A 109688-nucleotide genomic window follows, 5' to 3' on the forward strand; every position below is an offset into this window, starting at 1 on the left:
CGAAGCCACGGGCGAACTGCCCGATGGCGCCACGCTGCGCGCGGTTGCCGGCGTGCTCGACGGCGTGGCCCCGCTGGATCTGCCCTGGCGCCGCCTGGTGGCGTTTGCGGCGCGCTACTACCAGCGCGCCCTGGGCGAAGTCGCCATGGCCGCCCTGCCCCCGCAGCTGCGCGACCTGCGGCCCGAGCAACTGGCGCGCCGCCTGCGCCGCCCCGGCAAGGCAATTGGGGAGACCGAAGATGCTATTCAAAACATAGCGCTCACCGCAGAACAGGAAAGCGCCAGGGCCCGAATTTCTGCAGAAAAAGGTCCCTTTCTGCTGTTTGGCAGCACCGGCAGCGGCAAGACCGAGGTCTACCTGCGCTGCGTGCAGGAAATGCTGGAGGCCGATCCCACAGCCCAGGCGCTGGTGATGGTGCCCGAGATCAACCTCACGCCGCAGCTCGAGGAACGCTTCGTGGGCCGCTTCGCCCCGCGTTTTGGCGCGGGCGCCGTGGTGTCGCTGCACAGCGGCATGACCAACCCGCAGCGCCTCAAAAGCTGGCTGGCCGCCCACAGCGGCAACGCGCGCATCGTGCTGGGCACGCGCATGGCGGTTTTTGCCAGCCTGCCGGGGCTCAAGCTGATCGTGGTCGATGAGGAGCACGACCCCAGCTACAAGCAGCAGGAGGGTGCCCGCTACTCAGCGCGCGACCTGGCCATCTGGCGCGGGCGCGAGCAAGGCGCCAAGGTGCTGCTGGGCTCGGCCACACCGTCGCTCGAGAGCTGGCACGCCAGCCGGCCGCCTACACCCGAAGACCCCGAGGGCGGGCGCTACGTGCGCCTGCACATGCCCAGCCGGATTGGCGCGGGCGCCCTGGCCCGGGTGCGGCGGGTGGACATGAACCAGCAGCCCCGGCGCGCAGTGTTCAGCGCGCCGCTGCTGCAGGCCATCACCGAACGCGTGGCGCGCGGCGAGCAGAGCATGATCCTGCTCAACCGCCGGGGCTACGCCCCCGTGCTGCACTGCGTGGACTGCGGCTGGAAAAGCGACTGCCCCCATTGCAGCGCGCACCAGGTCTTCCACAAGACCGACCGCACGCTGCGCTGCCACCACTGCGGCTACACGCTGCGGGTACCGCGCCATTGCCCCACCTGCGGCAGCCCCGACATCCACCCCATGGGCCGGGGCACCGAGCAGCTGGAGGAACAACTCTCGGCCCTGCTGTCCGAAGTGCTGCGGCCCGACCGCACGCCCGCGCGCATCGCCCGCATCGACGCCGACACCACCAAGGCCAAGGGCGCGCTGGAGGCCCAGCTGGCGCAGGTGCACGCGGGCGAGGTGGATGTGCTGGTCGGCACGCAGATGATCGCCAAGGGCCACGACTTTCGCCGCATCACGCTGGTGGCGGCCGTGCAGCCCGACGGCGCCCTGTTCAGCAGCGACTTTCGCGCGTCGGAGCGGCTGTTTGCGCTGCTCATGCAGGCCGCCGGCCGCGCCGGGCGCGACGCCGCCTACATGGCCGCGCAGGGCACGCAGTGCGAGATGTGGGTGCAGAGTTTTCACCCCAAACACGCCGTGTTCGAGGCGCTGCGCACGCACGACTACGAGGCCTTTGCCGCCCAGCAGCTCAAGGAGCGCGAAGAGGCCGCCATGCCACCCTTCTCCTACCAGGCCCTGGTGCGCGCCGACGCCCGCACGCAGGACGTGGCACAAGGGTTTCTGACCGCCGCCACGGCCGCCGCACAAGCCGCCGGGCTGCCGGGGCTGGACGTGGTGACGCTGTTCCCGCCCGTGCCCCTGACCATCCAGCGCGTGGCCAATGTCGAACGCGCCCAGATGCTCATGGAAAGCAGCAGCCGCACCGCACTGCAGCGCTTTCTGGCCGCATGGCAGCCCGTGCTGCAAACCACGCGCAGCCAGCCCGAGCACAAGGGCTTGATCCGGTGGCTCGTGGATGTGGACCCCCTGGCGATCTAGGTTGAAACTTCAAGGGTTTTACGGCCCTGGCGCTTGGTGGATATGCGCAAACAGCTATTTAATTAATAGCAAAATCATTCGCACCCCAGCGCATCCTGACCTCCGGCAGATTCCGGGCCAGGGTGCGCGACAGCCAGGTGGTCATCCCTGGCGGCACTGCCGGTCCACGTACTGCAGGGCGTCGGGCAACGCGTCGCGGAACACCAGCCACTCGTGGTCGCCGTCGATGACGCGCAGCTCCACCTGCTTGGGCTGGATCTGGTACAGCCGCCAGTACAGGGTGGCCGACATGGGAGCGATGCCCAGGTAGTCGTGGTCGCCCGACACAATCCACATCGGCACACGCGGCGTGCCCGCCTTGTAGGCGTCGAGCGCCGCCGCGTAGTTCAGCGACTTCCAGGTGTCGGGGTCAAACTGCCCGTCGCGCACGAACTGCGGGGTGCGCCGCGCCGCCGAGGTGTCCGGCGGCAGCGGGTCATAGATGGCGGGGCTGATCACCGCCGCGGCGCAGAACTGCGTGGGGTTGCGCAGCGACAGGTTCAACGCGCCGTAGCCCCCCATCGACAGGCCGCCAATGGCCCGGCCGCTGCGCTCCTTGTGCACGCGGTAGCGCGACTCGACGTAGGGCAGCAGGTCTTTCATGATGGCCGTGCCCGCCTTCTCTGCCGCACCATCGGCCCACCACGACGCCGGGCCCGCCGTGGGCATGACCACCACCGATGGGCGGATCAGCCCTCGCTTGATGAGCCCGTCCAGGGTCTCGACCGCACCTCCCTTGGTGCGCCACTCGTTCTCATCGCCACCCGCGCCATGCAGCAGGTAGACCACGGGATAGTTCACCGTGCCGCCGGGCTGGTAGCCGTCGGGCACATACACCGTGAACTTCACGTCGCGGCCCAAAGCCGTCGAGGGCGCCTGGTCGGCAAACACCTGGCCGCCGTGCGCGGTGGCGGCGGCGAACAGAACAACGGCCGCTGCCAGCCAGCTCCGAAAACAAGGCTTCGCAAAACGCATGGATGTCTCCTCATGAATGGATGGATACGCCCATGCTGCAGTGGCACAGGCGATAGCATTGTGTGCGCGGCCAGGCCGCCGCGAGCGTTTCGCCGGCGACAGGCCTGGGGGAAGGTCCTCCCTGGCACTGCGCCGCCCCCCACACAGGAGCACACCCATGACCTCCGAGGAATTTGCCCAGACCCTGGCCCGTGAAGGCTTCGAGCACCCCGTCACCGTCACACGCGATGCGGGCGGCATGCTGGACGACCACACCCATCCGTTCGAGGCCAAGGCGCTGATCCTGTCCGGCGAGATCCGCATCGTGACGGCACGGGCGGAACGCGTGTATGGCATGGGCGAGGTCTTTCACCTGCAGGCCCAGGAACCGCATTCAGAGTTCTATGGGCCCGCCGGGGTGAGCTATCTGATGGGCCGAAAGTCCCCGCCCTGAGGGCCGCAGGCGCGCAAGGTCGCATGCTCCATATCGCACCTGGCCCGCGCTTCACGCGTTCGGCATCTCCGCGTACCGCGCCACGCTACCGCAGGTAGTGGCGGGCAGCCTTGTCCACAAAAAGAGCCCACGCTCCCGGACAACTCCGTAAAGCTACCTCCCGTTGTCCCCTTGCAGCACACACGGCCCCTTGATGTCCGGGACGTGACCGTCCCCTCCCACGCCAGATTTCCATGTACAAAGAACTGAACGACCTGCACAAACTGCAGCCCCTGTGGGCCACCATCACCATCACCGTGGCAACACTGGCGACCAACTGGATCTGGGGATCGTGGTTCTCCCAGGCCAAAGGCATGGCGGCCTTCCTGCTGATGTTCGGCTGCCTCATCGGCTGGCCTTTGATGTTGGTACTGTTCAACGTGGTCCTGGGTTTTGGCATCAAGCTGGGCGAAGGCCAGGCCCTGTTGCGCATGGCCATCCTGTTGGGCGTGGTCGGGGTGGGCTTCGCCGTGTATGGCATCCCCAGCCCGTGGAACCTGCTCGGCTGTGCCATCGTCGCCCTCGTCGTGGGGTTCCAGGCCGGGCGCGCAGCGCAGGACGACGCCGACCTGGAGGACTTGTAAATGGCCGTCAAGGAAGCCCCACCCCCCGGATTGCTCGACAGTTTTTCCGCTCCGCTGTGGGAAAGATTGAACCTGTCGGGACTGCGGCCGGAGTGGATCGTGAAGGGCCAGCACCGGGGCTACGACTGGATGGTCATCGAGCTTGAACACCGGGCCACAGGCCTGACCGCCGAAAGCGGGACCGATACCACCACCGTCTTCGTGATGCGGCTGCCGCGCAAATCCAAGGACTGGTATTTGCCGCCCCACCGCATCACGTCCGTGCAACAGGCGTGTGTGGACGATCAATGCGTTTATGTCGCTGCGCTGGGCCGACAACCCCGCGTGCGCGAGTGGCGCCACTGGCTGGACACGGCCGCCGACGTGGCCGACGAGGTGGTGCGGTCGGAAGGCTCGCACACGAAGCAGGCGCATAAACATCCCGGTGACCGCAGCACGGCAGGTTCCGAGGCAGGACCGAGCTGGAACCCCCACGACGGCAAATGGGTGGTTTTCTGGCTCTTTGTGATGGTGCCCATTGCCGGCGTCGTTTTTTTGTCCCTCCTGTTCGTCTACAGCGACTGGCCACGCACCGGCGCCGTCATCAAATGCAACATGGCGACCCACATAGGCTCCGCGTTGTACGGCTGGAAGATGTGGGCGCACCTGGGCATGCTGGCAACCCCTCTGGCATGGATGTGCAAGATGATCCACACCATGGTCACGCGCATCCACAGACCGGGCTTCGGGCTGCAGATCCATCTGGAGGGCGCCATTTTGTTGGGCGGCGCGTTTGTGCTGGCGCATGCCCTGGACGCACTGGAAGCATCCGCCCGCGCAGTGTGCTGACCCGCACTGCGCGCCCGCCCGGTCCTGGGCGCCCCGCCGCCAAGGACCGGGGCGGCCTCAGGCCCGAACAAACTGGCCGTGCAGGCCCAGCGGCAGGCCATAGGGCAGCGTGACGCTGGCCATTGGCCCTGCATTCACCGCCTGCGCGTCGAACACCGACAGCGTGGTGCGCTCGCTGGGCCAGTGGTAGGCGGTGCCCAGCACCCAGCCCCGGCCCTCGGCGGCGGTAGGGCTGGCGGGTATGTAGACATGCTCCTCTGCGATCCAGCCCGCGCCGTACCGATGGCGCTGCGGTGTCTTGTCCCCCTGCAGCGTGAGCACCGTGTCAAAGCCCTGCACTTGGGCATCCATGCCCGGGCTGCGCGCCATCAGGGTGGTGAAGCGTGTGGGCAGGCCGTTGCGTGCCGGGTGGATGCGCGGGAACTCCACGTGGGCAAGCCCCGGGGTTTCCAGCCGTGCCTGGCCCGTGGACGGGGTGAGCGTGATGTGTGCCCACCGGGTGGCGGCCGCAGCCGGGGTGCTGCGCGCGCCATCCACATTCAGGTGGTGCAGCGCGTTCAGGATGTCGGGCTGCGCCACAAACCGCACCTGCACCGTGCCGCCCTCTTCCCAGGCGTTGGCCAGGTGGAACAGGCCTGTGGCGGGCAACTCGAAGCGCTGGACCTTGAAGTCCGCCTTGTCCACCAGCAGCACCATCAGCGGCGCCTTGTCGTTCCATTTGTAGTGGGACAGCGGGCTCCCCGCGCCGGCGTGACCGTTGAATTGCAGCGGCATCAGCAGGAACACGAGGTGCCGTTCTGTGATGGCGAAGTCATGCACCATGTCGGCCTGCTCCGTGGTCAGGACATGCTGGCGGCGCAGCTGGCCTGTCGGTGCAATGTCGTACACCAGCAGCTTCCCGGAGCCCGGCATGTAGCCGAAATTCCATACCGAGCCATCCGGCGCCACGCGCGGGTGCGCCGAAAATGGAGCGCCCTGGGTCTGCGGCGACCAGGCCTTGAACCCCTGGGCCTGCAGCGTGACCGGGTCCACCGCCAGCGCGGAGCCGGCTTCCCACAGCGCAAAAAGCTCCTTGCGCGCGGGCAGGGCCAGCAGGTTGATGTTGGCGGGGTTGACGGCGTCGGGCCCGCTGAGCGGCGGCGAACCGGGCAGCGTGGTGGCAAAGCCCGAGTACAGCAGCCGGCCAGCGGCCTCTTCCGCCGTGAGCTTGGGGGTGGCCAGCAGGGCGCCCCGGTGGGATATGCGGGGCGGTGTTTGCGTTGAAGCCTGACCTCCCTCAAAACGAAACGCCTGCAGCATGCCGTCGCCATCGAACCAGTGGTTCATGGCCACGCCGCCGAGTTCGCGCCGTGCGGGGCCGATGCGGTACAGCGTGCCCTGCAATGCAGCAGGCCAGCGCCCCCGCACGGGCAGCGGGCCGCTGGCCAGCGGCGCCTTCAAGGGCCCGTTGTAGGGGGTGTAGCTGCTGCGCCAGGCGTGTGGCGCATCGGCGCCGTGGCCCAGGGCGGGCAGCAGGCTGGCGCCCAGGGCCGCCAGAACGGCGCGGCGCGGTGGATGGGGGTGGGTCATCGCGGGCTCCTTGTCGGCTTACTTGAGTTCGATGGCCTGGGGGTCCGCATCCGCGCCCACGCGGAAGGCTGCGTCGGCAAACGTGGGCGGGCCCACCGGGCTGCGTGCATTGCGGCTGAAGCCATACAACTCGGTCGGCAGACCGAACAGGTTGGTGTCCAGCTTCATGTTGCCGTTCTCGTCCAGAAACGCCGAGACGGCGTAGTCGCCTGCGGGCACCCCTGCAAACTGCACCACGGCCTTGCCATCACCCAGCGGGGCGGCGGCGGTCTGCAGCGGCTTGCCGCGCGGAAAGCCCTCGCTCTGGTCAAAAAGGGCTGCCAGCACGGTGCCTTGTTGTTGCGCAGGCACGGTGACTTCAATGCGCAGGTCGGCGGCGTGGGCAGCCAGGGCGGTCAACGCGGCCAGGAAAAGAATCCGTTTTTTCATGAAAGGGCTTTCTGTGGGGGTACAAGCCGGGACCACGCCCGGATCGACCCGCACTGTGCCCAGCCCGCCCAGGCCCTGCGAGGCGTTTGCGACGAAGTGCAGAAAACACGGTGTGATCTGCAACCCGCAGGCGCGAGGCACGCGGGCCTGGCAAGGGCGGCCCCGCGCAATCCCCCGCCTTGCGGCGCCCCCGTGCCCGATAAAACTTGCATGCCGTGGGCTCGCCCCAGATACTGCGGCCTCACACGGCATCGCCTCGGGGCATGCGTGTGCTGCGCGGGTCCGGTGGACCGGCACCCGGTGTACGCCCCGCCTGTGCTTCTTCCATTTTCAGAAAGCCTTACCAATGACAGCCATTGTTCGTGCCCTGATCTTGCTGGTCTTCCTGGCGGGCGGAACCGCCGTGCGTGCCCAGAACCTGCTCACCAACGGCAACTTCGAATCCGGCCTCACCGGCTGGAGCACCTGGACGGCGCCGCCGGGCTTCTGGAACGGCACCTGGATACACAGCAACGACTGCGACATCTGGGTGCCCACCCAGTGCCCGTTCGGTGGCGCCGGAACGTCCCACGCGCAGAAAAAAGGCAGTGGTGCGGGCAATGCGCACGGGGGCCTGTTCCAGACCGTGGCGGTCACCCCCGGGCGGGTGTACCGGCTGCGCGGCGCCTGGTCGGGGGGTGTGACGGGCAATGCGGGCGGCAACGCCACCTGGTGGGAAGTCGTGGCCTACGACGGCGCCGTGGGGGCCGCCACCATCGATGCCGCGCCCGGCCCGCTGGACACGCTGATCGCCCGGCGCGATGTGTCGAACCTGGCGCTCAACGGGGTCTTCCAGTTCGAATGGGAGCCTTTTGGCGCCACCTTCACCGCAGCCTCCAGCCAGGTGACCATTGCGCTCAAAACCGGCAGCTTCTTCACCTTCGACGCAGCGGGCTACCACGACGACCTGGTTCTGGAGGAGGTGGCATCCAGCAACATCCCCGTCAACTCGCCCTGGGCGCTGGTTGTGCTTTGCCTGGGGCTGCTGGCGACCGGTGTCTGGCTGCGGCGCGGCCAGGGAATGCGCCCCAGGTAGAGGGCGGCACAAAATTTCAAGTGTTTTTGGCCGCCAGCGCTTTATGTGAAAGCGCTACAAGCTATCAAAAATATAGCAATCAGGTCAGCAACGCCACCGCCGCCGAAAAGCTCAGAAACGCCAGCGCGGTGGACACCAGAATGATCCGCGCCACACGCCCGTTGTTGGCACCGAACTTCTCGGCCAGCAGCGAGACGTTGCTGGCGCTGGGCAAGGCCGCCAGCAGCACCAGCACCGTCAGCGCAAACGGCGTGAGCGGCACGCCCAGCGCCATGGCGGCCATGCCCACGCCCCATACCAGCAGCGGGTGCACCAGCAGCTTGGCCAGGGCCACCGGCACGTAATCGCGCGCGGGCACCTGTTCGTGCTGGTTCATCTGCGAGCGCGCCAGCACCGCGCCGATGGTGAACAGCGCCACGGGCGAGGCCGCGTCGGCCAGCATGGCAATGGTCTTGTCCACCGGACCAGGCAGCTGGAAGTGCAGGGCCGATGCCAGTGCGCCCAGCGCGATCGACCAGGGCATGGGGTTGGTCGCCATGCCCCGGAAGGCGCTGCGCAGCGCCACGCCCACACCGTGGGTGCCCGCGCCATCCAGGCGCGACAGCGCAATGCACAGTGAGCTGGTGACGACCATGTCCACCACGATGGTCACGATGGCCGGGCCCGCGCTCTGCGCGCCCAGCAGCGCTACCAGGAGCGGCACGCCCATGAAGCCGGTGTTGGGAAAGGCCGCGACCAGAGCACCAAACGCCGCATCGTTCCAGCCGATGCGCGCACTGCGCGTGAGCGCCACCGTGGCACCCACCATCACCAGCGCGCACAGCACGTACACGCCCGCCACGGCCGGGTCCAGCAGCTGCGCGATGGGCGTGCTGGCGCCAAAGCGGTACAGCATGCAGGGCAGCGCGAAGTACAGCACGAAGGCATTGAGCCCCGGAATGGCGGGCTGGGGCAGCACTCCACGCCGCGCGGCCAGGTAGCCGCAGAGCACGAGCGCAAAGAAGGGGAAGGTGATGAGGAGGACGGACAGCACGGCGCTATTGTCCGTGCTGCGCACTGCGCCAGGACCCCCAGCCCCGGGCGGTGGTCAGCGCAACGTCAGGGGGGAGGGTTCGCGAACGGTGATCCCCCAACCACCACGGCCACGGCCGTGGGTGCCTTACTGCTTGCGCTGGATGATGAGGTTGCGCTTGGCGTCTTCGGGGTAGGCAAAGGTGATGGCGCCGTTCTTGACCATGCCGATCACCAGCATGTTGCGCGTGATGGCGTCCTTGTCCTGCACGCTGAACGGCTTGTCGTAAGTGGACACCACGCCGTAGTAGGTCTTCATCTTGCCTTCCAGCGACTCCTTGACGGCCTTGCCGTTGAGGTTGCCGTCCCGCACGCCCAGGAAGGAATACATCAGCAGGTAAGTGGCGTCATAGGCATTGGCGGCCGCCATGGGCACGGCCACCTTGCCGTGGTACTTGCGGGTGTAGCTCGACAGGAACGATGCGCGGCGTTCGTTGCTGGGTTCGGCAATGAAGGTCTGCACCATGAGTGCGCCCTCGGCAGCGTCCTTGGCACCCTCCAGGAAGAACGGGAACGACAGCGTCCATGGCCCCACCTGGGACACCTTCCAGCCCAGCGCCTTCTTGCCATTGGCGATCACCGCGTTTTCCGGGCCCACGGTGTAGCTGAGGATCACATTGGCCCCGGCGGCTCGGGCGGCCGTGAGTTCGGCCGTGAGGTCCTTCACACCCAGGTCGAAGCGCGCGACGTGCACGGGCTTGAGGTTCTTGGCCGCCAGGGCAGCCACCACATCGTTGAAGCCACCTTCGCCGTAGCCGGTCTTGTCGGCAAAGATGGCCACCTTGTCCCAGCCGCGCTTGACGATGTCTTCCACCATGAAAGGGGCCTGGATCGCGTCGCGTCCCTGCACGCGGAAGATGTAGCTGTCTGCAGCGGGATATTTGGCGGTGACCGCCGTGCCCGTGGAGCACGGCACGATGAGCGGGCTCTTGGCCTCCTGGAACAGGTCGATGGCCTTGAGCGCAACGCCGGTGTTGCAAAAACCGATGGTGGCGACCACCTTCTCGCTGATCAGTTCCTGCGACACCTTGCGGCCCTGGTCCGGATTGGCCGTATCGTCCTTGATCACCAGCTCCAGCGGTCGCCCCAGGTAGCCGCCCACGGCGTTGATCTCATCCACGGCCAGCTTGATGCCATTGAGCATGGGCACGCCAAAGTCGGCCGAGGGCCCGGTGAACGGCCCCACCACCCCAATGCGCACGGGCGCCGTGCTGCCGATCTGGGCCTGCACGGGCAGCAGGGCTGTGCAGGCCAGCACGCTGGCGGCCACCACGGCGCTCCAGGCGTTGTGGTGCCACCGGGGGCGGCGCGGGCCTGGGATGCCCAGTGCGGCGGTCTGAACGGTGGAAGTCAAGGCAGAGGAGTTCATGGTGGGGCTCGGTTCACAACACACCCATCCCGTTGAGGGATGTACTGGCCAGCCAGTATCAAATTGTGAAAACAAAGCCCCTAGCGGGGTTTCCCGGAGCGCCTGGCCCGGCAGGTGCCGGAGGCGGCTTCCTGTCAGGGGCGCGTCAGCCGCCCACCTTGCGTGGGTTGCCATACCCGGGCGCACGCAGGCTGCCGGACTGCGCCGGTATCATTGCGCCCTTGCGCGGCACGATCTGGCCCCGCCGCCGCCCGCCCAGGGGCCCACGCCGCCCACCCCGCCTTTCTTTTCCTGCCTTCCACGGCTCAGCCCCCTTCCTTCCCATGTCTGCCGGTCTCAATCTCGCCCAGCTTCAGGCTGTCCACTACACCGACGGTGCCTGCCTGGTGCTGGCCGGCGCGGGCTCCGGCAAGACGCGGGTGATCACCCAGAAGATCGCCCACATGATCGAAAAGGGCATGGAGCCCAAGCGCATCGCGGCCATCACCTTCACGAACAAGGCGGCGTCCGAAATGCGCGAGCGCGCGCAGCACCTGATCGGCCGGCGCGCCAAGGACGTGCTGATCTGCACCTTCCACGCCCTGGGCGTGCGCATGGTGCGCGAGGACGGCTCGGTGCTGGGCCTCAAGCCCCAGTTCAGCATCCTGGATGCCGACGATGTGACCGGCATCCTGAAGGAAGCCTCGGGGGGCACCACCGACATGGCCACGGCGCGCCAGTGGCAGTGGGTCATCAGCAAGTGGAAGAACATGGGCCTGACCTCCGAGCAGGCGCTGGCCCAGGCGGCGGACGACAACGAGCGCATCATCGCCACGCTGATGGCGCGCTACGAAGAGCGCCTTGCGGCCTACCAGAGCGTGGACTTTGACGACCTGATCGGCATGCCGCTGCGCCTGCTGCGCGACTTCCCCGAAGTGCGCGCCAAGTGGCAGGCTCTGCTCAGCCATGTGCTGGTCGATGAGTACCAGGACACCAACGCCACGCAGTACGAACTGCTGAAACTGCTGGTGGGCGAAAGAGGCCACTTCACCGCCGTGGGCGACGACGACCAGTCCATCTACGGCTGGCGCGGTGCCACGCTGGACAACCTCAAGAAGCTGCCGATCGACTTCCCGCAGCTCAAGGTCATCAAGCTGGAGCAGAACTACCGCTCCACCAGCGCCATCCTGCGTGCGGCCAACAACGTGATCGGGCCCAACCCCAAGCTGTTTCCCAAGACCCTGTTCAGCGAGCTGGGCGAAGGCGAGCCGGTGCGTGTGGTGGACGCCGACAGCGAAGAGCACGAGGCCGAACGTGCCGTGGCCCGCATCCAGAGCCTGCGGGCCGCCAGCAACCCGCCACCGGACTGGAAAGGCTTTGCCATCCTGTACCGGGCCAACCACCAGGCCAAGCCGTTCGAGAAGGCGCTGCGCAAGGCGAACATCCCCTACAAGGTGTCGGGCGGCACCAGCTTTTTTGACCGTGCCGAAATCAAGGACCTGTGCGCCTGGTTCCGGCTGTGGATCAACAACGACGATGACCCGGCGTTTTTGCGCGCCATCACCACGCCCAAACGCGGCATCGGCCACACCACGCTGGCATCGCTGGGCGCGTTTGCCACGCAGCACAAGCAGAGCATGTTTGGCGCGTTGTTCAACGGCATGCTGCCAGCAGCGGTGCCCAAGCGCGCCATGGACGGCCTGCACGAGTTCGGCCGCTACATCAACTACCTGGAATACAGCGCGCGCCGCACGCACGGTGCGGAAGAAGCCCGCACGTTCCTGAACGAATGGCTCAAGGAAATCGGCTACGAGCAGCACCTGTACGACAACGAAGACAGCGAAAAGGTGGCCGCTGCCCGCTGGAGCAACGTGATGGAGTTCTGCGACTGGATGGCCCAGCGCGCGGGCGGCCAGATCGACGACACCGCAGGCGCCGTGGTGGCCAAGGAAACCAAGAGCCTGCTGGAGGTCTCGCAGACCATCGCACTGCTGTCCACCATTTCCGAGCGCGAAAAAGAGCAGGACATGGTCACGCTGTCGACCCTGCATGCCAGCAAGGGGCTGGAGTGGCCCCACGTGGTGCTGGTGGGCGTGACCGAAGGCATGTTGCCCTTCAAGCTCGACGACGACGAAGGCCGGCAACAGAAGGTGAGCGACGACACGCTGCAGCGCCTGCAGGAAGAGCGCCGCCTGATGTACGTGGGCATCACCCGCGCGCAGCGCACCCTGGCGGTGAGCTGGACCAAGCGGCGCAAGAAGGGCCGCGAGATGGTGGCCGCGCAGCCCAGCCGTTTCATCGCCGAGATGGGCCTGGACAAGACCACCGCCCGCGAAGACCCGCGCGAAAAGCTCAAGGCCCTGCGCGCCGAATTTGCCGCCAAGGCCCAGGCCACCACGGCCGCCAACGCGGCGGCGGCAGCCACCCCGGAATGAGCGGCCCTGCAGCCACGGCACCCACCACAACCACCCCACCCATGGAGCCCCGCACCCACCGGCCCACGCCCCTGATGGGGGTTGCTTTAATTTTGATAGCTATCAGCGCTTATCCTACAAGCGCTAGCAGCCAAAATGAACCACAATCCACGGCAGCATGCCCGTCCACGGCAGAGCTGGACCACCAGCACCTGCAAGGGCGCTGGCTGGCCCAGCTGCAGGGCGTAGCCCCGGATGCCACTGGCGCCACCGCCACATTGCAACTGGGTCCGCACCCCGAGCTGGCACAGAGCGTGCGTGGCACCGTGCAAAGAAATGGCGCCACGGCGCAGGTCAGCGGAGACGCCGATGGCGGCGACCTGACCCTGGAAGAATCGATCAACGGCACGAACATCAGTGCCACCTGGACAGGCCAGGTGGTCGATGGAAGTTGCGGCAAGGAAATACGCGGAACATGGAACAACGCCAACCCCACCCCCTCGGCACCCTCGGCTCCCTTCGTGCTGCGCAAGCAGGCGGGCTGGCAATGACCACCGCGCCAGCACCACAGCGCAGCGGCAGGCCCCGGCACCACACGCTGGCCCTGCTGGTGGCCGCCGCGCTGGCACCTGCGGGCGCCGCGTTGGCGCAGTCCACGCCCGCCAGTGGCGCGGCAGCGTCAGCCCCCGCTACGGGCGCCGACGGCGCCTGGCGCCGCTGCGCCGCGCTGTCCAACGACAACCAGGCGCGTCTGGCCTGCTTTGACCAGTGGGCCACCGACCAGCAAGGCTGGAACGCCCCCGGCGCCACGGCCTCGACGGCCGTGCCACCGCCGGTGGACACCACCCTGCCCGCCACCCGCGTCATCGATGTGGCCCGCACCGAGGGCTGCCGCGACCCGCAGTACAGCGACCTCTCGCGCTTCTGGGAACTGGAGTCGGGCAGCGACTGCGGCACCTTCAGCTTCCGGGGCTACCGGCCCATCACCGTGTCGGTGGTGGCGTCGAGCAACGTGAACCGCCAGCCCACATCGGATGCGGCCGACCATTCGGCCACCGAGTCCACACCCTACCGCCGCACCGAGAACCGCATCCAGCTGTCGGTGCGCACCAAGGTCGCGCAAGGCCTGCTCACGCAGGGCCACCCCACACTCAAGGATTCGGTGTGGTTCGGTTACTCGCAGCAGTCGTACTGGCAGCTGTTCACACCCCAGATCTCGCGCCCCTTCCGCGCCACCGACCATGAGCCCGAGGTCATGTATGTCTACCCCACCACGGCCCAGCTGCCGTTTGGCTGGAAGTGGCGCTACAGCGGCATCGGACTGGTGCACCAGTCCAATGGCCAGAGCAAACCCCTGTCCCGCAGCTGGAACCGGGCGTACCTCATGACGGGCATGGAACTGGGCAACAGCGTGAGCGTGAACGCGCGCATCTGGAAGCGCGTGCCCGAGAGCTCGGGCAGCGACGACAACCCCGGCATCAGCGACTACATCGGCCGGGGCGAGCTGTCGGCATTCTGGAACATCAACAAGGACAACACCGTGGGCGCCACGCTGCGCCACTCGCTGTCGAGCAGCGACCGAGGCTCGGTCCGGCTGGAATGGCTGCAGACCGTGGGCACGGGCCTTTTTGGCAACAAGAGCAACCTGCGCCTGCACACGCAGCTGTTCAGCGGCTATGGCGACAGCATGATCGACTACAACCGCAAGCGCACCGTGTTCAGCGTGGGGCTGAGCCTGGTGGATTTCTAGCAGGGACACCCCCCTGAGGCGCTGCGCGCCTTCCCCCCGCTCTCGCTCCGCTGCGCTGCACGGGCAGGGGGACGCAGCCCTCGCTGCGGGGCGGCCCTTGCTTGGCTGCTCTGGCGTGGGCCGCGCCAGTCGCATACGCCTTTTGGACAACGCAACGGCCGGGCACAACCAAATGCCAGGCGCGCCAAACACTCCACTCACAACTCGTTACGACATCGTCCTCAAGTTTCGCGCAGTGGCGCCGACGCGCCGCCACAATGGCACGCGCACAGAAACCAGCATGGCCCTTGGCGAAGGGCTCCCAAAAAGAGCCGCTTTCCCACCGTTTTACCTGCCATTGCCTGCACCGTGCGCCCTCGACAATGCCGATAAAGAGGAACACACCCATGGACATGCAATACCAGCTCAAGGCAGGCAGCTACTACCTCTACGACATGCGCGAGGCGCCCAGTGCCGTGACGGGTGAGCGCAGGTTCAAGCTGAAAACCGATACCGTGGCCATTGCGTTCGACGCACACACGGGCGAGGTGCACCAGCACGGCAGCCCCACGCGCATCCAGTCCTGGGCCAACAACACGCGCCGCCGCCTGCGCGCCGCCGGAGCGCAGGACGTGGCCAACGACATCGTGGTGGTGTCGGGCCCACTGCCCGTGGACGAACTCAACAAATGCCTGTGGGTGCGTGGCTACGTGCGCCGCATGTTCTCGCGCCTGGCCACCCTGCCCCATGGCAAGCTACAGCGACCTGCGGAGCCGTTTCGCAAGGCAGCCTGAAACCAGGCGAGCGTCCTCAAAGATCCCGATCAGGGCCGCACACAGCGGCCCTTTTCTTTTTTCTGGGAGCGCCCCGGAAAGGGCTCAGAGGCTGAGAGTTTTTTAGCCGAGCCCGAAAGGCGCGCGAAAACGCCTCGGATCTAGGCGCAAAGCACAGCCATAGCTCGGGCTATGGCGAGCATTTGCAACGACGAGCCGGGGCGTTCTCGCGTGCAAGGCGGGCACGGATAAAAGACTCTCAGCCTCTCAGGCCTCCGTGTCCTCGGCCACGTCGCTGTCCGCGCTCTCCAGCACTTCGGCATGCTTGACGATGGTCACCGGCACCGGGCTGGAATGCGCCACCTCCTGCGACACCGAACCCAGCAGTGCGCTGGTGATAGCGCCCTGGCCCTTCGCGCCGATGATGACCATGTCGCAGCCCGAGCGCTCGATCATGTCCACCAGCGTGTGGGCCACATCGCCCACGCCCACATCGGTTTCGTACGCGACCCCGGCGGCATCCAGCAGCGCCCGCGCCGACGCCATGAGATGGTCACCCGCCTCCAGGCTGGCCGCGGCGATCAGGTCGGGGTCGCGCGTGGTCACCAGTTCGTACAGTGTGGCGGGTTCCTGCACATTGGCCAGGACCACGCTGGCCTTCAGGCCCTGGCCCACCAGCGCCAGCGCGTGGTGCACGCCATCCAGCGCGAGTTCGGAGCCGTCCACGGCGATGAGTATCTTGAGCATGGTGTTCTCCTTGAGTCAGTGAAGACCAGTGTAGCGACGCCATCCGCCAGCGCCAGCCCATACCCTTGTGCCAGGTCAGGCTGGCCCGTCTGGGACAATGCGCCCCATCATGCTGCAGTTTGACCTTCTCAAAACCGACCCCACCAGCCACGCACGCCGTGGCACGCTCACGCTCAACCATGGCGTGGTGCAAACCCCCATCTTCATGCCCGTGGGCACCTACGGCACCGTCAAGGGCGTGATGCCGCGCAGCCTGCACGACATGGGCGCGCAGATCATCCTGGGCAATACCTTCCACCTGTGGATGCGCCCGGGCCTGGATGTGATGCAGAGCTTTGGCGGCCTGCACGGCTTTGAGAAGTGGGACAAGCCCATCCTCACCGACTCGGGCGGTTTCCAGGTCTGGAGCCTGGGCGCGATGCGCAAGATCACCGAAGAGGGCGTGACGTTTGCCAGCCCGGTCAACGGCGACAAGCTCTTCATGTCGCCCGAGGTGAGCATGCAGATCCAGACCACGCTCAACTCCGACATCGTGATGCAGCTCGACGAGTGCACGCCGTACGAGACCAAAGGCCACCTGACGACCGAGGCCGAAGCGCGCAAGAGCATGGAGATGAGCCTGCGCTGGGCCAAACGCTCGCGTGACGAGTTCCAGCGCCTGCAGAACCCCAACGCGCTCTTTGGCATCGTGCAGGGCGGCATGTTCAAGAACCTGCGCCAGGAGTCGCTCGAGCGCCTGGTCGAGATGGATTTCCCCGGCTACGCCGTGGGCGGCGTGAGCGTGGGCGAGCCCAAGGACGAGATGCTGGACATCATGGCCCACACCCCGCACCGCCTGCCTGCCCACAAGCCGCGCTACCTGATGGGCGTGGGCACGCCCGAGGACCTGGTGCAGGGCGTGGCCGATGGCGTGGACATGTTCGACTGCGTGATGCCCACCCGCAACGCGCGCAACGGCACTCTGTTCACGCGTTTTGGCGACCTCAAGATCCGCAACGCACGCCACAAGGCCGACCACCAGCCGCTCGATACCAGCTGCACCTGCTACGCCTGCGCGGGCAGCTCGGGCGTGTCGTGGGACGACGGCGGGCGCGAGGGTTTCAGCCGCGCCTACCTGCACCACCTGGACCGCTGCGGCGAAATGCTGGGCCCCATGCTCACCACCGTACACAACCTGCACTACTACCTGAACCTCATGCGCGAGGTGCGCGAGTCGCTCGACGCAGACGCGTTCGCGCAGTTCCGCGCGCGCTTCAAGGCCGAGCGGGCGCGTGGCGTGTAGGCATGACAAATGCTATAAAAATGCTAGCCATCAGCGCTTTATAAATAAGCGCCAGAGGCCAAAATCATTCAAAAATTCCTGCACCGCCTTCTGCGCTGGCCTGCGCGCATGCTGACCGGCCTGGGCAGCGGGCTGCTGGCCCTGCTGATCCTGTTCGAGGAATGGGGCTGGGTACCGCTGCAGCAGTTGCTGGCGCGCATAGGCCGCTGGCCCGGCCTGCGCTGGATCGAAGGCTGCGTGCGCGCCCTGCCGCCGTGGGCGGCGGTGGCCGTGTTTGCGCTGCCCACGGCCCTGTTGCTGCCCATCAAGCTGCTGGCCCTGTGGGCGGTGGGCCGGGGGCATGTGGTGCTGGGCATGCTGGTGATCGTGCTGGCCAAGGTGGTGGGCACCGCCGTGGTGGCGCGGCTGTTCACGCTGACGCAGCCAGCACTCATGCAATTGCACTGGTTTGCCTGGACGTATGCACGCTGGATGCGCCTCAAGCACACCGTGCTGGAGCGTGCACGCGCCTCGTGGGCCTGGCGCGTGGCGCGGGTCATCCGGCGGCAGTGGGCACAACGCTGGCGCCGCCGCTGAGCACTGTGGGAGTTCACGGTAGCGCCTGTCGCCCCATTCCGGCCAAGATATACAGACACGGTCCACCGCCGCCTGGGACCACAACCAAACCGCCATTGCTCCGCGACATGGGCCTCCAGCTTGATCTCCCCACCGTCCTCCTGCTCTACAAGACCGCCCTGGTGGCCGGTGCGCTGAGCATCTTTCACGTCAGCCGGCATTCGTGCCGACCCCAGGGGCTCAAGCCGCTGGCGGTAGCCTACCTGCTGCTTGCCATAGGGGCCGAACTGGCGGGCCGGGGCGAATACCTAGTGCTGCCCGACTGGCTCTGGACCCACACCAGCCTGCTGCTGGGGACGGTCGGCTACCCCCTCTTCTGGGCGGGCATGCGGGCATTGAGCGGGCGCAGGCGCATCCCGATGGCGGTGCTCGTCCTGGTCCCCGGTGGCTGGCTGGTGCTGGGCCTGGTCACGCAGTTTCCGCTGGACAATCTGCTGCGCGCCGGCGCCTTTCACATCACTGCCGCCATGGCCCTGATCGGATCGGCCCACGAGGTATGGCGTGATCACCGCACGGAACCGTTGCCGTCCCGCCCTCTGCTGGCAGCGCTTCTTCTGCTCAGCGCCAGCATCTTTGCGCTGCGCCTGTTCTACATCGCCACCGACAACGCAAGTTCCGCAGGATTTGCCCGGGCCTTCTATGTGCAGATGTTTTGCCACTTCGGCATCGCACTCATGGTTTCGTCGCTCTCCAGCGAGCGGGCCGCAGTGCGCCTGGAACGGATGGCGCAAACCGACACGCTCACGGGCGCGGGCAACCGCCGCTGGGCCACGTCCATGCTGCCCGCGCGACTGCCGGCGGGCAGCGCCATCGCGCAGCTCGACCTGGACCATTTCAAGCGCATCAATGACCGCTTCGGCCACGCGGCGGGCGACCGCGTGCTCGTCGCCTCGGCCCAAGCCCTTCGCAGCCAGCTGCGCGACTCGGACCTGCTGGCCCGTATGGGTGGCGAAGAATTCCTGGTCTATCTGCCAGACGCCACGGCCAGCGATGCGGCCGCCGTCGCGCAGCGGCTGTGCACCGCCGTGGAACAGATCCGGCTGTCCGAGCAGGGCGAGGACATCCCCGTCACCATCAGCATTGGACTGGCCTGCGTGAACTCCGGTGGCGGAACCTGGGCCGACTGGCTGGGCGCGGCCGACCGGGCGCTGTACGACGCCAAGCGCGCTGGCCGCAACCGTGTCGTGGTGACGCACGAGCGCACGGCCTGAACCGGCCCTGGTTCCCCAGGGCTGCCCCCATTGGCCTGCGGCAGAATCGCACCCCATGCCCGCACCACCCTTTGCCACCCCGACCGAAGCGCTGGAGCTGGCTTTCAACCTGGCCCCGGTGGGCATGTGCGTGACGCGCGAACGCAGCATCGAGATCTGCAACGACGCCTTTGCCCACATGTTCGGCCACGAACTGGCCGACCTGCTGGGCCAGCCGCTGGCGCCGCTGTACCCCTCGTTCGACGAGTTCACCCATACCGGCCACCTGGGCCTGCAGGCCATGAAGGATTCGGGGGGCTATGCCGACGAGCGCATCATGCGGCGGCGCGACGGATCGCTGTTCTGGTGCCACGTGGTGGGCCGTACGCTGGACCGGGCGGATCCGTTTGCCCGTGCGGTATGGATGTTCGAGGACATCTCGCACCGCCGCCCCGTCAGCACACCGCTGACCCTGCGCGAGCGCGAAATCGCCCAGCACATCGTCACCGGCGCCACCAGCAAGCAGATCGGGCGCTACCTGAACATCAGCCACCGCACGGTGGACGCCCACCGCGCACGGCTCATGCGCAAGCTGGGGGCCAGCAGCACGGGTGAACTCGTGGCGCTGCTGCTGGGCAGCGCCTAGTGGGGCGTTGCATGCTTGACGGCACATTCAAAACCGATGGATTTTTGGCCAGAGCTGTGTCGCAAATCCGCGCGATACCTGCGGGTATCGCTGTGGTTTGCGCCTTGCCCTGGCCGAAAAGACGCGGTTTTAAGTGCCGGATAGCGTGCAACACCACACTACCCATAGAGTGAAAACCTTCCCCGGCCCACCCGGAGATCGTCAACAATTGTTTCTGAAGGTTGCGCAGCAGCGTTCCCAACACACCCGGCCCGGGGACAATCGGCATGGACCTGGGCGCCGCCCCGCCGCCCCCTGCAGCCCACCTATGTACCGCCCTTTTGTGATCCACCGACCCCTTTCGCCGCCCATGGCCTGGCTGGGGTTGGCACTGCTGATCTTTGCCGCCTGCCTGGTGGGCATCTTTGCGCGGCCCATCGGCTTTCTGTCGGCCTTCTGGCCCGCCAATGCGCTGCTGCTCGGGCTGCTGGTGCGCTACCCCACGCTGGCGCGCCCACCGGCCTGGGTGGCGGCCGCCGTGGGCTATGTGGCGGCAGATCTGGTGACGGGCAGCCACTGGGGCATGGCTCTGTGGCTCAATGCGGCCAACCTGCTGGGCGCCACGGCGGGCTGGCTGGTGCTGCGCCGGCTGGACGAAGGCATCCGGCGCCTGCAGCGCACCGTGTCGGCGCTCTACCTGCTGCTCGCTGCGCTGGCCGCCAGTGCTGTGGGGGCGCTGGCGGGCTGTGGCGCCGCACCGGTCTACTTCAACACCCCCTGGACCGACCTGCTGTCGCTGTGGTTCAGCACCGAACTCATGAACTACATGCTCATCGTGCCGGTGGTGCTGGCTGCGCCGCGCGCAGATGCCCCGCCCCCCGCGCCGCAGGGCCTGCAGGGTGTGCCACTGTTCTGGCGCCTGGCCCCCGTCAGCTCGCTGCTGCTGGCCGAGGGCGTGCGCACGGTGATCGGCGGTCCCGGCATGCTGGCCTTTGTGGTGCCGGGGTTGCTGTGGTGCGCGCTCAGCTACAGCCCCTTCATTTCCAGCCTGTTGTCGCTGGTGGTGTGCCTGTGGACCATGGCCGGGGTGGCCACTGGCGTGCTCAATTTCACACCCGCGCATGCCAGCGACGTGTTCTCGCTGCGCGTGGGCGTCACGCTGCTGGCGCTGGGGCCGCTGGCTGTGGCCTGCGCCAGTGCCGCACGCGCCGAGGCCCTGCGCCGCCTGGACCACGCAGTGCGCCACGACGACCTGACCGGTGTGCTCGCGCGGCGCGCGTTCCTGCAGCAGGGTGAGCGGCTGGTGACGCGCTACCAGCGCGAATCCGCCGGGTTGGCGGTGCTGATGGTGGACGTGGACCATTTCAAGCAGGTCAACGACCAGCTGGGGCACGGTGCGGGCGACCAGCTCCTGATTGGCATCGCCCAGGCCATGGCCAGTGCGCTGCGCCCCCAGGACGTGCTGGGCCGCCTGGGCGGCGAGGAGTTTGCGGTGGTGCTGCCCGATGCCTCGCCCGCCGAGGCGCATGCGATTGCAGAACGGCTGCGCAAGGTGGTGGAACAGTTGCCCTTTGGCGCCGAAGACGGTGCCCCGCAACACCACGCCACGGTCAGCGTCGGCCTGGTGCACAGCGCCAGCCTGGGCGGCGATTCCGACATGGAAATGCTGCTGCTCGCCGCCGATGCCGCGCTCTACCGGGCCAAGGCCCAAGGGCGCAACCAGGTGATGATGGGGTAAGCCCCCAAAGCGGTAAGCCCCAAAAAGCCGCTTTGCACCAGCTGGCCTGAGGCCGTGCCCGTTTCAGGTGTCGCGGGCGGCACGGTGCACCCTGAAAAGCTGAAACGGCGTGGGCCGCAAAAGCAGCCCACCCGCAGCGCCGGTGCACGCTACAGATACTGCTTCCACAGCATGTTGGTCATCCGCCCCTCGGGGTCCCAGACAGCCTTGGTGGCACGAAACCGGTCTGCCTGCGGGTAGGCCGCCGCGAACTGCGCCTGTGTGGCATGGCGCTGGTAGGGCAGGTAGTAGGTGCCGCCATGCTGCAGGGCCAGGTCGATCAGCGCACGTGTCCACAGAGCCACTTCGGCACAGGCCTCGGGGCGGGTGCCCTGCTTGTAGTACAGCACCCACGAAAACACCTCCTGGCGCGCCCAGGCCATGACGGCATCGGGGTCGGGCGGCGCGTGGCGCACTGAAATATTGAGCACCTGCGCCCCGTGCTGCTGCAAGATGCGGGCCAAACCCCGCGTGAAAGCGGCGAACCGGGCCACGGGAACAAAGTATTCCTGCAGCACATAGGTGGAATGTGCGCGGCTGGCCGGCTCCAAAGAGGCGGCATCCAGGCTGGCCTCGTGGTTGCGCCACACCACGGGATGTCCACGCAGCAGCGCGGGGCGGACCACCTTGTGCTGCAGCTGTTGGCCGCCCGGCAGCTCCGTCATGGCCCAGATCACGCTCTTGTCCAGGTCATACCGCTGGCCGCGCGGCACCAGGCGCTCGGGCACCGTCACGGGCTTGTCGGTGCGGGTCCAGGTCACCGCAGTGGCGCGGTCAAAGCTGGGGGGCAACAGGTCGGCGTTGTGCATCACGGCCTGCGGGTTGGCGGCCACCTTGGCGGCAAAGAAACCGGGGTAGTCGTCCAGCGCCACGTGGGCCACGGCGCGCTCCAGGGCGGTGTTGGCATCCAGGTCCAGCTCCACCTCGGTGATCACGCCCAGCCCGCCATAGCCGCCCAGGGCGGCACGGAACAGGTCGGGGTGCTGCTGGCGGCTGGCCTCGCGCACGCCTCCGCTGGCCAGCACGATCTGCAGGGCCCGCACGGACGCGCCGATGGGCCCGTGCCCCACATAGCGGCCATGCACGTTCACCGACACGGACCCGCCCACCGTGAAGTTCGAATAACTCTGCATGGTGCGCACCGCCAGGTCGTGGGGGTCGAGGTGGTCTTGCAGGTCGCGCCAGCGCATGCCAGCCTGTACGCGCACCTTGCGGCCGGTGGTGTCCAGCCACACCAGCCCCTTCATGCAGCGCATGTCGATGTGCAGGCCGCCCTCCACGCCCACCTGCCCGCCCATGCTGTAGCGCCCGCCACCCACGGCCACCGCGCCGGGCCAGTTCTGCACGGCCTGCACCACGTCCTGCACGCTGCCAGGCACCACCACCCGGGATACCCGCACGGGGTACAGGCGGGTCACGTTCTCGATCAGCGCCCCGGGAGCGCTGTGGGCCCGCAGCGGCGCCGCGGCCCCCACCAGGCCTGCGGCGGCCAGTGCACCCAGGAGTTCACGGCGGCGCAGCCCCTTCACGGTGTTCAAGCGTTGCGCCGATCAGTCATCCCGGGCAAGCCGCACGCCGGCACCGGTGCCACAGGCATGGCAGAACCGCGCAAAAGCGCTCTTGCGGGTCGTGCACTGGCCGCAGTGGTCGAACAGGCCGATGCCGCAGTGCGGGCAGAAGTCGATCTTCTCGTTCTTGAGGTCCACCGGGCGCTCGCAGCCGGGACACACGCTTTTGGCCAGGCGCGCCAGGGCCACGTCGTAGCTCAACTCCTTGCGGCGCTCCTGGTCGGGCAGCGCCTCGGCCAACTTCTGGCGCTCCAGGTAGCGGTTGAGCGCCAGGATGGCATAGCGCCCCACCAGCGCCGTGATGCCGATGCCCACCACGTAGCGCACATAACCGCCGTAGCTGGGCAGGTAAGGCACCAGCTCCACGAAGAAGGCGAACAGCGCGAAGAAGATGAAGCCCCATACAAACGGCCAGTAGGTGCCCTTGCGCTTCTTGGCGAACAGCCAGCCGGCGACCGCCAAGAGCGGCAGGGTGAGGGCCAGGCGGTACAGGAACACGCGCAGCTCCACCTTGCGGCGCTCGGCCTCCAGCTTGACGTAGCCATCGGCTTCCATGCCGTTCAGGCGCTCCTGCGTGGCTGCCGCCGCCTGGCGTGCGTCCAGCGCAGCCTGCTGCTGCGCCTCGACCGCCTGCTGGGTCTTGCGCTCGGCGAGCTTGAGCACATCCAGCGCCTGGGTGCGCGCCAGCACTTCGGGGTCCTGGTCGGCGCGCTGGGTGGCGTTGCGCGTGGCCAGCCAGTTGTTGAAGGTCTCGCGCGCGGCCTGCGTTTCGCTGCGGGCCTTGCTGCGCTGCAGCTGGGCCTGGTCCAGCGCGGTCTGCGCATCCTGCTCGGCCTGGCGCGCGTCCTTGACCTGGGCGCGCAGCCTCTCGGCCGCTGGCTTGTCCAGAAAATCGTCCACGCGCAGCGGGGTTTCGACCTTGGGCAAATCGCCCACGACGGTGCCGCCCAGGCCGATGAGGAAACTGGCGAACACCAGCGCCACCAGCCACAGGCCACGGCGAAACCATTTTTCGGACAGCCGAAGCGATTTGCTCATGATCGTTTCCCTCAGGAAATGCTATGTATTTGATAGCTATCAGCGCTTATCCATAAAGCGCTGATAGCCATTTTTATTCAACTCTTCACCACCAGCACCACCTGTGCAGCCACCAGTTGCGCCCGTTGCAGCCAGGCCAGCATCGAATCGACGGTCACGGTCTCGATGCGGTCCGAAAACCGTTTCTCGTTCGGGTGGTCGTCAAATGCGATGTTGGCCGAACCCACGCGCCCGCCCATGCGGGTCAGCGGGCCCAGTTTCAGGGCGGTGGGCTCGTAGCCCTTGAACTGCAGCCAGGCCTGCGCCTGGTCGCGCGTGTGCACGGTGGCGGGCTCCATGGCCACGGCCAGGGTCTCCAGCGCCCACTGGTTGGACTGCTGGTACTTGCGGCCCCACGCGTAGCTGACCATGCTGTAGGGCGGGTGCTGCAGCGTCTTGGTGCGGGCGGTGTCCTGCAGCACGGCCAGCAGGCGCTGCTGCACCTCGGGCGTGGGCACGGCGTACACCGCCTCGTAGCGCCACAGGTCGTCCAGGAAGAATTCGCCCAGGCCCTGGCGGTACAGGTGTCCAACGGCCGTGCCACATTCATTGAGCTTGTGGGCCACCCACCACGGCCCCTCGGGCGTCTTGTACGCCCAGCCCAGGTGCGAATAGCGCAGGCCGTACTTGGAGAGGTCCTGCCCCGCGCGGGCGAGCACCACCACCTGGGCGCCGGACTTCGCATGCTCCGCATCCAGTGCGGCCGAGGTCTGCTGGGCCAGCTGCATGCCGCGCTCGATCACCTTGGCCGGCACGGGCTTGGCGGCCTCGCAGGAGCGGCCTGCGTGGGCCGCAGGCGCAGCCAGCAAGGCCGCGCCCGCCACCAGGGCCAGGCCGAGCACGGCGGGGTTGAAAGAAGAGCGCATGCGGGCATGCGCAGGGGTCGTCACGGTCATCAGCTGCATATTCATGGCGGAGCCCTTACAGACGCTCGTTGTGCAGCAGCGCACGGCCGATGGCGTTGGGCACGAAGGCGATCGCCTCGCCCGCCACCGACAGCACCACCCCCGTGCCGATCACGCTGCAGGTCACCACGGTGCCCACGGCGTGCGCCGATGCGCCCACGCCCCGGCCCGCCACCTCGACGCTGACCCGGGCGCCGTCCGATGCGCGCTCCAGCAGGTACACCGTGCCGGTGGCAGCTGCCTCCACCGTCTTCACCGTCAGCACCGCACCGGCGACCGACAGGGCGGCAGGCACCGTCACGACCGCGCCAGCGGCGGCAGACGCCACCGAGGCCGTGCCCACCACCGACGCGATGGGCAACAGCGACAGCGCGGCCGAGGCCTCGCTCTGGGCCCGTGCGGGCAGGGCAGCCAGGGTGCACAGCAGGCCGGCGGCCAGGGCAAGGGTCAGAATCTTCGACAATTTCTTCATGGTTTCACTCCTCACAGGAGGTGCTGTGCAGTAGCGCTGCAGCACCGGTTTTTTTCAGGGCAACCTCCGAGCATCCGCCATAGCTCCATGGCGAACGCCGGAAACTCAGCTGGCGTTGTTACCAGACGTAGCAGCATGTGCTGCGGCAGCTTCGCGGCGGCCTTGCAGGCGTGCTTCCAGCAGGTCAGCCTCGTGGCGGTCGCGCAGCATCTTGGCCAGCGTGAAGGCGGTGGTGATCAGGTACAGCCAGCTCACACCCAGAAAGGCCTTGTAGGTCACGTTGATCTCCATGCCGAACAGGCCCCAGCCGGTGAGGCCCATGGCCACCACGAAGCCGCCCCAGACCACCAGCTTCCACATGGGCGTGTCGCCCGCACCGCGGCGCGCGGCGCTCTCGTTGTCTCGCACGAACTTGGCCAGCACGAACGCGGCCGAGAGGCAGAACACATAGCCCATCACCATGAACGCCTGCTCCAGCTGCTCGCCCGGCAGCCAGGCCAGCCCCACGGCGCACAGGAACACGGCGATGCCGAACGAGACCCACACCTGGAGCTGCCATGCACGGGTGTCACGCTGGATGAGGGTGGAAGAAGACGACATACAAGTGGGGTGGCCTGAAAGGGCCGTGGTTGAACACGCAGCGGATAGTGCCGCGCCGGCCCGCCACCGCCGCCAACGGGTTGCGCCAGTGGCGGCTGCCCGGCTCGTCGGTATCGAATGGCGATACTTTCATCGCATGGACCGGGGCACCTGGGCGACAGGATTGCACCGGCTTGTCTTTGACAATCGCAGCCTTTGACTGCTGCAACGCCCGCACGGAGACCGCCCCATGACCACCGCCAAACCCTTTGACATCGTCGTCCACGGCGCCACCGGCTTCACCGGCCGCCTGGTCGTCGAATACCTGCTGCAGCGCTACCCCGCCGGCAGCGGCCTGCGCTGGGCCATGGGCGGGCGCAGCGCCGACAAACTCGCCGCCGTGCGCGACGAAGTCGGCGCCCCCGCAGATACCCCGCTCATCGTGACCGACAGCGCCGATCCGGCCAGCCTGCAGGCCCTGATGGCACAGACCCGCCTGGTGCTGACCACGGTGGGCCCGTACCAGCTGTACGGCAACGAACTCGTGGCCGCCTGCGCGGCAGCCGGCGTGGACTACGTGGACCTGTGCGGCGAACCCGCCTGGATGCGCCAGATGATCGACGCGCACGAAGCCACGGCCAAGGCCAGCGGCGCGCGCATCGTGTTCTCGTGCGGGTTCGACTCCATCCCGTTCGACCTGGGCGTTTTCCTGCTGCAAAAGGAATTTGGCCAGCGCTTTGGCCACCCCGCGCCCCGCGTACGCGGCCGGGTGCGCAAGATGAAGGGCACGTTCTCGGGCGGCACCGCTGCCAGCCTGAAGGCCACCATGGCTGCAGCGGCCACCAACCCCGCCGTGCTGGATTTGCTGAAGAACCCGTTCTCGCTCACGCCCGGATTCGACGGGCCGCGCCAGCCCTCGGGCCACAAACCCATGGTGGACGAAGCCCTGGGTGAAGGAGTCTGGGTGGCACCGTTCGTGATGGCGGCCATCAACACCCGCAACGTGCACCGCTCCAACTTCTTGCTGCAGCACGCCTACGGCGCCGACTTCGTCTACGACGAGATGCTCATCACCGGCACCGGCGAGAAGGGCGAAGCCATGGCCAATGCCGTGGCTGGCGACAAATCGCTGGGCTCCGACAAGGGCCCCAAACCCGGCGAAGGCCCTTCGCGCGAGGAACGCGAGAACGGTTTCTACGACGTGCTGTTCCTCGGCACCGACGCGGCAGGCAACACCCTGCGCGTGGGCGTGAAGGGCGACCGCGACCCGGGCTATGGCTCCACCTCCAAGATGATCACCGAAGCCGCCGTCTGCCTGCTGCAGGATGCCACCGAGACTCCGGGCGGCATCTGGACCACGGCCCCCGCGCTGGGTGACAAGCTGATAACGCGGCTGCAGGCCAACGCTGGGCTGAGCTTCGCGGTCGAATCGGCGTAACGTCCCGGGGGTCCCGGAGCTTCCCTGCGGGTTTGTCCGTTTTCGCACCACGCTGGTCCTGAAACGCTCGGCCACCCACCGAGCGAATCCTCCAAAATGCAGGGAATGAACACTGCCCTGCGCCCCCGCGACCTTGCCCTCGCCCTGCTTGTCATCGTCGTCTGGGGCTTGAACTTTGCCGTGATCAAGGTCGGCGTGGCGGATGTGCCGCCCATGCTCCTGGGCGCGCTGCGCTACCTGCTGGCGGCGTTTCCAGCGCTGCTGTTCGTCAAGCCCCCCAAGGTTCCGTTGCGGCTGTACCTGTTGTATGGCATGACCATGGCCGTGGGCCAGTTTGCCCTGCTGTTCACCGCCATCCACATCGGCATGCCGTCGGGCCTGGCCTCGCTGGTGCTGCAGGCGCAGTCGTTCTTCACGCTACTGCTGGCGGCCTGGTGGCTGCGTGAGAAATGGCAGGGCAACCAGGTGGCGGGCCTGGCGCTGGCAGGCGTGGGGCTGGTGCTGATTGGCAGTGCCCACGGCGCATCGATGCCGTTGGCGGGTTTTGCGCTGACCGTGGCGGCCGCTGCGATGTGGGGCTGCGGGAATATCGTCACCCGCGCCGTGGGGCGGTATGGGCCGATGAACCAGTTTGCCTTCATCGTCTGGTCCAGCGTGGTCGCGCCGCTGCCGTTCGTGGCCCTGGCGCTGGCGCTGGACGGCCCCACCGCTGTACTGGCAGCCGTGCAGCACCTGTCCTTCAAATCCATGGCCGCCGTGGCCTATATCGCGTGGATCTCCACGTTGCTGGGCTTCGGGCTGTGGACGTATCTCATGTCGCGCTACCCCGTGAACCGCGTGGCGCCCTTCACCCTGCTGGTGCCCGTGGTGGGCCTGACCACGGGCTGGTGGGTGTTTGGCGAGCAACTGTTGCCCGTGCACTTTGCGGGTGCGGGGCTGCTGATGGCGGGCCTCGTGGTCAACGTGTTCGGGGGCCCGGCCTGGGCGGCCGTGATGGGGCGGCTGCGCGGGGCGCAGTGAGCCTCTCCACGGCCGCTACAGCGCCAGCGGCAACTCCGTGGTCGATAGCACATTGCGCAGCACCATGAACGAGCGCACCTGCCGCACTCCGGGCAGGTAGATCAGCTGCTCGGCGTGCAGGCGGTTAAAGCTGTCGTTGTCACGCGTGCGCACCAGCATGAAGTAATCGAACTCGCCAGTGACCACATGGCACTCCATGCAGCCCGAGATTTTGGCGGCGGCCTTTTCAAACTCGGCAAACGATTCGGGCGTGGAGCGGTCCAGCACCACGCCAATCATCACCAGCATGCCAGCACCCATGGCCTTGGGGTTGAGCAGTGCCACGACGCCGTCGATGAGCCCCAGGCGCTTGAGCCGCTCCACGCGCCGCAGGCAGGCGGGTGCGCTCAGGTGCACCCTCTCGGCCAGCGCAACGTTGGACAGCGAGGCATCACGCTGCAACTGGCGCAGGATGGCTTTGTCAGTGCGGTCCAGCTCAGCCGACACATCGGCCTGCGGCACATTCTTGGCACGAACTTTTGTTGCGCACATTTTTATTTTCAAGAAATATTCATCGTCGATATTCTGATTCAGAAATGAAAAACCCTGAAATACCGATGAAATTCGCAACCACTTGATGCGCGTGTCTTTCTACGATGAAGGCACTGCAAGCCACCCCTTGCACCCCATCCCTTCCATCGACCGGAACACCGCCATGAACCTGCAGAAATTCGCCCGCCACCCGCTCACCTTCGGGCCCTCGCCCATCACCGCGCTGCCGCGCCTGTCGGCCCACCTGGGCGGCAAGGTGCACCTGTATGCCAAGCGCGAGGACTGCAACAGCGGCCTGGCCTTTGGCGGCAACAAGACGCGCAAGCTCGAATACCTCATCCCCGAGGCGATTGCAGGCGGCTACGACACGCTGGTCTCCATCGGCGGCATCCAGTCCAACCAGACGCGCCAGGTGGCCGCCGTGGCCGCCCATCTGGGCATGAAGTGCGTGCTGGTGCAGGAGAACTGGGTCAACTACTCCGACGCGGTGTACGACCGCGTGGGCAACATCGAGATGAGCCGCATCATGGGTGCCGACGTGCGCCTGGACGCTGCGGGCTTCGACATCGGCATCCGCCCCAGCTGGGAGCAGGCCATGGAGGACGTGAAGAAGGCCGGCGGCAAGCCCTTCCCCATCCCCGCGGGCTGCTCCGAGCACCCGTACGGCGGCCTGGGCTTCGTGGGCTTTGCCGAGGAAGTGCGCCAGCAGGAAAAAGAGCTGGGCTTCCAGTTCGACTACATCGTGGTCTGTTCGGTGACCGGCAGCACGCAGGCGGGCATGGTGGTGGGCTTTGCCGCCGATGGCAGGGCGCGCAAGGTGATCGGCATCGACGCGTCGGCCAAGCCCGAAAAGACCCATGCCCAGGTGCTGCGCATCGCACAGAACACGGCCAAGCTGGTGGAACTGGGCCAGGAGATCACGGCCGAGGACGTGGTGCTGGACACGCGCTACGGCGGCCCCGAATACGGCCTGCCCAACGAGGGCACGCTCGAAGCCATCCGCCTGTGCGCACGCCAGGAAGGCATGCTCACCGACCCGGTGTACGAAGGCAAGTCCATGCACGGCATGATCGACATGGTCCGCAAGGGCGAATTCCCCGAAGGCTCTCGCGTTCTGTACGCGCACCTGGGGGGGGTGCCGGCGCTCAACGCCTACAGCTTTCTTTTTCGCAACGGCTAATGCCCCGCGCGAGGAGACGGAGCAGCAGCGCCTGTGCCGACTGGCCGGGCTGTCGTTGATCTGACCCGTCTCTCCTTTTCACTCCTTTGCGTCCCCTGGGACCCGCGCACGCCGCCGGGTACCTCCGCCATGGCACCGGGCCTTCCTGGGTCCATGGCGGCTGATCGAACTTCCATGGTAGCGACAGGCCCTGGCGGGCCGCCAGAGCGAAACGAAGACTGGCGCATCCTGGACCCTGTCCGCAGGTAGCAATGGCTGAACACAACCAGCCCTCATCCGAAGGATCGCCGAATGAACCGCTTGCCTCTGACGCGACGCACCGGCGTCGCCCTGTCCCTTGCCACCATCGCTGCCGCAGCCGCCGGGGCGCTGGGTTTTACTCCCCTGGCCCGCGCCGACGGCTACCCCGCCAAACCCGTCCAGCTCATCGTGCCCTTCCCACCCGGCGGCGCGGTGGACATCGTCGGCCGGCTCATCAGCAAGAAGCTGGGCGAGCGCCTGGGCCAGGCGGTGGTGATCGAGAACAAGGCGGGCGCGGGCACCATCGTGGGCGCGTCCTTCGTGGCCAACGCACCGGCGGACGGCTACACGCTGCTGATCAGCTCCGGCTCCACCTTCACCGTAAACCCCGCGCTGAACGCCAAGCTGCCCTACGACCCCGTCAAGAGCTACGAACCCATCGGCCTGGTGGCGCGCGTGCCCCTGATTCTGCTGGCCCACCGCGATGTGCCGGTCAACAACCTCCGGCAGCTGATCGCTGCCGTTCAGCGCACGCCCGACAAGTTCTCCTATGGCTCGTTCGGCAACGGCACCACGGGGCATTTCGCAGCCGAGCTGACCTGGTCGGCCGCAGGCATCAAGCTGATGCACGTGCCTTACCGGGGCAGCGCCCCCGCCATGGCCGACCTGATGGGCGGGCAGATCCCCTTCACCATCGACACCGTGGCGGCAGCGCTGCCACAGCTCAAGGCGGGCAAGATCAAGGCCATTGCCGTCACGGGCGCCACGCGGGCCACGCAACTGCCCGACGTGCCCACGGTGGCAGAAAGTGGCTTTCCGGGGTTCTCGGCCGATTCCTGGCTGGCCGTGGTCGCGCCGCGCGGCCTGCCCGCCGAGGCCAAGGCCAAATTGCACAAGGCACTGGCCGAGACCCTGGCGGACGCCGATATCCGCAGCAAGCTCATCGCCGCAGGGCTGGAGCCGTCTTATGCCACGGGCGATGCCGTGCTGGCGCAGATCGAGGACGAGCTGCCACGCATGCGGGCGATTGCGCAACGGGCGCAGATTCGTGCGGAGTGAGCGCTGCGCTTTTCCGGCGCCTCAGTCCCGCAACCAGGTCAGCATGTGGGGATAGGCATGCGGACCGCCAGGCACCTGCTGCGCCGGCAGCAGGGTGAGCCCCGCAGCTGCCAGCCCCGACGCCCCCAGGTACACCCCCAGTTCGAAAGCGGTGCGCAGCCCGGCGGACCGCCCGTGGTATCCGCCGTCGTGGAACAGCACAGCGGAATCCATCCCCAGGTGGCACAGCGCGGCCCAGGCCCAGGCGTTTGCCTCGATCTCACCGCCATGGGGCACTGCGGGCAGGTCCTGCAGTGCGTCGTCCAGGGTGGGGCGCTGGGCGGCAGGCACCACCGCCAAGTGGCCGGCCTCGTGCAGCAGGTCACCGGGCCAGCGCAACCGCGCCCGGTCCACGCGCAGCCCACCCCGCTCGATGCGGACGCCAGGCAGAAAGCTGTCGTCGGGCACCTCGGCCTCACAGACCGCAAGGCCGATGCCGCGCAAGAAATCCAGGATGCGATCCGTCAATGCACCGGGGTCCGCTGCCGGCACGGCCGCGATGGCAACGTCTGCCGTGCTCATGTTTGCAACAGGTCTGCCACCTGGCTGCGCAGCAGCGCGGGCTGCACGGCCTGAGACGCTACAGGACGGCCCACATTGAGCCCCACCCGGCTGTAGAACCCCCTGCGGAACGGCCGCACCATCGCACCGCCCTGCTCGATGCGGCTGAAGTACGAGCCCCACAGGTTGGTCAGCGCCATGGGGATCACCGGCGCCTCGACGCCCTCTTCGCGCGCACGCTCGATGATCTTCATGATGCCGCCCTTGAACTCCTGCAGCTGTCCGTCCTTGGTGATGCCGCCCTCCGGGAAGATGGCCAGCAGATCACCCTCGCGCAGCACCTGGGCCGCGCGCTCGAAGGCGGCGTCGTAGGTGGCGGGGTCTTCCTTGTACGGCGCGATCGGGATGGCCTTGGCCAGGCGGAACAGCCAGCCGAGCACCGGCACGCGGAAGATGCGGTGGTCCATCACAAAATAGATCGGCCGCGGGCTCGCGGCCATGAGCAGCACCGCGTCGATAAAGCTCACGTGGTTGCACGCCAGGATGGCCGCGCCGGTGGTGGGCAGGTTTTCGTCGCCCTGCACCTTGAAGCGGTACACGAAGCGCGATGACATCCAGGCCACAAAGCGCAGCAGATATTCGGGCACCAGCATGAAGATGTAGAACGCCACCACCGCATTCGCCAGGCCTACGAACAAAAAGATCTGCGGCACCGTGAAGCCGGCGCCCAGCAGCGCGCCGGCGATGAGCGAACTCGCAATCATGAACAGCGCGTTCAGGATGTTGTTGGCCGCGATGATCCGCGCGCGGTGCGTGGGCTGGCTGCGCATCTGGATCAAGGCGTACATCGGCACGCTGTAGAGGCCCGCAAACAGGCTGAGCAGCGCCAGGTCGAGCATCACACGCCAGTGCTGGCTTTGTGCAAGGAAGGCGCCAAGGCCCATGATTTCCGACGGTGGCAGGCTGCGCGCCGCGAAGTACAGGTCGATGGAAAACACGCTCATGCCAATGGCACCCAGCGGCACCAGGCCGATCTCGACATGGCGGCGCGAGAGCACCTCGCACAGCAGCGAGCCAATGCCGATGCCGATGGAGAACACCACCAGCAGCAGCGAAGCCACCTGCTCGTTGCCGTGCAGCACTTCCTTGGCCAGGCTCGGAAACTGCGACAGGAACACCGCGCCGAAGAACCACATCCAGCTGATGCCCAGGAGCGAGCGGAACACCACGATGTTCTCGTGCGCAAGCTTGAGGTTGCGCCAGGTCTCGGTGAAGGGGTTCCAGTTGATGGTGAGCCCCGGGTCGGTGGCCGGCACCGACGGGATGAATTGCGCCACAGCGCGCCCAATCAGCGCGGCCACCACACACGCCACGGCCACGGTGGTGTGGCCAATGCCGGGCAACGCCACCAGCAGGCCGCCCGCCACGTTGCCCAACAAGATGGCGACGAAGGTGCCCATCTCGACCATGCCGTTGCCGCCGGTAAGCTCGCGCTCACTGAGCACCTGGGGCATGTAGGCGAACTTGACGGGCCCGAACAGCGTGGAATGCACGCCCATCAAGAAGGTGCACAGCAGCAGGATGGGCACATTGCCCGCGATGAACCCACCCGCCGCCACCAGCATGATGGCGATCTCCAGGTTCTTCACGAAGCGGATCATCTTCGTCTTGTCGTACTTGTCGGTGAGCTGGCCCGAGGTGGCCGAGAACAGCAGGAACGGCAGGATGAACAGCGCCCCAATCACCAGCCCCGCCATCGCCGGCGGCAGCCACGACACGCTGAGCTGGTAGGTCACCATCACGGTGAACGCGAACTTGAACAGGTTGTCGTTGGCGGCGCCTGAAAACTGGGTCCAGAAAAACGGCGCAAACCGCCGTTGGCGCAGCAGGGCAAACTGGTTCGGGTCCTCATGCGTTGGCGCAACGCTGGTTGAGAGGGTCTCGGGGTGCATGCTTTTCTCCTCGTTTCCGATGGGTTTGCTGTGTCTTTGTGTTTGTGTATCCAGTGCCCCGCCACTCAGGCGCGGAATCTGCGTGCGACACCCACGGTGTGGGCGCCATTCTGCCCGGACAGCGTGACGTGCGGCGCACCCCGTGCACCGCTGTTGCGCAATGCCGCCAGTGCCAGCAACACCGGCCAGGCAGCGCTGGCAGCGAATACATGCTTGATGCTGTGTCCCGACACCCACTGCGCTGTGGCGTCAAACACCGCGTGATCGGCGGCCTCGAACAACTTGGCCACGGCATACAGGCCAATGACCGCGCCCAGGTGCACCGCCAGGGCGCCATCGCGCCGGGGCCAGCAAGCCAGTGCCAGCACCACCAGCATGCCGCCCAGTTGCACCACCGCCCAGGGCATCAGGTTGCCAGCGTGCGACCACCACAGCACGGCCAGCGGCCCGGCCAGCAGCATCGCGCCCGCCGTGGCCCACCCCGCCCGCTGGCTCACGCGGCTGGTCGCCGCCAGCCCCAACAGGCCCGCAAAAGGCAGCACCATGCCCAACCGATCCCACAGCAGGCCTGCGTCCTGCGGTTGCCAGTGGTACATACCCGAGCCCATGGCCGTGCACACCAACCCCACGAAAAACAGCGTGACCATCGCGTGGGATGTGTGGTCCAGAGCACCGGCGGCCAGACGGCGCAATGCCAGCAAGCCCCACACCCCTGCGATGGCGAGCGGCAGATTGCTCAGCACATCCATCGCACAAGGAATACCCCACAGCGCCCGCTGATCGGCAAAACCGTGCTGGTGCACACTGGCAGGCAACACCGGTCCGAACACGGCCGGCGCCAGCAACGCGATCACGCCCAGCAGCAGGCCCGCTTCAGCGCGCGTCACGGGCTTGTGGCGCCGGGTGGGGAGAGAAATCAGAAAGGTCATGGTCTTCGCATCCGCAGGGTTGGGCAGTGAATGCGGCGCAGTGTGTGCAGTCCACGCCACGTCACCGCCAAAAAGTCGCACCAATTGCCGCTAAAGACACCCTCAGTATTGATAATCGATACCCATGAGCACTACAGCCGACCTCGTTCTCGCCCTGAAAAAAGAACTCAAGACCGCCCAGATGACCTACGCCGACCTGGCGCAGGCCCTGGGCATGGCCGAGTCCAGCGTCAAGCGCATGCTGGCCAAGGGCGACATGCCGCTGTCGCGCATCGACGCGATCTGCCGCGCACTGGCGCTGGACTTTGCCGACCTGGCACGCCGCGTGGCCGAAAACCAACCCCTGCTCAAGGAGTTGACGCAGGAGCAGGAGCGCGCCGTGGTGGCCGACAAGAAGCTGCTGCTCATGGCCATCTGCGTGCTCAGCCAGTGGACGCTGGAGCAGGTGACCACTACCTACCGGCTCTCCGAGGCCGAGGGCATCAAGTACCTGGCGCAGCTTGACCGTATCGGCATCATCGAGCTGCGGCCGCTGAACCGCTACCGTTTGAAGCTCGCCAAGACCTTCCGCTGGCGGCCCCACGGCCCGGTGATGAACTACTTTCGCGAGCACGCGCTGCTCGACTACTTTTCCGGCGGCTTCGATGGTGCCGGCGAAGGCGTGTTGCTCGTGCACGGCACCATCAGCCGGGGCCTGGCCCCCGCCTTCATGGAGCGCATGCAGCGCGTCGCGCAGGACTTTGCGCAACAACACCTGGCAGACCAGAAGCTGCCGCCGCGGGAGCTGGAGGGCTACACCTTGCTGCTGGCGATGCGCAGTTGGGAATTTGAAGCGTTCACGGGGATGCGGAGGCTGCCCCTCTAAGCCGCTGTGTGGCTCTCTCCCTGGGAGGGAACGACGCGGCGTTGGGGCGCTTGGCTTGCGTCGCTCGTTTGAGATCGGGCGATGCCATCGGGTTCTGAGTCACCGCTGCTTTATTGATAGCAATAAATGCTTATCCAATAAGCGCTGGAGGCCAAGAACACTGAATTTCCGGTCTCCGTAGCCGATTCCACATTGTCAAAAGTAAAAGAAACTTGACATCGGCATCGCGGTGGCACGACAATTTGTAAAGCAAACTTTACTTCCTGAGGCCCGCATGAACGAACTTCCCCCTCCCCTGGAACAAATCAGCTACCTGGCCAAGGTGCTCTCCGGCTTGCTCGTGGTGATCTTGCTGGGCCTCGCCAGCCTGGAGCTCGCGCACCTGCCGCTGGCTTCGGGCCGGTGGGCGGCGGGGCTGCTGGCGGCAGCGTGTGGCCTGTTGGCATGGCTGGGCTATCGCCGCTACCGCCAGCTGGACGAACTGCAGCGCCAGATGCACGGCCGCGCCTGCCAGTGGGCGGTGGGGCTGGCGCTGGCCATGCTGCTGGTGGTGTCCGCGGTGCAGGCCTTGGGCATGGCCCCTGCCGTGCACCCGCTGGCCGTGGCCGCCGGGCTGATCGCCGCCTGGGGCCTGGGCCTATGCATCACCCACCACAGGGTGAGCTGAGCATGGCCCGCGTGTTGGTGACCGGCGCGGCCGGATACCTGGCGTCGTGGATCGTGAAGCTGCTGCTGGAGCAGGGCCACACGGTGCACGGCACGGTGCGCAGCCTGAAGGACTGGCGCAAGGTCGCTCACCTGCAGCGCCTGGCACAGGCGCATCCTGGCCAGCTCATGTTGTTTGAGGCCGATCTGCTAGGCGCGCAGGGCTTTGACACCGCCATGCAGGGTTGCAGTGCGGTGCTGCACACCGCTTCGCCCTACAAGCTGGGCCCTTCGGCCGACCCCGAGCGCGAGCTCATCGCCCCCGCCGTGACGGGCACGCGCCACGTGCTGGATGCGGCCAATCGCGCGGCGAGCGTGGAGCGTGTGGTCATCACCAGCAGCATCGTGGCGATGTTCGGCGACAGCGACGAGTTGCAATCCCGCCCGGGGCATGTGCTCAACGAAAAGGACACCAACCGCACTTCGACCGCGCAAAGCAATCCCTACGCGCTCTCCAAGACGCGCGCCGAGGCCCTGGCCTGGGATCTGCAGGCACAGCAAAAACGCTGGTCGCTGGTGAGCGTGCATCCGGGCGCGATCTTCGGCCCTTCGCTGTCGCAGCGCGACGATGCCACCAGCGTGCAGCTGCTGCGCCAGTTTCTGGACGGGTCCTTCCGCCAGGGCGTGCCGCCGCTGTGGCTGGGCACGGTGGATGTGCGCGATGTGGCGCAGGCGCACGTCAGCGCCGCGCTGCTGCCGGCAGCCTCGGGCCGCTACCTGGTGGTGGGCGAAAGCCTGCGCCTGCTGGAGATCGCGCAGCGCCTGCGCCAGAGCCACCCGGACCGCAGCGCCAAGCTGCCCACCAAAGAGGTGCCCCGATGGCTGATGTGGCTCATCGCGCCCATGGCCGGCATGACGCGCAGCTACGTGCGCCACAACGTGGGGCATCCGCTGCAGTTCGACACCACACGCAGCCAGGCCGAGTTGGGCGTCCGCTACCGGCCGGCCAGCGCCACGCTGGGCGAGCACGTGGCGCAGCTGGTGGCCGATGGCCTGGCGCCGGACTGAGGCAACCCGCATGCACAACCACGTCAAAGCCCTGCGGCAAGACCGCGGGATGACCCAACAAGCCCTGGCCGACGCGCTGGGTGTGAGCCGCCAGACGGTGCACTCGATCGAAGCGGGCAAATACGACCCCAGCCTGCCCCTGGCCTTCAAGATCGCCACCGTGCTCGGGCGGACCATCGAGCAGGTGTTTGTGCCCGACGACTGAGCCGCAGCCCAGCGCACAGGCGAAGGTGTCTGCACCTTCGTCGGGCCCATCCTTCGATACGCATTGACTCTTTAATGAAAATTCACTATTCTTTAAATCATCGATTCAACGATTTTAAAGATACAAAAGTGAAAACCACCCGCCAACAGCAAGACGCCACCCGCCGCCAGATCGTGGCCAGCGCGGTGGACCTGATGACCCGCCAGGGCTTTGACGGCACGACGATGAAGGACATCGCGCGCGCCGCCGGCATTGGCGACGCCACGATCTACAAATACTTCCCCACCAAAGACCGCATCGTGCTGGGCTATCTGGACGATGTGGTCCACCAGGCGCTGGCCGAAACCCTCCAGACGCCGGGCTTTGCGGGCTATCTGCTGCAGGAAAAGCTGCAGCGCCTGACGGACGCCGTGCTGGAGCGCCTGCTGGCCGACCGCGAATTTGTGGCCCAGGTGCGCACTCTGGCGCGGCGCTCGCCGCTGTCGATGCTGGCGGAACCCCTGGCGGCACGGCAAAGCCTGCGCGAGGCCGTCGCCAGCTTTCTGGAAGCAGCCGAGGCCAGCGGCGAGATCGAGCCCTGCGACTTCAAGGGCCTGGCGGGCGGGCTGTACACCGACTACCTGGCCGGTGTGGTGACGTACTGGCTCGCCGACACCTCTGACGAATTTGCCGACACCACGCAGCTGGTGGACCTGTCGCTGGGGGTGCTGGTGCAGGCGCTGCGTGGTGGGCTCGTCAACCGCGTGCTGCAGCTCGGTGGCTTTGTGCTGCGCAGCCAGATGGCCCGCATGGTGCAGCACAGCAGCGGCCTGATGGGCATGCTGCAGCTGGCCAAACAGGCGATGGCCAGCGCGCCGCCCGGCCCTGCCCCCCCCTACAAGGCAGCAGCCGAAACATCCCATTCGCCGGAGCCTTCAACACCGCCGCGCGCGCCGCGCAAACCCCGCGCTGCCAGCCCGGCAACCGCTGCAAAGCCAGCGGCCACGCCACGCAAGAGGAAGTCCGCATGACCACCGCCAACACCGTGCGCGAGGTCCAGGTGCCCGCTGGCACGGTCATCCATGCCACCTTGCACAACGCGGATTTTTTTGACGCCTTCACAACGACCGACCCTCGCCCCGCCACCAGCGCACTGCAGACCTGGCTGGACGTGGTGGCCCGGACACCGCGGTGGACGGAGCAACTCTTGGCAGTCCGCAACAAGCTGGTGCGGCTGGTGGGCCTCAAGGGTGTGGGACAGTTGCAGGATGTGCATCCGCCTGCTAGCCGAGCCTCCCCGGCCGATGCGCGCAGCTACCGCGTCGGAGACCAGGTGGGCATCTTCCTGATCCGCCATCTGAGCGACACCGAAGTGGTAATGGGACAGGACGACAAACACCTGGATGTGCAGGTCTCTCTGACCAAGCACGGCCAGCCTGGCAGTGCCCCCACGGTCGTCATCAGCACCGTGGTGCACATCCACAACACGCTGGGCCATGCCTACATGGCCGTCATCACGCCGTTTCATCGCCGCATTGTGCAAGTCATGCTGCGTCAGCTGACCACTTCACACCATGGCGCGCGCTGACGCGCCGCGCACCGGCCGGCTGGCGCGCGGCACCATTACCGGATTGGCGGCTGCGCGCATCGGGATGGCGCAACTGGGGCACCGTGTGCGCACGCCGTCTGCCCAGGCACAGGCCGACCACGAGGCCGCCCTGGGCCGCATCCTTTTTGGCGCCTTGGGCCAGCTGCGGGGCTCGGCGCTCAAGGTGTCGCAACTGCTCAGCATGCACCCGGGCCTGCTGCCCGAGGGCGTGCGGCAGGAGCTGGCGCGCGCCCACCACCAGGCACCGCCGCTCAACCGCGCGCTGGTGGGGCGCGTGTTCCGCCAGGCCTTCGGCCAGGAGCCCGAGGCGCTGTTTGATCAGTTCGATCCCACCGCCTTCGCCGCCGCCAGCCTGGGCCAGGTGCACCGCGCGCAGCTGGCAGGCCATGGCACAGTGGCCGTCAAGGTGCAGTACCCCGGCATTGCCGCCACCATCGCCAGTGACATGCAATTGATGCGCACTGCACTGCGCGCCCTGGCCCACACCGACATGCCCCTTCCCGCCAACACCGTGGTGGACAGCGTGATGGCCGAGATCGAAGCCACATTGCTGCGCGAGGTGGACTACCTGCAGGAGGCCGAGCAGTTGCAATGGTTTGCGCAGCACGCGGCATTGCCCGGCGTGGTCCTGGCACAGCCCATCCTGTCGCATACACGGGCCCAGGTGCTCACGCAGCAGTTCCTGCCCGGCCAGCACCTGCAGGCCTGGCTGGCCACGCAGCCCACACAGCAGCAACGCGACCAGGCCGGGCAGCACCTGTGGGACTGGTTCATGCATTGCATCTTTGTGCTGGGCCGGGTGCATGCCGATCCGCATCCTGGCAACTTTTTGTTTGCGCCTGATGGCACGGTGGGTGTGCTCGACTTTGGCTGCACGCGCAGCCTCTCTGCCGAGTTTCGGGCGCAGGTGACACAGGCCTGGTCCGCACTGCTGCGCCCTCCCACCGACCCACAGCGAGACGCACTGGTGCTGCAGGCCTACCAGGCACTCGGACTCGTCAATGCCAGCCTCACCGTGTCGGCCTACACCGCCGAACTCGCGCCCGCACTGGCTGACATGCAGGCTTGGCAGATGGAGCCTTTCACGCAACCGGTCTTCGATTTTGGCGTCAAGACGCCGCCACCCATCACCGCCGGACGGCACCAGCGCGTGCTGGGCGAGCACCTGGTGCAGGTGCCCGGCGAGATGCCTGCGTTCGAGCGCATGTGGATGGGCCTGATGCACCTGCTTACGGGGCTGGGCGCACGGGTCCACACGCATTGCCCCGCCCTTCTTTCTTCATAGGACCCCCCCAACATGACCACCCTGACCTCCCCCGCTCTTCGCTCCACGGCCATACCGCTTCGCAACCGCTGGAAGGGCCGGTGGATGCTGGCCGTGGCGCTGCTGCACACGCTGTATGCCGCCGTCGTGTTTCCGACCCAGCTGCAAGAGATCGTGCGGCGCGGCGTTTTCAACAGCGTGCAAAAAGACCCGGCCGTGGGCGCCGTGGTCTGGTTTGTACTGTTCGGCGTGTTGTTCGCGTTGCTGGGCTGGGCCATGTTGCTGATCGAACGCAATGCAGCCCTGGCGCCCGTTCCTTTGCGCGGGCTGGGTGCCGGGTTGCTGGCTCTCACGGCGCTGGGCATTGTGCTCATGCCCACATCGGGTTTCTGGCTGGCGCTGCCGCCCGCGCTGGCCCTGTGCTGGCCCCCAAAGCGTTGAAGGCAACGAAGACAGGTCGATGCGCCGCGTCTGCACCTTCTACAGCCATCCTGATTGACTTGAAAACTGTTCATGAATACTCCGCTGGTACTGGCAGCCGGGGGCCTCGCCCTGGTGGGTGTTGCGCACTCGGTGCTGGGTGAATTCCTCGTGTTTCGCGCTCTGCGCACGCAGGGCATCGTGCCCACCGGAGGGCGGCCCGTACTGCACGAGCGGCAGGTGCGCATCCTCTGGGGCACCTGGCACCTGGCCACCGTGTTGGGGTGGGCCCTGAGCGCCCTGCTGTGGCGCCTGGGGACCGTGCCAGGAGACACCAACCTGGGGGCCTGGGTGGCTGATGTGGCGGGGCTGGCCACCCTGGTCAGCGGATTGCTGGTGTTCTATGCCACCGACGGCAGGCACCCGGCCTGGTTTGCCTTGCTGGTGGTGGCCGCACTGGTGTGGTGGCGCTGAGGGCACCCTCCGCAAGGCACGGGGTGGGCCGTCTGGAGTGTGAGAAAAATCACGGAAACCCCTGTCGACACCGCTGCAGGAAACACAACTTCACAAGACTTCGCAATTCGCCTACACCGTCTTGACGCAGCGTCTGCACCATGAAGTCTCCGGTTCCGCAAGGAATCATTTTGAGGAGACCATCATGGCCCGCAATGCACTCGCCGCTGTTTCTATCGCCCTGCTGTCGCTGGGTGCCGCTACGGTGGCGCAGGCACAGACCAGCGCCACCGTTGTTATCCAGTCGGGACAACCCCACCACTACCAAGCGCCCGCGCCCATGGTGGTGCAATACGGCCCGCCACCACCACCCCGCTATGAAGTGGTGCCCCGCCCCCGCCGGGACATGGTGTGGGTGCCCGGGTACTGGGATTGGCGTGGCCACCGCCACGTCTGGGTCCAGGGCCACTGGATGAAGGCCCGCCCTGGCTACTACTACCGCGAACCCCGTTGGGTGGAACATGGCGGCCGCTGGGAAATGCGCCCAGGTGGCTGGGATCGGGATGGAGACGGCATCCCCAACCGCTATGACCGCGACCGGGATGGCGACGGAATTCCCAACCGCTATGACCGCGATCACCACGACCGGGACCGTGATGGCGTGTCCAACCGCCACGACCGGGACCGCGACGGCGACGGTGTGCCGAACCGCCACGATCGCCGTCCAGACAACCCGTACCGCAACTGACGGAGGGGCGAAGGCCGGGGGCGGCCCGGGAAGACCCGGGTGAAGCCGCCCTCTTCGCCTACGGCTGACCCCGCTCAGCGCCTACGTGGCGCAGCGCGCCGAACCGCCACCATGAACAGACCGATTCCGCAAGGAACATTAGGAGATCACCATGACCCGCCAGACATTCACTGCAGCCGCCCTCGCCCTGATGGCACTGCTGCCCCTTGCATCCGCGCACGCTGCACCGCAAGGCACCGTCATCATTCAATCGGGTCAGCCAGAACGTGGATACCAATCCACGCAGAACTACCAGGTGATTCCCGCCCCCCCACCTCCACGGCATGAAGCCGTGCCACGCCCACGCCGCGGACAGGTGTGGGAAGAAGGGCATTGGGAATGGCGTGGCAACCGCCACCGCTGGGTCCGGGGCCACTGGGTGCAAGCACGCAATGGCCACCAGTACCGCCAGCCCCAGTGGGTGGAGCGTGAAGGCCGCTGGGAAATGCAACGCGGTGGCTGGGACCGGGACGGTGATGGCGTTGCCAACCGCAACGACCGCGACCGCGATGGCGACGGCGTATCCAATCGCCGCGACAGCCAGCCCGACAACCCGCGTCGCAACTGATGGCGCTTGGGGGAGCCCAGCGCTCCCCGCCTGTCACACCAGATGAACCTCGGTGCGTCCGAGGCCTGGAAACTCAGCCACCACCACCGCACCCGGCGCCACCAACACGGTGCCTGTGCAGGAACCGGTGGTCACCCACTGCCCCGCGCGCAGCCCACCCAGGCTGCGCGCGCCTTCGTTGGCCAACCACACCAGCAGCCGGAGCGGATCGCCCGCCGCGTTGCCCCAGGTGGCGTGCTGCACGGCCACCATCCCGTTCACTGACAAACTCACCGCTTGCGCCAGGGGCTGCACCGCCGCCACATCGGCCACCCCCGTACCCACGACCAGTGCGCCATGGCAGGCCTGGTCGGCCAGGCGGCTCCATTCGCCCTGCAGCCCCCAGGCCGCAAACCGCGTATCGCACACCTCGATGGCGGCGCGCACCGAGGTCACGGCAGCCAGCACCTCGGCCGCACTGTAGGGCGTGGAGCGGGCGGGCAAATCGGCACCCAGCTCGTACACCAGCTCGGCCTCGACCCCCATCACGGCGAACCCTGCAGAAGACAAATGCACCGCCTGCACGGTTTGCGCCACAACCACCGAATCACGGGTGAGCGCTGCCCGCGTGGGCAGTGCCTGGGGCGACGCGGCGCCCACCTTCCAGCCTGCAATCTCCCCCCGCTCGCGCACCACGATGTCTTGCACGGCATAGGCCTGGGTCGCATCGCGCGGGCGCAGCGCTGCGGGCAAATCGAGCGGCCGGGGGGTGCGCCCCTGGCGGGCCATGGTGATGACGGCCGCGCTGGCAAAGGGATCGAAAGCGGTGTCGGGCATAGGGAAAGCGTCCTGGGCTGGGTCAAGTCGCTGGATTATGGCGACCTGCCACCTCCTACCATCAGCAACGATTGCCACCCATTAGCCGGCAAAAACACTTTGCCGCCGCCCGTGCCCTCCTAGAATGGGCCCCGCAGGAGAGCACGGCAGGCCACACGCCCGCCGCTGCACCGAAGGCGCAAACTCCCATACACGCTCAGGTCCCGTACTGCACCATTCATCAAAGCCGTCTGGAGAGCCGCCACGGGCACACCGTGGCGCACCGAAGGAGCAAACCGCGCGCCATGTGGGCTGTGTGGTGAATCTCTCAGGTACCAAGGACAGGGGGAGCGGCAGCTTGGCGGACGCGCGCCAACTGCTTGCTATATAAAAAATAGCTACCAACGCACGTCCATCAAGCGCTGAACCCTTAAAAGGCTTCAAAAATGCGCGTGATTGTTTTGGGTGCCGGTTTGCTCGGCGTGACTTCGGCTTATTTCCTGCAACAGCTCGGCCACGAAGTGACCGTCATTGACCGCCAGGGAGCCCCCGGCGCCGAAACCAGCTTTGCCAACGGTGGGCAGATCTCGGTCAGCCACGCCGAACCCTGGGCCAACCCCAGCGCGCCGCTCAAGGTGCTGCAGTGGCTGGGCAAAGAAGACGCCCCCTTGCTGTTTCGCCTCCGCGCCGACATGCGGCAGTGGCTCTGGGGCCTGGCCTTTCTGCGCAATTGCACGCCGGCGCGCACGCGCCACAACATCGAGCAGATCGTGAGCCTGGGCACCTACAGCCGCAGCGTGCTGCAGCAGTTGCGTGCAGCCACCGGCATCCAGTACGACCAGCGCACGCAAGGCATCCTGCACTTCTACACCAACGCGAAAGAGTTCGATGGCGCCCTGGCCCCGGCCGAGCAGATGCGCGCCCTGGGCTGCGAGCGCCAGGTCATCAGCGCCGACGAGGCCGCGCGCATCGAGCCAGCGCTGGCCCACATCCGCCCGCAGCTGGCAGGCGCCACCTTCACGGCCGAGGACGAATCGGGCGATGCCAACCAGTTCACGCGCGAGCTGGCCAAACTGTGCGAGGCGGCGGGTGTGCAGTTCCGTCTGGGCCACCACATCACGGCGCTGCGCGAGGCAGGCGGCAACATCGACCATGTGGAAGTGACCAACGCCGAGGGCCGCTTCGAGCGCGTGCAGGGCGACGCCTTCGTGCTGGCCATGGGCTCGTTCAGCCCGCTGCTGGCGCAGCCGCTGGGCATCCACCTGCCGATCTACCCAGCCAAGGGCTATTCGGTGACCATGCCGGTCAAGGACGCGTCCAAGGCGCACCAGGTGAGCCTCACGGACGACGAGTTCAAGCTCGTGTTCTCGCGCTACACCAGCCAGCAGGGTGATCGTTTGCGCATTGCCGGCACCGCTGAATTGAACGGCTACGACCGCCACCTGAACCAGGTGCGCTGCGACGCCATCGTGCGCCGCGTGGAGCAGCTTTTTCCTGGTGCGGGCGACGCCAGCCAGGCCCAGTTCTGGACCGGCCTGCGCCCCGCCACGCCCAGCAATGTGCCGCTGATCGGCAAGACGAAGCTCGCCAACCTGTTCCTCAACACCGGCCACGGCACGCTGGGCTGGACGCACGCCTGCGGCTCGGGCCAGGCGCTGGCCGACATCGTGAGCGGGCGCGCGCCGCAGGTGGATTTCGACTTCCAGGGGCTGGAGCGCGACCGGCGGGCGGCCGCGCTGCTGCCCTCGCGCACGACGGCCTGAACCGGCGGCCCGGCGTTATGGGGCCGCGCCCGTGGCCTGGGCCACGAAGGCGGCCACGGCCAACATGTCCTTTTCGCTCATGCGCTCGGCATACGAGGGCATCGCGCCGATGCCCGCCTTCAACGCCCGCATCACGCGGCCCGCATCGGGCTTGAGTTCATCCAGCACCGGGCCGACCTGTCCCTCGGCGCCCGCAGCCTGCAGCGTGTGGCACACGGCGCAGGCGGGCTGGATCTTGGTGAACAGCTCCTTGCCGCGCGCCAGTTCGGCAGGGTCGGCGGCCCAGCTGGCACCCGCCCACAGTAACGCTACCCCCACCAGCAAGCCACACCCCGGCACCCGATGCCGTCCGATACCGGCGCGCCCCAACACCCGTGCCACCGCGGATCTGGCTCCGCCAGTCCGGGGGTGGCGTCCCCCCCCAGGGGGGAAGGCGCGCAGCGCCTCAGGGGGGAGCCGCGTCATGCCACGGTCAACGTGACGGCATGGTCGCGCCAGCTGGCGTTGTTGTAGCCGCCCAGGTTTTCCTCGCGCTGCTCGGCCTGCACGTTGCCCGCCGTGTCGGTGGCGCGGCTGGCCAGTACCTGCGTGCCGGCCTCCAGGCGCACCGGCAGTGCAAACTGCCGCCATGCGAAGGGGCCCAGGTCCGGGCCGATGAGTTTGGCCGCCTGCCAGGTCTTGCCGCCATCGGCCGAGACCTCCACCCCCTTGATGCCCCGCGTACCCCCAAAGGCCACACCGTGCACCTGCACCTGGCCCGCCTTGAGCGAGCCCTTGTCGGGCAGAGGGCCGTTGATCCAGGACTTGACGCCCATCTCCCACACCGAAGGCTGATCGGGGCTGGCCTTGGAGCCGGGGGGCGACATGCGATAGCCGTGCGACATGATGCGCGCCTGCGACTGCGCACTGGCGAAGGCCACGCGCTTGACGTACTTGATGTTGTTCACGCCCTGGTAGCCCGGAACCACCAACCGCAGCGGCCCACCGTGCGCCAGGGACAAAGGCTCGCCATTCATCTCCCAGGCCAGCAACGCGTCGTCCAGCGCTTTCACGGGGACCGAGCGCTCTACCAGCACAGACAGTGGGTCCACACCCTCTGGCAGTTTTTCGCCACCGGTGCCCGTGAGGTAGGCCGCGCCGTCGGCCAGCCCGCCCAGCGCAGCCACCACGTTGCGCAGCGGCACGCCGCTCCAGACCACACAACCCGCTGCGCCCACAGACCAGGGCGTGCCACTGGGCTTGCTGGGGAAAAAGCCCCGTCCATTGCCCGAGCATTGCAGCACCGTGGCCACGGTCTCGACGCCCAGGGTTCTGAGTTCGGCCAGCGTCAGGCTGCGTGGGTTCTTCACCCCTTCGATGGCGACGCTCCAGGCATCGCGGTTGTCCAGGATGGCCGCATCAGGCGCGGGCAGGTTGTTGCGCACGTACAGCTGGTTCGACGGGGTGATGACGCTGGTGCCGAACGCGGAGCGCCGGGTTTCCAGGGTGCTGCTGCTGTGCACGATCAGCGCGTCCGGAGACTTCCATCCCGCATAGGCGGGCAGCGGCTTGGGATGGCTTGTAGCCTGCTGCGCCCTGGCTGTGCCAGCCCATCCGGCCAGGCCCAGCGCGCTCAGGGCTGCGGCACTTCCGGCCAGCATGTGGCGGCGTGGCAGGGTCATGGAATCTTTCATGGGAACGTCTCCAGATAATGTGGGTGAACAAACGGTTTTCTCCCCGCGCTCGCATGACAGGGGCATGCCGGGGCGGGCCCAGCCCGCATTCTGTGCGGCAGCCTTTACCGTGGTGCGCAATGCGTCGTTAACAAAAGTAACAAACACAAAACATCGGAAACATTCGTACACAGGTACGAAGGCCGTGGGCATATTCGCGCTTTGTTTTGGGGGAGGAAAGCGCAATGAACACAAATAGGAAACCCACCGGCGGCAAATGGGGAGTGCTGCTTTTCCTTTGGCTGAGCTCCAGCGCCGTGCAGGCCCAGCTGACGGCCATCGTGGCCGTGGAGCCCACCGCCCGCAAGGCGGCGCATTCCATCCTGCGCACCTCCGCCGAGTCCGGTCTGTCCAAGGCCGCTGGCCAGACGGTGGCGCTGACCACCAGCGACGAGTTGGCGGACGTGATGCGTGCGACGCGCAGTGCGGGCTACGACATCTTCATTGGCCCGGCCCAGGTGGCCGCATCCGCACTGCAACGCGGCTATGAGCTGGTGGGCGCCACGCACAAATCAGACCGATACCTGCTGGTCGGGCTGCAGCAGATCGCTGCAGTGCCCGCCATGAAGGGCCGAAGGCTCTACTTGCCCCAGCAGGATTCGCTGTACACGTACATGGCGCGCGGCATGCTCAACGAGGCCGGGCTGTCGTTCCAGGATCTGCGCGCCGTGCAATACGAGAAGTTCCCCCAGGCGGGCCTCACGGCCCTGACGCTGGGCACGGCCGACGCCACCGTGGTGCGTGAGGACGACTGGGCAGAATGGTCTGCGGCACACCCGGGCATCGCGCGCGTGCTGGCCACATCGCAGCCCGTGCCGGGCGGGTTTTCCATTGTGGTGAAGAAAGATCTGTCTGCTGATGCGCGCAACAAGCTGGCCCAGTGGTTCAGTGCATCGTCCTCCGCCAGCGGCCTGCCGCCGGTGTCTGTGCGCCCGGAGGCTGTGGAATACCGCCGCGTTGCCGAGCTGGGCCTCTTCACGCCCACCAGCCTGCCGGGCGTGAACCGTATCACCGCGCGCGAGGCACAGAACCTGCAGGCGCAGGGCGCCACACTGGTGGACACGCGCACCGAGAAGGAATTCAAGGCCAAGCGCATCCGGGGCGCCGTGTTTGCCGCTTATGTGGAAAAGAGCCTCAAGGACGTGGCCTTCAATGCGGCCCAGGACGATTTCCAGGCACTGGACAAGCTCCAGAGCCTGGACAAGGCCAAGCCCGTGATTTTTGCCTGCAACGGCGCCGAATGCTGGAAGTCCTACAAGGCTGCCAAGGTGGCCGCCGCCAAGGGGTTCAAGTCGGTGTACTGGCTGCGCGGAGGACTGCCCGAGTGGGACGAAACCGGCCTGCCCACCGAAGGTGGCTAGGAGCCTGCGCAAGGCCTCTGGCCCCTGTCCTTACAATTGGTCGCTTCTCAACACCCAAGGGCGCGCAAGGCGCCCTTTGTATGGAAATAGCAATACTGTTCGCCCTCATCTTCCTCAACGGCCTGTTTGCCATGTCAGAGATCGCTCTGGTCACGGCCCGCAAAGCCCGGTTGCAAAAGCTGATTGATGAGGGCGATAGCGGCGCCGCCGCCGCCGTGAAGCTGGGCGAAGACCCCACGCGTTTTCTGTCCACCATCCAGATCGGCATCACGTCCATCGGCGTCTTGAACGGTATCGTGGGCGAGGCCGCGCTGGCCGCACCGCTGGCTGCGTGGCTTGAATCGCTGGGCGTGCCCCTGCCCTATGGGGGCTATGCAGCCACCGGGCTGGTGGTGGTGCTGATCACGTATTTCTCCATCGTGGTGGGTGAACTGGTGCCCAAGCGCATCGGCCAGTCCTACCCCGAAACCTTTGCCCGCCTGGTCGCGCGGCCCATCAACTTTCTCGCGCTGGCCACCAAGCCTTTTGTGCTGCTGCTGTCCACCTCCACCCGCACGCTGCTGCGCCTGATGGGTGTAAAGGAAACCAGCGGCAGTCCCGTGACGGAAGAAGAAATCCACGCCATGCTGGTCGAGGGCACGACGGCCGGGGTGATCGAATCGCACGAGCACACCATGGTGCGCAATGTGTTCCGGCTGGACGACCGCCAGATCGGCTCGCTGATGCTGCCGCGCGGCGACGTGGTGTGCCTGGACGTCGATGCTCCGTTTGAAGAGAATCTGGCGCGTATCGAGGAGTCGGACCACGCGCGGTTTCCGGTGGTGCGCGGGGGCATGGACAACATCCTGGGCGTGATCAACTCCCGCCAGTGGCTGGCCCGCGCGCTGCGCGACCGCAGCCAGACCCTGGCCGACCAGACGCTGCAGGCCGTGCTGTACGTGCCCGAAACCATCACCGGCATGGAGCTGCTGGACAACTTCCGGCTGCAGGACGTACACATGGCGTTTGTCATCGACGAGTACGGCGAGGTGCAGGGCATCGTCACGCTGCAGGACCTGATCGAGGCCATTACCGGCGAGTTCCAGCCGCGCGACCCCGAGACCTCGTGGGCGCTGCAGCGCGAGGACGGCAGCTGGCTGCTGGACGGCCACATCCCCGTGCCCGAGCTGAAAGACCGGCTGAACCTGGACTCCGTGCCCGAGGAAGAACGTGGCCGCTACCACACCCTCAGCGGCATGATCATGTTGCTGACCGGGCGCCTGCCCAAGGTGACCGACGCAGTGCAATGGGAAGACTGGAAACTCGAAGTGGTGGACATGGACGGCAAGACCATCGACAAGATCCTGGCCACACGCCTGACGCCCGAGGAAAAGGCCGAGGCCGAGGACAGCCCGGCGGCCTGATCGCGACGGCGCTATTCGCCGTTCACAAAAACGGTCAGCACCCCGGTGTAGCCGTACAGATGGTGGTGCGCAATTTCACCTCCGGCAAAAAAACCGGCCAGCGGCACGTCGCCCAGCGCGTGGCGCACGATCTGCAGCTCGGCACTGGGCCCGCCAAAATGGGGGCCGCCCCGGCCCGAGCAGCTCACATAGATCGCACCGCAGATGCGCCGCCCGGTCTGGGGCAGAGCGCTGGTGCCCCGCGCCGCCCCCCCCGGTGCCGCGGCCAGATCGCCCAGGGTGTCTGACGACACCATCGGCGCAGGCTCCAGTTCCTCCGGTTCCAGCTCCTCGCGAATCTCGGCGCAGATCCGCATCAGGTCGGCGCGCGCCGCTGCCACATTGCGCTGGCAGAACGCCAGATGCATGCCTGCCTCCACGTGGTCGGCCAGGGCCACGCCCCGGCGGCTGCCGTCGAGCCCCACGATGTGGCGCACGCGCGTATCGGTGCCGAAGTGGCCCGTGCGGCGCTGGCCCTGAGGCTGCTCGCCTGCGCTGACCAACCCGGCCAGCGTGGCGCGCACCTTGCGCAGCGCGGGCTGGGGGTCTCCACTGTCCAGCGAGACCTGCAGCGTATCGAGCAGCACATCCAGCGCTGGCTCGCCATCCAGTGCCAGAACGACGTTGTCCTGCGCGGCGGTGATGGTGCGCAGCGCGCCCACGGGCTGGCAGCCCTGCGTGACGCGCGACACAAGCGCCACCCCGGCGCCAAACGCCACGCCCGACAAGCCGCCGTCAAACACCCCGCTGGCGCCGCCCTGCCCCGCGATGTTGCCGTCGCCACCCACTGCAAACTGTACGTTGCTCGTGCGGCTGGCGGACAGGCCACCAAACAGGTAGCCGGTGTCGGTGCGTGCGGCCATCTCGGCCAGCAATTCGGTCAGTTCGGGGGTGCGGCCATCGGCATGCACCAGCGCCGTGTGGGCCACAAAGCCTGCGCCCGGGTGCGGCGCGTGCGTGGGCAGAGGAGCCACGCCGGAGAACACACGGTACTGGTCAGCCGGCACATCCAGCAGCATGACCGACAGCGCCGGCTCGTCAAAGTATTCGGCATTGTTGGCCGACACGCCCACACCCACGGTACCGGTCCAGTCCGTCACCTCGGGCAGCTCGCCACTCAGGTAGTCGAGCAGCGCCTGGGCTTCGTTGCCGTAGTGGTCGGTGACGTAAAGCAGGCCCAGGGTGGGTGCCGAAGCGTATTCGGGCAGCGCCATCTGGGCGCGCAATTGCGCCAGCACCAGCGCGGCGGCCATGCGCCACTGGGGATGGGTGGCGTGGCCGGAAGGGAAAAGTTTCATGGGGTGGATCTCCATGCCAGGGCGGTGGTGGGCCGGTGTTGCGCCCACCTGCGGGTTGTTGCCACACCCGCCCGCGTTGGCGTCAGCCCGCTCGCTTGCGGGCCGCTGGGCTGCGGGTGCTGCTGCTGGCTTTTTTGGCGGCGGGTTTCGCCGTAGTTTTGCGGGCCGCAGGCTTCTTGGTGGCGGTGGTCTTTTTGGTGGTGCCCGGTGCAGCGGCACGCTTGGCGCCGCCCTGCATGGTCTGCATGCCCTTGGCGGCGAATTGGGTGGCCATGCCGGTGGCCGTCTTGAGGGCTTCCTTGGCGAGGCCCGTGGCCATGTTCTTGGTGGTGTCGATGGCGGTCTGCTTGGCCGCGTCCTTCATGGCGTTGGCGGCGATCTGCTGGAACTGGCCGGTGAGCGCGCCCCACCACTGCATCGGGTCCACCACGGTGGGCGTAGCGGCGGCGGCCGATGCCTTGCTGCCCTTCGCCTTGGCCTTGGCAGGCTGGGCGGCGGGCTCGGCTTCCTCGCGCTCGTCTTCTTCTGCTTCTTCGGCAGCGCTCGCGCGGCCCGTGACACGGGCGGCAGCCCCAGCGACGGCGCCCGCCGCTCCGCTCACGGTGTCGGCGGCTTTCTGCACACCACTCATCACGGTGTCGGCGGTCTTGAGCTTGAAGGCATTGGCCACGTCGCCCATGCTGAAATTCATGCCCTTGAGCGTGGCCAGGGTCATCTTCTGCACCTCCAGCGCCTGGATGGTGGCGGCCAGCGCGCGCGAGTTCTGCTCCAGCCAGAACTGCACGGCCTTGAGTTCGTCGATGCGCTTCTCGAGTTCTTCGACGCTGATGGTGGGCGCCACCCAGTTGCTGAGGTTGGGCAACTGCGGAATGCTGTTGGACGCCCCTTTGGCCAGGCTCTGCAAAAAGTCAAAACCTGGGACAAGTTTGCCGAAACCGAAATTCGATGTGTCGCTCATGGCCGCTCCGCAAGAGGTGGGTCTGTGGTGGGGTCACAGCTTACTCCAATGCGTTGCGACCGCGAAGGCAGTGGCGCAGGCCAAATCCTCAGTGTTTGTGCTCATGCGCCTTGGCGCCGCCGGGGGCCGACGTGCCCACGGGCACGCTCAGTTCCAGCTTGCTCTCCGCGCCCTTGGCGTCCTGGAACACCAGCGTGATGGGCACCGAGCTGTCCTTGGCCAGCGGGGCCTTCAGGTCCAGCAGCATGACGTGGTAGCCACCGGGCTTGAGCTCCACGGTCTTGCCCGCGGGCAGGTCCAGCGCGGGCACGGCGCGCATCTTCATCACGTCGCCTTCCATCTTCATCTCGTGCACTTCGGTGATGCCAGCGGCGGGCGATTCGGCGCGCACCAGGCGGGCGCCGTCCTTGGCGGTGAGGCGCATGAAGGCGCCCGTGGCCTTCTGGCCCTGTACGCTGGCACGGGCCCAGGCGCCTTCGACCTTGACGGCGGCCGTCTGTGCCCATGCGGGGGCGCTGGCCAGTGCTGCGGCCAGTGTGGAAACGAGGGCGGCGCGGTGAAGCAGTTTTTTCATGATGGATGTCTTTCGGAGGTCAGCTGGAAATGGGGTGGAGCAGGCGCGGGGCGGACCTGACTGTCAATGATTGTGCGCACCACCGCCGCCCGTGGGCAGAATCTCCAGCGCTGCCGCAGGGGACTTCAGGTCCGAAAGTTTCTGGCCCGCCTTGGGCACGTCAGTCCAGTCGTTCCGGCCTTCGGCACAGGCCTGGCGCACGGGCCAGTACACGGTGCCCGCCTGCTCCGGCGCCTGGGCCACGAGCACGAACTCGTCGTAATGGGCGCTTTGCAGCATGTCGTCCGGCGTCTTGGCCGTCCAGGTGATGCGCACCACGTCTTCGGTGATGCTGCGGCCGTGGCTGGTGTACGGCTGTGCGAGTTTTTCGCGCTGTACCTCCAGCGTCCAACCGGGCTTGGGCATGGGGCGCGCGCCACGCATGCCGGCCGGGATGTCCACCGCGACCTGCCGCGTGGGCGACGCGCCGCAGCCGTGGCCGACCTTGAAGCTCGCCTTGTAGCTGGCGCCCGCCGGGGCCACCTGGTACTCGAGCACCACATGGGCAGATGCAGAGCCAAAAATGCCTCCAGCGCTTAATAGTAAAGCGGTAGCAGCTATATTTTTCATAGTGTTTGATTTCATATTCAGACCTTGCGTTTCAACGATTCATTGCCTTCAACACTGGCGCGCCCGAGGCGAGCGCCACCGCGGAACCGGCTTCGCCGGGCCGCTGGAGGCGTCCCCCTTGGGGGAAGCGGCGCAAGCCGCTCAGGGGGTTACTTTCAATTCAGCCAGGTAGGTGCGCTGCGGGTAGGGGTGGAAGTTCCAGAACTGGTAGTTGTTGAGGTTGTCGATGCCCACGGCAGCGCTCACCTGCTTGGTGATCTGGTAGCGCACACGCACGTCGGTGGTGAAGTAGCGGCTGGCGCCCTGGTAGGCAAAACCGTTCACGTCGGTGTTGTCCAGCGTGCTGTATTGCTTGCCGCTGTAGCGCGCGCCCAGCGTGTATGACCACTTGTCGTCCGGCCGGTAGGTTGCCACGGCGCTGGCGCGCCACTCGGGGATGCGCGGCTGCCACTTGCCCACGCTGGCGGGAAACTTGTCGTTGCGGGTGATCTTGGAGTCCGTCCAGGTCAGGCTTGACCCGAGGTCGAGCCCACGCAGAAGAACATTGGCGGCCTGGTACGACAGTTCGATGCCCTTGGTGCGGATAGCGTCCACGTTCTGCACGTTGGTCACGTTGGGCGCGACGAGCACGTTGGTCTGCGAATACAGCGCGTCCTTGGTGCGCTCAAAAAACGCGGTCAGGCGCAGCAGCCCATTGCCCATATCGCGCTCGGCCGTCAGCTCGGTGGTCCAGCTCTTTTCGGGCCTCAGGTTCGGGTCGTTGTTGATCAGCGTGCCGCTGCCGTTGATGCCACCCTGGTACAGCTCGGCCACGGTGGGCATGCGCACCGCGCGGCCGGTGGAGGCCTTGAGCACCCACAGGTCGTTGGCCTGGTAGGCCACGGCAGCCTTGGGCGAGACATAGGTTTCGTTGCGCTCGGGGTGGCTCAGCGTGGTGGTGGCGTTGCCGGTCTGGCCATTGCTGGCGCTCCAGCGCTCGGCGCGGGCGCCCAGCACGGCCTTCCACTTTGGTGCGATCTTCCAGGTGTCTTGCGCCCACAGGCCAATGAGCTGGGTGTCGCCGTTGAAGGCCTGGTTGCGGGCGCCTGCAGCGCCGCTGATCCAGTTCGTCGTGGCGTTCTCCACGGTGCGCAGCTGGTAGCTGTCGCGCTGCAGGCCAAAGTCCACGATGTGCGTGCCCTGCACCCCATTCGGACGCCAGGTGCCTTTGGCGGCCAGCGTGTTCCAGCCCGTGCCCTTGTTGTTGACGATGCGCCCTGCCCCGCCGTTCCGCGCTGCAGGCAGCGCCACGGTGGCAGCGCGCAGGGTGTCGGTTTGGTAGTCGTACAGGCTGGCGGCCACCTCCCAGTCGAACGCGCCCTGGGTGTGGCTCTTGACCGAGAGCCCGTGCATAAAGTGCGTGAGGTTCTCGTTGGACACATTGAAGTCCGTGGGCGCGAGCGTGTACGAGCGGCCGTTGATGTTGACCGTGCCGCCGTACACCGCATTGCCATTGGCGTCGCGCAGGTAGCTGGTGGGGCGCCCTTCGGATTCGTTGTGCCACCAGCCCAGGGTGTAGGCCGCGCGCACGGTGGGCGAGACGTCGTAGGCGATCTTGGCCTTGATGTGGTCTTGCTGCGTGTGGTACTGGGTGGCCGTGCCCAGCAGGTACCAAGGCTGGTTGCTGCGGTTGTTGCCCAGCACGGCACCCGTCACCGGCGTGCCTGCATGGCCCACGGCGCCTGCAGACACGAGGCGCGTGGGGAAGGTGAGCGGCTGGCCCTCGCTGTCGGTCTTGTTGAAGTTGAGGAACCACGACCAGTCGCCATTCTTGTTGCCCACCGAGGCGCTGACCTGCTTGCCCGCGTAGGTGGCGCTGGTGCCATACAAATCGAACGGCTGGTGCTGGACGCTGACCTGCGCATGCGCCTCGAACTTTGTCGGCATGCGCGTGACGTAGTCCACCACCGCGCCCACCGAGTTGCCTGCGTAGGCGGCCGAAAACGGGCCGTAGAGCACGTCCACGCGCTCGATTTCTTCCGGCGTGACCAGCATCCAGCGCGGCGCGTTGGTGGGGCCGTTGCCCAGGTAGTTGCTGAGCAAGATGCCGTCGGCGAACACCATGGACCGCGCCGGGTTGCCCGTGCCCGAGGCGCGCGTGGACAATACGGCGTGGTTGTAGTCGCCGATGTAGCGCTTGCGCACCAGCAGGCTGGGCAGGTACTTGAGGGCGTCTTCGCTGTCGGTGGCATTGATCGAATGCTCGATCTGCTCGCGCGTCACGCCCTCGATGGTGGTGGGGATCTGCGTGGGCAGCGAGGTGGGCTGGCCGCCGCGGATGGTGACCACGCCCAGCTCCTTGACGGGTGCGTTGGTGCTGTCAGCGGTCTGGGCCCACACGGGCATAGCCCAGGACAGGGCAAGGGGAAAGGCACTGGCCACGGCCAGCGCCATGCGGCTTTTGCGCATGGGAACTCCTGAATTTCAAGCCAAATAGGCCGCCAGCGCTTATCTATCAAGCGCAAACAGCTATCAAACAAATAGCAATTTCAGGAGAAGGCCGGAGGCCCGCGCGGCGGCAGCGGCGCGGCGGTGCGCGCAGCAATGTGCGCGGCGGGAATGGGGCGCAGGGCATGCGCCAGGGGGTGGACTACAGGCAGCTGCGCCTGTGACGCGGGGGGAGGAGCGCCCACATGCGCGCACAACGGGCAGTCCAGCGTGTGGCTGGGCAGCTCCTTGGCGCCGTCGTCGGTCTTGACCAACACCTTGATGGCGCCCGAGCCCGAACAAATCAGCTCCATCGCCTGCGGATTGACCAGGGGCGACGCCACCGCCACCCCCATGGACAACACAAACCACGCCAGCACAAGGCGGGCGAGCCAGCGAAGGCTACGGATGGTTTGGAGGGAGGGCATGGGTGCGGATTGTAGGGGGCCGGCGCGCGAACTCCTTGACGGAGGTCATCTGTGCGACGGACTGCGCCCCCGCCCGCACCTAGGATGCGTGCTGCATTCACCCCTACATCGGAGACAACACCATGCTGACACTCTGCGGCTTTTCGGCCAGCAACTACTACAACAAGGTCAAACTCGCCCTGCTCGAAAAGGGCCTGCCCTTCACCGAGGAACTTGCCTGGGTGGGCGAGACCGACCGCAGCGCCAGCCCGCTGGGCAAGGTGCCCTACCTGCGCACCCCCGAGGGGCCGCTGTGCGAATCCGCGGTGATCGCCGACTACATCGAGGCAGCCCACCCCGCGCACCCACTTATCCCCGCCGACCCCTACCAGGCCGCCAAGGTGCGCGAGCTGATCACCTTTCTGGAGCTGCACCTGGAGCTGGTGGCGCGCAACCTGTACCCGCAGGCCTTTTTTGGCGGCACGGTGAGCGATACCGCCAAGGAAAAGGTGGGGGCGCAACTGGAAAAGAACATTGCCGCCTTCGGCCAGCTGGCAAAGTTCAGCCCCTACGTGGGTGGCGACACCTTCACCCTGGCCGATTGCGCCGCCATCGTGCACTTGCCGCTGGTCAGCTCGGCCACCAAGATCATCTATGGCCGCGACTACCTGGCTGGCCTGCCGGCGCGGGAGTACCTGACCCGCATGGCCGAGCGCCCGCACGTGCAGCGCGTGAATGCCGATCGCAAGACCAATACCGCGGAGATGCTGGCACGGCCGCCCAAGCGCTAAGCGCCCTTCTTCTGCAAGGAGCAGGGGCGTCATCCCTTGACCCTGGTCAACCAGGGGCTCTGCACGCAGGCGCACCATGCAGGTATCCGCTCACCCGAGGAGACACCACATGGACAAGACCCAAGCCGCCCCATTCCGCCAACTGCTGCTCGCTCAGCAATCCGGGCTGCGGGCGCAGTTGGCTGCGCAGCGCGGCGGCGTCATAGGCCGTGCAGAGGCCGCTGCCGACCACTTTGGCCAGCCCGAGGACCCACGGGCCCAGCTGGCCACCGAGCGTGAATTGGAATTTGCGCTGGACGAACGCGAAACCACCCATCTGGCCGCCGTGGAAGCTGCTTTGGCCCGCATCGAAGCCGACACGTACGGTGAATGCACGGACTGCGGCACCCACATCACCGCCGCCCGCCTGCATGCCACCCCCGAAGCTGCGCGCTGCGTGCATTGCCAGGAGAAGGCCGAGCAGCATCGCCGCGCAGCCTGAATCGGCGCACGCTGCTCCAGCGTTCCGCCATCACTTCCAGCAAAACCTCCGCCCACGTACCCATACTGGCTGCTATCCTTTGCAGGATGCGCAGCCTGTTTCACCTCGCCTTTCACGTGACCGACCTCGATGCCGCCCGCCGCTTCTACGGCGGTGTGCTGGGCTGCCAGGAAGGCCGAAGCACTGACACCTGGGTGGACTTTGATTTCTTTGGCCACCAGATCTCGCTGCACCTGGGCACACCGTTTTCCAGCGCCCGTACGGGCCATGTCGGCAATCACCTGGTGCCCATGCCGCACTTCGGCGCCATCCTGGAATTGCCCGACTGGCATGCGCTGGCCGCACGCCTGAAAGCAGCGGGCACCGCCTTTGTCCTGGAGCCACAGGTGCGTTTTGAAGGCCAGCCCGGGGAACAGTGGACGATGTTCTTTCACGACCCGAGCGGCAATCCCATCGAGATCAAGGGCTTTCGCTCGCTGGACGCGGTGTACGCACCGTGAGCTACACCTTCGCATCGGCCACCATCTTGCTGTTGCTGATCACGGATCCGCTGGGCAACATCCCCATTTTTGCCAACGCACTGCGCGGCGTGGCGCCCGAACGGCGGGCGCGAGTGATCCTGCGGGAGGTGCTGATCGCGTTTGCGCTGCTGCTGGTGTTCCTGTTTTTCGGGGCGGAGTTTCTGCGGGTGATGAACCTGAGCGATCTTTCGCTGCAGCTAGCTGGCGCCGTCGTGCTGTTTCTGATCGCACTGCGCATGATCTTTCCGCCCGAATCCGGGCCACAGGCCGAATTGCCTGGAGAGCCGCTGATCGTGCCACTGGCCATTCCGGCCTTGGCGGGCCCCTCAGCCCTGGCCACGGTGATGTTGCTGGTGGCCCAGGCCCCCGAGCGCCGGTGGGAATGGGTGGGCGCACTGTGCGTCACCATGGCCGTGTGCGCCGTGGTGCTGTTGATGGCCGAACGCATCCAGCGCCTGGTGGGAGAACGCGTGGTGATGGCGTTTGAACGCCTGATGGGCTTGATCCTGGTCGCCATCTCGGTGGAGATGCTGATCCGGGGGATCAAGCAGCTCGCGCAGCAGCTGTAGCCGCCGCGCGCCCCCAAAAGCGAGGGAGGGGAACCGGGGATTCCACCTCCGCTCCGCCCGGAGTGCTGGCATGCCGGCGACTACCGTGCGCCGCCGGCGCGCAAGCTCAACGGCGTTGCAGCAACGGGATGGTGCCCAGTGCGAACACCGAGTTGGGCACCCCCACCCGCGCCATCAGAGGGCGTGGCTTGGCGTTCAGCTTGGGCCGGGGTGCGACAGGCGCTATCTCCTCTGCAACCACCCCCTTGGCATGCTGCTCGGCCACAAGGTCCTGCAAAGTCACTGACTGCAGGTATTCCATGACCCGCGCGTTGAAGGTGGACCAAAGTTCACCCGTCATCGACTTCACCTGGGCAGCCTGGCCGACATCCAGGCTTTGCAGATCGTCAGTCTTGAGGTTTTCGACGGCCAGGATGATCTCGGCAACCGAGATCTGGTCGGTGTTCCGGGCCAGGGTGTAGCCGCCGCCAGGGCCGCGTGTGCTGTCCACGAGCCCGGCACGCCGCAGGGCACTGAACAGCTGCTCCAGGTACGACAGCGAGGTGCCCTGCCGTGCGCTGATCGTCGACAGTGCTACCGGCCGCATTTTCTGGCGCAGTGCCAAATCCGTCATTGCCGATACCGCAAGTTGTCCTCGGGTGGTGATCCGCATCGTTGCTACTCCTTGTGAACGTTGACAGTTCCAGACCGCTGCGCGAACCGCTGCGGAATGGGGCCAAGCGTTCAATGTAGGGCGTTTGATACTTCGCGTATATTCGTTTTATCAAAGCAAATAATTCGCTTTTTCCGAAGTATCTACCCCCATGAACTTTAAACACCTCCGATATTTCTGGACAGTTGCCAAAGCCGGCGGCGTCATGCGCGCTGGAGAACAACTGCACACCACGCCCCAGACGCTGTCCGGCCAGATCAAGCAACTGGAGGAATGGCTGGGCCACGACCTGTTTCGCAAACGTGGGCGCGGCCTGGAACTCACCAGCGAAGGCCGTGTTGCCCTGGGATACGCCGAACAGATCTTTGCGCTGGGTGACGAGTTGGAGAAATCCATCCGCCTCTCGCGTGGCCAGGCCAAGCCGCTGGAATTTCGTGTGGGGGTGGCCGACTCCATTGCCAAATCCGTGGCCTATCACCTTCTGGAGCCGGCGCTTGGAATGCCTGAGCAGGTACACATGACCTGCCAGGAGGGGAAATTTCCAGAACTGATTGCACAACTGAGCCTGCACAAGCTCGATCTGGTGCTCGCGGACGAGCCGGTCTCCAAGAAGATCGGTGTCAAGGCGTTCAACCACCCTTTGGGAACCAGCGGCATGAGTTTTTTCAGCGCGCCTAGCCTGAGGGCGCAGCTGGACGGAACATTCCCCCAATGCCTCCAAGGAGCCCCCATGCTCATCCAGGGGCCCATGTCCTCTGTGCGCCAGCAGCTCGACCACTGGCTCAATAAACACCATCTTCAGCCCCGGATCGTGGGAGAGTTCGATGACAGCGCCCTCATGAACGCCTTCGGCCGCGAAGGCCGGGGAGTTTTTACCTCACCCACGGTTCTGGACGCGGAAACCACCACCCAGTTCGGTGTCGAGGTGATCGGTCGCACTACAGAGCTGGTCGAGGAGTTTTTTGCAATCTCCGTGGAGCGGCGCATCACGCACCCTTGCGTGGTGGCAATTACCAAGGCGGCAAAGGCTGATCTTTTTGGGCGATGAGCGACCTCCCGATGCGGGCTACAACTGCGCAGGGAATTCCCCGCGAGGAGCTGCCCTGTCACAGCCAAAGCGGCTTTGCTGTAGCTACAGAAAACCGGTGCTCAGCAATGGGGTCAGTTGGCGCAATAGCTGAACACAGCCGCCACCTCCCTGAGCCACCAGGGTATTTGCCCCGTTGAGTACGCGCGACGGGCTAACGGAGGGCTGCCCTCATCACTTGCCCCAGCAGGACACAGCAATTGCCTGACACGTGTGGGCGCAGCGCCAGCCAAGGCCCACAAACAAAAACGCCCACTATCAAGTGGGCGTTTTGCTTAGCAGATGCCTGCTATTTTTTGGTTGCGCGAGAAGGATTTGAACCTCCGACCTTTGGGTTATGAGCCCAACGAGCTACCAGACTGCTCCATCGCGCGGTAAGAAATAAATTATACCCTATTATTCAGCTGCTGCCGAATTATTTTCAGTTTCAGCTGCACGATCCACCAGTTCAACCAGGGCCATAGGGGCGTTGTCGCCCACGCGGAAGCCCATCTTCAGAATACGGGTGTAGCCACCAGGACGCGCATTGAAGCGGGGGCCCAGGTCGTTGAACAGCTTGGTGACGCTGTCACGATCGCGCAAGCGGTTAAAAGCCAGGCGGCGATTGGCAACGGTGTCCACCTTGGCCAGGGTGATCATGGGTTCGATCACACGGCGCAGTTCCTTGGCCTTGGGGACGGTGGTCTTGATGACTTCGTGCTCGATGATCGAGTTCATCATGTTCTGCAGCATCGCAAGGCGGTGCGAGCTAGTGCGATTGAGTTTGCGGAGGCCGTGACCGTGACGCATGGTGCTTTTTCCTTATTTAAAATTAAATCAGGCAGCCGTATAAGGTACTGCCCGAGGCACTGTCCCCTTCAAGGGAACCAAAAACCAAGCCCTCCTATTCGGAGAGCCCAGAATTATAACTTAACGCTTGTCCAGACCGGCTGGTGGCCAGTTCTCCAATTTCATGCCCAGCGTGAGACCACGCGATGCGAGCACTTCCTTGATCTCGTTCAGCGACTTACGGCCCAGGTTAGGCGTCTTGAGCAACTCGTTCTCGGTGCGCTGGATCAGGTCACCGATGTAGTAGATGTTCTCAGCCTTCAGGCAGTTGGCCGAACGCACGGTCAGTTCAAGCTCGTCCACAGGACGCAGCAGGATCGGATCGAACGTAGCGTTGCCGCGTGGACCTGCAGGTGCATCGAACGCGGCCAGCTCGCCGCCTTCCAGTTGTGCAAACACAGCCAGTTGTTCCACCAGGATCTTGGCCGATGCACGCACTGCGTCTTCGGCAGTGATAGCACCATTGGTCTCGATCTCGACGACCAGCTTGTCCAGGTCGGTACGCTGCTCCACGCGGGCGCTTTCCACCGTGTAGCTCACGCGCTTCACAGGGGAGAACGATGCGTCCAGCACAATACGCCCAATCGACTTGGTCGATTCGTCTGCATAGCGGCGCAGGCTGCCAGGCACGTAGCCACGGCCCTTCTCGACCTTGATCTGCATGTCCAGCTTGCCGCCAGCCGACAGGTTGGCAATTACATGGTCAGGGTTGACGATTTCCACGTCATGAGGGGTCTGGATATCACGCGCCGTGACCACACCTTCGCCATCCTTGCGCAGGCTCAACGTGACTTCGTCACGGTTGTGCAGCTTGAACACCACGCCCTTGAGGTTCAGCAGGATGTTGACCACATCTTCTTGAACGCCGTCAATGGACGAGTACTCATGCAGAACGCCTGCAATGGTGACTTCCGTCGCTGCGTAACCCACCATGGACGAGAGCAGGACGCGCCGAATGGCGTTGCCCAGCGTGTGGCCGTACCCACGCTCGAACGGCTCCAGTGCGACCTTGGCACGATTGTGGCCAAGCTGCTCGACATTGATCGCCTTGGGTTTCAGCAAATTGGTTTGCATTCAGACTTCCTCTCAATACCCCCAGCTCGTTACACCGGTAAGGCTGGTGAAGCGCCTAAACCGCGATGCCTCGCGGTTTAGGGACGGTTTTCTCGAAATACGTACCGAGCGATTAGCGCGAGTACAACTCAACGATCAGTGATTCGTTGATGTCGGCGCCAAACTCATCACGGTCTGGCACCTTCTTGAAGATGCCTTCAGCCTTTTCAGCATCCACTTCCACCCAAGCCGGCATGCCTACTTGAGCGGCGAGTTGCAGGGCTTCCACAACGCGGTTTTGTTTCTTCGACTTTTCACGCACTGCAACCACGTCGCCCGTCTTCACGAGGTACGAAGCGATGTTCACGGACTTGCCGTTCACGGTGATCGCTTTGTGGGACACCAGCTGACGCGCTTCAGCGCGGGTCGAGCCGAAACCCATGCGGTACACCACATTGTCCAGACGCGATTCCAGCAGAAACAGCAGGTTTGCGCCGGTGTTGCCCTTTTTGCCGTCAGCGGCTTCGAAGTAGCGACGGAATTGCTTCTCCAGCACGCCGTACATGCGCTTGACCTTCTGCTTTTCACGCAGTTGCAGACCATAGTCAGAGGTACGGGCACCAGAGGTGCGGCCATGCTGACCAGGCTTGGAGTCGAATTTGGACTTGTCGGCGATCGAGCGACGGGCGCTCTTCAGGAACAGGTCCGTGCCTTCACGGCGGGAGAGTTTGGCCTTGGGGCCGAGGTAACGTGCCACTTGAGCTTCCTTTGTGTCATCTACCGCAAACCATTGCGGGAGCCGCCTGAGGCGCTTGCGCGTTCACAGGCGGCGGTGGGCTTAGAGAGATTAGATACGACGACGCTTTTGAGGGCGGCAGCCGTTGTGGGGCACCGGGGTCACGTCAGAAATCGACGTGATGCGGATGCCCAGTGCGCCCAGTGCGCGCACCGAAGATTCACGGCCAGGACCAGGGCCCTTGATTTCAACGTCAAGGTTCTTGATACCTTGGTCGATGGCAGCGCGGCCAGCCACTTCCGAAGCCACTTGAGCTGCGAAAGGAGTGGACTTGCGTGAGCCCTTGAAACCTTGGCCACCGGACGAAGCCCACGACAAGGCATTGCCTTGGCGATCGGTGATCGTGATGATGGTGTTGTTGAACGAGGCGTGCACGTGTGCAATACCGTCCGAAACGTTCTTCCGGACCTTCTTGCGAACGCGCTGAGCTGCGTTATTGGCAGGAGACTTAGCCATGATGATCTTTCAATCTTTATTTCTTCAGTGCAGCTGCACCCTTGCGCGGACCCTTGCGAGTGCGTGCATTGGTACGGGTGCGCTGACCACGCATTGGCAGACCGCGGCGATGGCGGAAGCCACGATAGCAGCCGATGTCCATCAATCGCTTGATGTTCATGGTGGTTTCGCGGCGCAGGTCACCTTCAATGGTGAACTGCTCGATTTGCTCGCGAATTTTTTCCAGATCGCCGTCCGTCAGATCCTTGATCTTCTTGGAGTAAGCGATACCAGTTGCTTCGCAAATCTTGCGAGCGCGGGTGCGACCAATGCCAAAAATGGCGGTCAAACCGATTTCCGCGTGCTTGTGCGGCGGAATGTTAATGCCAGCGATACGTGCCATATGCGTCCTCTAATACTTTCCAATCAACCTTGGCGCTGCTTGTGACGCAGATCCGTGCAGATCACGCGCACCACACCCTTGCGGCGGATGATCTTGCAGTTGCGGCAGATTTTTTTGACCGAAGCCGAAACTCTCATTGCATTCTCCTAAAACTTGTCCATCCGTCCCGGCTGTTTCGCACGGAACACAATTTGTGCCCGCGAAAAATCGTGGGGCGCCAACTCAACCGATATCCAGTTCTTGCAGGCAGTGTCGCGATGCGAACACTACCTTCCTCATCATCAACCGCCACCTGCATTGCCTTTGAAGTTGGCCTTCTTGAGCAGCGATTCGTACTGTTGCGACATCATGTAGTTTTGAACCTGGGCCATGAAGTCCATGGTCACAACCACAATGATCAGCAGCGAGGTTCCACCAAAGTAGAACGGAACGTTGTACTTCAAGATCAGGAACTCTGGCAGCAAACACACAAAGGTGATGTAGACAGCGCCCGCCAGAGTCAGGCGAACCAGAATCTTGTCGATATAACGTGCCGTTTGCTCACCCGGGCGGATGCCTGGAATGAACGCACCGCTCTTCTTCAGGTTGTCTGCAGTTTCCCGGCTGTTGAAAACCAGGGCCGTGTAGAAAAAGCAGAAGAAGATGATTGCAGCGGCATAGAACATCACGTAGATCGGCTGACCTGGGGTCAGTGCGCCCGAAATGTCCTTCAACCAGCGCATCGATTCACCCGCGCTGAACCAATTCACTACGGTTGCCGGCAACAGAATGATCGACGAAGCAAAGATCGGAGGAATCACGCCTGCCATGTTGAGCTTCAAGGGCAAATGCGACGACTGACCGCCATAGACCTTATTACCCACCTGCCGACGAGCGTAATTCACCAATATCTTGCGTTGGCCACGCTCCACGAACACCACGAAGTAGGTCACCAGACCAACCACGAGGACGATGAAGATAGCGGCCAGAATGCTCATGGCACCTGTACGAACCAATTCCAGAAGACCACCGATGGAACTTGGCAGGCCAGCAGCGATACCTGCAAAGATCAGGATCGAGATTCCGTTGCCCAAACCCCGCTCTGTGATCTGCTCACCCAGCCACATCAGAAACATCGTGCCAGCTGTCAGGCTGACAACAGCCGTCATACGGAACCCGAAACCAGGACTGAGCACAAGACCTGCAGAACTTTCCAGCGCCACCGCAATACCCAACGACTGGAACAGAGCAAGACCCAAGGTGCCATACCGCGTGTACTGCGTGATTTTCCTGCGACCGGCTTCGCCTTCCTTCTTCAACTGCTCGAATGTGGGAACCACATAAGTCATCAACTGCATGATGATCGATGCCGAGATGTACGGCATGATCCCCAGCGCGAAAACCGTGAAACGCGAAAGCGCACCACCCGAGAACATGTTGAACAGATTCAGTATCCCGCCTTGCTGGCCACTGAAGAGCTGTTGGAGTTGGGCTGGATCGATACCGGGCACAGGGATATGAGCCCCGATGCGATACACGACCAGCGCAAGCAACAGAAAAACCAGACGACGGCGCAGGTCGCCGAACTTACCGGTCTTTGCAATTTGAGCTGCGCTAGTAGCCACAGATGCCTTCCTTCAGAGTCACACTCAGGCGACGCTGCCGCCAGCAGCTTCAATCGCTGCCTTGGCACCAGCCGTAGCGCCCACGCCATTCAGCTTGACAGCCTTGGTCAGGGAACCGCTCTTGATGACCTTCACCACCTTAGCCAGTTCACCGATCAGACCAGCTTGCTTCAGAGCCAGCACATCCACTTCGGCCAGGCCGAGTTGATCCAATGCCGTCAACGTCACTTCTGCGTTGAACTTGAGCAAGTGCGACTTGAAGCCACGCTTGGGCAAGCGGCGTTGCAAAGGCATTTGACCGCCTTCAAAGCCAACCTTATGGTAACCACCGGCGCGAGACTTCTGACCCTTGTGACCACGGCCAGCGGTCTTGCCCAGGCCGGAGCCGATACCACGGCCTACGCGGCGCTTGGCATGCTTGGCGCCGTCTGCGGGCTTGATGCTATTGAGTTCCATGATCTATCTCTCAGAGGACTTTGACCAGATAGCTGATCTTGTTAATCATGCCGCGCACTTCGGGCGAGTCCTGCAGTTCGCTCACGCTATTGAGCTTGCGCAGACCCAGGCCGCGAACGGTAGCGCGGTGCGATTCCTTGGTGCCAATCGGGCTGCGCACCAGTTGAATCTTGACGGTTTGTTGCGTAGTCATTTCCAGCTTCCTATCAGGCGAAGATGTCTTCGACCGTCTTGCCGCGCTTGGCTGCCACATTCGACGGGGTGGTCGAATTGACGAGCGCATCAAAGGTGGCACGGACCATGTTGTAGGGGTTCGACGAACCATGGCTCTTGGCCACGATGTCGGTGATGCCCACCACTTCGAAAACAGCGCGCATGGGGCCGCCAGCGATGATGCCGGTACCCTTGGGAGCTGGGTGGAGTTCCACCGAAGCCGCACCGTGGTGACCCTTCACCGAGTGGTGAATGGTGCCGCTCTTGAGCGCAACCTTGACCAGGTTGCGACGGCATTCTTCCATCGCTTTTTGCACAGCAGCAGGCACTTCCTTGGACTTGCCCTTGCCCATGCCAACGCGGCCATCACCGTCGCCAACCACAGTCAGTGCAGCGAAACCGAGAATACGGCCACCCTTCACGACTTTGGTCACGCGGTTGACCGCGATCATTTTTTCGCGCAGACCGTCGTCTTGACCTTCGGTCTGCACTTTGGGTTGAAATTTAGCCATTTTGTATTCCGCTCCGCTTAGAACTGCAGGCCGGCTTCACGGGCTGCGTCGGCCAGGGCCTTGACGCGACCGTGGTAGGCAAAGCCTGCGCGATCAAATGCAACCTTCTCGACGCCTGCAGCCTTTGCCTTTTCAGCAATGCGCTTGCCAATGGCCGTGGCGGCGGCGGCGTTGCCACCCTTGCCCGAACCACCGAGTTCCTTGCGCACGTCGGCTTCTGCAGTGGAGGCACTTGCCAACACCTTGCTGCCGTCGCCAGAAATCACGCTGGCATAGATATGGAGGTTCGTGCGGTTCACGGTGAGACGCGCCACGCCTTGCTGTGCAATGCGGATGCGTGTCTGGCGCGAACGACGAAGACGCTGCTCTTTCTTGGTCAACATGTTGCAGCTCCTTATTTCTTCTTGGTCTCTTTGATCGTGATCTTTTCGTCCGCGTAGCGGATACCCTTGCCCTTGTAGGGCTCGGGAGGACGAACAGCACGAATCTCAGCAGCGATTTGACCGACGCGTTGACGATCAGCACCCTTGACCACCACTTCAGTGGGGGTTGGGGTAGCCACCGTAATACCAGCGGGCATTTCGATATTGACCGGATGCGAATAACCAACAGCCAGGTTCAGCTTGGAACCCGAAGCAGCGGCCTTGTAACCCACGCCAACCAAGCTCAGTTTCTTTTCGAAACCCTTGCTGACGCCGACCACCATGTTGTTGACCAACTGACGAATCGTGCCGCTCATGGCATTGGCTTCGCGGGAGTCATTGACAGGCTCAAAGCTGAGCTTGCCTTCATTGCTCGACACCTTCACCAGCACATTTTGTGCAAGCGACAGGGCGCCGCCAGAACCCTTGACAGAGATCTGGTCATCTTTCACGGACACATCCACGCCAGCGGGGATGGTCACGGGCATTTTTCCTACTCGGGACATTTCAGTTTCTCCTCAATGCCGCGGGTTAGGCCACGTAGCAGAGCACTTCGCCACCGACACCGGTAGCACGCGCTTTGCGATCAGTCATCACACCCTTGGGCGTCGTGACAATTGCCACACCCAGACCGTTCATGACTTGTGGAATGGAATCACGGCCTTTGTAGACACGCAGTCCGGGGCGGCTGACACGCTCGATGCGCTCAATCACGGGGCGACCTGCGTAGTACTTCAGGGCAATTTCGAGTTCCGACTTGCCAGCTTCGGTTTTCACCTGGAAGCCGTCGATATAACCTTCGTCCTTCAGCACCTGGGCGATGGCAATCTTCACTTTGGAAGAAGGCACCAGAACCGTGGCCTTGGCGACCATCTGTGCATTACGGATGCGGGTCAGCAAGTCAGCGATGGGATCACTCATGCTCATGTTTAATCTCTCCTGCCTGCTTACCAGCTGGCCTTGGTGACACCGGGGATGTCGCCTGCAAAAGCCAGTTCGCGGATCTTGGCGCGAGCCAGACCGAATTGACGGAAGGTGCCACGTGGACGACCGGTGATTTCGCAACGGTTGCGCTGACGCGTGGGATTTGCATTGCGTGGGAGCTTTTGCAGACCCAAACGGGCTGCATCACGCTCTTCGTCGCTGCGCTTGGCATCGCCAGCGATTGCTTTCAGTTCCGCATACTTGGTTGCGTACTTGGCCGCCAGTTTTTCGCGCTTCAGTTCGCGCTGGATCAAAGCTACTTTAGCCATGCTTCGCCTCAGTTCTTGAACGGGAAACGGAAGCCAGCGAGAAGCGCCTTGGCTTCTTCATCGGTCTGGGCCGTCGTGGTGATGCTGATATTGAGACCGCGCAGGGCGTCGACCTTGTCGTACTCAATTTCAGGGAAAATGATCTGCTCTTTCACGCCGATGTTGTAGTTACCGCGGCCGTCAAAAGCACGACCGGAGATACCACGGAAGTCACGCACGCGGGGCAGAGCCACGGTCACGAAACGGTCCAGGAACTCATACATCTGCACGCCACGCAGCGTGACCATGCAACCGATGGCCTGACCTTCGCGGATCTTGAAACCAGCGATAGCCTTCTTGGCCTTGGTCACCACCGGCTTTTGACCAGCAATCTTGGTCAGATCAGCCACAGCGTTGTCCATCACCTTCTTGTCCGAGACTGCCTCGCTCACGCCCATGTTCAGGGTGATCTTGGTCAGACGGGGAACCTGCATCGGCGAGGTGTAGCCGAACTGCTTGATCAGTTCGGGAGCGACTTTGTCGCGGTAAATTTCTTGCAGTCGTGCCATGTTTACCCCTTAGGCCGCCTTGATTTCAGCGCCGCTGGACTTGAACACGCGAATGCGTGAACCGTCGGCCTGCACCTTGATGCCCACGCGATCAGCCTTGCCAGTAGCGGCATTGAAGATGGCAATGTTGGACTGATGAATTGGCATGGACTTTTCAACGATGCCGCCCGTCGTACCCTTCATGGGGTTTGGCTTGGCGTGCTTCTTGACCATGTTGATGCCGTCGATGACCACGTAGGAGTCATCCTTGCGCAGCGACACTGTGCCGCGCTTGCCCTTATCGCGCCCTGTCAGCACGATGACTTCGTCGCCCTTGCGAATCTTGTTCATGGCGCGTCCTTAGAGAACTTCAGGAGCCAAGGACACGATCTTCATGAACTTCTCGGTACGCAGTTCACGCGTCACGGGTCCAAAGATGCGGGTGCCGATAGGCTCCAACTTTGCATTCAGCAACACTGCTGCGTTGCCGTCGAATTTGACGAGCGAGCCATCACCGCGGCGGATGCCCTTTGCGGTACGAACGACCACTGCGCTATAAACCTCGCCTTTTTTGACGCGGCCACGCGGAGCGGCTTCTTTGATACTCACCTTGATGATGTCGCCAACGCTTGCATAGCGACGCTTCGAGCCACCCAGCACCTTGATGCAAAGGACGGACTTGGCGCCGGTATTGTCGGCAACCTCTAACCGAGATTCTGTCTGGATCATTTCAATATTCCCAACTTGCACCAGAAGACCACGGCCCCAGAGAACTTCTCAAGGGCTGCAAATCAGCCAGTCAGTCTTGGGCCCGTCGTCCGCACCGCAAACCATTTGCAGCACTTCCCGCTGGGCAGAAACTTCACGTAGGAAACGCGAAGCCCTCGATTATTGCCAAAAGCTTTGGAGAAGTCAAGCGCCCTATCACACCGGCACGTGCAAATACTGTTGCGCCAGTGCCAGAAAGGCTTCGAGCTGCGGATCTGCCCCCAGTTCTTCGCGCAACAGCTCTGCGACAGAAGGCGCCAAAGCCATCGCCTTGCGGGCGTCCAAGAACAGCAGCCGGGAACGGCGGGCAAGAACGTCTTCCACCGTACGGGCGTACTCAAAACGCGCGGCAAATCGCACCATGGCGACGGTCAATCCGCCTCCAAGCGCAGTCTGCGCACCGGGGAGCCCCAGAACGGCAGCCGCCTCCCCGCCATAGGAATGCAACCCTTGGGCATCGCTGATGCGGTGCTTGACAGCTTCTTTGGGCGTCCCGACCAAGGGCAAATGGTTCGTGACACCGGCTGGCTTTTCCGGAAGCAGTCCCGTGCTGAAGCATTTTTGCAACACATCTTCAGCCATCGCACGGTAAGTGGTCCATTTACCGCCCGTCACAGTGATCAGGCCGCTGCGACTGGCCAGCACCGTGTGCTCCCGGCTGATCTTCTTGGTGTTGTCGCCATCATCGTCCTGCGGCTTGACCAGAGGGCGCAGACCGACCCAGATACTCCGGATGTCCTCCACCTTGGGGGCGCGGGTGAGATAGCGGGCCGACTCTTCCAGAATGAAACGGACCTCCTCCCCAAATGGCTCGGGCTCGCGCACGATGTCCTGGCGCGGACTGTCCGTAGTTCCCAGAATGAGCTTGCCCAGCCATGGCACCGCAAACAGGACCCGACCGTCGGCGGTCTTGGGCACCATCAAGGCGTGGTCGGACGGGAGGAACTCCCGGTCCACCACGATATGAACCCCCTGGCTCGGCGCCACGATGGGCTTGACGGGCCGCCCGATGGCCTCGCCATCCATCTGGCGCAAGGTGTCCACCCAAACTCCGGTGGCATTGACCACGGTGCGTGCGCGCACCGTGAATTGCTGCCCGCTGTCGGAGTCTTCACAAGTAAATCCAACCACCTTGCCAGCCTCATGCACCAAGGCACGCGCGGGACAGTAATTGACCAGCAAGGCACCCAGACTCGCCGCAGTCCGCGCCAGCGCCAGGGCAAGACGGGCATCGTCGAACTGGCCATCCCAGTACTTGACGCCACCCTTGAGCCCCTCGGCACGGGCTGTGGGCAGGCATTCAAGGGTGCGGGCACGGCCCAGAAATTGGGTCGCGCCAAGCCCGGCTTTTCCAGCCAGTGCGTCATACATCATGAGTCCGATGCCGTAGAAAGGCGTCTCCCAGAATCGGTACGACGGCATGACGAACGGAAGAGGCTGCGCCAGATGCGGCGCATTGTTTAGCAGCGTTGTGCGCTCGTGCAACGCTTCACGGACCAGAGCAATGTTTCCCTGCGCCAGATAACGAACCCCCCCGTGCACCAGCTTGGTGGCCCGGGAAGAGGTCCCCTTGGCAAAGTCGTGGGAATCCACCAAAACCACGCTGAAACCACGCGCCGCCGCATCCAGTGCGACACCCAGCCCTGTCGCCCCGCCGCCAATCACAGCGAGGTCGTATTGGTGCGGCTCGGCCAGACGGGCCAGCAGGTCGGCGCGTCGTGTGGGAAGGGGGGCTGTGGCAATGGTCATGGGGTGATTGTCCATGGGGGGAAGCAAAATTTAAGGGTTTACCCTTAAATTCTTGGCACTTCCAAAAGAGAAAACGCGCCTTCGGGCCAGAGACACCGAGGGCGATATGGAGCGAAAAAGGCAGCCAGAGACCTTGTGAGCCCTGGCTGCCGTCGGCGGGGTCGTCAGGAACGCGACCTCAGGAGATCAACGTGCCTTGCCGTCTTTCCATGCCTGCAACAGGGTGCCGTACGCAATCGTCTGACCCTTTGGCTTCTCATTGGCCAACTTGGCCCATGGCGCTTGCTTGTCGCTCAGCCACTTGGCGTTGTCGCTCTTTGGATTGAGCTTGGGAGCGCAATGCGCCATGCCAGCGCGCTCCAGGCGGGCCATCACCTGGTCCATTTCGTCGGCGAGCGTGTCCATGGCGCCCTGGGGCGTCTTCTCACCCGTCACAGCCTGGGCCACGTTCTTCCACCACAGCTGGGCCAGCTTGGGGTAGTCAGGCACGTTGGTACCGGTGGGCGACCATGCCACGCGGGCGGGGCTGCGGTAAAACTCCACCAGGCCACCCAGTTTGGGTGCCAGGTCGGTCATGGCCTTGGACTGGATATCGCTTTCGCGGATCGGGGTCAGGCCGACGATGGTCTTCTTGAGCGACGTGGTCTTGGCCGTCACGAACTGGGCATAGAGCCAGGCGGCGGCGGTCTTGTTCGCGTCGTGGTCCTTGAAGAAGGTCCAACTGCCCACGTCCTGGTAGCCGTTTTGCATGCCTTGCTTCCAGTACGGGCCGTTCGGGCCGGGGGCCATGCGCCACTTGGGCGTGCCGTCCGCGTTCACCACGGGCAGGCCGGGCTTGGTCATGTCGGCCGTGAAGGCGGTGTACCAGAAGATTTGCTGCGCGATCTGGCCCTGGGCGGGCACGGGGCCGGCTTCGCCGAAGGTCATGCCGGTGGCTTCCTTGGGCGCGTACTTCTTCATCCAGTCCACGTACTTGGTCAGCGCATAGACGGCGGCAGGCGAGTTGGTAGCACCACCACGGGCCACCGAGGCGCCCACCGGCGTGCACTTGTCGTCAGCCACGCGGATGCCCCATTCGTCGATCGGCAGGCCATTAGGCGCGCCGATGTCGGCCGTGCCGGCCATCGACAGCCAGGCATCGGTGAAACGCCAGCCCAGCGACGGGTCCTTCTTGCCGTAATCCATGTGGCCATAGATGGGCTTGCCATCAATGTTCTTCACGTCGTTGGTGAAGAACTCGGCAATGTCCTCGTAGGCGCTCCAGTTGAGCGGCACGCCCAGGTCGTAGCCGTACTTGGCCTTGAACTTGTCCTTGATGTCCTTGCGGTCGAACAGGTCGGCGCGGAACCAGTACAGGTTGGCGAACTGCTGGTCAGGCAGCTGGTACATCTTTCCATCGGGGCCGGTCGTGAACTTGGTGCCGATGTAGTCCTTGAGGTCGATGCCGGGGTTCGTGAACTCCTTGCCCGCGCCGCCCATGTAGTCGGTCAGGCTCATGATCTTGCCGTAGCGGTAGTGCGTACCGATCAGGTCCGAGTCCGAGATCCAGCCGTCATAGATCGACTTGCCCGACTGCATCGAGGTCTGCAGCTTCTCGACCACGTCGCCTTCCTGGATCAGGTCGTGCTTGACCTTGATGCCAGTGATTTCCTCGAACGCCTTGGCCAGCGTCTTGGATTCGTATTCGTGGGTGGTGATGGTTTCAGACACCACCGAGATTTCCTTCACGCCCTTGGCTTGCAGCTTCTTGGCTGCTTCGATGAACCACTTCATCTCGGCCATCTGCTGGTCCTTGCTCAGCGTCGACGGCTGAAACTCGCTGTCGACCCACTTCTTGGCTTCCGCCTCGCCCGCCATGGCGGCCTGGCCCGTCATGACCGCAACTGCCAGTGCCAGCGCTGTGTACCGCGTCTTCATAGTGCCTGTCTCCTCATAGTCATCTCCCCTTTTGGATGCAAGGGCCGCGTGGCTCCGGGGAAGGATCGAGCCGCGCGACGGGAACCTTGGTGGCCGCTCAGCCTTTGCGCATGATCAGCGCGAGCAGCAGCATGGACAGCACGAAGCTGAACCAGATCGATGGGTCTTCGCCGAGGCTGAACCACTGCGCCAGCTTGCCGCTGATGCCCACAAAAATCAGATTCACATACGCGGCTGAGAGCAGGCCGATGAACAGGCGATCGCCGCGCGTGGTTTCCAGCGGCAGGAACCCCTTGCGCATCGCCGTGGGGGACTTGAGCTCCCACACCGTCATGCCCACCAGCATCAGCACGATGCATGTGAAGAACACTGCCACCGGCAGAGTCCAGGCCATCCAGTCAAACATTTGAAGCATTCCTTTCCGTTAGAGCGGCGGCATGCCGCACCGACACCCGTTGAAACCGACGTGGCGCCATCCAGGGACGCCGAGCAAGGGCCGCCCCGCAGCAAGGGCGTCGTCCCCCTGGAGGGGGAAGGCGCCGAAGGCGACTCAGGGGGTGCATCACACTCTGCCCATCGCGAAACCCTTCGCGATGTAGTGCCGCACAAACCAGATCACGATGGCGCCCGGCACGATGGTCAGCACGCCAGCGGCGGCCAGCGTCGCCCAGTCCATGCCACTGGCGCTCACCGTGCGCGTCATGGTGGCCACGATGGGCTTGGCGTTCACGCTGGTCAGCGTGCGGGCCAGCAGCAGCTCCACCCAGCTGAACATGAAGCAGAAGAACGCTGCCACGCCCACGCCCGCCTTGATCAGGGGCAGGAACACCGTCATGAAAAACCGCGGAAAGCTGTAGCCGTCGATGTACGCCGTCTCGTCGATCTCGCGCGGGATGCCGCTCATGAAGCCCTCCAGGATCCACACCGCCAGCGGCACGTTGAACAGCAAGTGCGCCAGCGCCACGGCAATGTGCGTGTCCATCAGCCCCACGGTGGTGTAGAGCTGAAAGAACGGCAGCAGGAACACCGCAGGCGGGGTCATGCGGTTGGTCAGCAGCCAGAAGAACACATGCTTGTCACCCAGGAACTGGTAACGGCTGAACGCATACGCCGCCGGCAGCGCCACGGTGAGCGAGATCACCGTGTTGATGCCCACGTAGATCAGGCTGTTGATATAGCCCGAGTACCAGGACTCATCGGTGAAGATGGTCTTGTAGTTGTCCCAGGTGAAGTTCTGCGGGAAGAACGAGAACGTCGAGAGGATCTCGGCGTTCGTCTTGAAGCTCATGTTGACCATCCAGTAGATGGGCAGCACCGCAAACACCAGGTACGCCAGCAGAAAGATCGTCCGCTTGCGGAATCTGCGCTCAGGCATGATTGCTCCTATTTTTATAGCTATCAGCGCTTATCCAATAAGCGCTATCGGCATTTTTAATGCTCATTCCTGCACCTCGGGCTGCTGGGTGCCCACGCGCTGCATCCAGTTGTAGAGGATGAAGCACAGCAGCAGGATGATGAAGAAGTAGATCAGCGAAAACGCCGCCGCCGGCCCCAGGTCGAACTGGCCCACGGCCTTGGTCGTGAGGTACTGGCTGAGGAAGGTGGTCGCATTGCCCGGCCCGCCGCCCGTCAGCACAAACGGCTCGGTATAGATCATGAAACTGTCCATGAAGCGCAGCAGCACCGCGATCATCAGCACGCCGCGCATCTTGGGCAGCTGGATGTAGCGGAACACCGCAAACTTGCTGGCGCCGTCGATGCGCGCGGCCTGGTAGTAAGCGTCGGGGATCGAGCGCAGCCCGGCAAATGCCAGCAGCGCCACCAGCGGGGTCCAGTGCCATACGTCCATCAGCAGCACCGTCAGCCAGGCCTGTGTGGCGTTGCCGGTGTAGCTGTATTCAATGCCGATCTCTTGCAGCATGCGGCCCATGAGCCCGATGTCGGCCCGGCCATAGATCTGCCAGATGGTGCCCACCACGTTCCACGGGATCAGCAGCGACAGGGCCACCACCACCAGCACGGCGGACGACTTCCAACCCTGGGCGGGCATGGACAGGGCCAGCGCGATACCGAGCGGGATCTCCACCGCCAGCACCGACAGCGAGAACGTGATCTGCCGCCACAGCGCGGCATGCAGCTCCTCGTCACGCATCACGGCGGCAAACCATTCGGTGCCGACAAACACGCGCCGCTCGGGCGAGATGATGTCCTGCACCGAGTAGTTCACCACCGTCATCAGCGGCAGGATGGCCGAGAAGGCCACGCAGATGATGACCGGCAGGATCAGGAACCAGGCCTTCTGGTTCACGGGCTTGGTCGTCGTGCTCATTGGAAACCTCCGTGCTGCGCACTGCGGTGCTGAGCGCCTTCGGGCGGCCGGGCGGCGCTCATGGGGTGACCTCCGCGGCCAGCAATTGTTCGTTTTGATAGAAGCAGGTGTGCTCGCCGAGCACCTGCAGCCACACCGCGTCGCCCGCCGAGGGCAAGCGCGTCTCTGGCGTGAAGCGCGCCTTGAGCGTGTGCTCGCCCACCTTGGCCGTCAGCATCAGGTAGGTGCCGATGTCCTGCACCTGCACCACGGTGCAGGGCAATGCGCCGGCCTGCTGCGGCTGGGCCAGGGCCAGGTACTCGGGCCGTATGCCCACTTGCAGCGCACCGCCCGGCAGCGCGCGGCCCCCAGGGCTGGCGAGGCGCTGCCCGGCCACCGTAAGTTGAGCACCCTCGCTGTGCGCCGGCAGAAAGTTCATGCCCGGCGAGCCAATGAAATGGCCCACGAAGGTGTGTGCAGGCCGCTCGAACAATGCATCGGCCGAGCCCACCTGCACCGCCTTGCCGCGCGTCATCACCACCACCTGGTCGGCAAAGGTCAGTGCCTCGACCTGGTCGTGCGTCACATAGATCAGCGTGAGCTTGAGCTCGTGGTGAATCTGCTTGAGCTTGCGGCGCAGCTGCCACTTGAGGTGCGGGTCGATCACCGTGAGCGGCTCGTCGAACAGCACCGCCGCCACGTCCGCGCGCACCAGGCCGCGGCCGAGCGAAATCTTCTGCTTGGCGTCGGCCGCCAGGCCCGCCGCGCGCTGATTGAGCTGGCCGCTCATTTCCAGCATCTCGGCGATCACGCCCACGCGCTGCTTGATCTGGTCCTCGGGCACCTTGCGGTTGCGCAATGGGAACGCCAGGTTCTCGGCCACGGTCATGGTGTCGTAGATCACCGGGAACTGGAACACCTGGGCGATGTTGCGCTCCTGCGGGCTGGCACGGGTGACGTCACGCCCGTCGAACAGCACCTTGCCATGCGACGGCACGAGCAGGCCCGACATGATGTTGAGCATGGTGGTCTTGCCGCAGCCCGAGGGGCCGAGCAGCGCGTAGGCGCCGCCGTCCTCGAACTCCATTGTCAAAGGCATCAAAGCGTAGTCGCTGTCCTGCTGCGGATTCGGCTTGTACGAATGCGCGAGATCCAAACTGATACGGGCCATCTCAACGCCCTCCTTGTACGGCGCGGTGTCGCGCGGGCGCCCAAACCAGGCGGCCGTCGGCGCCAAACACGTAGGCCTGCGACGGGTCCAGATGCAGCGTGATAGCCGCCCCCAGTTCAAAATAATGCACACCGGTCAGCTGCGCGACCAGGTCGCCCCAGGGCGTGGATGCATGCACGAAGGTGTCGGACCCCGAAATCTCGGCCAGTTCGACCGTGCCGTTCACGCCTGCATCGCCGGGACGGGCGTGAACGCGCAGCGCACTGGCGCGCACGCCCACGGTGACGCCACCCGCCGCCGCCCCCTGGGGCAGCGGGATCGACAGCACCGTGCCACCCGGAAGCTGCACCCCCTGCGCGGCCACCGTGGCAGGCAGCAGATTCATCGGCGGATCGCTGAAGGCGCGCGCCACGCGCAGCGAGTTGGGCGCGTGGAACACCTCGGCCGTGGGGCCGTACTGCAGCAGCTGCCCTTCGTCGAGCACCGCGGTGTAGCCGCCCAGCAGCAGGGCCTCGCCTGGCTCCGTCGTGGCATAGACCACCGTGGACTGCCCTGCGGCAAACAGTTGCGTGAGTTCTTCGCGCAGCTCTTCGCGCAGCTTGTAGTCCAGGTTCACCAGGGGTTCATCGAGCAGCATCAGCGGCGCGCCCTTGGCCAACGCACGGGCCAGCGCCACGCGCTGCTGCTGCCCGCCCGACAGCTCGGCCGGATAGCGGTCCAGGAACATGTCGATGTGCAGGCGGCTGGCGATCTCGCGCACCCGGGCCTCGATGTTCTTTTCGCCGCGCAGCTTGAGCGGCGACGCAATGTTGGCCGCCACCTTCATCGAGGGGTAGTTGATGAACTGCTGGTACACCATGGCCACGTTGCGGTCGCGCACCGGCATGCCGGTCACATCCACGCCGTCGACGGTCACGCGGCCTGCGGTGGGGGTGTCCAGCCCGGCCATGATGCGCATCAGGCTGGTCTTGCCCGCCTGCGTGGCACCCAGCAGCACCGTAACGGCGCCGCTGTGCAGCGCCAGGCTCATGTCATGAAGCCAGGTCTGCGGTCCTACCTTTTTGCTGATGCTGTCCAGTGCCAGCTGCATCACGCAACCTTTCTAGTAGGCCCCTCCCGGGGCCGTAGGGATCTGGCGCCGACTGCGCACGCAGTCCGGCACCTCGTTTTCGATTGCGTTCATTTTTGTTCTTTTCTGATCGTATTGAATCAAGGTTTACCCTTAATGAGTTCCTTTTTGTTCGATTTAAAGTATCCGCACCCCATAGCCAATTAATACGCGTGAATACGAATCCTCGACAACTGCTGCTGCTGGAAGAAGTCCGCGCGCGCAAGTCCGCCACGGTCGAGCAACTGGCCGATACCCTCGGCGTGACGCTGCAGACCGTGCGCCGCGACGTGCAGCGCCTGGCCGAATCCGGGCTGCTCACGCGTTTTCATGGCGGCGTGCGCGTGCCCAGCTCCACCGTGGAGAACCTGGCCCACACCCAGCGCGAAACGCTGCATGCCGAGGGCAAGGCGCGCATTGCCCGCGCCGTGGCGAGCCAGGTGCCCAACGACTGTTCGCTGATCCTGAACATCGGCACCACCACCGAAGCCATTGCCAAGGCCTTGCTGCACCACCGCGGCCTGCGCGTGATCACCAACAACCTCAATGTGGCCGCCATCCTGAGCGGCAACCCCGAGTGCGAAGTCATCGTCGCCGGCGGGGTGGTGCGCACGCGCGACCGCGGCATCGTGGGCGAGGCGGCGGTGGACTTCATCCGCCAGTTCAAGGTCGACATCGCGCTCATCGGCATCTCAGGCGTGGAGCCCGACGGCTCGCTGCGCGACTTCGACTACCGCGAGGTGAAGGTCGCACAAACCATCATCGAACAGTCGCGCGAGGTCTGGCTGGCGGCCGACCACAGCAAGTTCAACCGCCCGGCAATGGTGCAGCTGGCCACGCTGGCGCAGATCGACCGCCTGTTCACCGACGCGCCGCCGCCGGAGCCCTTCCCCGCGCTTTTGCAGGACGCAGAAGTCATCTGTACCGTCGCCGCATAGGATGAGAAGCCCCCTGAAGCGCTGCGCGCTTTCCCCCGAGGGGGGACGCCACCCCTGGCCCCGCAAAGCCGGTGCCACGGTGGCACTGGCATGTACGCGCCCCGCCGCAGCGCAAGTGCACAACGCATCAAACCCCTGATACCTTCCGCACCATGACCTACCTGCTCGCACTCGACCAAGGCACCTCCAGCTCCCGCAGCATCGTCTTTGACGAGCAGGGGCACATCGTGGCGCAGGCGCAGCTGGAGCTGCCGCAGATCTACCCCCAGCCCGGCCGGGTGGAGCACGACCCACTGGAAATCTGGCGCACCCAGCTGGCTACGGCGCGCGATGCGTTGGCCAAGGCCGGCATTGCCGCCAGTGCCGTGCGCGCCGTGGGCATCACCAACCAGCGCGAGACTACCGTGCTGTGGAACCGCAAGACTGGCCAACCCGTGCACCACGCCATCGTCTGGCAAGACCGCCGCGCCGAGCCCGCCTGCGCCCATCTGCGCAGCCAGGGCCACGCGGCCACCATCCAGGCCAAGACCGGGCTGCTGGTGGACGCGTATTTCTCGGGCACCAAGCTGCAGTGGCTGCTGGACAACGTGCCCGGCGCGCGCGATGCGGCCGAACGCGGCGAGCTGGCCTTTGGCACGGTGGACAGCTGGCTGATGTGGAAGCTCACCCACGGACAGGTGCATGTGACGGACGTGAGCAACGCCTCGCGCACCATGCTGTTCAACGTGCACACCAACCAGTGGGACGATGAGCTGCTGGCGCTGCTGCGGATCCCCAGATCGCTGATGCCCGAGGTACAGCCATCAAGCTCGCACTTTTGCGACATCGCCGCCGACCTGCTGGGCCACGCCGCGCCCGTGGGCGGTGTGGCAGGCGACCAGCAAAGCGCGCTGTTCGGCCAGGCCTGTTTTACCGCCGGCATGGCCAAGAACACCTATGGCACGGGCTGCTTCATGCTGATGCACACGGGCGGCAAGTTCCAGACATCGCACAACGGCCTGCTCACCACCAGTGCAGCGCAGACGGGCCGCCAGCCCGAGTTTGCGATGGAGGGCAGCGTCTTCGTCGGTGGCGCCGTGGTGCAGTGGCTGCGCGACGGTCTGCGCGCCATCTCGACCAGCAGCGAGGTCGAATCGCTGGCGCAAAGCGTGCCGGATTCGGGCGGCGTGATGATGGTGCCCGCCTTCACCGGCCTGGGCGCCCCGTATTGGAAGCCCGACTCGCGCGGCACCATCACGGGCCTCACGCGCGGCACCACGCTGGGCCACATTGCGCGGGCCGCCCTGGAGAGCATTGCCTACCAAAGCGCCGCCCTGCTTTTGGCCATGAGCCGTGATGCCGTGGCCGCTGGCGGCGCACCGGTCAGCGAGCTGCGCGTGGACGGCGGTGCCTGCATCAACGACCTGCTCATGCAGTTCCAGGCCGACCTGCTGGGCATCCCGGTGGTGCGCCCTGCGGTCATCGAGACCACGGCGCTGGGCGCCGCCTACCTGGCAGGGCTGTCGAGCGGCGTGTACCGCAGCACGGATGAGCTGTCGCAACTCTGGCGCGCCGATCGCCGCTTTGTGCCGACCCTGAGCAACGCGCGTGCCCAGGAGCTGATGGCGAACTGGGAGCATGCGGTGCGGCAAACGACAGCGGCGTGAGATAGGAACACGCCACTGAGTCGCCTTCGGCGCCCCGGCACAGCCGCCAGGGGCGGCGGTTCTTCGGGCACGTCAATCGCACATTCCGGGCCCCGCCCCCCAACGAGGGCGGCTTCGCACGGTTCGGCGCTACCATCGTGGCCCGTTCACATTCGCGCGACCGCCCCATGACCGCCCCCACGTCCTCAACCGCCAGCCCGCAACTCCCTACCATCGCCTTCATCGGCGGCGGCAACATGGCCAGCGCCATCATTGGCGGGCTGATCCACCAGGGCCACCCGGCCAGCCAGATTGAGGTGGTCGAACCCTGGGCCGAGGCGCGCGACGCGCTGCGCAAGAACTACGGCATTGAAGCCCAGCCTGAAGCCGGCCCCGCCTTGCAGCGTGCGCGCATCGTGGTCTGGGCCGTCAAGCCCCAGACCTTCAAGGACGCCGCTGCCCAGGCGAAGGCCCACACAACAAACGCCCTGCACCTCAGCGTGGCCGCCGGCATCCGCTCGGGCAGCATCGCCCAATGGCTGGGCACCGAGCGCATCGTGCGCACCATGCCCAATACACCGGCCCTGGTGGGCAAGGGCATGAGCGCGCTGTATGCCCGCCCTGCGGTGGACGCGACCGAGCGCGAGAGCGTGGAGGCCATCATGGCGTCCACCGGCGAGTTCCTGTGGGTAGACAGCGAACCCCAGCTCGACGCCGTCACCGCCCTGTCGGGCTCGGGCCCCGCCTATGTGTTCTATTTCCTCGAAGCCATGACACGCGCCGGCATGGGCATGGGCCTCTCCAACGCACAGGCACACCAGCTGGCCGTGGGCACCTTTGTGGGTGCGTCAGAACTGGCCCGCCGCTCCGACGAGCCCCCGGCCGTGCTGCGCCAGCGCGTCACGTCCAAGGGCGGCACGACTTACGCAGCCTTGCAGTCCATGGAAGCGGATGGCGTGGGCGCCGCTTTCGAGCGCGCCATGGAAGCCGCGCGCAAGCGGGCCGATGAACTGGGGGATGAATTTGGGGCGTGAACGTTGGGGCGCGGAGAGGTTCGTTGCAGCCCCCTAGCCCCGGCACGCGGAGGGCCCCGGCCACCAGGCGACGCAGCCAGCGCCCGTTATCCGCGTGACTCAATATCCAGCCCGTGCCTGCGGGCACTTCGCCTTGCTGGCAGGTTTGATCTCCACCACCTGCCAACTGGCATCCAGCATCCAGGCGCTGGCCCGTTTGCGCGTGACCTGCTGGCCTTTGCCCAGGCTGCTGACATTGACCGCGACGGCCTTGTCAGATTTTCCGTAGCGGCATTCCACCTCAAACTCCAGGCCTTCCCTGGCGCTGACCATTGGCAAGGGAACCTCCACCAGCTTCAACGGCGGTTTGGCCAATTCGGCGGGGGGCAAGCTGTCGTAGACGCTGCTGGCGTCCACCACAAACCCTGCGCGCGAAAAATGCTCCAAGCCACTGGCAGGCGCAGCGCCGCCGGATGAGCGCACCCAGAACCCTGCGCTCTTGCCCGCCACGGTGTCCGACGACAGTGGCGCCCACTGCTGGCGCAATTCTTTGCGCGACGGCAACGCTGCGCTGGCGGGTGCGGATGCCATTGCAGGGACAGCCGCCGCGGCAGGCGCCGCCGCAGCCATGGCTTTTGGGGCCGGTGCTGCCTTCGCTGCAGGCGCGGCGGCTTCCTCGCCCTGGAACCTGTACTTGCCGTCAAACGGCACATCCCCCCAGGCACTGGCACAGGCCTCGACATGCAACTGCATGCCCCCCGCTGCGCGCTTCAAGGTCATCGTGCAACGGCCTTCGCGAAAATCCCAGCCGCCAGGCGCGTCGGCCAACTTGCCTTCGCCAGCGCCACTGCGCAATTGGCCCGGCTTGCCCATCTCGGACACCTCCAGCGTGAACTTGCCGTTGGATTTGACGGTGAGCAACCGCTCAAAACGGCTGTCGCTGGCCTCATAGACACCCGCTTTGGGGTAAGGGCTGTAGTCGGCCGCCAACACGGGCGCCGTCAGACACGACAGCACCACGCCCACGGACAAGAAACGCAGGGCACGCGCAGTGTTTGTTTTGTTTTTCATGCTGCCAGGGAGAAGGAGTTTTTATGATCAGGGACACACGCCGCACGCCCAACGCTGCGGCAGGCAGTGTCGCCCTGCGGCGGGCTTTGCATTGCGCTGCCGTGCGGCGGCGCGATCTTACCGACCGGGGTGCGATCTTTGGGGCTCCTTGGCACAATCGCTCGGCCATGTCACAACTCTTACATCCCTTTGAAGCCTGGCACCACACGTCATGCGCTGCCGACGGCACCGTGGTGGTTCCGGATGGTTGCCGTGACCTGATCCTGCATGCCCTCCCCCACCAGCCGCCCACCTGGTTTGTGACCGACCTGGCGGACAGCACCTACACCGTACCCGGCACGGTGGGCGAGCGCTACTGGGGGTTTCGCATGCAGCCGGGCACGCAGGTAGATGCAGAGCGCCTGCTGGCCCTGCTGCAGAGTCAAACCATGAACGAACCCCACGATGCCCTGCCGTTGCTGCACGACTGCATGGCGCTGGATACGCGGGTGGCCGATGCCCTGCAAAGCCTGGCGCGCCACAGCCAGGTGGCCCAGGCAGCGCGGCAACTGGGCGTGTCGGAGCGCACCCTGCAACGGCTGGTGCAGGCCGCAACCGGCCGTGCGCCGGCCTATTGGAAGTGCCTGGCCCGCGTGCGCCGTGCTGCGCAGGCGTTACCGGGGGCACCGTCGCTCGCGGAGTGCGCAGCGGACCATGGCTACACCGACCAGGCCCACATGACGCGCGAATTTGGTCGTTGGCTGGGCCGCACGCCCGCAGCGGTGGTGGCTTCGCCGCAGTGGCTTGCGGCTATTGGCGCTTCTGGCTATTGCTGATGGAGCACGCCAATCCCAGGTAGTGGGACACCTGCTTGGCGGTGAGATCTTCTACCGTGCGCAATTTGAGATGCCTGCGCTGTTTTCCCGCCCCCTCCAGCACCTTGAATGCGTCCGGGAGCTGGGCGCCGTCGCCAAACTCCAGCGACACATGCTGGGTGTACGCAAACAGGCCACAAAAGGGCTGGGGTGCCGAGAAGAGGATGCCGCCGTATTTGACCTCCTCGCGCACATCCGGCCCCAGGGCAAGAACAAGGGCGCGGGCGCCCAGCAGCAAGCCGTGTTGCTCTGGATGGTGCTGCTTAATGTCCAGCAGCAGTTGATGGACGCGGTCTTCGGCCATGGATGGAGAGGTGCGATAAGGGGTTTGAATGAAAGATGCCGACTGGCTGGAGGCTCTGAGGCAATGTAGCGAAGGGCGTGGAAACCGGCTTGTAAAAACCCGCCACCAAATCGCTGACCAGCCCGGCCCGCACGCCGCAGTCAGCCCGTCACACCCAGCCACCGCAGCAGATAGCTGCCCGCAATGCCCGCAAACACCGTGGCACCCAGCCAGTGGTTCACGCGGAATGCCTTGAAACACCCTTCGCGCGAGCGCGTGCGGATCAGCGTGAAATGCCACAGCACCTGCGCCAAGGCTACGATTAACGCTACACAAAAAATAGCACCCAACGTATACCCATCAAGCGCCAGAACCCAAATTGACAAGAAAAGCAGGTAGAACACCACAATGGCGGCCACATCCAGACGGCCCAGGGTGATGGCCGAGGTCTTGATGCCGATCCGGAGGTCATCGTCGCGGTCCACCATCGCGTATTCGGTGTCATAGGCCAGCACCCAGAACAGGTTGCCCAGCCACATCCACCAAGCTACGGCTGGCACGCTGCCCTGCACGGCGGCAAACGCGATCACGATGCCGAAGTTGAACGCGATGCCCAGCACCGCCTGCGGCATGGCGATGATGCGTTTGGTAAAGGGATAGGCAATAGCCACCAGCACGGCGGGCACCGACCAGGCAATGGCGGCGGTGTTGGTGGTGAGCACCAGGCCAAACGCCAGCAGCGCCAGCACGGCCCCCAAGGCCAGCGCCTCCTTCACGCCCACTGCACCCGTGGTCACCGGGCGTTGTGCGGTGCGCTTGACGTGTTTGTCGAAGTCGCGGTCGGCCACGTCGTTCACGCAGCAGCCGGCGCTGCGCATGAGGATGGTGCCCAGCACGAACACCACCAGCAGGTGCCAGCCCGGGAATCCGTCGGCCGCAATCCACAGGGCGGAGAGCGTGGGCCACAGGCACACCAGCCAGCCCGCGGGCCGGTCCCAGCGGATGAGATCAAGGTACAGGGCGAAGCGGCTGCGCGGGGTGACGGACGGCATGCGTTGGCGAGTGCGGAAGGGTTTTCGGAAACCCGCCGAACGTGCGGGCGCACCGAATGTAGCAGCAGAGTCTCCCATGCCCACCCACCGGGCGGGCACGGCTTGGAAGCGGCTAAAGGAGGCGCGCGACCACCGGCGTCAACGCCTGCGCCAGCCGCGCATGCTGGTCTGCATCCAGGTGCACGCCGTCCACCGGGCTGGCCGTGACCACCTGGCCCGCATCCAGAAAGTGGCAGTCCAGCGCGCGGGTCACTTCCTCCAGGGCGGCTGCCATGCCAACGCACCGCAGGTCGCCCCCCTCGAACTTGGGCGTGACCGGGCCGTGCGCCACCGTGATGGGCGGCGGCGCCACCACCAGGATGGGCGGCACCGGCATGCCAGGCTCGATGGGCGCCTGCCGGATGGCCGCCACGATCGCGGCCAGCCCCTGCGACGAATGCCAGGCAGTGTTCTGGTGGCTGGACTGGAAGTCATTGGTGCCCAGCATGAGCACCACCAGCGCCAGCGGGGAGTGGATTTCGATGCGCTGCGCCAGGCCCTGAAGGCCATTGCGGCCGGGCTTGAACGGGTCGTCCCACACGGTGCGCCGGCCATTAAGACAGTCTTCGATCACCCGCACCTCACGCCCCTGCTCAAGCAGGGCCAGCTCCATGGCACCGGGCCAGCGCTGCCCAAACGGCAGGCGCTGGCGGGTGCCCGGCACGATGCCCCACGACAGGGAGTCGGCGTACACCAATACGTGCTGCACCCCGGTGCCTCACTCTTCCAGCAGCGAGCGCAACATCCAGGCCGTCTGCTCGTGCACCGTGAGGCGCTGGGTCAGCAGGTCGGCGGTAGGCTCGTCGCTGGCCTTGTCGGCCAGCGGGAACAGGCTGCGGGCGGTGCGGGCCACGGCCTCATGGCCTTCGACCAGCACCCGCACCATGTCCAGCGCCTTCGGAGGCTTGGCCGGCGCGTCGGGCACCGTGGCCAGCTTGCCGAACTCGGCGTACGAGCCGGGGGCCACATGGCCCAGCGAGCGGATGCGCTCGGCGATCGGGTCCACCGCGTTCCACAGCTCGGTGTACTGCGCCATGAACATGGTGTGCAGCGTGTTGAACATCGGGCCCGTCACGTTCCAGTGGAAGTTGTGTGTGGTCAGGTACAGCGTGTACGTGTCGGCCAGCAGGCGCGACAGGCCCTGGGCGATGGCGGCGCGGTCTTTTTCGCTGATGCCGATGTTGATGGTGGGGGCGGTGGTCTTGGAGGCCTTGGCCATGGAAAGCTCCTTCGTTGGGATGGCGGTCAATCGATGGAATCCGCCGTGCGCTGCGGTCCGGAGGGCTCCGGACCGCAGCGCACGGCGGCTGGTGGTCACTGTAGCGCAGGCGCCAAAGCCATCACTGCATCTGGCTCAAATTCCCGATGCGCACCAGCATCTCGGTGAACATCTGCATGTCCGCGTCCAGGTCCACCACTTCCTTGAACTCCTTGGCGTTGTGGGCCGTGTACTTCTTGCCCGGCATGGCGGGGCCGAAGTTGATGGCGTTCGGCATGAGCTTGGCCGTGGTGCTGCCGGCCGTGGGCACGGGCTTGGCTTCCAGGCCCGTGGTGTCACCAAAGGTGTTGAGCAGCGTGGAGAGCCAGGCGCCCTTGGGGTCGCGGGCCATCCAGTTACCCTGTTGGTGGTCCACCTCCACCGCCACGCCGGCCTGGGTGCCCCAGGCCTTGATCTTGGCCGACGTGGCCTGCGAGAGCGCCTCGGGCGTGCTGCCGCGGGGCATGCGCACGTTCACCAGCACATCGACCTTGCCATCCTTCTCGCGCACGAGGTTGGGCGACATCGTCAGTGGGCCCATGAAGTCGTCGGCATACGCCAGGCCCAGCGTGCGGCCCAGGTAGTCGGTGCCGTACAGGTCGGTGAGGTAACGCACGGCTTGCGCGTAGCCATTGGGGGCCAGCGCCACGCCCGACTCCTTGAGGAACAGCGCCAGGCGCGGCAGCGGGTTCACGCCTTCTTCAGGGCGTGAGCCGTGGGCCGATGCGCCAGTGACCTTGACCTGCACGGCGGCGCCGTCTTGCGTGACGTCGATGCTGAAGACCCCGCCCTGTGGCTTGTATTTCTCGACGAACGCAGCCTTGGCGGCGTTCAGGCGCGCAGCCACATCGGCAGTGTTGCCGCCTTGCAGCTTGGCCGTGGCGGTCTGCGGCACGGCGTTGGTCGATGCGGCGCCGGCCATGGCGGTGATGGCGGTGGCGCTGACGCTGACGCTGGCCACCGATCCCAGCGCGAACGAGGCGCGCAGCGCGCCAGAGCCCTTCTCGGCCACCACGGCGGGGTACTTGCTGTCGAGCACGATGTTGTACTCAGGCAGCGTGGTCTTGGCGCGGTAGTACTTCATCGCGTCGCCGCCGGTTTCTTCCGTCGTCTCGATCATCAGACGGATCGTGCGCGACAGCGGCAGGCCACTTTCCTTCACCGCCTTCATCGCGTAGAGCACGGTGGCGATCGATCCCTTGTCGTCGATCGAGCCCCGGCCGTACAGGTTGCCACCCACGCGCGTGAGCTTGAAGGGGTCCAGGCGCGTGCCATCGTCCAGCACCCATTCATCGGCCACCACGGGCACCACATCGGCGTGCGTGAGGATGCCGAACTCCTCGGGGCCGCTGCCGGGCAGCTTCACTTCAAAGACACGGTTGTCCACGTTGCGGTACTGCAGGCCAAAATCGCGGGCCATGCCCTCCACCAGCGCACCGAAGGCAATGATGGACTTGTCTTCGTGCGGCGGCACCTTCTCGGACCTGAACGTGGGGAGCGCCACCATCTTGGCGGTGGTGTCGATCACTGCCGCCTGGTTGTGCAGGCGGTTGTACAGACCGAGCAGACGGCTGATGTTGACCAGGTCGTCCCCGGCCAACGGCTGCTTGGCCGCATAGGCCGAGACGCTGGCGCGCAGCATCGGGTTCTCGCGGGCGGCCTGGGCCAGGAACTCGCCGAAGCTGCCCTGTGCCGCAGCGGGCAGCGAAGCCACCAAGCGGTCCATGTCGGCCTTCTTGACCGTGCCCGCCACGGGGGCGTTCGAGGAGGGAATGCTGGAACATGCGGCCAGGCCCACGGCCAAGCCAGCGGCCATCAGGATCTTCTTCATTGATTGCTTTCCTTGGGTTGTGGAGTGCGCATGGCGCCCGCGGGTTGCATGTGGCGCAACCCCGCAGTGCGGGCGACAGGTTGGTGCCACCCGTGGCGTTTTGTCCTCAGCGAGCTTCTACCGCGCCACACGCCATGCGGGCGAAAGTGTAGTCCCGCCAGGCAGACCCAGGAGGGCTCAGGACAGGCGTTTCACGCCCGGCAGTTCGCATGCGTACACCGCGTTGCGCAACGCCGCGATGGCCTCGTAGCGCGTGAAGCTGCGCCGCCATGCCAGCACCACGCGGCGCACGGGCGGCGGGCCGCCATCTTCCTCGCGGATGGGCAGGTAGCGGATGTAGGTCTCGTCGCTCTTGCGGCGGCGCGACACGGTGAGCAGCGCATCGCGCGGCACCGACAGGCGCGGCACCAGTGTCACGCCCATGCCCGCCGCCACCATGTGCTTGATGGTCTCCAGCGAAGAGCCTTCGAACGACTTGCGGATGCCCTCGGCATTGCTCGCAAAACGTGCGAATTCGGGGCAGACCTCGAGCACATGGTCGCGAAAGCAGTGGCCCGCGCCAAGCAGCAGCATGGTTTCGCTCTTGAGTTCAGCCGCCGTCACGGACTTCTTGGTCGCCAGCGGATGCGAGCTGGGCACCGCTGCCATGAAAGGCTCGTCATACAGCGGCGCCATGGCCAGCCCCGTGTCCGGGAAGGGCTCGGCCAGAATGGCGCAATCGATCTCGCCCGTGCGCAGCATCTCCAGCAGCTTCACCGTGAAGTTCTCCTGCAGCATCAGCGGCATCTGCGGGTTGCGCACGATCGACTGGCGCACCAGCTCGGGCAGCAGGTAAGGGCCGATGGTGTAGATCACGCCCAGTGTGAGCGGCCCCGCCAGCGGGTCCTTGCCGCGTTTGGCGATCTCCTTGATGGCCGCCGCCTGCTCCAGCACGCTCTGCGCCTGGCGCACGATCTCTTCGCCCAGCGGCGTGACGGAGACCTCGCCCGCGCTGCGCTCAAAGAGCTTCACATCGAGCTCTTCTTCCAGCTTCTTGATGGCCACCGACAGCGTGGGCTGCGATACATAACAGGCGTCGGCCGCATGACCGAAGTGTTTCTCCCGCGCCACGGCAACGATGTACTTGAGTTCGGTGAGGGTCATGGTGTGTTCCAGCAGGCCGTTTCATGCCTTGAGATAGTCGGATTTTCCACCCAACCAGCGCGCCACGTGCTTTGCGGCCAATTCCGGGTGGCGATCCAGCATCACCGGAGCCAGCTCACGCGCCCATTCCAGCAGGTGCGTGTCAGTGGCCAAGTCGGCAAAACGCAGCAGCGCGTCGCCCGACTGGCGTGCGCCCAGGAACTCGCCAGGGCCCCGTATTTCGAGGTCGCGCCGGGCGATTTCGAAGCCATCGTTGGTCTCGGCCATGGCGCGCAGGCGCTCCTTGGCAGTTTCGCCCACACGGCCACTGTCGTTGGTGGCATACAGCAGCACGCAGGCCGATGCGGCCGCACCGCGCCCCACCCGGCCGCGCAGCTGGTGCAGCTGGGAGAGGCCAAAACGCTCGGCATGCTCGATGACCATGAGCGAGGCGTTGGGCACGTCCACGCCGACCTCGATCACGGTGGTGCTCACCAGCACGCCCATCTGGCCGCTGGTGAACAGCGCCATCACGGCCTTCTTCTCGGCCGTGGGCATGCGCGAATGCAACAGCCCGACCATGCAACCCGGCAGGGCTTCGCTCAGATCAGCGTGGGTGGCCGTGGCGTTACTCAGATCCAACGCCTCGCTCTCTTCGATCAGCGGGCACACCCAGTACACCTGCCGCCCAGCCTCCACCTGCGCGCCGATGCGTGCAATCACCTCGTCCTTGCGGCTGTCGGCGATGAGCTTGGTGACGATGGGGGTGCGGCCCGGGGGCAGCTCGTCGATGACGGAGACATCCAGGTCGGCGTAGTAGCTCATGGCCAGCGTGCGCGGGATAGGGGTGGCACTCATCATGAGCATGTGCGGCTCCATACCGTGGGCGGCCAGCTTCTGCCGCAGCGCCAGCCGCTGCGCCACGCCAAAGCGGTGCTGCTCGTCGATGATGGCCAGCGCCAAGTTCTTGAACTGCACCTGCTCCTGGATCACGGCGTGGGTGCCCACCACCAGCGCGGCCTCGCCGCTGGCCACCAGTGCGAGCATGGCGGTGCGGTCCTTCTTCTTTTGCCCGCCCACCAGCCAGGCCACCTTGCGGCCGCGCGCGGCCAGCAGGGGTTCGAGCCAGCCGATCATCTTGGCGAAATGTTGCTCGGCCAGGATTTCGGTGGGCGCCATCAGCGCGCACTGCCAGCCCGCGTCCATGGCCAGGCAGGCGGCCAGGGCCGACACCACCGTTTTGCCCGACCCGACGTCGCCCTGCAGCAGCCGGTGCATGGGCACCTTGCGGGCCAGGTCGGCCGCAATCTCTTCGCCCACGCGGCGCTGCGCCGCCGTGAGGCTGAACGGCAGCACGGCCAGCAGCTGCTCGTGCAGCGGCAAGGAACCGTCTGCGGCTTTTTGCGCGCGCAACACGGGCGCACGCAGCATGTCGCGCGCGCGGCGCGATTGCTGCTGCGACAGCTGCTGGGCCAGCAGCTCCTCGGCCTTGAGGCGCTGCCACGCGGGGTGGCTGTGGTCTTCCAGCGTGGACAGCGCCACATCGGGCGTGGGGTGGTGCAAAAAAGTGAGCGCCTCGCGCAAGCTGAACAAGCGCTGGAGGCCATTTTTGCTATAAAAATGGGCCAAAGGCGGCTCGACAGCGGATGGCAAGGTGTCTGACAAATCCACCCGGGCCAGCGCGCCGACCACGGCACGGCGCAGGTAGGGCTGTGGCAAACCGGCGGTGGTGGGGTAGACCGGCGTCAGCGCGGCGGGCAGTTCGCCACCCGCTGCGCGAAACGCGGGGTGCATCATTTGTCGCCCCCAGAAGCCGCCCTTGATTTCGCCCCGGATGCGCAGGCGCGCACCCACGGCCAGGGTCTTCTGGTGCGAGGGGTAGAAGCTGAAGAAACGCAGTTCGCACGCCCCGGTGTCGTCCTCCACCTGCACCAGCAGCTGGCGGCGCGGGCGCAGCTGAATTTCGCTGGAGGTCACCGTGGCTTCGATCTGCACCATCTGCCCATCGCGCGCATTGGCCAGCGGGGTGATGCGGGTTTCATCTTCATAGCGCAGGGGCAGGTGCAGGGCCAGGTCGATGTCGCGCCGAAGGCCCAGCTTCTGCAGCGCCTTCTGCGCCACCGACGCGCCGCCCTTGACCACGGCAGGAGGTGCCGGAGCCTTGGCGTTGCGGGAAACTCTGGGGGCGGCGGCGGGCATGTAGCGGGTTCTACGAACGGCAGGGACTGGGCAAAAAGGCTACCATGGTTACCGTTGCTCACACCTGAAGGTGGGCGTTTTTTCCGAGCCCAGGGTTCTCGTCATGCTCAAGCGCATCCACATTCAACATCTCACCCTGGGCATGTATCTGCACGAGTTCTGCGGCTCGTGGATGGACCACCCCTTCTGGCGGGCCAAGTTCCTCCTCAAGGAACCCAAGGATCTGGCCCGCATCCAGTCCACGGCGATCCAGGAGTGCTGGATTGACACCAGCAAGGGGCTGGACGTGGCGCCAGGCACCGTGTCGGTTTCGCGCGAAGAGGCCGATGCCCAGATTGACACCGACTTCAGCCGTCTGGAGGACCTCCCCCCCCTCAAGGTCACGCTGCCGCCTCCGCCACCGCCGCCGAAGCGGGACCGTAAACCCACGGACATGGCCAGCGAGCTCAAGATGGCCGCTGCCATCTGTGTGAAGTCCAAGCAGGCCGTGGTCTCGATGTTCAATGAGGCCCGCCTGGGCCGCGCGGTGGATACGGCGGGCGCGCAGAGCCTGGTGCAAGAGATCTCGGACTCCGTCACCCGCAACCCGGGCGCGCTCATCAGCCTGGCGCGCCTGAAGACGGCCGACGACTACACCTACATGCATTCGGTGGCCGTGTGCGCGCTCATGGTCGCGCTGGCGCAGCAGCTCAAGCTCAAGGATGACCAGCAGAGGCTGGCCGGCATGGCGGGCCTGTTGCACGACCTGGGCAAGGCCGCCATTCCGCTGAGTGTGCTCAACAAACCCGGCAAGCTCACCGACCAGGAGTTCACCGTGGTGCGCAGCCACCCGGTGGAGGGCTTTCACATGCTCAAGGAAGGCGGCAACGTGCCCGACGCCGTGCTGGATGCCTGCCTGCACCACCATGAAAAGGTCGACGGCTCGGGCTACCCGGACAAGCTCCAGGGGGAGGGTATCAGCGTGATCGCCCGCATGACCGCCGTCTGCGATGTGTACGACGCCATCACCTCCGACCGGCCCTACAAGCGCGGCTGGGACCCCGCCGAGTCGCTGCGCCGCATGGCCGAGTGGACCAAGGACCATTTCGACGCCCGCATCTTCCAGGCCTTTGTGAAAAGCATCGGCATCTACCCTGTGGGCTCGCTCGTGCGCCTGACATCAGGCCGCATCGGCGTGGTCACCGAACAATCGGCCGCCGCGCTCACCGCCCCCACGGTCAAGGTGTTCTTCTCGACCAAGTCCGACCTGCGCATCCCACCCGAAATGGTGGATCTGTCCGCGCCGCACTGCAACGAAAAAATCGTGGCGCGTGAAGACCCCGACAAGTGGCGCTTTCCGGACCTGAACGAGCTGTGGTCGGGCTTTGCCGAAAAGGCCTGGTAGCCCCATGCCCGCACTGATCACCCTCACGCTGAACCCCGCCCTCGACCTGGCCACCACCACCGGCCACGTTGGGCCCACCCACAAGCTGCGCTGCGGCCCGGTGCAGCGTTTCGCGGGCGGCGGCGGCATCAACGTAGCGCGCGTGCTGCACCGCCTGGGCGCCGATGTGCTGGCCTGGACGCTGGCGGGCGGTGCAGCGGGCACACAGGTGCGGCAGCTGCTGGCCAATGAAGGCGTGCCCACGGTGCTGCAACCCATTGCAGGCGATACGCGCGAAAACTTCTCGGTCGTCGAGACCACCACGGGCCAGGAGTTTCGTTTTGTGCTGCCAGGCCCCACGCTGCAAGCCGCCGAATGGCAGGCCTGCCTGGATGCGCTGACGGCGCAACAACCGCCGCCGCGCTGGCTGATCGCCAGCGGCAGCCTGCCACCCGGCACATCCGATAACTTTTACGCCCAGCTGGCGCAGGCCCTGTGCGCCCGGGGGGTGCGCGTGGCCATCGACACCTCGGGCCCACCGCTGGCAGCCGCGCTGCAAGCCGGGGTGGCCCTGGTCAAGCCCAGCCTGCGCGAACTGCGTGAGGTGATGCAACAACCGCTGGAGCACACGGCGGACTGGTGCGCCGCCGCCCAGTCGCTGGTGCACAGCGGCGCCGCCGGGATCGTGGCCCTGTCGGTGGGCGAACAAGGTGCCGTGCTGGCCACGCGGGAGGGCGTGTGGCAGGCGCCCGCCCTCAATGTGCCCGCCACCACGGGCACCACGGGCGCGGGCGACTGTTTCCTGGCGGCCCTGGTCTGGGCGCTGGACCGGGGCGACGCCCCTGCCGAGGCCCTGCGCTGGGGCGTGGCTGCGGGGGCGGCTGCCCTGCTGCACCCTGGCACGACACTGGCCCAGGCCGACGATGTGCAGCGGCTGGTGCACCGCGTACCGGCACCGGTGGCGTTCGCCACGCAGCCATAGCGACAGCCATAGCCGCACCCGGCGGGCCTCACAGCCACGTGGGACAATCGCGCCCTCCGCAATTTTTACCTTGGCACGGGCCCGTTCGGCCCTCAAGCACGATGACTGATCTCTCCCCCGGCGCATCCAGCGCACCGCTGGCCACCAGCGCGCCCCACGCCCCGCGCGTCTTCACCCTCAGCGACTTCGATTTCTCGCTGCCCCCCGAACTCATCGCCCAGCATCCGGCCCCCGAGCGCAGCGCCTCGCGCCTGCTCGACGGCCGTGCCATGCAACCCGTGGACCGCATCTTTCGCGAGCTGCCCGGACTGCTGCGCGAAGGCGACCTGCTCGTCTTCAACGACACGCGCGTGGTCAAGGCGCGCATCTTTGGCGAGAAGGCCAGCGGCGGCAAGCTGGAGCTACTGATCGAGCGCGTGCTGTCCGCCGAGGCGGGCAACCCCGGCAGCGAAGTCGTGGCCCACATGAAGGTCAGCAAGAAGCCCCTGCCCGGCAGCACCGTGCACATGGCCGGGGGCCGCAACGCGGGTGGTTTTGACGCCATGCTGCTGGGCCGCTGGCCCACCGAGGACGGCCCGCTGTTCCGCTTTGCGCTGCACGGCCCTGCGGGCGAATCGCCCTGGGAGCTGATGGACCGCCACGGCCACCTTCCGCTTCCGCCCTATATCGAGCGCCAGCAGAACAACGACCACGACCCTGACGAGGCAGAGGACAGCCAGCGCTACCAGACCGTGTTTGCGCGCGCTCCCGGCGCCGTGGCCGCGCCCACCGCGGCGCTGCACTTTGATGAAGGCGTGCTGGCCGGCCTGGCCGCGCGTGGCATCGAACGCGCGAGCGTCACGCTGCATGTGGGCGCGGGCACCTTCCAGCCGTGCAAGACCGAAAACCTGGCCGAACACCAGATGCACAGCGAGTGGTACGAAGTGCCGCTGGCCACGCTGGCGGCGCTGGAACGTTGCCGCCAGCGCGGCGGGCGCGTGGTGGCCGTGGGCACGACCACCGTGCGCACGCTCGAATCCTGGGCCCGCTCGGGCCAGGCCACGGGCGACACCAACATCTTCATCACGCCAGGCTTTGCATTCCAGGTGGTGGATGTGCTGATCACCAATTTCCACCTGCCCAAGAGCACGCTGATGATGCTGGTGAGCGCGTTTGCAGGCTATGCCCACATCATGGGCCTGTACCGGCATGCGATGGCGCAGCAGTACCGCTTCTTCAGCTACGGCGACGCCATGCTGCTGGAGCGCAGCCCGCCGCGCTGACGCCGTTGCGGCACGGCGTCATGGGCAGGTGGTGACCGGCGCCAGCCGGGGCGCGGCTCCCAGCTCGGGCAGGCGGTTGGCCGACGGCACGCGCACGCAGTAGGTGCCAGCGGCGCCCTGGACCCGGGAGACACGGCCCCCATCCGCCCCCACCGACTCGCGCACCGACATTTCATGCCCCATGGGCAAACCGGGTGCAGGTGCCTCCCGCCGTACAGTCAGGGCATCCGGTGCAAGGGAGCCATGGCGCCGCTGCCAGGCCCGCTCCCGCTGCAGCGCGCGGGCAATGCTGTCGGCCTCCCACGGTGCAGATGCAGCAGATGCTGGCAGGGGGCTGGATGGGGCGGTTTGAGAAGGCACCGCAGCCTGCGCCGGTGGAGCCGCCCGATCTGCGACCCCATGGCGCTCGCCGTCCATACCGGCGCCCGCAATTCCCACTGCGGCACGCGCCGCAGGCGCAGGGTCCGTCGGCGCATGGGCAGAGCGGCCCACCGCCACCGCCGGGTGCCCCAAGGCAGAGCGCGGCAGCCCCTGTGCAGCCGCCACCTCAGCCTTCGGCGCACGTGGTGGAGGTGCTGCGGGTGGCGGGGCCATGACCGTCACCCACTGCATCGCGGCGGTGGCGGGCTGCCGCGCGCGTGGCTGGCGCACCTCTTTTTTCATCCACACCGTCAGCAGCGCCGCATGCAGAACCAGGGACAGCGCCACGGCCATCCCCAGGCGCCGGCGGCGCAAGCGACTCCCCAGGCCGAACCGCAACGGCTCAGGCCCCGCGCTGGCCGTCAGTTTCCTCCCCATCGTGCGGCACCCACACCAGCAGGTCGCCCGGCTGGCACTGCAGGTATTCGCAGATGGCCGAAAGCGTCTCGAAGCGCACACCCTTGACCTTGCCACTCTTGAGCAGGGAAAGGTTGGCCTCGGTGATGCCCACGTGCGCCGCCAGATCGCGCGACTTCACCTTGCGGCGCACCAGCATTTCATCCAGGGTCACAACAATCGGCATGCGACGCCCCGGTTACACGAACGCATCGGCTTCGGCCTGCAGGCGGCGGCCCTCGGCCAGCACATGGGCCAGCAGCAGCATCATGAGACCCACCACCAGCACGCTCATCTCGAACGATCCGACGCCGAGCGCGATCATCCCGCCGTTCTGGCCCGACGCCAACCACGACAACAACGCCGTCACCCCCACCTGGTAGAGCAGCGACGTCACGAACATCGCCAGAAAACCCCAACCCACACCGCGAAACCCCCGCACGACCACAGCCCCGAACACCTCACCCGCCAAAAACGTGCGGCAGATGCGGTGCACACACAGCACCACATAAAACATGGCCACAGCGGGAATGCACTCCAAAGCCACCCCCACCCAACGCCACTGCAACTCCATGGACTGCGGCGGTGTCAGGCCCACCAGCAGGGCCTGCGCTGGCACAACCGTCAGTGGCATCCAGCCACCCCAGCCCGCCTCTTGCCCGATGGCCGCCCACCGTGCCAGCGAGAACCCCAGCGACACCAGGGCGCACGCCCAGCTGGCCGCCAGCAACCCCCAGGCCAGGCGCCGAAACGAAGAACTTTGGACAGGAGAGACCTGAGAAGTGGCGTGAGAGGACATGATTTTTTCTCAAACTTTTCTGCAAAACAATAATAATATACCGTCATACAGAAATTTCTGAAAGCCATGGCCCACCAAAAAAACTCCCCATTCCACCGCCTCTCGCGTTTGTCCTTGTCTTTGGCCCTCGCGGCCTCCCTCCTGGCTGCCTGCGGAAGCGTCCCGGTGTCATCGCTGTGGAAGCTGCGCAGCTTGAACCTGGAAACGCTGGACCCCGCCGCGCTGCGCGCCGCAGTGGTGCACCAGCCTGGCTTGCAGATCCATGGCGACGCGCTGGTGCTGTCGGTCAGCGTGTCGCGCAAAGTGCGCCTGCCCAATGGCAGCACCACCACCGAACTGCTGGAGGAAAAACTGCCGCTCCAAGAACTGCGCAGCACCGCTGAGCGCAGCGCGCTGGCGGACTACGACCGCCCCCAGACGCAAACACAGGTCTGGCGCATCGACCCCGCAGCCCTGCCAAGGCTGCAGGCACTGCGCACGAAGGCGCTGGGATGGAAGGCCACGGACGACGGACAACGCGAGCTGGGCCTGGGGCTGGAACTGGCCGGTTGCCAAAAAGGCGGCGGCAAGACCCGGGCGGTGACCACGCTGATGCGCTTTGCCGAACGGGGCGAATACATCCCCATCGTGCGCAACATGGATCTGGCCGAAACCATGCCTGCGGCTGAACTGAAAAAACGCTTTCCGGACTGCCCGGCAGACTAAGAACCTGCGGGTATCAACCCTGGCGCTGCTCGCGAAACGCGCGCGCCTTGCCAAAGTGCCCGTTGCCAATGAAAGGCACGGGCGGGCGCAGCGCCGACAGCGGTGACGGGTGGTTGGACGTGAGCACCAGGTGCCCCCGGTCCTGCGGAATCCAGGCGCGCTTTCCCTGGGCGTGCGAGCCCCAGAGCATGAACACGACCGGGCGTGGGCCTTCGGCCACGTGGCGGATGACGGCGTCGGTCAGTTCCTCCCAGCCCTTGCCCGCGTGGCTCGCGGCCTGGCCCTCTTCCACCGTGAGGCCGGTGTTGAGCAGCAACACGCCATTCTTGGCCCACTTCACCAGACTGCCTCCGGGCTCGGGCCACGCAGGGAACGCGGTGCCCAGGTCGCGCTGCATCTCCTTGAAGATGTTGCGCAGCGAGGGCGGCAACTGCACACCCGGTGCTACCGAGAACGCCAGCCCCTCGGCCTGGCCCCGGCCGTGGTACGGGTCCTGCCCCAGGATGACCACGCGCACCTGCTCGGGCGGCGTGAGGTCCAGCGCCCGCAGTGGCTGGGGCGGAAAAATCGCCGCACCCGCCTGCAGCCGTGCTTGCAAGAACGCGAGCAACGCCTGCCCACGGGCACCGGCAAAAAAAGCGTCCACCAAAGGCTGCCAGCCCGGTGCCACAGGCCAGTCGGCGGGGTTGGCGCTTTGGAGCTGGGAGAAAGGCTGAGCTGATGAATTCATGGCAAAAATGGCCACCAGCGCTTTATGGATAAGCGCAAATAGCTATCAAAATAATAGTATTCATTCCCATCAGGCAAACAGCTTGGCCAGCGCCAGGCCCGGGTCATCCGCCCGCATGAACGCCTCGCCCACCAGGAAGGCGTGTACGCCCGCATCGCGCATGGTCTTCACATCCTGGGGCTTGAGGATGCCCGATTCGGTGACCAGCAGCCGGTCCGATGGCACGTCCTTGAGCATGGCCAGCGTGGTGTCGAGCGTGACTTCGAACGTGCGCAGGTTGCGGTTGTTGATGCCCACCAGCGGGGTCTTGAGCTTCAAGGCGCGCTCCAGCTCGGGGCGGTCGTGCACCTCCACCAGCACCGCCATGTCCAGGCTGCGGGCAATGGCCTCGAAGTCGGCCATCTGGGCGTCGTCGAGGCTGGCCGCAATCAGCAAGATGGCATCGGCGCCCATGGCTCGCGATTCGTAGATCTGGTACGCATCCACCATGAAATCCTTGCGCAGCACGGGAAGCAAGGTGCTGGCGCGGGCTTGTTTCAGGTAGTCGGGCTGGCCCTGGAAGAACTGCCGGTCAGTCAGCACCGACAGGCAGGCCGCGCTGACTTTGCCATCGCCTTCCATATAGCTCTGGGCGATGTCGGCCGGCTCGAAATCGGCGCGCAGCACGCCTTTGGATGGGCTGGCCTTCTTGATCTCGGCAATCACCGCCGCCTGGCCCTTGGCGATCTTGGCGCGCAAGGCGCCCTCAAAGTCGCGCGTGAGCACGCGGCTCTCGGCGTCGGCGCGCATGGCGTCGAGGGAAAGGCGCTTTTTGGCGGCGGCCACTTCTTCGTGCTTGACGGCGACGATTTTGTTGAGGATGTCAGACATTTGAGTACCAGTTGAGGTAATACGCTGCGCGCATGTTGAATAGGTTGCTTTGCAAGTCTACGAAACCAGCCGAGCGCCGGATCGCCGGATCTCCAGTCGATGAACCAACCGGTCCACGCACTTGTCGAGAATCTCCAATTGGGTGGCCAAGTTGGACTTCAGAGAGGTTGGCATGTCCACAGAGCATAGGGTGGCGACAGGACCCGAGGTTCTGTGGCGCAACTCGACTTCGACCGTGAGAACGCCATGATGGAGCGGCCCACTGTGGCAGCCAATGGAATGCGACGCATCCAGTTGGATCGGTGCCACGTCCTTTTCCACCGACTCCAGCCTGCGCTTCGCGATGTCCAGGATCCAATACGCACTGTATGTGGATCTCCGGACGTGCCACCGCAACACAGCTGCTGCGCCAAAAAGGCAAAGCACGATGACCCACCATTCGGTCGCGAGCAGTGGCCACCGAAAAATCAGCACGATATAGCCCATTGAGCAAAGCGGCAGAACCGTCAAGACGCTCGTCCATACTGTTTGCTTTTGCACCCGTGCGGGCAGGTACAGACAGGCGTCCATCTCAACGACAGCCGCCAGGTCGTGGACATTTTGCAACATGCGATGCCCACTTTTCATTGTCTGCTCCGAGGTCACACCGCCAGCGCATGCGTGCGCGTAACCACCTGCTCCAGCTTGGCCAGCGCGGCGCCCGAGGCAATTGCGGCGCGGGCCTTGGCCAGCCCTGCGGGCACCGAATCGACCACATTGGCCGCATACAGCGCCACACCGGCGTTCAAGCAGACGATGTCCTGCGCGGCGCCGGGCTCGCCCTTGAGCACGCCGATCAACATGTCACGCGATTGCTCGGGCGTTTCGACCTTGAGGGCGCGGTTGCTGGCCATAGGCAGGCCGAAGTCCTCAGGGTGGATTTCGTATTCGGTGATCTGGCCGTTTTTCAGCTCGCCCACCAGTGTGGCGGCGCCCAGGCTGACTTCGTCCATGCCATCGCGGCCGTACACCACCAGCGCGTGCTCGGCGCCCAGGCGCTGCAGCGCACGCACCTGGATGCCGACGAGGTCGGGGTGGAACACGCCCATCAGGATGTTGGGCGCACCCGCCGGGTTGGTGAGCGGGCCCAGGATGTTGAAGATGGTGCGCACGCCGAGCTCCTTGCGCACCGGGGCCACATTTTTCATGGCCGGGTGGTGGTTGGGCGCGAACATGAAACCAATGCCCACCTCGGCGATGCACTGGGCGATCTGCTCGGGCTTGAGGTTGATGTGGATGCCCAGGGCCTCCATCACGTCGGCGCTGCCGCTTTTGCTGGACACACCCCGCCCGCCATGTTTGCTGACCTTGGCGCCCGCAGCGGCGGCCACGAACATCGAGCAGGTGGAGATGTTGAAGGTGTTGGCGCCGTCGCCGCCCGTACCCACGATGTCCACCATGTGGGTCGCGTCCTTGACGTGCACCTTGGTGCTGAACTCGCGCATCACCTGCGCGGCTGCGGTGATCTCGCCGATGGTTTCCTTCTTCACGCGCAGGCCGGTGATGATGGAAGCAGTCATGACCGGCGACAGCTCGCCGTTCATGATGAGGCGCATCAGGTGCAGCATCTCATCGTGGAAGATTTCGCGGTGCTCGATGGTGCGCTGCAGCGCTTCCTGGGGCGTGATGGGCATGACGATGTCTCCTGTAGTGGTGTTCAAGCCGCCGGTTGATCCGTGAAGGCCAGCTTGAGTCCGAAGCCGATGAACATGGCACCCGCCACGCGGTCCAGCCAGTGCATGCCACGCTGGATCAATGTGGCGCGCCGTGCCATCCACGAAGCGGCCAGCGCCCAGCCCACATTGACGGGGATGGCGTTTACGTTGAACAGCACGCCCAGCAGCACAAAGGCCAGCGCCTTGTTGTCGGTGCCCGGCGCAATGAACTGCGGCACAAAGGCCAGAAAGAAAATGGCGACCTTGGGATTGAGCACGTTGGTCCAGAAGCCCCCCAGGAACACCTTGCGAAGCGGCGTGTGGTGTGCGGGTGCCGCCTGCGCTGCCACCAAGGCGGCGCTGCTGCCGCCCTCTGCAGCTGCCTTGGCAAACAGCATGCGCACGCCCATCCACATCAGATAGGCGGCGCCCACCCACTTGAGCACAGTGAACGCGGTCGCCGACGTGGCCAGCAGCGCCCCCACACCCACCGCAGCCGCGAAGATGTGCACAAAACACCCGGCCGTGATGCCCAGCCCCGCCACGATGCCCGCGCGTGTGCCGGACTTGAGCGCGTTGGTGACGATGTAAAGCACGTCAGGCCCGGGCGTGAGGTTGAGCAACCAGCCTGCGGCAATGAACATGAGCAGTTGATGGAGTTCAGGCATGGTGATGTCTACCAGCGGCGGCCGGGTTCCAGTCGGTGCAAGAAGGTCGTCAGCGAATCACGCGGAGGCTGCACCGCATGCGTGGCCAGAATACGGCCCGCAGCCCCCCGGTGGTAGGTGCCATGCACGACGATGTGGTTCAGGATCTCGCTGCGCGACATGCTGCCCGTGTCGCCATCGGTGAAGCGAAACGCCACACGTTCGGCAAGCTGCGCATCGCCCAGCCCGCCCACGTACTGCAGATACCAGTCGTCCGACGCGCGGATGGCTTGGCGCAAGGCATCGATCGATGGCGTTTCTTCGGTATTGGTCGCCGCATAAGCGGTCTGCGGGCGACCCGCCAGATGCGCAGCGAAGATCTGGTCCACCACATAGGTGTGGTTCAGGATGCGTACAAACAACCGGTAGTCATCCGCAGGCAATGCGGTTTGCGAGGCCTCGCCAAGCGCCAGCAGCTCCTCATTGGCCCAGCGCTTGTACCCATAGAGCTGTGCGAGGGGGTTTGGCGCAGTCATGCGCGCTGCTCCAGAAAATTCTTCAGCATGGCGTGGCCGTGCTCGGTCAGGATGCTTTCGGGGTGGAACTGCACGCCTTCAATGGCCAGCGCCTTGTGGCGCACACCCATGATCTCGCCGTCCTCCGTCCAGGCCGTCACCTCCAGCACATCGGGGCAGGTAGAGCGCTCGATGGACAGCGAGTGGTAGCGGTTGACGGTGAATTGCTCCGGCAGGCCTGCAAACACGCCCTTTTGCGTAGTAGTGATGACGCTGGTCTTGCCATGCATCAGCTGCTGCGCGCGGACGATGGTGCCGCCAAAGGCCGCACCAATGGCCTGGTGTCCCAGGCACACACCCAGGACGGGCAGCTTGCCCGCGAAGTGCTGGATCGCGGCGACCGAGATGCCGGCCTCGGCGGGAGAACAAGGGCCGGGCGAGATCACCAGCCGGTCAAGCTGCCCGGCATTCAGGCGCGCGTCGATCTCTGCCACGGTGATCTCGTCATTGCGGAACACCTCGACCTCGGCGCCCAGTTCCCCAAAGTACTGGACGATGTTGTAGGTGAAGCTGTCGTAGTTATCGACCATCAAGAGTTTCATGCGGCGCTCCCGGCAAGGGCGGGCTCGCGCAGACGGGCGAACTCGCGGTGTTCATAGGCAATACAGGCTTCCATGAGGCTGCGGTAGATGGCTTCCATCACGTCGGCGTCGCCGCCTTCGGCCAGGGATCGCTCGCGCACGCGGGCGACGATGGCCTCGATACGGGCTTCGTCGCGCACCTGCTCGGCGCCCTGCTTGATGCGCGCCGCTTGGGTCATGTAGCCCACGCGCTCCACCAGCAGGGGCACCAGCACATCGTCCAGCGCGTTCACTTCGCGGCGCACATCCTGCATGGTGGTGCAGGCCTTCACTTTGGCAATGGCGCGGGTCATTCCAGGCCCTCCTCGACCAGTTCGGCCGCGCGCAGCAGGGCACGGGCCTTGTGTTCGGTTTCTTTCCACTCCAGCTCGGGCACCGAATCGGCCACCACACCGGCGGCGGCCTGCACATACAACGTGCCGTTCTTGATGATGCCGGTGCGGATGGCAATGGCCACGTCCATGTCGCCCGCGTAGCTCAGGTAACCACAGGCGCCGCCATACAGGCCGCGCTTGGTGGGTTCGAGCTGGTCGATGAGCTCCATGGCGTGCACCTTGGGTGCGCCAGTCAGCGTGCCCGCCGGGAAGGTGGCCTTGAGCACGTCGATGGCGGTCATGCCGTCGTTCAGGATGCCTTCGACGTTGCTCACGATATGCATCACGTGGCTGTAGCGCTCGACCGCGAAGGCCTCGGTCACCTTCACGGTCCCGGTCTTGGCGATGCGGCCGATGTCGTTGCGCGCCAGGTCGATCAGCATGACGTGCTCGGCGCGCTCCTTGGGATCGTTGATGAGTTCGATCTCGGCGGCCTTGTCCTTCTCGGGCGTGGCACCGCGCGGGCGCGTACCGGCCAGCGGCCGGATGGTGATCTTCTGCCCATCCGGCGTGCTCTCCTGGCGCACCAGGATCTCGGGGCTGGCGCCCACCACGTGGAAGTCGCCGAAGTCGTAGAAGTACATGTAGGGCGACGGGTTCAGCGAACGCAACGCGCGGTACAGCGACAGGGGCGACTCGGTGTAGCGCTTGTGGATGCGCTGGCCCACCTGCACCTGCATGAAGTCACCGGCGGCGATCAGTTCCTTGGCCCGGTCCACGGCGGCCAGGTAGTCGGCCTTGGCGAAGTCGCGCTGGGCGGGGTGGCCCTCGGTGGGCTTGACCACCGGGGCACTCACCGAGTACTTGAGCTGCTCCTTGAGCTCACGCAGGCGCTTCTTGGCCTTGGCGTACGCCTCGGGGGTGGCCGGGTCCGCGTAGACGATGAGGTAGAGCTTGCCCGAAAGGTTGTCGATGACCGCCAGTTCCTCGCACTGCAGCAGCAGGATGTCGGGGCAGCCCAGGGTGTCGGGTGGGCAGGTGGTCTCGAGCTTCTTCTCGATGTAGCGCACCGCGTCGTAGCCAAAGTAGCCGGCCAGACCGCCGCAAAAGCGCGGCAGGCCGGGCCGCAAAGCCACCTTGAAGCGCTTTTGGTAGGCCTCGATGAAGTCGAGCGGGTTGCCCTCGGCGGTCTCGACCACCTGGCCGTCGGTAACGACCTCGGTGCGCGCCGCAGCCCCGAAGCCGCTGGCGCGCAGCAACGTGCGCGCGGGCAGGCCGATGAAGCTATAGCGCCCGAAGCGCTCGCCACCCACCACGGATTCCAGCAGAAAGCTGTGCTTGCCGCCATCCTTGCTGTGCGCCAGCTTCAGGTAGAGCGAGAGCGGGGTTTCCAGGTCCGCAAAGGCTTCCGCCATGAGCGGAATGCGGTTATAGCCTTCGCTGGCCAGGCTTTTGAATTCAAGTTCTGTGATCACGGGGAGAGCTCCCAGCTGTGGCAGCGCGTGTCCCCTGTGCAATGAAATAAGGGGTTGCGCTGCGGTCCATTCAATCGGCCTCACCGCACAGGGTGAAGGCCACGGGTGCACGCTGGGGCGGTTGCCCAGGTGCTATCAGGCGTTCAAAGAGGCAGGCCGACGCCAGGGCCAAGCTCCCCGGTCGCTGCAACCTGTGATGAACACGTGATGAATGAACATGGGCCAAAGTGTAGCAAAGCTTTTTTCCCCGCCCGGTTTGACAGCCCTCAACGCGAGATCACACAACCACTCGAAAACCCTGTTGCGGGGCATCGGGAGCGCTGCAACAATTGGAAACGAACGAGCGTTCTTTTTTAGGAGTTGCGCATGAAGTTCCTTCAGCGATGCGCCGCAGCGGCAGTGGCATGCCTGTTGGCGGCCGGTGCCATTGCCCAGCCCATCACCGTGGCCGACATCAAATATGAAGAGACAAGCAGCCTGAGCGGCAGCAGCCTTCAGCTCAACGGGGCAGGCGTTCGCTACAAGGCCGTGTTCAAGGTGTACACCGCAGGCCTGTACCTCGAAAAAAAGGCCAACACCCCGGCCGACATCATGGCCCAGAAGGGGCCCAAGCGCATGAGCATCACCATGCTGCGCGAGATCGACTCCACCGAGCTGGGCAAGCTGTTCTCGCGCGGCATGGAAGACAACATGGACCGCGCAGCGTTCTCCAAGCTCATACCAGGCGTGCTGCGCATGAGCCAGATCTTCTCGGACCACAAGAAACTGCAAGCGGGCGACCAGTTCATGATCGATTGGATACCGGGCACCGGCACGGTGATCACGGTCAAGGGCAAGCCCCAGGGCGAGCCGTTCAAGGAGCCTGAATTCTTCAACGCGCTGCTGGGCATCTGGTTGGGCAACACCCCGGCCGACTGGAAGTTGAAGGACGCCCTGCTGGGAAAGCCCGCCTAAAAAACGCCCTTGGGACAAACCCCGAAACAACGTCCCCGGGGGCTGTCCCGCGTCCGACAGACGCACTCCCACCTCGGGAGTAGTCTTTGCATCAGGCAATCGCACCCGCAGCAACCGATGCCACGGCCTGAACCACGCTTTTCGCGCTACCCGCGCCCCGCAGCGAGCCGTCTGTAACGCCACCTTTCTGCCTCCAGACACCTTTTTGCGCCAGCTACCACCATGAAACTCAGCAACCTTTCCGTCGGCCTGCGCCTGGGCTCGTCCTTTGGGGCCATCCTGCTCATCACGGCGCTGATTGCCGCCACCGGCATGTGGCGCATCGCCAGCCTGCAAGGCGCCAGCGAGCGCGTGGCCACCCAGGAGATCGAACAACAGACCCTGGTGGAAAACTGGGCTTCGGACATCCGCCTGAACTGGGTGCGCACCGAGGCGTTTCTCAAGGCCATCGACCGTGACTACATGGAGAAGCTCACGGCCGACACGCAGGCCACATCCACCGGCATCGAGACGAAGGTCAAACGCATCGAAGGCCTGGTACAGGGCGACAAGAACCGAGCGCAGCTGGCCGCCATCGCCGCAGCCAGCAAGGCCTACACCGACAAGCTCGCCGAAATCCGCGAGCTGCACCGTGGTGGCGAACCCAATGTGCCTGCGCTGGTAGACAAAGACCTGCGCCCCCTGGCGGACAAGTACCTCAAATCCCTCGACGATCTGCGCACCGCCATGGCCGCACAGCTGGCCGACAGCCAGGGTGACACCAGCACGCTGGCCAAGGCCAGCCAGGTGCTGCTGGGCGTGGGCACACTGATCGCCGTGGCGCTGGGCGCACTGCTGGCCTTCACCGTCACGCGCTCCATCGTGCAACCCGTACAGCGGGGCAAGCAGGCGGCAGAAAACATTGCCGACGGCGACCTGACCCACCCCATCGAGGCCAATGGCAACGATGAGACCGGGCAACTGCTTCAGGCTCTGGCCACCATGCAATCGCGCCTGGCCACCATCGTTGGCAATGTGCGCCACAGCGCCGAAGGCGTCGCCACCGCCAGTGCCGAAATCGCCTCGGGCAACAACGACTTGTCGGCCCGCACCGAGCAGCAAGCGTCGGCCCTGCAGCAGACCGCCGCGTCGATGGAAGAGCTGGGCTCCACCGTGCGCCAGAACGCCGACAACGCGCGCACGGCCAACCAACTGGCCATGAGCGCATCCACCGTGGCCCAACAGGGCGGCGACGTGGTGGCCGAAGTGGTCACGACCATGAAGGGCATCAACGACAGCAGCAAAAAGATCGCCGACATCATCAGCGTGATCGACAGCATCGCCTTCCAGACCAACATCCTGGCCCTGAATGCTGCCGTGGAGGCTGCGCGCGCAGGCGAGCAGGGGCGCGGCTTTGCGGTGGTGGCAGGCGAAGTGCGCAGCCTGGCTGGGCGCAGCGCGGAAGCCGCCAAGGAAATCAAGGGACTGATTGGTACCAGCGTGGAGCGCGTGGAACGCGGCACCGCCCTGGTGGACAAGGCTGGCGCCACGATGACCGAGGTGGTGGGTGCCATCCGGCGCGTGACCGACATCATGGGCGAGATCAGCGCCGCCAGCAGCGAGCAGAGCCAGGGTGTCTCCCAGGTGGGTGAAGCCATCACGCAGATGGACCAGGCCACCCAGCAGAACGCAGCATTGGTAGAGCAAAGCGCAGCGGCGGCCGACAGCCTCAAGACGCAGGCGGGACAGCTGGTGGATGCGGTGGCGGTCTTCCGACTCTCAGCCAGCGCCACCCGCCACAGCGATGCAGTGCCCGCTCCCGCGCGTGGCAACAGCGCCAGCGCCTCACGGCTGGACTACCGCAGCGTGGCGCCGCGCCAGTTGCCCGCCTGAACACCCAAGCTCGACCGCGGCCAGCTCAGGCCAGCTGCGCCAGCGAATCCACAAACCCGTCGGAATCCACCGCCCGCACGGGCTGGCCGTGGTTGTAGCCGTAGGTGACGAGCACCACGGGGCAGCCCGCCGCCCGTGCCGCCTGCGCATCGTTGCTGGAATCACCCAGCATCAGCGTACGCGCGGGGACGGTGCCCAGCGCTTCGCAGGTCTTGATGAGGGGCAGAGGGTCGGGCTTCTTGCGCTCAAACGCGTCGCCTCCAAACACGTTCTTGAAGTACCCGTCGAGCCCTTTGGACTTCAGCAGCGGCAGCGCAAAGTCCGTGGGCTTATTGGTCAGACAGGCCAAGTGCAGTCCCCGGGTTCGCAGCGCCTGCAACCCCACCTCCACGCCGTCGTACACCCCGGCAAACTGGCCATTGATTGCCAGATAGTGGCGCTGATAGCTGGCCCAGGCCGAAGGATAGATTGCTTCAATTTTTATAGCATCTTGCGCACTACCCTCAAGTGCCAGCACATGTTTCAGCACTGAACGCAGCAAATGCTCCGAGCCCTTGCCCACCATGTGTTCGATGCGCTGGGCCCCAATGGCCGGCAGGGCCAGCTCACGAAGCATGCGATTGATGGCCTCATTGAAGTCCCCCATGGTGTCCACCATGGTGCCATCCAGGTCCACGATGACAGCGTCCACGCGGGACAGGAGAGAGGCGAACGAGGCGGAGTCGGTCATGGAGAGGATCACGGGCAAAAGAGTACGGAGATCCCAAGTGTAAATACGCCATGGCTTAGGCAAAACAGGGGTCAGGCACGCGGCTCACCCCAAGGCGATACGGCTGTGGCATTCCGATTTGTGCAAGTCCCATACGCCTCATCGCAAGCTCAGCGTCTGCCGCTTCCAGGCCGGGTCTTGCCAGCGCTGGAACAAAGGCAGTGCCGCCACATCCCCCGTCACCCGCTCGGTGGCCAGTCCGTCGAGCCGCACCACCTCAAAGCTCTTGCGGTAGCGGCCCTGGCCCCGGGCTTCGCGTGCCACCAGCATCTGCTGGCCGCCGGGCACCCAGCCCGCCCATTCGGCCACACCGATTTCGGGCGTGGTGGCGGCAGGCGGCAGTACGTCCGCCAGCCAGCCGCCTTCGGTCTTGCGCAACACCCACAGCTCCCGCCAGCCTTCCAGGGGCTGCACCGCCAGGGCCACCGCCGTGCCTTCTCGGTTGGTGCTGGCCGATGCGGCCCAGACCACGCCGTAGGTGCAGCGGCGCAGCAGCGGGGCCTTGGCGCTGTGCTGCGCGTCCACCAGCAGCACGCAGGTTTCGCCGGGGGCGCCGGGCTCGGTCAACAGTGTGGGGCGGGCTCCGGCGGCGGTAGCGACAGGCGCCGCAGCAGGCACCAGCGCCCAGCGCACCGCACTCACCCGCATGGCGGCGTCGTTGTAGGCGCTCTGGTCCTCGTCAGGCAGCTCGGCCTTGCTCACGCCGGTGAATTCCGTCAGGGCGCGTGCGGCGGCAGCGGCCACCGCCGGGTCGGCTGCGTTCTTGCGCGCCTGCTGGAAGGCTGCAGCACCCCACACGCTGGCGCGGCGCATCTGCACCCGGTTACGCAGGTAGCCGGGCAGGCCCGCCACGTCCACACGCTCCAGTACCTCCGCCTGCCAGCTGGTGACCTTGGCACGCTCGTGTGCGGGCAGATCGGGGTTGATGCATTCGGGGCGGGTCAGCGCCAGGACAGCACGGGCGCGCTGCTCGGCATCGGCCACAGGCATGGCCAGCAGGCGGCGAAAGGCCTCGCCCTCGTAGCAGACCTGCATGCGGCCTTCGACCTCGTAGGTGGCAAAGCGCACGCCGTAGCCGTTGGCCACGTCCAGGTGTGCCGACAACGTAGCGCCCGAGGCCTTGCCCGGCACGGCCGCCGAGGCACGGCGAGCCAGGCGGTCGGCAAAGGTGCCCAGGGCATCGAAAGCCTGGGCACCCTCCACACCCGCCAGGGCCTTGGCGGGCGCGGCTTGCAGGTACGCGGCGGTGAGGCCAATGCCCAGCGCTTCGGCGCCCGGGGTGTCCTGTACAAAGTGCATCACAGCCAGCAGCGCGGGGCCTTCGGCCTCGGTCAGGGCCACGCGGCGCACATCGCTGGCGCGGATGAAACCACCGCGCTCACGCTTGTGGTCCCACACCTGCAAATAGTCGAGGCGCTCGCCGCGCACTTCGAGCACTTCGCCCTGCCACAGGCTGGCCTGCTGCTGGGCACCATCGCGCGGTGCTGCGCGCAGACTGGCCTGGTCTTGCACCACGATGGCGCTGCCCTGGGCGCTGGGCGATGGCTGGGGGGCGGCCTCGGCCGCCACGGTCACTGCAGCGCTGGCGACGGCTGCCAACAAGGTGGCGAGGGTGGCGTTCATGTTCACTGCTCCACGGCTTGGGTAGTGGTGGCGTCATCCGCCACGGCAGCTGCCTGCGCGGCCCCGGCCTGGGCGTTACGGTTGCCGCCCAGCAGCGCGGCACCGATAAAGTCGCCATTGGTGGGCGGGGGCGCGATGATGACCTGGATCTTGTCCGAGAGCTTGTCGGCCAGCGTCTTCTGGATAAGCAGCGGGTGTTTGGTCACCAGCGCGCCTTCGCGGGCCATTTGCTCGGCATTGACCTTGCCCACGCGGTCCATGCGGTAGGCCTCGGCCTCTGCCAGCTTCTGGCGGGCGTCGGCTTCGCCGTTGGCTTCAATACGGCGGGCCTGGGCGCTGCCCTCGGCGGCTTTGACGCGGGCCACGCGCTCGGCCTCGGCCTCCAGCTGGCGCTGCTCAATCTGGCGCTGCTTGAAGGGCAGCACATGCTTCATGGCCTCTTCCTGGGCCTTGGCGGCGATGACTTGCTCACGCGCGGCGGCTTCGGCGGCCACTTCGCGGCGCACCT

At 65.5% G+C, this 109688-nt stretch carries 119 protein-coding genes, 1 tRNA gene and 1 riboswitch (2 of these 121 running past the window's edge); of the genes, 47 read left to right on the forward strand and 73 right to left on the reverse strand.

Translation table 11 applies throughout. The features are described 5' to 3' along the window. Positions 1-1960 carry the 3' portion of a primosomal protein N' gene (gene priA / locus IB243_RS21370; protein ID WP_192429236.1) on the forward strand. It extends 164 nt beyond the left edge of the window, so 1960 of the gene's 2124 nt are visible here — the last part of the coding sequence; its start codon lies beyond the left edge, outside the window; it ends in the stop codon at positions 1958-1960. Positions 1961-2101: 141 nt separating this feature from the next. On the opposite strand, the gene IB243_RS21375 is transcribed toward priA, so the two are convergent. Further along, positions 2102-2974 (reverse strand): esterase family protein, encoded by an 873-nt coding sequence (locus tag IB243_RS21375; protein ID WP_192429237.1) that lies wholly within the window; start codon positions 2972-2974, stop codon positions 2102-2104. A 157-nt stretch (positions 2975-3131) separates the two neighbouring features. Here IB243_RS21375 and IB243_RS21380 point away from each other — a divergent pair, with 157 nt between their 5' ends. The 3 genes from IB243_RS21380 (at position 3132) to IB243_RS21390 (ending at position 4858) form a co-directional block, all read left to right on the forward strand. Beyond that, positions 3132-3407: a cupin gene (locus tag IB243_RS21380; RefSeq protein WP_192429239.1), complete on the forward strand. Its 276-nt coding sequence runs from the start codon at positions 3132-3134 to the stop codon at positions 3405-3407. Positions 3408-3640: 233 nt separating this feature from the next. Then, positions 3641-4030: a hypothetical protein gene (locus IB243_RS21385; RefSeq protein ID WP_192429241.1), complete on the forward strand. Its 390-nt coding sequence runs from the start codon at positions 3641-3643 to the stop codon at positions 4028-4030. Continuing rightward, a complete protein-coding gene (locus IB243_RS21390; protein ID WP_192429243.1) occupies positions 4031-4858 on the forward strand; it encodes a hypothetical protein in 828 nt (275 codons plus the stop codon). A gap of 57 nt (positions 4859-4915) precedes the next feature. Here the strand turns inward: IB243_RS21390 and IB243_RS21395 are convergent, their stop codons facing one another. Next, the gene (locus IB243_RS21395) at positions 4916-6427 is read right to left on the reverse strand and encodes a carotenoid oxygenase family protein (RefSeq protein WP_192429245.1); all 1512 of its coding nucleotides are present in this window, start codon (positions 6425-6427) and stop codon (positions 4916-4918) included. Positions 6428-6445: 18 nt separating this feature from the next. Continuing rightward, a complete protein-coding gene (locus tag IB243_RS21400; RefSeq protein WP_057230054.1) occupies positions 6446-6856 on the reverse strand; it encodes a DUF2141 domain-containing protein in 411 nt (136 codons plus the stop codon). Positions 6857-7202: 346 nt separating this feature from the next. Here IB243_RS21400 and IB243_RS21405 point away from each other — a divergent pair, with 346 nt between their 5' ends. Beyond that, complete coding sequence (locus tag IB243_RS21405; protein ID WP_192429247.1) at positions 7203-7931, forward strand: hypothetical protein; 729 nt, start codon at positions 7203-7205, stop codon at positions 7929-7931. A 79-nt stretch (positions 7932-8010) separates the two neighbouring features. On the opposite strand, the gene IB243_RS21410 is transcribed toward IB243_RS21405, so the two are convergent. Both IB243_RS21410 and IB243_RS21415 read right to left on the reverse strand, forming a co-directional pair. Continuing rightward, on the reverse strand, positions 8011-8964 hold the full coding sequence (locus IB243_RS21410; RefSeq protein ID WP_010466221.1) for an AEC family transporter: 954 nt from the start codon (positions 8962-8964) through the stop codon (positions 8011-8013). A 126-nt stretch (positions 8965-9090) separates the two neighbouring features. After that, positions 9091-10371 (reverse strand): ABC transporter substrate-binding protein, encoded by a 1281-nt coding sequence (locus tag IB243_RS21415; RefSeq protein ID WP_225585159.1) that lies wholly within the window; start codon positions 10369-10371, stop codon positions 9091-9093. A gap of 323 nt (positions 10372-10694) precedes the next feature. On the opposite strand from IB243_RS21415, the gene IB243_RS21420 reads away from it, so the two are divergent. From IB243_RS21420 to IB243_RS21435, 4 genes are all read left to right on the forward strand, one after another. After that, complete coding sequence (locus IB243_RS21420) at positions 10695-12785, forward strand: ATP-dependent helicase (RefSeq protein WP_192429248.1); 2091 nt, start codon at positions 10695-10697, stop codon at positions 12783-12785. Beyond that, positions 12782-13315 (forward strand): hypothetical protein, encoded by a 534-nt coding sequence (locus IB243_RS21425; protein WP_225585160.1) that lies wholly within the window; start codon positions 12782-12784, stop codon positions 13313-13315. The genes IB243_RS21420 and IB243_RS21425 overlap by 4 nt, the downstream gene beginning before the upstream one ends. Then, entirely contained in the window at positions 13312-14514 is a 1203-nt protein-coding gene (locus IB243_RS21430) for a phospholipase A (RefSeq protein WP_192429252.1), read from the forward strand. Before IB243_RS21425 ends, IB243_RS21430 begins: the two co-directional genes overlap by 4 nt. Before the next feature lie 386 nt (positions 14515-14900). Further along, entirely contained in the window at positions 14901-15287 is a 387-nt protein-coding gene (locus IB243_RS21435; RefSeq protein WP_057229863.1) for a hypothetical protein, read from the forward strand. Positions 15288-15533: 246 nt separating this feature from the next. Here the strand turns inward: IB243_RS21435 and IB243_RS21440 are convergent, their stop codons facing one another. Continuing rightward, positions 15534-16013, reverse strand: coding sequence for a universal stress protein (locus IB243_RS21440; protein ID WP_010466227.1), 480 nt, complete (start codon positions 16011-16013; stop codon positions 15534-15536). A 109-nt stretch (positions 16014-16122) separates the two neighbouring features. Here IB243_RS21440 and tgt point away from each other — a divergent pair, with 109 nt between their 5' ends. The 5 genes from tgt to IB243_RS21465 all read left to right on the forward strand — a co-directional run bounded on the left by tgt (position 16123) and on the right by IB243_RS21465 (position 21463). Next, positions 16123-17295 (forward strand): tRNA guanosine(34) transglycosylase Tgt, encoded by a 1173-nt coding sequence (gene tgt / locus IB243_RS21445; RefSeq protein WP_192429254.1) that lies wholly within the window; start codon positions 16123-16125, stop codon positions 17293-17295. Positions 17296-17403: 108 nt separating this feature from the next. Then, positions 17404-17871 (forward strand): hypothetical protein, encoded by a 468-nt coding sequence (locus IB243_RS21450; protein ID WP_225585162.1) that lies wholly within the window; start codon positions 17404-17406, stop codon positions 17869-17871. Between the two features lie 107 nt (positions 17872-17978). Further along, a complete protein-coding gene (locus IB243_RS21455; protein ID WP_225585164.1) occupies positions 17979-19121 on the forward strand; it encodes a GGDEF domain-containing protein in 1143 nt (380 codons plus the stop codon). A gap of 55 nt (positions 19122-19176) precedes the next feature. Then, the gene (locus tag IB243_RS21460) at positions 19177-19746 is read left to right on the forward strand and encodes a LuxR C-terminal-related transcriptional regulator (protein ID WP_192429257.1); all 570 of its coding nucleotides are present in this window, start codon (positions 19177-19179) and stop codon (positions 19744-19746) included. 307 nt (positions 19747-20053) lie between these two features. After that, positions 20054-21463, forward strand: a complete 1410-nt coding sequence (locus IB243_RS21465) for a GGDEF domain-containing protein (RefSeq protein WP_192429265.1) — start codon at positions 20054-20056, stop codon at positions 21461-21463. A 149-nt stretch (positions 21464-21612) separates the two neighbouring features. Here the strand turns inward: IB243_RS21465 and IB243_RS21470 are convergent, their stop codons facing one another. The 5 genes from IB243_RS21470 to IB243_RS21490 form a co-directional block, all read right to left on the reverse strand. After that, positions 21613-23031, reverse strand: a complete 1419-nt coding sequence (locus IB243_RS21470) for an FAD-binding oxidoreductase (RefSeq protein WP_370540377.1) — start codon at positions 23029-23031, stop codon at positions 21613-21615. A gap of 21 nt (positions 23032-23052) precedes the next feature. Then, entirely contained in the window at positions 23053-24108 is a 1056-nt protein-coding gene (locus IB243_RS21475) for a zinc ribbon domain-containing protein (RefSeq protein ID WP_192429270.1), read from the reverse strand. A 77-nt stretch (positions 24109-24185) separates the two neighbouring features. After that, complete coding sequence (locus IB243_RS21480; protein WP_192429408.1) at positions 24186-25013, reverse strand: DUF2145 domain-containing protein; 828 nt, start codon at positions 25011-25013, stop codon at positions 24186-24188. A gap of 55 nt (positions 25014-25068) precedes the next feature. Next, positions 25069-25524, reverse strand: coding sequence for a hypothetical protein (locus IB243_RS21485; RefSeq protein ID WP_192429272.1), 456 nt, complete (start codon positions 25522-25524; stop codon positions 25069-25071). Positions 25525-25629: 105 nt separating this feature from the next. Next, positions 25630-26124 carry a YiaA/YiaB family inner membrane protein gene (locus IB243_RS21490; RefSeq protein WP_010466238.1) on the reverse strand — a complete coding sequence of 165 codons (495 nt, stop codon included), beginning with the start codon at positions 26122-26124 and terminating at the stop codon, positions 25630-25632. A 229-nt stretch (positions 26125-26353) separates the two neighbouring features. On the opposite strand from IB243_RS21490, the gene IB243_RS21495 reads away from it, so the two are divergent. Together IB243_RS21495 and IB243_RS21500 are read left to right on the forward strand one after the other, a co-directional pair. Further along, positions 26354-27541, forward strand: a complete 1188-nt coding sequence (locus IB243_RS21495) for a trans-acting enoyl reductase family protein (protein ID WP_192429274.1) — start codon at positions 26354-26356, stop codon at positions 27539-27541. A 105-nt stretch (positions 27542-27646) separates the two neighbouring features. Continuing rightward, positions 27647-28561: an EamA family transporter gene (locus tag IB243_RS21500; protein ID WP_192429275.1), complete on the forward strand. Its 915-nt coding sequence runs from the start codon at positions 27647-27649 to the stop codon at positions 28559-28561. Between the two features lie 15 nt (positions 28562-28576). Here IB243_RS21500 and IB243_RS21505 read toward each other — a convergent pair whose 3' ends face one another. Then, positions 28577-29092 carry an Lrp/AsnC family transcriptional regulator gene (locus IB243_RS21505; protein WP_192429277.1) on the reverse strand — a complete coding sequence of 172 codons (516 nt, stop codon included), beginning with the start codon at positions 29090-29092 and terminating at the stop codon, positions 28577-28579. Between the two features lie 163 nt (positions 29093-29255). Here IB243_RS21505 and IB243_RS21510 point away from each other — a divergent pair, with 163 nt between their 5' ends. Both IB243_RS21510 and IB243_RS21515 read left to right on the forward strand, forming a co-directional pair. Further along, on the forward strand, positions 29256-30272 hold the full coding sequence (locus tag IB243_RS21510) for a 1-aminocyclopropane-1-carboxylate deaminase (protein ID WP_056172646.1): 1017 nt from the start codon (positions 29256-29258) through the stop codon (positions 30270-30272). A gap of 291 nt (positions 30273-30563) precedes the next feature. Continuing rightward, a complete protein-coding gene (locus IB243_RS21515; RefSeq protein ID WP_192429279.1) occupies positions 30564-31571 on the forward strand; it encodes a tripartite tricarboxylate transporter substrate binding protein in 1008 nt (335 codons plus the stop codon). Between the two features lie 21 nt (positions 31572-31592). Here the strand turns inward: IB243_RS21515 and IB243_RS21520 are convergent, their stop codons facing one another. From IB243_RS21520 to IB243_RS21530, 3 genes are all read right to left on the reverse strand, one after another. Then, a complete protein-coding gene (locus IB243_RS21520; protein ID WP_192429281.1) occupies positions 31593-32132 on the reverse strand; it encodes a hypothetical protein in 540 nt (179 codons plus the stop codon). Next, positions 32129-34063: an MFS transporter gene (locus tag IB243_RS21525; protein WP_192429283.1), complete on the reverse strand. Its 1935-nt coding sequence runs from the start codon at positions 34061-34063 to the stop codon at positions 32129-32131. The genes IB243_RS21520 and IB243_RS21525 overlap by 4 nt, the downstream gene beginning before the upstream one ends. A gap of 65 nt (positions 34064-34128) precedes the next feature. Continuing rightward, on the reverse strand, positions 34129-34992 hold the full coding sequence (locus IB243_RS21530) for a hypothetical protein (RefSeq protein ID WP_225585166.1): 864 nt from the start codon (positions 34990-34992) through the stop codon (positions 34129-34131). A gap of 124 nt (positions 34993-35116) precedes the next feature. On the opposite strand from IB243_RS21530, the gene IB243_RS21535 reads away from it, so the two are divergent. The 11 genes from IB243_RS21535 to IB243_RS21585 all read left to right on the forward strand — a co-directional run bounded on the left by IB243_RS21535 (position 35117) and on the right by IB243_RS21585 (position 42855). After that, positions 35117-35857 carry a helix-turn-helix transcriptional regulator gene (locus IB243_RS21535; RefSeq protein WP_057272621.1) on the forward strand — a complete coding sequence of 247 codons (741 nt, stop codon included), beginning with the start codon at positions 35117-35119 and terminating at the stop codon, positions 35855-35857. Between the two features lie 274 nt (positions 35858-36131). Then, complete coding sequence (locus IB243_RS21540) at positions 36132-36524, forward strand: hypothetical protein (RefSeq protein ID WP_192429287.1); 393 nt, start codon at positions 36132-36134, stop codon at positions 36522-36524. A 2-nt stretch (positions 36525-36526) separates the two neighbouring features. Then, positions 36527-37570 (forward strand): NAD-dependent epimerase/dehydratase family protein, encoded by a 1044-nt coding sequence (locus tag IB243_RS21545; RefSeq protein WP_192429289.1) that lies wholly within the window; start codon positions 36527-36529, stop codon positions 37568-37570. Between the two features lie 10 nt (positions 37571-37580). Then, positions 37581-37775: a helix-turn-helix transcriptional regulator gene (locus IB243_RS21550; RefSeq protein ID WP_010466251.1), complete on the forward strand. Its 195-nt coding sequence runs from the start codon at positions 37581-37583 to the stop codon at positions 37773-37775. A 128-nt stretch (positions 37776-37903) separates the two neighbouring features. After that, entirely contained in the window at positions 37904-38785 is an 882-nt protein-coding gene (locus tag IB243_RS21555) for a TetR/AcrR family transcriptional regulator (protein WP_192429291.1), read from the forward strand. Next, on the forward strand, positions 38782-39342 hold the full coding sequence (locus IB243_RS21560; RefSeq protein WP_192429293.1) for a DUF2867 domain-containing protein: 561 nt from the start codon (positions 38782-38784) through the stop codon (positions 39340-39342). The genes IB243_RS21555 and IB243_RS21560 overlap by 4 nt, the downstream gene beginning before the upstream one ends. Then, complete coding sequence (locus IB243_RS21565; RefSeq protein WP_192429295.1) at positions 39329-40648, forward strand: AarF/ABC1/UbiB kinase family protein; 1320 nt, start codon at positions 39329-39331, stop codon at positions 40646-40648. Before IB243_RS21560 ends, IB243_RS21565 begins: the two co-directional genes overlap by 14 nt. Before the next feature lie 12 nt (positions 40649-40660). Continuing rightward, the gene (locus IB243_RS21570) at positions 40661-41068 is read left to right on the forward strand and encodes a DUF6463 family protein (protein ID WP_225585169.1); all 408 of its coding nucleotides are present in this window, start codon (positions 40661-40663) and stop codon (positions 41066-41068) included. 72 nt (positions 41069-41140) lie between these two features. After that, positions 41141-41521, forward strand: a complete 381-nt coding sequence (locus tag IB243_RS21575) for a hypothetical protein (protein ID WP_057229897.1) — start codon at positions 41141-41143, stop codon at positions 41519-41521. 184 nt (positions 41522-41705) lie between these two features. After that, positions 41706-42248 (forward strand): YXWGXW repeat-containing protein, encoded by a 543-nt coding sequence (locus tag IB243_RS21580; RefSeq protein WP_057229899.1) that lies wholly within the window; start codon positions 41706-41708, stop codon positions 42246-42248. Between the two features lie 151 nt (positions 42249-42399). Further along, positions 42400-42855: a YXWGXW repeat-containing protein gene (locus tag IB243_RS21585; protein ID WP_192429297.1), complete on the forward strand. Its 456-nt coding sequence runs from the start codon at positions 42400-42402 to the stop codon at positions 42853-42855. 33 nt (positions 42856-42888) lie between these two features. Here IB243_RS21585 and IB243_RS21590 read toward each other — a convergent pair whose 3' ends face one another. Continuing rightward, the gene (locus IB243_RS21590; protein ID WP_192429305.1) at positions 42889-43671 is read right to left on the reverse strand and encodes a 2-keto-4-pentenoate hydratase; all 783 of its coding nucleotides are present in this window, start codon (positions 43669-43671) and stop codon (positions 42889-42891) included. Positions 43672-43891: 220 nt separating this feature from the next. Next, a riboswitch (glycine riboswitch) is annotated at positions 43892-44005 on the forward strand. A 91-nt stretch (positions 44006-44096) separates the two neighbouring features. On the opposite strand from IB243_RS21590, the gene IB243_RS21595 reads away from it, so the two are divergent. Continuing rightward, positions 44097-45413 carry a D-amino acid dehydrogenase gene (locus tag IB243_RS21595; protein WP_192429307.1) on the forward strand — a complete coding sequence of 439 codons (1317 nt, stop codon included), beginning with the start codon at positions 44097-44099 and terminating at the stop codon, positions 45411-45413. A gap of 15 nt (positions 45414-45428) precedes the next feature. On the opposite strand, the gene IB243_RS21600 is transcribed toward IB243_RS21595, so the two are convergent. Together IB243_RS21600 and IB243_RS21605 are read right to left on the reverse strand one after the other, a co-directional pair. Beyond that, positions 45429-45737, reverse strand: coding sequence for a cytochrome c (locus IB243_RS21600; protein ID WP_192429410.1), 309 nt, complete (start codon positions 45735-45737; stop codon positions 45429-45431). A gap of 137 nt (positions 45738-45874) precedes the next feature. After that, the gene (locus IB243_RS21605) at positions 45875-47086 is read right to left on the reverse strand and encodes a sulfite oxidase (RefSeq protein ID WP_192429309.1); all 1212 of its coding nucleotides are present in this window, start codon (positions 47084-47086) and stop codon (positions 45875-45877) included. A gap of 224 nt (positions 47087-47310) precedes the next feature. On the opposite strand from IB243_RS21605, the gene IB243_RS21610 reads away from it, so the two are divergent. Together IB243_RS21610 and IB243_RS21615 are read left to right on the forward strand one after the other, a co-directional pair. After that, positions 47311-48486: a rhodanese-like domain-containing protein gene (locus IB243_RS21610; protein ID WP_225585171.1), complete on the forward strand. Its 1176-nt coding sequence runs from the start codon at positions 47311-47313 to the stop codon at positions 48484-48486. A gap of 80 nt (positions 48487-48566) precedes the next feature. Further along, positions 48567-49889: a hemolysin family protein gene (locus IB243_RS21615; RefSeq protein WP_192429310.1), complete on the forward strand. Its 1323-nt coding sequence runs from the start codon at positions 48567-48569 to the stop codon at positions 49887-49889. Positions 49890-49900: 11 nt separating this feature from the next. Here the strand turns inward: IB243_RS21615 and IB243_RS21620 are convergent, their stop codons facing one another. The 6 genes from IB243_RS21620 to IB243_RS21645 all read right to left on the reverse strand — a co-directional run bounded on the left by IB243_RS21620 (position 49901) and on the right by IB243_RS21645 (position 56261). Continuing rightward, entirely contained in the window at positions 49901-51226 is a 1326-nt protein-coding gene (locus IB243_RS21620; RefSeq protein WP_192429312.1) for an FIST N-terminal domain-containing protein, read from the reverse strand. A gap of 82 nt (positions 51227-51308) precedes the next feature. Further along, positions 51309-52184: a PhaM family polyhydroxyalkanoate granule multifunctional regulatory protein gene (locus tag IB243_RS21625; RefSeq protein ID WP_192429313.1), complete on the reverse strand. Its 876-nt coding sequence runs from the start codon at positions 52182-52184 to the stop codon at positions 51309-51311. Positions 52185-52272: 88 nt separating this feature from the next. Beyond that, the gene (locus IB243_RS21630) at positions 52273-52758 is read right to left on the reverse strand and encodes a copper chaperone PCu(A)C (RefSeq protein ID WP_192429315.1); all 486 of its coding nucleotides are present in this window, start codon (positions 52756-52758) and stop codon (positions 52273-52275) included. A 63-nt stretch (positions 52759-52821) separates the two neighbouring features. Beyond that, entirely contained in the window at positions 52822-53367 is a 546-nt protein-coding gene (locus tag IB243_RS21635; RefSeq protein ID WP_225585173.1) for a YcnI family protein, read from the reverse strand. Positions 53368-53508: 141 nt separating this feature from the next. Next, positions 53509-55815, reverse strand: coding sequence for a TonB-dependent receptor (locus IB243_RS21640; protein ID WP_192429317.1), 2307 nt, complete (start codon positions 55813-55815; stop codon positions 53509-53511). 80 nt (positions 55816-55895) lie between these two features. After that, positions 55896-56261, reverse strand: coding sequence for a DUF2946 family protein (locus IB243_RS21645; RefSeq protein ID WP_192429318.1), 366 nt, complete (start codon positions 56259-56261; stop codon positions 55896-55898). Positions 56262-56383: 122 nt separating this feature from the next. Here IB243_RS21645 and IB243_RS21650 point away from each other — a divergent pair, with 122 nt between their 5' ends. The 4 genes from IB243_RS21650 to IB243_RS21665 all read left to right on the forward strand — a co-directional run bounded on the left by IB243_RS21650 (position 56384) and on the right by IB243_RS21665 (position 58602). After that, a complete protein-coding gene (locus tag IB243_RS21650) occupies positions 56384-57031 on the forward strand; it encodes a glutathione S-transferase (protein ID WP_192429320.1) in 648 nt (215 codons plus the stop codon). Positions 57032-57140: 109 nt separating this feature from the next. Then, positions 57141-57512 (forward strand): TraR/DksA family transcriptional regulator, encoded by a 372-nt coding sequence (locus IB243_RS21655; RefSeq protein WP_057229922.1) that lies wholly within the window; start codon positions 57141-57143, stop codon positions 57510-57512. A gap of 86 nt (positions 57513-57598) precedes the next feature. Next, entirely contained in the window at positions 57599-58012 is a 414-nt protein-coding gene (locus IB243_RS21660; protein ID WP_010466288.1) for a VOC family protein, read from the forward strand. Beyond that, positions 58009-58602, forward strand: coding sequence for a MarC family protein (locus IB243_RS21665; RefSeq protein WP_192429322.1), 594 nt, complete (start codon positions 58009-58011; stop codon positions 58600-58602). The genes IB243_RS21660 and IB243_RS21665 overlap by 4 nt, the downstream gene beginning before the upstream one ends. A gap of 106 nt (positions 58603-58708) precedes the next feature. Here IB243_RS21665 and IB243_RS21670 read toward each other — a convergent pair whose 3' ends face one another. Then, entirely contained in the window at positions 58709-59254 is a 546-nt protein-coding gene (locus IB243_RS21670; RefSeq protein ID WP_192429324.1) for an Rrf2 family transcriptional regulator, read from the reverse strand. A gap of 151 nt (positions 59255-59405) precedes the next feature. Between IB243_RS21670 and nhaR the strand changes: the two genes are divergently transcribed. Beyond that, on the forward strand, positions 59406-60302 hold the full coding sequence (gene nhaR / locus IB243_RS21675; protein WP_192429326.1) for a transcriptional activator NhaR: 897 nt from the start codon (positions 59406-59408) through the stop codon (positions 60300-60302). Positions 60303-60638: 336 nt separating this feature from the next. On the opposite strand, the gene IB243_RS21680 is transcribed toward nhaR, so the two are convergent. The 25 genes from IB243_RS21680 to IB243_RS21800 all read right to left on the reverse strand — a co-directional run bounded on the left by IB243_RS21680 (position 60639) and on the right by IB243_RS21800 (position 77846). Next, positions 60639-60715, reverse strand: a tRNA-Met gene (locus tag IB243_RS21680). A gap of 22 nt (positions 60716-60737) precedes the next feature. Further along, positions 60738-61130, reverse strand: a complete 393-nt coding sequence (gene rplQ / locus IB243_RS21685; protein ID WP_029414313.1) for a 50S ribosomal protein L17 — start codon at positions 61128-61130, stop codon at positions 60738-60740. Positions 61131-61250: 120 nt separating this feature from the next. Then, a complete protein-coding gene (gene rpoA, locus IB243_RS21690) occupies positions 61251-62243 on the reverse strand; it encodes a DNA-directed RNA polymerase subunit alpha (RefSeq protein ID WP_008906514.1) in 993 nt (330 codons plus the stop codon). A 112-nt stretch (positions 62244-62355) separates the two neighbouring features. Then, positions 62356-62979: a 30S ribosomal protein S4 gene (gene rpsD, locus IB243_RS21695; RefSeq protein WP_192429334.1), complete on the reverse strand. Its 624-nt coding sequence runs from the start codon at positions 62977-62979 to the stop codon at positions 62356-62358. A 90-nt stretch (positions 62980-63069) separates the two neighbouring features. After that, a complete protein-coding gene (gene rpsK, locus IB243_RS21700) occupies positions 63070-63474 on the reverse strand; it encodes a 30S ribosomal protein S11 (RefSeq protein WP_005793662.1) in 405 nt (134 codons plus the stop codon). Positions 63475-63490: 16 nt separating this feature from the next. Continuing rightward, on the reverse strand, positions 63491-63856 hold the full coding sequence (gene rpsM / locus IB243_RS21705; protein WP_008906516.1) for a 30S ribosomal protein S13: 366 nt from the start codon (positions 63854-63856) through the stop codon (positions 63491-63493). A 23-nt stretch (positions 63857-63879) separates the two neighbouring features. Continuing rightward, entirely contained in the window at positions 63880-63993 is a 114-nt protein-coding gene (gene rpmJ / locus IB243_RS21710; RefSeq protein ID WP_005793651.1) for a 50S ribosomal protein L36, read from the reverse strand. Between the two features lie 144 nt (positions 63994-64137). After that, positions 64138-65460: a preprotein translocase subunit SecY gene (gene secY / locus IB243_RS21715; protein ID WP_029414314.1), complete on the reverse strand. Its 1323-nt coding sequence runs from the start codon at positions 65458-65460 to the stop codon at positions 64138-64140. A 24-nt stretch (positions 65461-65484) separates the two neighbouring features. Further along, on the reverse strand, positions 65485-65916 hold the full coding sequence (rplO, locus tag IB243_RS21720; RefSeq protein ID WP_010466313.1) for a 50S ribosomal protein L15: 432 nt from the start codon (positions 65914-65916) through the stop codon (positions 65485-65487). Between the two features lie 10 nt (positions 65917-65926). After that, positions 65927-66109, reverse strand: a complete 183-nt coding sequence (rpmD, locus tag IB243_RS21725) for a 50S ribosomal protein L30 (protein ID WP_007861725.1) — start codon at positions 66107-66109, stop codon at positions 65927-65929. Positions 66110-66122: 13 nt separating this feature from the next. Continuing rightward, positions 66123-66641, reverse strand: coding sequence for a 30S ribosomal protein S5 (gene rpsE / locus IB243_RS21730; protein WP_192429336.1), 519 nt, complete (start codon positions 66639-66641; stop codon positions 66123-66125). A gap of 17 nt (positions 66642-66658) precedes the next feature. Further along, complete coding sequence (rplR, locus tag IB243_RS21735) at positions 66659-67024, reverse strand: 50S ribosomal protein L18 (protein WP_010466322.1); 366 nt, start codon at positions 67022-67024, stop codon at positions 66659-66661. An 11-nt stretch (positions 67025-67035) separates the two neighbouring features. Beyond that, positions 67036-67569: a 50S ribosomal protein L6 gene (gene rplF / locus IB243_RS21740; RefSeq protein ID WP_029414315.1), complete on the reverse strand. Its 534-nt coding sequence runs from the start codon at positions 67567-67569 to the stop codon at positions 67036-67038. A 25-nt stretch (positions 67570-67594) separates the two neighbouring features. Then, complete coding sequence (gene rpsH, locus IB243_RS21745) at positions 67595-67990, reverse strand: 30S ribosomal protein S8 (RefSeq protein ID WP_008906523.1); 396 nt, start codon at positions 67988-67990, stop codon at positions 67595-67597. A 20-nt stretch (positions 67991-68010) separates the two neighbouring features. After that, on the reverse strand, positions 68011-68316 hold the full coding sequence (gene rpsN / locus IB243_RS21750; RefSeq protein ID WP_007861712.1) for a 30S ribosomal protein S14: 306 nt from the start codon (positions 68314-68316) through the stop codon (positions 68011-68013). An 8-nt stretch (positions 68317-68324) separates the two neighbouring features. Continuing rightward, a complete protein-coding gene (rplE, locus tag IB243_RS21755) occupies positions 68325-68864 on the reverse strand; it encodes a 50S ribosomal protein L5 (RefSeq protein ID WP_010466330.1) in 540 nt (179 codons plus the stop codon). A gap of 9 nt (positions 68865-68873) precedes the next feature. Beyond that, the gene (gene rplX / locus IB243_RS21760) at positions 68874-69194 is read right to left on the reverse strand and encodes a 50S ribosomal protein L24 (RefSeq protein WP_010466332.1); all 321 of its coding nucleotides are present in this window, start codon (positions 69192-69194) and stop codon (positions 68874-68876) included. Between the two features lie 9 nt (positions 69195-69203). Continuing rightward, positions 69204-69572 carry a 50S ribosomal protein L14 gene (gene rplN / locus IB243_RS21765; RefSeq protein ID WP_007861702.1) on the reverse strand — a complete coding sequence of 123 codons (369 nt, stop codon included), beginning with the start codon at positions 69570-69572 and terminating at the stop codon, positions 69204-69206. Between the two features lie 195 nt (positions 69573-69767). Then, positions 69768-71360, reverse strand: a complete 1593-nt coding sequence (locus IB243_RS21770; RefSeq protein WP_057272680.1) for a glycerol-3-phosphate dehydrogenase/oxidase — start codon at positions 71358-71360, stop codon at positions 69768-69770. A gap of 186 nt (positions 71361-71546) precedes the next feature. After that, positions 71547-73277: an ABC transporter substrate-binding protein gene (locus IB243_RS21775; protein WP_010466338.1), complete on the reverse strand. Its 1731-nt coding sequence runs from the start codon at positions 73275-73277 to the stop codon at positions 71547-71549. A gap of 97 nt (positions 73278-73374) precedes the next feature. After that, on the reverse strand, positions 73375-73683 hold the full coding sequence (locus IB243_RS21780) for a DUF2160 domain-containing protein (RefSeq protein ID WP_192429338.1): 309 nt from the start codon (positions 73681-73683) through the stop codon (positions 73375-73377). A gap of 156 nt (positions 73684-73839) precedes the next feature. Further along, positions 73840-74652 carry a carbohydrate ABC transporter permease gene (locus IB243_RS21785; protein WP_010466341.1) on the reverse strand — a complete coding sequence of 271 codons (813 nt, stop codon included), beginning with the start codon at positions 74650-74652 and terminating at the stop codon, positions 73840-73842. Between the two features lie 63 nt (positions 74653-74715). Then, complete coding sequence (locus IB243_RS21790) at positions 74716-75606, reverse strand: carbohydrate ABC transporter permease (protein ID WP_010466344.1); 891 nt, start codon at positions 75604-75606, stop codon at positions 74716-74718. A gap of 58 nt (positions 75607-75664) precedes the next feature. Continuing rightward, positions 75665-76756, reverse strand: a complete 1092-nt coding sequence (locus IB243_RS21795; RefSeq protein WP_029414316.1) for an ABC transporter ATP-binding protein — start codon at positions 76754-76756, stop codon at positions 75665-75667. A 1-nt stretch (position 76757) separates the two neighbouring features. Next, positions 76758-77846 carry an ABC transporter ATP-binding protein gene (locus tag IB243_RS21800; protein WP_057272603.1) on the reverse strand — a complete coding sequence of 363 codons (1089 nt, stop codon included), beginning with the start codon at positions 77844-77846 and terminating at the stop codon, positions 76758-76760. 191 nt (positions 77847-78037) lie between these two features. Between IB243_RS21800 and IB243_RS21805 the strand changes: the two genes are divergently transcribed. From IB243_RS21805 to proC, 3 genes are all read left to right on the forward strand, one after another. Beyond that, positions 78038-78802 carry a DeoR/GlpR family DNA-binding transcription regulator gene (locus IB243_RS21805; protein WP_010466350.1) on the forward strand — a complete coding sequence of 255 codons (765 nt, stop codon included), beginning with the start codon at positions 78038-78040 and terminating at the stop codon, positions 78800-78802. Positions 78803-78954: 152 nt separating this feature from the next. Beyond that, complete coding sequence (gene glpK / locus IB243_RS21810; protein ID WP_192429340.1) at positions 78955-80448, forward strand: glycerol kinase GlpK; 1494 nt, start codon at positions 78955-78957, stop codon at positions 80446-80448. A 167-nt stretch (positions 80449-80615) separates the two neighbouring features. Further along, entirely contained in the window at positions 80616-81461 is an 846-nt protein-coding gene (proC, locus tag IB243_RS21815; protein WP_192429342.1) for a pyrroline-5-carboxylate reductase, read from the forward strand. 99 nt (positions 81462-81560) lie between these two features. Here proC and IB243_RS21820 read toward each other — a convergent pair whose 3' ends face one another. Then, positions 81561-82511, reverse strand: a complete 951-nt coding sequence (locus IB243_RS21820) for a hypothetical protein (protein WP_192429343.1) — start codon at positions 82509-82511, stop codon at positions 81561-81563. A gap of 167 nt (positions 82512-82678) precedes the next feature. Here IB243_RS21820 and IB243_RS21825 point away from each other — a divergent pair, with 167 nt between their 5' ends. Beyond that, entirely contained in the window at positions 82679-83326 is a 648-nt protein-coding gene (locus tag IB243_RS21825) for a helix-turn-helix domain-containing protein (protein ID WP_192429345.1), read from the forward strand. Here the strand turns inward: IB243_RS21825 and IB243_RS21830 are convergent. The 7 genes from IB243_RS21830 to recG form a co-directional block, all read right to left on the reverse strand. Then, positions 83301-83669, reverse strand: coding sequence for a DUF1801 domain-containing protein (locus IB243_RS21830; protein WP_192429346.1), 369 nt, complete (start codon positions 83667-83669; stop codon positions 83301-83303). The genes IB243_RS21825 and IB243_RS21830 overlap by 26 nt on opposite strands. Before the next feature lie 140 nt (positions 83670-83809). After that, entirely contained in the window at positions 83810-84700 is an 891-nt protein-coding gene (gene ubiA, locus IB243_RS21835; protein WP_192429347.1) for a 4-hydroxybenzoate octaprenyltransferase, read from the reverse strand. 112 nt (positions 84701-84812) lie between these two features. Then, positions 84813-85448, reverse strand: a complete 636-nt coding sequence (locus IB243_RS21840; RefSeq protein WP_192429348.1) for an SGNH/GDSL hydrolase family protein — start codon at positions 85446-85448, stop codon at positions 84813-84815. Positions 85449-85457: 9 nt separating this feature from the next. Then, positions 85458-85958 (reverse strand): Dps family protein, encoded by a 501-nt coding sequence (locus IB243_RS21845; RefSeq protein WP_010466365.1) that lies wholly within the window; start codon positions 85956-85958, stop codon positions 85458-85460. Between the two features lie 121 nt (positions 85959-86079). Next, the gene (locus IB243_RS21850; protein WP_192429349.1) at positions 86080-87828 is read right to left on the reverse strand and encodes a dipeptidase; all 1749 of its coding nucleotides are present in this window, start codon (positions 87826-87828) and stop codon (positions 86080-86082) included. Positions 87829-88005: 177 nt separating this feature from the next. Continuing rightward, entirely contained in the window at positions 88006-88971 is a 966-nt protein-coding gene (locus IB243_RS21855; protein WP_010466369.1) for a LysR substrate-binding domain-containing protein, read from the reverse strand. A 21-nt stretch (positions 88972-88992) separates the two neighbouring features. Further along, positions 88993-91149 (reverse strand): ATP-dependent DNA helicase RecG, encoded by a 2157-nt coding sequence (recG, locus tag IB243_RS21860; RefSeq protein WP_192429350.1) that lies wholly within the window; start codon positions 91147-91149, stop codon positions 88993-88995. A 103-nt stretch (positions 91150-91252) separates the two neighbouring features. Between recG and IB243_RS21865 the strand changes: the two genes are divergently transcribed. From IB243_RS21865 to queA, 3 genes are all read left to right on the forward strand, one after another. Further along, entirely contained in the window at positions 91253-92533 is a 1281-nt protein-coding gene (locus tag IB243_RS21865) for an HD-GYP domain-containing protein (RefSeq protein ID WP_192429351.1), read from the forward strand. A 4-nt stretch (positions 92534-92537) separates the two neighbouring features. After that, the gene (locus IB243_RS21870; protein ID WP_192429352.1) at positions 92538-93494 is read left to right on the forward strand and encodes a 1-phosphofructokinase family hexose kinase; all 957 of its coding nucleotides are present in this window, start codon (positions 92538-92540) and stop codon (positions 93492-93494) included. 101 nt (positions 93495-93595) lie between these two features. Then, positions 93596-94756 (forward strand): tRNA preQ1(34) S-adenosylmethionine ribosyltransferase-isomerase QueA, encoded by a 1161-nt coding sequence (queA, locus tag IB243_RS21875; protein ID WP_192429353.1) that lies wholly within the window; start codon positions 93596-93598, stop codon positions 94754-94756. 18 nt (positions 94757-94774) lie between these two features. Here queA and IB243_RS21880 read toward each other — a convergent pair whose 3' ends face one another. From IB243_RS21880 to IB243_RS21890, 3 genes are read right to left on the reverse strand one after another with little or no spacing between them, the layout of a single operon-like run. Continuing rightward, positions 94775-95491: a hypothetical protein gene (locus IB243_RS21880; RefSeq protein ID WP_192429354.1), complete on the reverse strand. Its 717-nt coding sequence runs from the start codon at positions 95489-95491 to the stop codon at positions 94775-94777. A gap of 28 nt (positions 95492-95519) precedes the next feature. Beyond that, positions 95520-95759 carry a helix-turn-helix transcriptional regulator gene (locus IB243_RS21885; protein WP_010466376.1) on the reverse strand — a complete coding sequence of 80 codons (240 nt, stop codon included), beginning with the start codon at positions 95757-95759 and terminating at the stop codon, positions 95520-95522. 12 nt (positions 95760-95771) lie between these two features. Then, the gene (locus IB243_RS21890; RefSeq protein ID WP_081474698.1) at positions 95772-96371 is read right to left on the reverse strand and encodes a DUF2975 domain-containing protein; all 600 of its coding nucleotides are present in this window, start codon (positions 96369-96371) and stop codon (positions 95772-95774) included. A 66-nt stretch (positions 96372-96437) separates the two neighbouring features. Between IB243_RS21890 and IB243_RS21895 the strand changes: the two genes are divergently transcribed. Continuing rightward, positions 96438-97076 carry a hypothetical protein gene (locus IB243_RS21895; RefSeq protein WP_192429355.1) on the forward strand — a complete coding sequence of 213 codons (639 nt, stop codon included), beginning with the start codon at positions 96438-96440 and terminating at the stop codon, positions 97074-97076. Positions 97077-97089: 13 nt separating this feature from the next. Here IB243_RS21895 and IB243_RS21900 read toward each other — a convergent pair whose 3' ends face one another. From IB243_RS21900 to trpE, 9 genes are all read right to left on the reverse strand, one after another. Continuing rightward, positions 97090-97806 (reverse strand): uracil-DNA glycosylase, encoded by a 717-nt coding sequence (locus IB243_RS21900; protein ID WP_192429356.1) that lies wholly within the window; start codon positions 97804-97806, stop codon positions 97090-97092. Between the two features lie 69 nt (positions 97807-97875). Continuing rightward, positions 97876-98676 carry an indole-3-glycerol phosphate synthase TrpC gene (gene trpC / locus IB243_RS21905; RefSeq protein WP_057229955.1) on the reverse strand — a complete coding sequence of 267 codons (801 nt, stop codon included), beginning with the start codon at positions 98674-98676 and terminating at the stop codon, positions 97876-97878. Positions 98677-98733: 57 nt separating this feature from the next. Next, a complete protein-coding gene (locus IB243_RS21910; protein ID WP_192429357.1) occupies positions 98734-99285 on the reverse strand; it encodes a hypothetical protein in 552 nt (183 codons plus the stop codon). Between the two features lie 32 nt (positions 99286-99317). Beyond that, positions 99318-100349, reverse strand: coding sequence for an anthranilate phosphoribosyltransferase (trpD, locus tag IB243_RS21915; RefSeq protein WP_057229958.1), 1032 nt, complete (start codon positions 100347-100349; stop codon positions 99318-99320). A 23-nt stretch (positions 100350-100372) separates the two neighbouring features. Continuing rightward, positions 100373-101038, reverse strand: coding sequence for a LysE family translocator (locus tag IB243_RS21920; protein WP_192429358.1), 666 nt, complete (start codon positions 101036-101038; stop codon positions 100373-100375). 8 nt (positions 101039-101046) lie between these two features. Further along, entirely contained in the window at positions 101047-101553 is a 507-nt protein-coding gene (locus IB243_RS21925) for a DinB family protein (RefSeq protein ID WP_057229963.1), read from the reverse strand. After that, the gene (locus IB243_RS21930; protein WP_192429359.1) at positions 101550-102134 is read right to left on the reverse strand and encodes an aminodeoxychorismate/anthranilate synthase component II; all 585 of its coding nucleotides are present in this window, start codon (positions 102132-102134) and stop codon (positions 101550-101552) included. Before IB243_RS21930 ends, IB243_RS21925 begins: the two co-directional genes overlap by 4 nt. Then, positions 102131-102466 (reverse strand): chorismate mutase, encoded by a 336-nt coding sequence (locus tag IB243_RS21935; protein ID WP_192429360.1) that lies wholly within the window; start codon positions 102464-102466, stop codon positions 102131-102133. Before IB243_RS21935 ends, IB243_RS21930 begins: the two co-directional genes overlap by 4 nt. Continuing rightward, positions 102463-103962: an anthranilate synthase component I gene (gene trpE, locus IB243_RS21940; RefSeq protein WP_010466387.1), complete on the reverse strand. Its 1500-nt coding sequence runs from the start codon at positions 103960-103962 to the stop codon at positions 102463-102465. The genes IB243_RS21935 and trpE overlap by 4 nt, the downstream gene beginning before the upstream one ends. Positions 103963-104328: 366 nt before the next feature. On the opposite strand from trpE, the gene IB243_RS21945 reads away from it, so the two are divergent. Together IB243_RS21945 and IB243_RS21950 are read left to right on the forward strand one after the other, a co-directional pair. Further along, complete coding sequence (locus IB243_RS21945) at positions 104329-104916, forward strand: chalcone isomerase family protein (RefSeq protein ID WP_192429361.1); 588 nt, start codon at positions 104329-104331, stop codon at positions 104914-104916. Between the two features lie 222 nt (positions 104917-105138). Next, a complete protein-coding gene (locus tag IB243_RS21950; RefSeq protein WP_192429362.1) occupies positions 105139-106788 on the forward strand; it encodes a methyl-accepting chemotaxis protein in 1650 nt (549 codons plus the stop codon). A gap of 25 nt (positions 106789-106813) precedes the next feature. On the opposite strand, the gene gph is transcribed toward IB243_RS21950, so the two are convergent. The 3 genes from gph to IB243_RS21965 all read right to left on the reverse strand — a co-directional run. After that, positions 106814-107518 (reverse strand): phosphoglycolate phosphatase, encoded by a 705-nt coding sequence (gene gph / locus IB243_RS21955; protein ID WP_192429363.1) that lies wholly within the window; start codon positions 107516-107518, stop codon positions 106814-106816. A 138-nt stretch (positions 107519-107656) separates the two neighbouring features. After that, the gene (locus IB243_RS21960) at positions 107657-109180 is read right to left on the reverse strand and encodes a hypothetical protein (RefSeq protein WP_225585175.1); all 1524 of its coding nucleotides are present in this window, start codon (positions 109178-109180) and stop codon (positions 107657-107659) included. 2 nt (positions 109181-109182) lie between these two features. Next, positions 109183-109688: the 3' end of an SPFH domain-containing protein gene (locus IB243_RS21965; RefSeq protein ID WP_192429364.1), read on the reverse strand. The gene runs 844 nt beyond the window's last position; only the last 506 of its 1350 coding nucleotides appear in the window; its start codon lies off the right edge, out of view — the gene reads right to left on this strand; its stop codon occupies positions 109183-109185.

The organism is Acidovorax sp. ACV01 (assembly GCF_014851495.1).
In the GTDB taxonomy this organism is placed as follows: domain Bacteria; phylum Pseudomonadota; class Gammaproteobacteria; order Burkholderiales; family Burkholderiaceae_C; genus Acidovorax; species Acidovorax radicis.

What these genes read in the sequence shown, in the direction of transcription:
- IB243_RS21425 (WP_225585160.1), top strand. Translation starts at nt 12,782, where the DNA reads ATGAGCGGCCCTGCAGCCACGGCACCCACCACAACCACCCCACCCATG.
- IB243_RS21670 (WP_192429324.1), bottom strand. Translation starts at nt 59,254, where the DNA reads ATGCGGATCACCACCCGAGGACAACTTGCGGTATCGGCAATGACGGAT.
- proC (WP_192429342.1), top strand. Translation starts at nt 80,616, where the DNA reads ATGACCGCCCCCACGTCCTCAACCGCCAGCCCGCAACTCCCTACCATC.
- trpD (WP_057229958.1), bottom strand. Translation starts at nt 100,349, where the DNA reads ATGCCCATCACGCCCCAGGAAGCGCTGCAGCGCACCATCGAGCACCGC.
- ubiA (WP_192429347.1), bottom strand. Translation starts at nt 84,700, where the DNA reads ATGCCGTCCGTCACCCCGCGCAGCCGCTTCGCCCTGTACCTTGATCTC.
- IB243_RS21800 (WP_057272603.1), bottom strand. Translation starts at nt 77,846, where the DNA reads ATGCAGCTGGCACTGGACAGCATCAGCAAAAAGGTAGGACCGCAGACC.
- IB243_RS21645 (WP_192429318.1), bottom strand. Translation starts at nt 56,261, where the DNA reads ATGCCCTCCCTCCAAACCATCCGTAGCCTTCGCTGGCTCGCCCGCCTT.
- IB243_RS21545 (WP_192429289.1), top strand. Translation starts at nt 36,527, where the DNA reads ATGGCCCGCGTGTTGGTGACCGGCGCGGCCGGATACCTGGCGTCGTGG.
- IB243_RS21480 (WP_192429408.1), bottom strand. Translation starts at nt 25,013, where the DNA reads ATGCGCTCTTCTTTCAACCCCGCCGTGCTCGGCCTGGCCCTGGTGGCG.
- IB243_RS21540 (WP_192429287.1), top strand. Translation starts at nt 36,132, where the DNA reads ATGAACGAACTTCCCCCTCCCCTGGAACAAATCAGCTACCTGGCCAAG.
- IB243_RS21400 (WP_057230054.1), bottom strand. Translation starts at nt 6,856, where the DNA reads ATGAAAAAACGGATTCTTTTCCTGGCCGCGTTGACCGCCCTGGCTGCC.
- IB243_RS21460 (WP_192429257.1), top strand. Translation starts at nt 19,177, where the DNA reads ATGCCCGCACCACCCTTTGCCACCCCGACCGAAGCGCTGGAGCTGGCT.
- IB243_RS21900 (WP_192429356.1), bottom strand. Translation starts at nt 97,806, where the DNA reads ATGAATTCATCAGCTCAGCCTTTCTCCCAGCTCCAAAGCGCCAACCCC.
- IB243_RS21920 (WP_192429358.1), bottom strand. Translation starts at nt 101,038, where the DNA reads ATGCCTGAACTCCATCAACTGCTCATGTTCATTGCCGCAGGCTGGTTG.
- gph (WP_192429363.1), bottom strand. Translation starts at nt 107,518, where the DNA reads ATGACCGACTCCGCCTCGTTCGCCTCTCTCCTGTCCCGCGTGGACGCT.
- IB243_RS21605 (WP_192429309.1), bottom strand. Translation starts at nt 47,086, where the DNA reads ATGAAAGATTCCATGACCCTGCCACGCCGCCACATGCTGGCCGGAAGT.
- nhaR (WP_192429326.1), top strand. Translation starts at nt 59,406, where the DNA reads ATGAACTTTAAACACCTCCGATATTTCTGGACAGTTGCCAAAGCCGGC.
- IB243_RS21405 (WP_192429247.1), top strand. Translation starts at nt 7,203, where the DNA reads ATGACAGCCATTGTTCGTGCCCTGATCTTGCTGGTCTTCCTGGCGGGC.
- IB243_RS21485 (WP_192429272.1), bottom strand. Translation starts at nt 25,524, where the DNA reads ATGAAGAAATTGTCGAAGATTCTGACCCTTGCCCTGGCCGCCGGCCTG.
- IB243_RS21660 (WP_010466288.1), top strand. Translation starts at nt 57,599, where the DNA reads ATGCGCAGCCTGTTTCACCTCGCCTTTCACGTGACCGACCTCGATGCC.
- IB243_RS21475 (WP_192429270.1), bottom strand. Translation starts at nt 24,108, where the DNA reads ATGAGCAAATCGCTTCGGCTGTCCGAAAAATGGTTTCGCCGTGGCCTG.
- queA (WP_192429353.1), top strand. Translation starts at nt 93,596, where the DNA reads ATGACTGATCTCTCCCCCGGCGCATCCAGCGCACCGCTGGCCACCAGC.
- IB243_RS21625 (WP_192429313.1), bottom strand. Translation starts at nt 52,184, where the DNA reads ATGAGCGACACATCGAATTTCGGTTTCGGCAAACTTGTCCCAGGTTTT.
- IB243_RS21570 (WP_225585169.1), top strand. Translation starts at nt 40,661, where the DNA reads ATGACCACCCTGACCTCCCCCGCTCTTCGCTCCACGGCCATACCGCTT.
- rplF (WP_029414315.1), bottom strand. Translation starts at nt 67,569, where the DNA reads ATGTCCCGAGTAGGAAAAATGCCCGTGACCATCCCCGCTGGCGTGGAT.
- IB243_RS21780 (WP_192429338.1), bottom strand. Translation starts at nt 73,683, where the DNA reads ATGTTTGACTGGATGGCCTGGACTCTGCCGGTGGCAGTGTTCTTCACA.
- IB243_RS21790 (WP_010466344.1), bottom strand. Translation starts at nt 75,606, where the DNA reads ATGAGCACGACGACCAAGCCCGTGAACCAGAAGGCCTGGTTCCTGATC.
- IB243_RS21565 (WP_192429295.1), top strand. Translation starts at nt 39,329, where the DNA reads ATGGCGCGCGCTGACGCGCCGCGCACCGGCCGGCTGGCGCGCGGCACC.
- IB243_RS21855 (WP_010466369.1), bottom strand. Translation starts at nt 88,971, where the DNA reads ATGACCCTCACCGAACTCAAGTACATCGTTGCCGTGGCGCGGGAGAAA.
- IB243_RS21850 (WP_192429349.1), bottom strand. Translation starts at nt 87,828, where the DNA reads ATGAAGAAGATCCTGATGGCCGCTGGCTTGGCCGTGGGCCTGGCCGCA.
- IB243_RS21385 (WP_192429241.1), top strand. Translation starts at nt 3,641, where the DNA reads ATGTACAAAGAACTGAACGACCTGCACAAACTGCAGCCCCTGTGGGCC.
- IB243_RS21455 (WP_225585164.1), top strand. Translation starts at nt 17,979, where the DNA reads ATGGGCCTCCAGCTTGATCTCCCCACCGTCCTCCTGCTCTACAAGACC.
- IB243_RS21830 (WP_192429346.1), bottom strand. Translation starts at nt 83,669, where the DNA reads ATGGCCGAAGACCGCGTCCATCAACTGCTGCTGGACATTAAGCAGCAC.
- IB243_RS21950 (WP_192429362.1), top strand. Translation starts at nt 105,139, where the DNA reads ATGAAACTCAGCAACCTTTCCGTCGGCCTGCGCCTGGGCTCGTCCTTT.
- IB243_RS21420 (WP_192429248.1), top strand. Translation starts at nt 10,695, where the DNA reads ATGTCTGCCGGTCTCAATCTCGCCCAGCTTCAGGCTGTCCACTACACC.
- rplQ (WP_029414313.1), bottom strand. Translation starts at nt 61,130, where the DNA reads ATGCGTCACGGTCACGGCCTCCGCAAACTCAATCGCACTAGCTCGCAC.
- IB243_RS21930 (WP_192429359.1), bottom strand. Translation starts at nt 102,134, where the DNA reads ATGAAACTCTTGATGGTCGATAACTACGACAGCTTCACCTACAACATC.
- rpmD (WP_007861725.1), bottom strand. Translation starts at nt 66,109, where the DNA reads ATGACTACGCAACAAACCGTCAAGATTCAACTGGTGCGCAGCCCGATT.
- IB243_RS21895 (WP_192429355.1), top strand. Translation starts at nt 96,438, where the DNA reads ATGGCCCACCAAAAAAACTCCCCATTCCACCGCCTCTCGCGTTTGTCC.
- rpmJ (WP_005793651.1), bottom strand. Translation starts at nt 63,993, where the DNA reads ATGAGAGTTTCGGCTTCGGTCAAAAAAATCTGCCGCAACTGCAAGATC.
- IB243_RS21650 (WP_192429320.1), top strand. Translation starts at nt 56,384, where the DNA reads ATGCTGACACTCTGCGGCTTTTCGGCCAGCAACTACTACAACAAGGTC.
- IB243_RS21925 (WP_057229963.1), bottom strand. Translation starts at nt 101,553, where the DNA reads ATGACTGCGCCAAACCCCCTCGCACAGCTCTATGGGTACAAGCGCTGG.
- IB243_RS21960 (WP_225585175.1), bottom strand. Translation starts at nt 109,180, where the DNA reads ATGAACGCCACCCTCGCCACCTTGTTGGCAGCCGTCGCCAGCGCTGCA.
- rpsE (WP_192429336.1), bottom strand. Translation starts at nt 66,641, where the DNA reads ATGGCTAAATTTCAACCCAAAGTGCAGACCGAAGGTCAAGACGACGGT.
- IB243_RS21500 (WP_192429275.1), top strand. Translation starts at nt 27,647, where the DNA reads ATGAACACTGCCCTGCGCCCCCGCGACCTTGCCCTCGCCCTGCTTGTC.
- IB243_RS21550 (WP_010466251.1), top strand. Translation starts at nt 37,581, where the DNA reads ATGCACAACCACGTCAAAGCCCTGCGGCAAGACCGCGGGATGACCCAA.
- IB243_RS21620 (WP_192429312.1), bottom strand. Translation starts at nt 51,226, where the DNA reads ATGAAACTTTTCCCTTCCGGCCACGCCACCCATCCCCAGTGGCGCATG.
- IB243_RS21580 (WP_057229899.1), top strand. Translation starts at nt 41,706, where the DNA reads ATGGCCCGCAATGCACTCGCCGCTGTTTCTATCGCCCTGCTGTCGCTG.
- rpsN (WP_007861712.1), bottom strand. Translation starts at nt 68,316, where the DNA reads ATGGCTAAAGTAGCTTTGATCCAGCGCGAACTGAAGCGCGAAAAACTG.
- rpsM (WP_008906516.1), bottom strand. Translation starts at nt 63,856, where the DNA reads ATGGCACGTATCGCTGGCATTAACATTCCGCCGCACAAGCACGCGGAA.
- IB243_RS21655 (WP_057229922.1), top strand. Translation starts at nt 57,141, where the DNA reads ATGGACAAGACCCAAGCCGCCCCATTCCGCCAACTGCTGCTCGCTCAG.
- IB243_RS21585 (WP_192429297.1), top strand. Translation starts at nt 42,400, where the DNA reads ATGACCCGCCAGACATTCACTGCAGCCGCCCTCGCCCTGATGGCACTG.
- IB243_RS21610 (WP_225585171.1), top strand. Translation starts at nt 47,311, where the DNA reads ATGAACACAAATAGGAAACCCACCGGCGGCAAATGGGGAGTGCTGCTT.
- IB243_RS21395 (WP_192429245.1), bottom strand. Translation starts at nt 6,427, where the DNA reads ATGACCCACCCCCATCCACCGCGCCGCGCCGTTCTGGCGGCCCTGGGC.
- tgt (WP_192429254.1), top strand. Translation starts at nt 16,123, where the DNA reads ATGCTGCAGTTTGACCTTCTCAAAACCGACCCCACCAGCCACGCACGC.
- IB243_RS21785 (WP_010466341.1), bottom strand. Translation starts at nt 74,652, where the DNA reads ATGCCTGAGCGCAGATTCCGCAAGCGGACGATCTTTCTGCTGGCGTAC.
- rplR (WP_010466322.1), bottom strand. Translation starts at nt 67,024, where the DNA reads ATGTTGACCAAGAAAGAGCAGCGTCTTCGTCGTTCGCGCCAGACACGC.
- glpK (WP_192429340.1), top strand. Translation starts at nt 78,955, where the DNA reads ATGACCTACCTGCTCGCACTCGACCAAGGCACCTCCAGCTCCCGCAGC.
- IB243_RS21795 (WP_029414316.1), bottom strand. Translation starts at nt 76,756, where the DNA reads ATGGCCCGTATCAGTTTGGATCTCGCGCATTCGTACAAGCCGAATCCG.
- IB243_RS21430 (WP_192429252.1), top strand. Translation starts at nt 13,312, where the DNA reads ATGACCACCGCGCCAGCACCACAGCGCAGCGGCAGGCCCCGGCACCAC.
- IB243_RS21435 (WP_057229863.1), top strand. Translation starts at nt 14,901, where the DNA reads ATGGACATGCAATACCAGCTCAAGGCAGGCAGCTACTACCTCTACGAC.
- IB243_RS21525 (WP_192429283.1), bottom strand. Translation starts at nt 34,063, where the DNA reads ATGCACCCCGAGACCCTCTCAACCAGCGTTGCGCCAACGCATGAGGAC.
- IB243_RS21505 (WP_192429277.1), bottom strand. Translation starts at nt 29,092, where the DNA reads ATGTGCGCAACAAAAGTTCGTGCCAAGAATGTGCCGCAGGCCGATGTG.
- IB243_RS21845 (WP_010466365.1), bottom strand. Translation starts at nt 85,958, where the DNA reads ATGGCCAAGGCCTCCAAGACCACCGCCCCCACCATCAACATCGGCATC.
- IB243_RS21865 (WP_192429351.1), top strand. Translation starts at nt 91,253, where the DNA reads ATGCTCAAGCGCATCCACATTCAACATCTCACCCTGGGCATGTATCTG.
- IB243_RS21630 (WP_192429315.1), bottom strand. Translation starts at nt 52,758, where the DNA reads ATGAAAAAACTGCTTCACCGCGCCGCCCTCGTTTCCACACTGGCCGCA.
- IB243_RS21945 (WP_192429361.1), top strand. Translation starts at nt 104,329, where the DNA reads ATGAAGTTCCTTCAGCGATGCGCCGCAGCGGCAGTGGCATGCCTGTTG.
- IB243_RS21575 (WP_057229897.1), top strand. Translation starts at nt 41,141, where the DNA reads ATGAATACTCCGCTGGTACTGGCAGCCGGGGGCCTCGCCCTGGTGGGT.
- rplN (WP_007861702.1), bottom strand. Translation starts at nt 69,572, where the DNA reads ATGATCCAGACAGAATCTCGGTTAGAGGTTGCCGACAATACCGGCGCC.
- rplE (WP_010466330.1), bottom strand. Translation starts at nt 68,864, where the DNA reads ATGGCACGACTGCAAGAAATTTACCGCGACAAAGTCGCTCCCGAACTG.
- rpsK (WP_005793662.1), bottom strand. Translation starts at nt 63,474, where the DNA reads ATGGCTAAGTCTCCTGCCAATAACGCAGCTCAGCGCGTTCGCAAGAAG.
- IB243_RS21490 (WP_010466238.1), bottom strand. Translation starts at nt 26,124, where the DNA reads ATGTCGTCTTCTTCCACCCTCATCCAGCGTGACACCCGTGCATGGCAG.
- IB243_RS21640 (WP_192429317.1), bottom strand. Translation starts at nt 55,815, where the DNA reads ATGCGCAAAAGCCGCATGGCGCTGGCCGTGGCCAGTGCCTTTCCCCTT.
- IB243_RS21615 (WP_192429310.1), top strand. Translation starts at nt 48,567, where the DNA reads ATGGAAATAGCAATACTGTTCGCCCTCATCTTCCTCAACGGCCTGTTT.
- IB243_RS21770 (WP_057272680.1), bottom strand. Translation starts at nt 71,360, where the DNA reads ATGACCATTGCCACAGCCCCCCTTCCCACACGACGCGCCGACCTGCTG.
- rpoA (WP_008906514.1), bottom strand. Translation starts at nt 62,243, where the DNA reads ATGCAAACCAATTTGCTGAAACCCAAGGCGATCAATGTCGAGCAGCTT.
- IB243_RS21595 (WP_192429307.1), top strand. Translation starts at nt 44,097, where the DNA reads ATGCGCGTGATTGTTTTGGGTGCCGGTTTGCTCGGCGTGACTTCGGCT.
- IB243_RS21380 (WP_192429239.1), top strand. Translation starts at nt 3,132, where the DNA reads ATGACCTCCGAGGAATTTGCCCAGACCCTGGCCCGTGAAGGCTTCGAG.
- IB243_RS21560 (WP_192429293.1), top strand. Translation starts at nt 38,782, where the DNA reads ATGACCACCGCCAACACCGTGCGCGAGGTCCAGGTGCCCGCTGGCACG.
- IB243_RS21375 (WP_192429237.1), bottom strand. Translation starts at nt 2,974, where the DNA reads ATGCGTTTTGCGAAGCCTTGTTTTCGGAGCTGGCTGGCAGCGGCCGTT.
- IB243_RS21440 (WP_010466227.1), bottom strand. Translation starts at nt 16,013, where the DNA reads ATGCTCAAGATACTCATCGCCGTGGACGGCTCCGAACTCGCGCTGGAT.
- recG (WP_192429350.1), bottom strand. Translation starts at nt 91,149, where the DNA reads ATGCCCGCCGCCGCCCCCAGAGTTTCCCGCAACGCCAAGGCTCCGGCA.
- IB243_RS21530 (WP_225585166.1), bottom strand. Translation starts at nt 34,992, where the DNA reads ATGACCTTTCTGATTTCTCTCCCCACCCGGCGCCACAAGCCCGTGACG.
- IB243_RS21510 (WP_056172646.1), top strand. Translation starts at nt 29,256, where the DNA reads ATGAACCTGCAGAAATTCGCCCGCCACCCGCTCACCTTCGGGCCCTCG.
- rpsH (WP_008906523.1), bottom strand. Translation starts at nt 67,990, where the DNA reads ATGAGCATGAGTGATCCCATCGCTGACTTGCTGACCCGCATCCGTAAT.
- IB243_RS21450 (WP_225585162.1), top strand. Translation starts at nt 17,404, where the DNA reads ATGCTGACCGGCCTGGGCAGCGGGCTGCTGGCCCTGCTGATCCTGTTC.
- IB243_RS21390 (WP_192429243.1), top strand. Translation starts at nt 4,031, where the DNA reads ATGGCCGTCAAGGAAGCCCCACCCCCCGGATTGCTCGACAGTTTTTCC.
- IB243_RS21415 (WP_225585159.1), bottom strand. Translation starts at nt 10,371, where the DNA reads ATGAACTCCTCTGCCTTGACTTCCACCGTTCAGACCGCCGCACTGGGC.
- rplX (WP_010466332.1), bottom strand. Translation starts at nt 69,194, where the DNA reads ATGAACAAGATTCGCAAGGGCGACGAAGTCATCGTGCTGACAGGGCGC.
- IB243_RS21775 (WP_010466338.1), bottom strand. Translation starts at nt 73,277, where the DNA reads ATGAAGACGCGGTACACAGCGCTGGCACTGGCAGTTGCGGTCATGACG.
- IB243_RS21515 (WP_192429279.1), top strand. Translation starts at nt 30,564, where the DNA reads ATGAACCGCTTGCCTCTGACGCGACGCACCGGCGTCGCCCTGTCCCTT.
- trpC (WP_057229955.1), bottom strand. Translation starts at nt 98,676, where the DNA reads ATGTCTGACATCCTCAACAAAATCGTCGCCGTCAAGCACGAAGAAGTG.
- IB243_RS21890 (WP_081474698.1), bottom strand. Translation starts at nt 96,371, where the DNA reads ATGTCCTCTCACGCCACTTCTCAGGTCTCTCCTGTCCAAAGTTCTTCG.
- IB243_RS21465 (WP_192429265.1), top strand. Translation starts at nt 20,054, where the DNA reads ATGTACCGCCCTTTTGTGATCCACCGACCCCTTTCGCCGCCCATGGCC.
- IB243_RS21495 (WP_192429274.1), top strand. Translation starts at nt 26,354, where the DNA reads ATGACCACCGCCAAACCCTTTGACATCGTCGTCCACGGCGCCACCGGC.
- rplO (WP_010466313.1), bottom strand. Translation starts at nt 65,916, where the DNA reads ATGGAACTCAATAGCATCAAGCCCGCAGACGGCGCCAAGCATGCCAAG.
- IB243_RS21535 (WP_057272621.1), top strand. Translation starts at nt 35,117, where the DNA reads ATGAGCACTACAGCCGACCTCGTTCTCGCCCTGAAAAAAGAACTCAAG.
- IB243_RS21520 (WP_192429281.1), bottom strand. Translation starts at nt 32,132, where the DNA reads ATGAGCACGGCAGACGTTGCCATCGCGGCCGTGCCGGCAGCGGACCCC.
- IB243_RS21935 (WP_192429360.1), bottom strand. Translation starts at nt 102,466, where the DNA reads ATGACCCGCGCCATTGCCAAAGTGAAGGCCTGCACCACCATGCAGGAT.
- IB243_RS21820 (WP_192429343.1), bottom strand. Translation starts at nt 82,511, where the DNA reads ATGAAAAACAAAACAAACACTGCGCGTGCCCTGCGTTTCTTGTCCGTG.
- IB243_RS21885 (WP_010466376.1), bottom strand. Translation starts at nt 95,759, where the DNA reads ATGCCGATTGTTGTGACCCTGGATGAAATGCTGGTGCGCCGCAAGGTG.
- IB243_RS21635 (WP_225585173.1), bottom strand. Translation starts at nt 53,367, where the DNA reads ATGAAAAATATAGCTGCTACCGCTTTACTATTAAGCGCTGGAGGCATT.
- IB243_RS21825 (WP_192429345.1), top strand. Translation starts at nt 82,679, where the DNA reads ATGTCACAACTCTTACATCCCTTTGAAGCCTGGCACCACACGTCATGC.
- IB243_RS21870 (WP_192429352.1), top strand. Translation starts at nt 92,538, where the DNA reads ATGCCCGCACTGATCACCCTCACGCTGAACCCCGCCCTCGACCTGGCC.
- IB243_RS21590 (WP_192429305.1), bottom strand. Translation starts at nt 43,671, where the DNA reads ATGCCCGACACCGCTTTCGATCCCTTTGCCAGCGCGGCCGTCATCACC.
- IB243_RS21910 (WP_192429357.1), bottom strand. Translation starts at nt 99,285, where the DNA reads ATGTTGCAAAATGTCCACGACCTGGCGGCTGTCGTTGAGATGGACGCC.